At 43.6% G+C, this 115,343-nt stretch carries 102 protein-coding genes and 1 rRNA gene (1 of these 103 running past the window's edge); 86 read left to right on the top strand and 17 right to left on the bottom strand.

Features of this window, described 5'->3' with window-relative positions; genetic code table 11:
* From CLHUN_RS04140 to CLHUN_RS04105, 9 genes are all read left to right on the top strand, one after another.
* A protein-coding gene (locus CLHUN_RS04140; protein WP_080063309.1) for a bifunctional 3,4-dihydroxy-2-butanone-4-phosphate synthase/GTP cyclohydrolase II crosses the window boundary here: on the top strand, positions 1-1,158 show its 3' portion. Its footprint begins 90 nt before the window's first position; the window shows 1,158 of its 1,248 coding nt (coding positions 91-1,248); its start codon lies beyond the left edge, outside the window; it ends in the stop codon at positions 1,156-1,158.
* Positions 1,155-1,622: a 6,7-dimethyl-8-ribityllumazine synthase gene (gene ribH, locus CLHUN_RS04135; RefSeq protein ID WP_080063308.1), complete on the top strand. Its 468-nt coding sequence runs from the start codon at positions 1,155-1,157 to the stop codon at positions 1,620-1,622. The genes CLHUN_RS04140 and ribH overlap by 4 nt, the downstream gene beginning before the upstream one ends.
* 232 nt (positions 1,623-1,854) lie before the next feature.
* A complete protein-coding gene (locus CLHUN_RS22025) occupies positions 1,855-1,995 on the top strand; it encodes a hypothetical protein (RefSeq protein ID WP_165755649.1) in 141 nt (46 codons plus the stop codon).
* A gap of 259 nt (positions 1,996-2,254) precedes the next feature.
* Positions 2,255-4,051, top strand: coding sequence for a leucine-rich repeat domain-containing protein (locus CLHUN_RS04130; protein ID WP_242656434.1), 1,797 nt, complete (start codon positions 2,255-2,257; stop codon positions 4,049-4,051).
* Positions 4,052-4,188: 137 nt separating this feature from the next.
* Complete coding sequence (locus CLHUN_RS04125; RefSeq protein WP_080063307.1) at positions 4,189-4,731, top strand: hypothetical protein; 543 nt, start codon at positions 4,189-4,191, stop codon at positions 4,729-4,731.
* Position 4,732: 1 nt separating this feature from the next.
* Positions 4,733-5,578: a hypothetical protein gene (locus CLHUN_RS04120; RefSeq protein ID WP_080063306.1), complete on the top strand. Its 846-nt coding sequence runs from the start codon at positions 4,733-4,735 to the stop codon at positions 5,576-5,578.
* A 249-nt stretch (positions 5,579-5,827) separates the two neighbouring features.
* Positions 5,828-6,622, top strand: a complete 795-nt coding sequence (locus CLHUN_RS04115) for an N-acetylmuramoyl-L-alanine amidase (RefSeq protein ID WP_080063305.1) — start codon at positions 5,828-5,830, stop codon at positions 6,620-6,622.
* A 249-nt stretch (positions 6,623-6,871) separates the two neighbouring features.
* On the top strand, positions 6,872-8,785 hold the full coding sequence (locus CLHUN_RS04110) for an ABC-F family ATP-binding cassette domain-containing protein (protein ID WP_080063414.1): 1,914 nt from the start codon (positions 6,872-6,874) through the stop codon (positions 8,783-8,785).
* A gap of 276 nt (positions 8,786-9,061) precedes the next feature.
* A complete protein-coding gene (locus CLHUN_RS04105) occupies positions 9,062-9,400 on the top strand; it encodes a YkvA family protein (RefSeq protein WP_207559135.1) in 339 nt (112 codons plus the stop codon).
* Between the two features lie 42 nt (positions 9,401-9,442).
* Here CLHUN_RS04105 and csaB read toward each other — a convergent pair whose 3' ends face one another.
* Positions 9,443-11,698 carry a polysaccharide pyruvyl transferase CsaB gene (gene csaB / locus CLHUN_RS04100; protein ID WP_080063304.1) on the bottom strand — a complete coding sequence of 752 codons (2,256 nt, stop codon included), beginning with the start codon at positions 11,696-11,698 and terminating at the stop codon, positions 9,443-9,445.
* Between the two features lie 293 nt (positions 11,699-11,991).
* Between csaB and CLHUN_RS04095 the strand changes: the two genes are divergently transcribed.
* The gene (locus CLHUN_RS04095) at positions 11,992-12,630 is read left to right on the top strand and encodes a redox-sensing transcriptional repressor Rex (RefSeq protein ID WP_080063303.1); all 639 of its coding nucleotides are present in this window, start codon (positions 11,992-11,994) and stop codon (positions 12,628-12,630) included.
* A gap of 105 nt (positions 12,631-12,735) precedes the next feature.
* On the opposite strand, the gene CLHUN_RS04090 is transcribed toward CLHUN_RS04095, so the two are convergent.
* Together CLHUN_RS04090 and aroF are read right to left on the bottom strand one after the other, a co-directional pair.
* Entirely contained in the window at positions 12,736-13,833 is a 1,098-nt protein-coding gene (locus CLHUN_RS04090) for a prephenate dehydrogenase (RefSeq protein WP_080063302.1), read from the bottom strand.
* Positions 13,826-14,851 carry a 3-deoxy-7-phosphoheptulonate synthase gene (gene aroF / locus CLHUN_RS04085; protein WP_080063301.1) on the bottom strand — a complete coding sequence of 342 codons (1,026 nt, stop codon included), beginning with the start codon at positions 14,849-14,851 and terminating at the stop codon, positions 13,826-13,828. The genes CLHUN_RS04090 and aroF overlap by 8 nt, the downstream gene beginning before the upstream one ends.
* 626 nt (positions 14,852-15,477) lie before the next feature.
* On the opposite strand from aroF, the gene fusA reads away from it, so the two are divergent.
* The 8 genes from fusA (at position 15,478) to CLHUN_RS04045 (ending at position 30,779) form a co-directional block, all read left to right on the top strand.
* Entirely contained in the window at positions 15,478-17,562 is a 2,085-nt protein-coding gene (gene fusA / locus CLHUN_RS04080) for an elongation factor G (RefSeq protein ID WP_080063300.1), read from the top strand.
* Positions 17,563-17,835: 273 nt separating this feature from the next.
* Positions 17,836-18,801, top strand: a complete 966-nt coding sequence (locus CLHUN_RS04075; protein WP_080063299.1) for a LacI family DNA-binding transcriptional regulator — start codon at positions 17,836-17,838, stop codon at positions 18,799-18,801.
* A 116-nt stretch (positions 18,802-18,917) separates the two neighbouring features.
* Positions 18,918-20,258, top strand: a complete 1,341-nt coding sequence (locus CLHUN_RS04070) for a glycoside hydrolase family 30 protein (protein WP_080063298.1) — start codon at positions 18,918-18,920, stop codon at positions 20,256-20,258.
* A gap of 87 nt (positions 20,259-20,345) precedes the next feature.
* Complete coding sequence (locus CLHUN_RS04065) at positions 20,346-21,230, top strand: hypothetical protein (RefSeq protein WP_117387018.1); 885 nt, start codon at positions 20,346-20,348, stop codon at positions 21,228-21,230.
* The gene (locus CLHUN_RS04060) at positions 21,211-23,988 is read left to right on the top strand and encodes a GH36-type glycosyl hydrolase domain-containing protein (RefSeq protein WP_242656433.1); all 2,778 of its coding nucleotides are present in this window, start codon (positions 21,211-21,213) and stop codon (positions 23,986-23,988) included. Before CLHUN_RS04065 ends, CLHUN_RS04060 begins: the two co-directional genes overlap by 20 nt.
* Before the next feature lie 22 nt (positions 23,989-24,010).
* Positions 24,011-27,181 carry a cellobiose phosphorylase gene (locus CLHUN_RS04055; RefSeq protein WP_080063296.1) on the top strand — a complete coding sequence of 1,057 codons (3,171 nt, stop codon included), beginning with the start codon at positions 24,011-24,013 and terminating at the stop codon, positions 27,179-27,181.
* A gap of 185 nt (positions 27,182-27,366) precedes the next feature.
* Positions 27,367-28,920 (top strand): response regulator transcription factor, encoded by a 1,554-nt coding sequence (locus tag CLHUN_RS04050; protein WP_080063295.1) that lies wholly within the window; start codon positions 27,367-27,369, stop codon positions 28,918-28,920.
* Between the two features lie 20 nt (positions 28,921-28,940).
* Positions 28,941-30,779 carry a cache domain-containing sensor histidine kinase gene (locus tag CLHUN_RS04045; RefSeq protein WP_080063294.1) on the top strand — a complete coding sequence of 613 codons (1,839 nt, stop codon included), beginning with the start codon at positions 28,941-28,943 and terminating at the stop codon, positions 30,777-30,779.
* Positions 30,780-31,095: 316 nt separating this feature from the next.
* Here the strand turns inward: CLHUN_RS04045 and CLHUN_RS04040 are convergent, their stop codons facing one another.
* The gene (locus tag CLHUN_RS04040) at positions 31,096-31,341 is read right to left on the bottom strand and encodes a hypothetical protein (protein WP_080063293.1); all 246 of its coding nucleotides are present in this window, start codon (positions 31,339-31,341) and stop codon (positions 31,096-31,098) included.
* A gap of 147 nt (positions 31,342-31,488) precedes the next feature.
* On the bottom strand, positions 31,489-31,794 hold the full coding sequence (locus tag CLHUN_RS04035; protein ID WP_080063292.1) for a transposase-like zinc-binding domain-containing protein: 306 nt from the start codon (positions 31,792-31,794) through the stop codon (positions 31,489-31,491).
* 318 nt (positions 31,795-32,112) lie between these two features.
* Here CLHUN_RS04035 and CLHUN_RS04030 point away from each other — a divergent pair, with 318 nt between their 5' ends.
* The 8 genes from CLHUN_RS04030 to CLHUN_RS03995 all read left to right on the top strand — a co-directional run bounded on the left by CLHUN_RS04030 (position 32,113) and on the right by CLHUN_RS03995 (position 40,760).
* On the top strand, positions 32,113-33,084 hold the full coding sequence (locus CLHUN_RS04030; RefSeq protein WP_080063291.1) for an ABC transporter permease: 972 nt from the start codon (positions 32,113-32,115) through the stop codon (positions 33,082-33,084).
* Between the two features lie 14 nt (positions 33,085-33,098).
* Complete coding sequence (locus tag CLHUN_RS04025; protein WP_080063290.1) at positions 33,099-33,980, top strand: carbohydrate ABC transporter permease; 882 nt, start codon at positions 33,099-33,101, stop codon at positions 33,978-33,980.
* A 130-nt stretch (positions 33,981-34,110) separates the two neighbouring features.
* Positions 34,111-35,790, top strand: a complete 1,680-nt coding sequence (locus CLHUN_RS04020; protein ID WP_080063289.1) for a type 2 periplasmic-binding domain-containing protein — start codon at positions 34,111-34,113, stop codon at positions 35,788-35,790.
* A 182-nt stretch (positions 35,791-35,972) separates the two neighbouring features.
* Positions 35,973-36,170 carry a hypothetical protein gene (locus tag CLHUN_RS04015; protein ID WP_080063288.1) on the top strand — a complete coding sequence of 66 codons (198 nt, stop codon included), beginning with the start codon at positions 35,973-35,975 and terminating at the stop codon, positions 36,168-36,170.
* A 119-nt stretch (positions 36,171-36,289) separates the two neighbouring features.
* Entirely contained in the window at positions 36,290-36,748 is a 459-nt protein-coding gene (locus tag CLHUN_RS04010) for a CtsR family transcriptional regulator (RefSeq protein ID WP_080063287.1), read from the top strand.
* 20 nt (positions 36,749-36,768) lie between these two features.
* Positions 36,769-37,257, top strand: a complete 489-nt coding sequence (locus CLHUN_RS04005; protein ID WP_080063286.1) for a UvrB/UvrC motif-containing protein — start codon at positions 36,769-36,771, stop codon at positions 37,255-37,257.
* Positions 37,254-38,276 carry a protein arginine kinase gene (locus tag CLHUN_RS04000; RefSeq protein ID WP_080063285.1) on the top strand — a complete coding sequence of 341 codons (1,023 nt, stop codon included), beginning with the start codon at positions 37,254-37,256 and terminating at the stop codon, positions 38,274-38,276. The genes CLHUN_RS04005 and CLHUN_RS04000 overlap by 4 nt, the downstream gene beginning before the upstream one ends.
* 30 nt (positions 38,277-38,306) lie before the next feature.
* Entirely contained in the window at positions 38,307-40,760 is a 2,454-nt protein-coding gene (locus CLHUN_RS03995) for an ATP-dependent Clp protease ATP-binding subunit (protein ID WP_080063284.1), read from the top strand.
* A 346-nt stretch (positions 40,761-41,106) separates the two neighbouring features.
* Here the strand turns inward: CLHUN_RS03995 and CLHUN_RS03990 are convergent, their stop codons facing one another.
* Positions 41,107-42,363 (bottom strand): glycosyltransferase family 2 protein, encoded by a 1,257-nt coding sequence (locus tag CLHUN_RS03990; protein ID WP_242656432.1) that lies wholly within the window; start codon positions 42,361-42,363, stop codon positions 41,107-41,109.
* 174 nt (positions 42,364-42,537) lie between these two features.
* Here CLHUN_RS03990 and CLHUN_RS03985 point away from each other — a divergent pair, with 174 nt between their 5' ends.
* The 3 genes from CLHUN_RS03985 (at position 42,538) to CLHUN_RS03975 (ending at position 46,766) form a co-directional block, all read left to right on the top strand.
* Complete coding sequence (locus tag CLHUN_RS03985) at positions 42,538-44,472, top strand: glycoside hydrolase family 15 protein (protein WP_080063282.1); 1,935 nt, start codon at positions 42,538-42,540, stop codon at positions 44,470-44,472.
* Between the two features lie 232 nt (positions 44,473-44,704).
* A complete protein-coding gene (radA, locus tag CLHUN_RS03980; protein ID WP_207559137.1) occupies positions 44,705-46,084 on the top strand; it encodes a DNA repair protein RadA in 1,380 nt (459 codons plus the stop codon).
* Positions 46,085-46,241: 157 nt separating this feature from the next.
* Entirely contained in the window at positions 46,242-46,766 is a 525-nt protein-coding gene (locus CLHUN_RS03975; protein WP_080063280.1) for a cysteine hydrolase family protein, read from the top strand.
* A 90-nt stretch (positions 46,767-46,856) separates the two neighbouring features.
* On the opposite strand, the gene CLHUN_RS03970 is transcribed toward CLHUN_RS03975, so the two are convergent.
* A complete protein-coding gene (locus CLHUN_RS03970; RefSeq protein WP_080063279.1) occupies positions 46,857-47,252 on the bottom strand; it encodes a DUF1573 domain-containing protein in 396 nt (131 codons plus the stop codon).
* A 379-nt stretch (positions 47,253-47,631) separates the two neighbouring features.
* Here CLHUN_RS03970 and CLHUN_RS03965 point away from each other — a divergent pair, with 379 nt between their 5' ends.
* The 3 genes from CLHUN_RS03965 (at position 47,632) to ispD (ending at position 49,994) form a co-directional block, all read left to right on the top strand.
* Positions 47,632-48,111 (top strand): CarD family transcriptional regulator, encoded by a 480-nt coding sequence (locus CLHUN_RS03965; RefSeq protein WP_080063278.1) that lies wholly within the window; start codon positions 47,632-47,634, stop codon positions 48,109-48,111.
* A gap of 194 nt (positions 48,112-48,305) precedes the next feature.
* Positions 48,306-49,178, top strand: a complete 873-nt coding sequence (locus tag CLHUN_RS03960) for a PIN/TRAM domain-containing protein (RefSeq protein ID WP_242656431.1) — start codon at positions 48,306-48,308, stop codon at positions 49,176-49,178.
* 102 nt (positions 49,179-49,280) lie between these two features.
* The gene (ispD, locus tag CLHUN_RS03955; RefSeq protein WP_278247522.1) at positions 49,281-49,994 is read left to right on the top strand and encodes a 2-C-methyl-D-erythritol 4-phosphate cytidylyltransferase; all 714 of its coding nucleotides are present in this window, start codon (positions 49,281-49,283) and stop codon (positions 49,992-49,994) included.
* A 44-nt stretch (positions 49,995-50,038) separates the two neighbouring features.
* On the opposite strand, the gene ispF is transcribed toward ispD, so the two are convergent.
* Positions 50,039-50,509: a 2-C-methyl-D-erythritol 2,4-cyclodiphosphate synthase gene (gene ispF / locus CLHUN_RS03950; RefSeq protein WP_080063275.1), complete on the bottom strand. Its 471-nt coding sequence runs from the start codon at positions 50,507-50,509 to the stop codon at positions 50,039-50,041.
* A 325-nt stretch (positions 50,510-50,834) separates the two neighbouring features.
* Between ispF and proS the strand changes: the two genes are divergently transcribed.
* The 7 genes from proS to CLHUN_RS03915 all read left to right on the top strand — a co-directional run bounded on the left by proS (position 50,835) and on the right by CLHUN_RS03915 (position 59,901).
* The gene (gene proS / locus CLHUN_RS03945; protein ID WP_080063274.1) at positions 50,835-52,271 is read left to right on the top strand and encodes a proline--tRNA ligase; all 1,437 of its coding nucleotides are present in this window, start codon (positions 50,835-50,837) and stop codon (positions 52,269-52,271) included.
* Positions 52,272-52,628: 357 nt separating this feature from the next.
* Positions 52,629-54,125 (top strand): FMN-binding protein, encoded by a 1,497-nt coding sequence (locus tag CLHUN_RS03940; RefSeq protein ID WP_165755648.1) that lies wholly within the window; start codon positions 52,629-52,631, stop codon positions 54,123-54,125.
* A gap of 25 nt (positions 54,126-54,150) precedes the next feature.
* Positions 54,151-55,188 (top strand): FAD:protein FMN transferase, encoded by a 1,038-nt coding sequence (locus CLHUN_RS03935; protein ID WP_242656430.1) that lies wholly within the window; start codon positions 54,151-54,153, stop codon positions 55,186-55,188.
* A complete protein-coding gene (locus tag CLHUN_RS03930; RefSeq protein WP_080063272.1) occupies positions 55,185-55,565 on the top strand; it encodes a NusG domain II-containing protein in 381 nt (126 codons plus the stop codon). Before CLHUN_RS03935 ends, CLHUN_RS03930 begins: the two co-directional genes overlap by 4 nt.
* Before the next feature lie 13 nt (positions 55,566-55,578).
* On the top strand, positions 55,579-56,193 hold the full coding sequence (locus CLHUN_RS03925; protein WP_242656429.1) for a Gx transporter family protein: 615 nt from the start codon (positions 55,579-55,581) through the stop codon (positions 56,191-56,193).
* Positions 56,190-58,859, top strand: a complete 2,670-nt coding sequence (locus CLHUN_RS03920) for an FMN-binding protein (RefSeq protein WP_080063270.1) — start codon at positions 56,190-56,192, stop codon at positions 58,857-58,859. The genes CLHUN_RS03925 and CLHUN_RS03920 overlap by 4 nt, the downstream gene beginning before the upstream one ends.
* A gap of 190 nt (positions 58,860-59,049) precedes the next feature.
* A complete protein-coding gene (locus CLHUN_RS03915) occupies positions 59,050-59,901 on the top strand; it encodes a CAP domain-containing protein (protein ID WP_080063269.1) in 852 nt (283 codons plus the stop codon).
* A 71-nt stretch (positions 59,902-59,972) separates the two neighbouring features.
* On the opposite strand, the gene CLHUN_RS03910 is transcribed toward CLHUN_RS03915, so the two are convergent.
* From CLHUN_RS03910 to CLHUN_RS03895, 4 genes are all read right to left on the bottom strand, one after another.
* Positions 59,973-60,878: an RluA family pseudouridine synthase gene (locus CLHUN_RS03910; protein ID WP_080063268.1), complete on the bottom strand. Its 906-nt coding sequence runs from the start codon at positions 60,876-60,878 to the stop codon at positions 59,973-59,975.
* Between the two features lie 197 nt (positions 60,879-61,075).
* Positions 61,076-63,553, bottom strand: coding sequence for a mannose-1-phosphate guanyltransferase (locus CLHUN_RS03905; protein WP_080063267.1), 2,478 nt, complete (start codon positions 63,551-63,553; stop codon positions 61,076-61,078).
* A gap of 191 nt (positions 63,554-63,744) precedes the next feature.
* Positions 63,745-64,008, bottom strand: a complete 264-nt coding sequence (locus tag CLHUN_RS03900; RefSeq protein WP_080063266.1) for a hypothetical protein — start codon at positions 64,006-64,008, stop codon at positions 63,745-63,747.
* Between the two features lie 100 nt (positions 64,009-64,108).
* Entirely contained in the window at positions 64,109-64,516 is a 408-nt protein-coding gene (locus CLHUN_RS03895) for a GtrA family protein (protein ID WP_080063265.1), read from the bottom strand.
* A gap of 183 nt (positions 64,517-64,699) precedes the next feature.
* On the opposite strand from CLHUN_RS03895, the gene CLHUN_RS03890 reads away from it, so the two are divergent.
* From CLHUN_RS03890 to CLHUN_RS03870, 6 genes are all read left to right on the top strand, one after another.
* On the top strand, positions 64,700-65,389 hold the full coding sequence (locus CLHUN_RS03890) for a DUF2238 domain-containing protein (protein ID WP_080063264.1): 690 nt from the start codon (positions 64,700-64,702) through the stop codon (positions 65,387-65,389).
* 85 nt (positions 65,390-65,474) lie between these two features.
* Entirely contained in the window at positions 65,475-66,437 is a 963-nt protein-coding gene (uvsE, locus tag CLHUN_RS03885) for a UV DNA damage repair endonuclease UvsE (protein ID WP_080063263.1), read from the top strand.
* Positions 66,438-66,524: 87 nt separating this feature from the next.
* A complete protein-coding gene (locus CLHUN_RS22660; RefSeq protein ID WP_278247521.1) occupies positions 66,525-66,656 on the top strand; it encodes a hypothetical protein in 132 nt (43 codons plus the stop codon).
* A 128-nt stretch (positions 66,657-66,784) separates the two neighbouring features.
* Positions 66,785-67,714, top strand: a complete 930-nt coding sequence (locus tag CLHUN_RS03880; protein WP_080063262.1) for a 1-phosphofructokinase family hexose kinase — start codon at positions 66,785-66,787, stop codon at positions 67,712-67,714.
* A 144-nt stretch (positions 67,715-67,858) separates the two neighbouring features.
* On the top strand, positions 67,859-70,012 hold the full coding sequence (locus CLHUN_RS03875; protein ID WP_080063410.1) for a Tex family protein: 2,154 nt from the start codon (positions 67,859-67,861) through the stop codon (positions 70,010-70,012).
* 162 nt (positions 70,013-70,174) lie between these two features.
* On the top strand, positions 70,175-71,062 hold the full coding sequence (locus CLHUN_RS03870) for a hypothetical protein (protein WP_080063261.1): 888 nt from the start codon (positions 70,175-70,177) through the stop codon (positions 71,060-71,062).
* Here CLHUN_RS03870 and CLHUN_RS03865 read toward each other — a convergent pair.
* The 4 genes from CLHUN_RS03865 to CLHUN_RS03850 all read right to left on the bottom strand — a co-directional run bounded on the left by CLHUN_RS03865 (position 71,059) and on the right by CLHUN_RS03850 (position 72,636).
* Positions 71,059-71,424, bottom strand: a complete 366-nt coding sequence (locus CLHUN_RS03865) for a hypothetical protein (RefSeq protein ID WP_080063260.1) — start codon at positions 71,422-71,424, stop codon at positions 71,059-71,061. The genes CLHUN_RS03870 and CLHUN_RS03865 overlap by 4 nt on opposite strands.
* A 45-nt stretch (positions 71,425-71,469) precedes the next feature.
* Positions 71,470-71,880, bottom strand: a complete 411-nt coding sequence (locus CLHUN_RS03860; RefSeq protein WP_080063259.1) for a hypothetical protein — start codon at positions 71,878-71,880, stop codon at positions 71,470-71,472.
* A gap of 61 nt (positions 71,881-71,941) precedes the next feature.
* Positions 71,942-72,259 (bottom strand): membrane trafficking protein, encoded by a 318-nt coding sequence (locus CLHUN_RS03855; protein WP_080063258.1) that lies wholly within the window; start codon positions 72,257-72,259, stop codon positions 71,942-71,944.
* Between the two features lie 179 nt (positions 72,260-72,438).
* Positions 72,439-72,636: a hypothetical protein gene (locus CLHUN_RS03850; protein ID WP_080063257.1), complete on the bottom strand. Its 198-nt coding sequence runs from the start codon at positions 72,634-72,636 to the stop codon at positions 72,439-72,441.
* A 169-nt stretch (positions 72,637-72,805) separates the two neighbouring features.
* On the opposite strand from CLHUN_RS03850, the gene CLHUN_RS03845 reads away from it, so the two are divergent.
* The 3 genes from CLHUN_RS03845 to CLHUN_RS03835 all read left to right on the top strand — a co-directional run bounded on the left by CLHUN_RS03845 (position 72,806) and on the right by CLHUN_RS03835 (position 76,372).
* The gene (locus tag CLHUN_RS03845; protein ID WP_080063256.1) at positions 72,806-73,684 is read left to right on the top strand and encodes an NAD(P)/FAD-dependent oxidoreductase; all 879 of its coding nucleotides are present in this window, start codon (positions 72,806-72,808) and stop codon (positions 73,682-73,684) included.
* 124 nt (positions 73,685-73,808) lie between these two features.
* Positions 73,809-75,188: a sensor histidine kinase gene (locus tag CLHUN_RS03840; protein ID WP_080063255.1), complete on the top strand. Its 1,380-nt coding sequence runs from the start codon at positions 73,809-73,811 to the stop codon at positions 75,186-75,188.
* A 218-nt stretch (positions 75,189-75,406) separates the two neighbouring features.
* Entirely contained in the window at positions 75,407-76,372 is a 966-nt protein-coding gene (locus tag CLHUN_RS03835) for a GerMN domain-containing protein (protein WP_080063254.1), read from the top strand.
* 120 nt (positions 76,373-76,492) lie between these two features.
* Here the strand turns inward: CLHUN_RS03835 and CLHUN_RS03830 are convergent, their stop codons facing one another.
* A complete protein-coding gene (locus tag CLHUN_RS03830) occupies positions 76,493-76,705 on the bottom strand; it encodes an FmdB family zinc ribbon protein (protein ID WP_080063253.1) in 213 nt (70 codons plus the stop codon).
* A gap of 230 nt (positions 76,706-76,935) precedes the next feature.
* On the opposite strand from CLHUN_RS03830, the gene ku reads away from it, so the two are divergent.
* From ku to CLHUN_RS03635, 38 genes are all read left to right on the top strand, one after another.
* Entirely contained in the window at positions 76,936-77,793 is an 858-nt protein-coding gene (gene ku / locus CLHUN_RS03825) for a non-homologous end joining protein Ku (protein ID WP_080063252.1), read from the top strand.
* Positions 77,790-78,764 (top strand): ATP-dependent DNA ligase, encoded by a 975-nt coding sequence (locus CLHUN_RS03820; RefSeq protein WP_080063251.1) that lies wholly within the window; start codon positions 77,790-77,792, stop codon positions 78,762-78,764. The genes ku and CLHUN_RS03820 overlap by 4 nt, the downstream gene beginning before the upstream one ends.
* Positions 78,764-79,669, top strand: a complete 906-nt coding sequence (gene ligD, locus CLHUN_RS03815) for a non-homologous end-joining DNA ligase (RefSeq protein WP_080063250.1) — start codon at positions 78,764-78,766, stop codon at positions 79,667-79,669. The genes CLHUN_RS03820 and ligD overlap by 1 nt, the downstream gene beginning before the upstream one ends.
* A gap of 154 nt (positions 79,670-79,823) precedes the next feature.
* Positions 79,824-80,837, top strand: coding sequence for a UDP-glucose 4-epimerase GalE (gene galE / locus CLHUN_RS03810; protein WP_080063249.1), 1,014 nt, complete (start codon positions 79,824-79,826; stop codon positions 80,835-80,837).
* Between the two features lie 27 nt (positions 80,838-80,864).
* On the top strand, positions 80,865-81,788 hold the full coding sequence (locus CLHUN_RS03805) for a nucleotidyltransferase family protein (RefSeq protein ID WP_080063248.1): 924 nt from the start codon (positions 80,865-80,867) through the stop codon (positions 81,786-81,788).
* Positions 81,789-81,925: 137 nt separating this feature from the next.
* Positions 81,926-82,192 (top strand): zinc-ribbon domain containing protein, encoded by a 267-nt coding sequence (locus CLHUN_RS03800; RefSeq protein WP_080063247.1) that lies wholly within the window; start codon positions 81,926-81,928, stop codon positions 82,190-82,192.
* A gap of 457 nt (positions 82,193-82,649) precedes the next feature.
* Positions 82,650-83,180, top strand: a complete 531-nt coding sequence (hpf, locus tag CLHUN_RS03795; protein WP_080063246.1) for a ribosome hibernation-promoting factor, HPF/YfiA family — start codon at positions 82,650-82,652, stop codon at positions 83,178-83,180.
* Between the two features lie 175 nt (positions 83,181-83,355).
* Positions 83,356-85,239 carry an LTA synthase family protein gene (locus CLHUN_RS03790; RefSeq protein ID WP_080063245.1) on the top strand — a complete coding sequence of 628 codons (1,884 nt, stop codon included), beginning with the start codon at positions 83,356-83,358 and terminating at the stop codon, positions 85,237-85,239.
* Between the two features lie 59 nt (positions 85,240-85,298).
* Positions 85,299-85,802 carry a shikimate kinase gene (locus tag CLHUN_RS03785; RefSeq protein ID WP_080063409.1) on the top strand — a complete coding sequence of 168 codons (504 nt, stop codon included), beginning with the start codon at positions 85,299-85,301 and terminating at the stop codon, positions 85,800-85,802.
* A gap of 167 nt (positions 85,803-85,969) precedes the next feature.
* The gene (pcrA, locus tag CLHUN_RS03780; RefSeq protein WP_207559134.1) at positions 85,970-88,423 is read left to right on the top strand and encodes a DNA helicase PcrA; all 2,454 of its coding nucleotides are present in this window, start codon (positions 85,970-85,972) and stop codon (positions 88,421-88,423) included.
* 41 nt (positions 88,424-88,464) lie between these two features.
* Entirely contained in the window at positions 88,465-90,783 is a 2,319-nt protein-coding gene (gene yicI, locus CLHUN_RS03770) for an alpha-xylosidase (protein WP_080063243.1), read from the top strand.
* Positions 90,784-90,904: 121 nt separating this feature from the next.
* Complete coding sequence (locus CLHUN_RS03765) at positions 90,905-91,474, top strand: RNA polymerase sigma factor (RefSeq protein WP_080063242.1); 570 nt, start codon at positions 90,905-90,907, stop codon at positions 91,472-91,474.
* A gap of 23 nt (positions 91,475-91,497) precedes the next feature.
* Positions 91,498-91,962 (top strand): zf-HC2 domain-containing protein, encoded by a 465-nt coding sequence (locus tag CLHUN_RS03760; protein ID WP_080063241.1) that lies wholly within the window; start codon positions 91,498-91,500, stop codon positions 91,960-91,962.
* Positions 91,963-91,983: 21 nt separating this feature from the next.
* Positions 91,984-92,697: a hypothetical protein gene (locus tag CLHUN_RS03755; RefSeq protein WP_080063240.1), complete on the top strand. Its 714-nt coding sequence runs from the start codon at positions 91,984-91,986 to the stop codon at positions 92,695-92,697.
* Positions 92,667-93,050 (top strand): GerW family sporulation protein, encoded by a 384-nt coding sequence (locus CLHUN_RS03750; RefSeq protein ID WP_080063239.1) that lies wholly within the window; start codon positions 92,667-92,669, stop codon positions 93,048-93,050. Before CLHUN_RS03755 ends, CLHUN_RS03750 begins: the two co-directional genes overlap by 31 nt.
* Positions 93,051-93,417: 367 nt before the next feature.
* Entirely contained in the window at positions 93,418-94,677 is a 1,260-nt protein-coding gene (gene hisZ / locus CLHUN_RS03745; RefSeq protein WP_080063238.1) for an ATP phosphoribosyltransferase regulatory subunit, read from the top strand.
* 40 nt (positions 94,678-94,717) lie between these two features.
* The gene (hisG, locus tag CLHUN_RS03740; RefSeq protein WP_080063237.1) at positions 94,718-95,362 is read left to right on the top strand and encodes an ATP phosphoribosyltransferase; all 645 of its coding nucleotides are present in this window, start codon (positions 94,718-94,720) and stop codon (positions 95,360-95,362) included.
* Positions 95,363-95,388: 26 nt separating this feature from the next.
* Entirely contained in the window at positions 95,389-96,705 is a 1,317-nt protein-coding gene (gene hisD, locus CLHUN_RS03735) for a histidinol dehydrogenase (RefSeq protein WP_080063236.1), read from the top strand.
* A gap of 60 nt (positions 96,706-96,765) precedes the next feature.
* Entirely contained in the window at positions 96,766-97,842 is a 1,077-nt protein-coding gene (gene hisC / locus CLHUN_RS03730) for a histidinol-phosphate transaminase (protein ID WP_080063235.1), read from the top strand.
* Positions 97,843-97,931: 89 nt separating this feature from the next.
* The gene (hisB, locus tag CLHUN_RS03725; RefSeq protein WP_080063234.1) at positions 97,932-98,516 is read left to right on the top strand and encodes an imidazoleglycerol-phosphate dehydratase HisB; all 585 of its coding nucleotides are present in this window, start codon (positions 97,932-97,934) and stop codon (positions 98,514-98,516) included.
* A 67-nt stretch (positions 98,517-98,583) separates the two neighbouring features.
* Positions 98,584-99,465 carry a phosphoribosylaminoimidazolesuccinocarboxamide synthase gene (locus tag CLHUN_RS03720; protein WP_080063233.1) on the top strand — a complete coding sequence of 294 codons (882 nt, stop codon included), beginning with the start codon at positions 98,584-98,586 and terminating at the stop codon, positions 99,463-99,465.
* A 142-nt stretch (positions 99,466-99,607) separates the two neighbouring features.
* Positions 99,608-100,216, top strand: a complete 609-nt coding sequence (gene hisH / locus CLHUN_RS03715; protein ID WP_080063408.1) for an imidazole glycerol phosphate synthase subunit HisH — start codon at positions 99,608-99,610, stop codon at positions 100,214-100,216.
* A 45-nt stretch (positions 100,217-100,261) separates the two neighbouring features.
* On the top strand, positions 100,262-100,969 hold the full coding sequence (gene hisA / locus CLHUN_RS03710; protein WP_080063232.1) for a 1-(5-phosphoribosyl)-5-[(5-phosphoribosylamino)methylideneamino]imidazole-4-carboxamide isomerase: 708 nt from the start codon (positions 100,262-100,264) through the stop codon (positions 100,967-100,969).
* Positions 100,970-101,139: 170 nt separating this feature from the next.
* On the top strand, positions 101,140-101,901 hold the full coding sequence (hisF, locus tag CLHUN_RS03705; RefSeq protein WP_080063231.1) for an imidazole glycerol phosphate synthase subunit HisF: 762 nt from the start codon (positions 101,140-101,142) through the stop codon (positions 101,899-101,901).
* Positions 101,902-102,004: 103 nt separating this feature from the next.
* Positions 102,005-102,655, top strand: a complete 651-nt coding sequence (gene hisIE, locus CLHUN_RS03700) for a bifunctional phosphoribosyl-AMP cyclohydrolase/phosphoribosyl-ATP diphosphatase HisIE (RefSeq protein WP_080063230.1) — start codon at positions 102,005-102,007, stop codon at positions 102,653-102,655.
* Positions 102,656-104,065: a tetratricopeptide repeat protein gene (locus CLHUN_RS03695; protein WP_080063229.1), complete on the top strand. Its 1,410-nt coding sequence runs from the start codon at positions 102,656-102,658 to the stop codon at positions 104,063-104,065. It begins immediately after the preceding gene.
* 199 nt (positions 104,066-104,264) lie between these two features.
* Positions 104,265-104,549 carry a co-chaperone GroES gene (gene groES, locus CLHUN_RS03690; RefSeq protein WP_080063228.1) on the top strand — a complete coding sequence of 95 codons (285 nt, stop codon included), beginning with the start codon at positions 104,265-104,267 and terminating at the stop codon, positions 104,547-104,549.
* A 72-nt stretch (positions 104,550-104,621) separates the two neighbouring features.
* Positions 104,622-106,253 carry a chaperonin GroEL gene (gene groL, locus CLHUN_RS03685; RefSeq protein WP_080063227.1) on the top strand — a complete coding sequence of 544 codons (1,632 nt, stop codon included), beginning with the start codon at positions 104,622-104,624 and terminating at the stop codon, positions 106,251-106,253.
* A gap of 292 nt (positions 106,254-106,545) precedes the next feature.
* On the top strand, positions 106,546-107,049 hold the full coding sequence (locus CLHUN_RS03680; RefSeq protein ID WP_080063226.1) for a DUF6106 family protein: 504 nt from the start codon (positions 106,546-106,548) through the stop codon (positions 107,047-107,049).
* Positions 107,050-107,199: 150 nt separating this feature from the next.
* Positions 107,200-108,705 (top strand): IMP dehydrogenase, encoded by a 1,506-nt coding sequence (locus CLHUN_RS03675; protein WP_080063225.1) that lies wholly within the window; start codon positions 107,200-107,202, stop codon positions 108,703-108,705.
* Between the two features lie 613 nt (positions 108,706-109,318).
* Positions 109,319-109,795, top strand: coding sequence for a transcription elongation factor GreA (greA, locus tag CLHUN_RS03670; protein WP_080063224.1), 477 nt, complete (start codon positions 109,319-109,321; stop codon positions 109,793-109,795).
* Positions 109,796-109,948: 153 nt separating this feature from the next.
* Positions 109,949-111,451, top strand: coding sequence for a lysine--tRNA ligase (lysS, locus tag CLHUN_RS03665; RefSeq protein ID WP_080063223.1), 1,503 nt, complete (start codon positions 109,949-109,951; stop codon positions 111,449-111,451).
* A 38-nt stretch (positions 111,452-111,489) separates the two neighbouring features.
* Positions 111,490-112,404, top strand: a complete 915-nt coding sequence (locus CLHUN_RS03660; protein WP_080063222.1) for a hypothetical protein — start codon at positions 111,490-111,492, stop codon at positions 112,402-112,404.
* 76 nt (positions 112,405-112,480) lie between these two features.
* Positions 112,481-112,798, top strand: coding sequence for an STAS domain-containing protein (locus CLHUN_RS03655; protein ID WP_080063221.1), 318 nt, complete (start codon positions 112,481-112,483; stop codon positions 112,796-112,798).
* 78 nt (positions 112,799-112,876) lie between these two features.
* Positions 112,877-113,266, top strand: coding sequence for an ATP-binding protein (locus CLHUN_RS03650; protein ID WP_080063220.1), 390 nt, complete (start codon positions 112,877-112,879; stop codon positions 113,264-113,266).
* A 2-nt stretch (positions 113,267-113,268) separates the two neighbouring features.
* Positions 113,269-114,015: a SigB/SigF/SigG family RNA polymerase sigma factor gene (locus tag CLHUN_RS03645; RefSeq protein ID WP_080063219.1), complete on the top strand. Its 747-nt coding sequence runs from the start codon at positions 113,269-113,271 to the stop codon at positions 114,013-114,015.
* Between the two features lie 123 nt (positions 114,016-114,138).
* Positions 114,139-114,510: an ATP-binding protein gene (locus CLHUN_RS03640; RefSeq protein WP_242656428.1), complete on the top strand. Its 372-nt coding sequence runs from the start codon at positions 114,139-114,141 to the stop codon at positions 114,508-114,510.
* Between the two features lie 707 nt (positions 114,511-115,217).
* Positions 115,218-115,343 (top strand): 16S ribosomal RNA (locus CLHUN_RS03635); the annotation flags it as partial.

Genomic DNA, 115,343 nt, shown 5'->3' with positions numbered 1-115,343 from the left:
GGAGACCTTCTGATGGCCGCCGAAAAGGTTACTCCCGAAAGCATTAATTTTATGGCTGCACAGGGCAGAGGAATGATATGTGCACCTTTGACGGAGGAACGCGCCAGAACTCTGGAGCTGAATCTGATGGTGGAGAGAAATACCGAAAGTATGAAAACCGCCTTTACCGTTACGGTAGATTATAAAAGCTCCACCACCGGAATATCAGCTTATGAAAGAGCCAATACAATTAAGATGCTGGCTGATCCCAATGCCGCAGGCAATGACTTCTTGAGACCAGGGCATATATTTCCCCTTATAGCCAGGGATGGAGGGGTTTTAAAGAGGTCAGGCCATACCGAAGCGGCAGTGGATATTGCCAGGCTGGCAGGACTTAGTCCAGCAGGTGCCATCTGCGAGATTATGAATGAGGATGGGACTATGGCCAGAGTACCGCAGTTGATGAACTTTGCACAAAAGCACAGCCTGAAGATAATAACGGTTGCGGAATTGATCAGATACAGGAGGAGCCGGGAAAAGCTGGTAAGGGCAGCCGCTCGTGCCAAGATGCCGACAGAATATGGAGAATATACAATTGCTGCCTATGAGAATATTGTGAACAATGAGCATCATGTTGCCTTGATTCTGGGCGAAATTGAATGTGCGGAGCAGCCTGTACTGGTGAGGGTACACTCCGAGTGTCTGACAGGAGATGCTTTTCACTCCAGAAGATGTGACTGCGGAGAACAGTTGGATGCTGCTCTGAGACAGATCAGCAGAGAAGGGAGGGGGATATTGCTCTATATGCGTCAGGAAGGACGGGGAATCGGACTGGTAAATAAAATCCGGGCCTATGAGCTGCAGGACAAAGGGAAGGATACTGTGGAAGCCAACGAATTATTGGGCTTTGCTCCGGATCTGAGGGAATATGGAATAGGAGCACAGATACTATATGACCTGGGAGTCAGAAAAATAAGGCTTCTGACCAATAATCCCAAAAAGGTGGTGGGACTGGAAGGCTATGGACTTGAAGTAGTGGAAAGAGTACCGATTCTGGTTGAAGCAAATGAAGCAAATGAATTTTACATGAGGACAAAGAAAGACAAAATGGGGCATATTTTTAATGATGCCAGCAATAATTTAAATACATTTAAGCATCAGGAGGGTGTGAAATCATGAAAGTAAAAACACATGAAGGGAATTTGATTGCCAAGGGGCTTCGTTTTGGTATTGTTGCAGGCAGGTTTAATGAATTTATCAGCAGCAAGCTGTTGGGAGGGGCAATCGACGCCCTGGCAAGGCATGGAGGGGATACTGGAGATATTGAAGTGGCCTGGGTGCCCGGTGCCTTTGAAATTCCTCTGGCTGCTCAAAAGCTGGCTGTTTCGCAAAGGTTTGACGCAGTTATCTGCCTCGGAGCAGTCATCAGAGGGTCCACTCCGCATTTTGACTATGTTGCCGCCGAAGTATCCAAGGGAATAGCGAAGGTTTCCCTGGATGCAGGTATTCCGGTGGTTTTTGGAGTATTAACCACGGATACCATTGAGCAGGCAATAGAAAGATCAGGAACAAAAGCGGGAAACAAGGGCTATGATGCCGCAGTTACCGCCATTGAAATGGCAAACCTTCTCAAACTCTTTTGATTAAAATAATGTATAAGCTAAATTTGACAACTATAAAATCTTTCATTTTTCAAAAAATATATTTAGAAAGTGTAGCAGATACCTTGAAACATTTAAAATGATAGAGTACCATAATTAATACAGATATGGGTTGAAAAAATGTAAGCAACATAATTGGTTAATGTAATCATTGTTCATATTTGCAAAACTTCGACATCAGGTTATTTAATCAAATTATAGGGAGGTTTTTAATATGAAAGGTTGGAATCCGTTTGGGAAGGTTGACATGGAGATAGGAAGTTTTATTAAGGCATCGCCATTTAATAAAGAGTATGGCTGGGGAAAATCAGATGAATCTGATAGAACTGAAAGGACTGATAAAAAAGGCAAATAAGCATAGCCTGGCAGGTTAAACCTGCCAGGTTTTTTATTGTCTGGTAACCTTTGCTCTTTGTTTTACGGGTATAAAAGCCTGTTAAAATATAGGTGCATGCAAAGCTGCCCCAGCTATGTAATGCATTTTTAACATATTCGAGGATTGTAATATGATAAAATAATAAGATAATAATGCTGAAATTCTACGGAGTTGAGCAGAATTGTCAGTGGGAAGGTTTTATTTTAAATCGTATTATTTTAAAAACAGGAGCAAGGAAATGACTCGAAAAATTTTAATATTTCTTTTATTGATTTGTCTTATAATATCCGGTTTTGTTCCCGCAGCAAGTGCTGCCCAGGGCATACCCGAAAAGAAACTTGAACTTCATGCCTTTTACCCGGCACAGATGACTTTTTCAGAGAGTTCAAAAAAATATATTGATGCACTGGACTCTGTAAGCTTTGCATGGGGCAGGATGTACCGGGATTTGCAGAACGGTGTCGTCACCCGGCTGGGAGAAAACGGGAATACCATGTTTTATTACCCGGCAGATTACATAGACGTTTTGAAATATGCCAAAAGTAAAAACAAGACCATTCAGCTCAACATATTCTCAGACAGTACCAATGCCGTTGAAATTCTTCCATACAAGGAACAGAGGGATAGGGCCGTGGACGCCATTGAAGAGCTGCTGAAAAGCGATGTTGGCAACGGGAGCGAAATCTATTTTGACGGTGTGGTAATTGATTTTGAAGGTCTTCAAAACAAGGATGCAAACGGAAAGGTAACTGTCATTAACGGCAGGGATATGAAGAGCTGGTACAATCAATTTCTGACCCAGCTAAGCAGCAGACTGAAAGCCATAAATAAGACATTATACGTTGCGGTAAATCCTCTTTTGAATTATTCCGGCTATGATTATAAAGCAATTGCGGCCATTGCCGACAGGATGATTATAATGGCTCACGATTATGAACCGGTGACCAGATTGAATAAGTCCCAGGTAGTCCAGTACTCAGGCTATAACAGCTTGAGTCCCATTGATGGCCTGGCCCCCATAAAAAAGCTGAGGCTGGCCTTGGAGGATGTGAAAAATACCGTAGATAAAGTAAATCAGGCAAAGGTAATGCTTCAGATAAATTTTGATGCGGCGCAGTGGAGGTATTCCATGGCTGCGGCAAACTCCTGGAATAAGGCTCCCGGCAGTACAATGAGCATTGAAACCAGGAACACTCCCACCTATCAGATGCTTTATGACCGTATTCATAATATCAAAGGGAAGTCCACAGGCATGACCTACGGATATAATAATGAGCTGCAGAGCCCGGTTCTGCAATTTTATGATGAGGTTGATCACACCTATAATATTGCCATATATGAGGATAGCAGAAGTGTTAAGGCAAAAATAGACCTGGTCAGGGAATATGGACTTGGAGGAATTTCCCTGTGGAGCCTGGCTAATGTTCCGGATTTTAATGACAAGACCTCCAAGGTATATGGCCTTGATGTCTGGGACAATATAATTGCGGCCCTTCCGTTTAAGGCACCTGCTGCGGTGGGCACAAAGGCCGCTTTTACCGACAAGGTTGTGGAGACTGCTGTCAGAAAGCAGTTGATGAGGACTTCAGGTACCATTTACAGCAATGAACTGTTAAAAGTATACAGGCTGGCAATTCCTGCGGGAGTAAAATCCCTCGCTGACCTGAAAAAGCTGCCCAATCTTGAATATCTGGATGTGAGCAATGCAAAGATTTCAAACATATCCAATGTGAGCAATCTTAAAAATCTCAGGGTGCTGTACCTGCAAAGAAATACAATAGCTGATATAACGCCGTTGAAGGGACTGACTAAACTGGAGGTGCTTTCACTCAACGGAAACAGGATATCCGGCATAGGCACTCTGGCAGGTCTCACATCCCTGACTGAATTGTACATAAGAGACAACCTGGTATCAGATTATTCACCGCTGGCAAACTTAAAAAAGCTCAATATATTGTACTTAAAGGGTAATAAATCAACAAATTATACAAAGCTTAACAATGTTAAAAAAGGCTTGCTGGAAAAAGATTTTTAACCCCGGGAAAATTCGTTAAAGTAATGTACCTATTTCATGGAGTATGCTATAATTCCTTATAGCTTTATAATTTGAAATCGGATTGAATACTGAGATACCGTTTAAACTGTCTGTAATGCAGGTGGATGGAGGTTTGCATGAAAAGATACATGTCAGGCGGCTGGGCTGTGCTGAAAAATTATATGTTTGCGATGATTTTCTTTTATATTTTTTTTATCGGATTTTATTCAAGAGCCTGGCTTTTTTCCATAGCCATTTTTATTGTAATGCTGTTTTTGATTTATTATGAGTTGACTCATCAGGCAGGCGTGGATAAAAGACGCTATGGAGGCATAAATCCCACTGACGGGATTGTTTATGGCTTGCTTGCAATAGCTCCCATGGTGCTTATGCAGATAATAGTCTCATTTATAAGCTTTGAATCAACCCAGGTGTTCAGTTTTGAAAGGCTGCAAATAAACCTGTTAAAGGGCCTTGTGGCGCCAATGCTGTTTATTGCCAAGCTGGGAGGCTACAAGCTGCCCGGCTACATCATGTCCTGGTCCACAATTGTAATTATTTCAGCTCTGGGCTATTATTCCGGCTACAAAAATTTTGACCTGAGTGCCTATACAAGACAGCTCTTTGGTCTCCAACCAAGAAGGAAATCCACAACTCCCAGGAAAAGAAGGTTTTGGTAAAATGGCGAAAAACGCAGTATTGGCGCAAAGCTACAATGAAGCAATAGAAGACGGTTTTAACAAATATCTTGAACAACATGCCACAACTGAAAACAGTGAGATAAAAGTCGATGAAGAAAAGCTGATTGCAGACATAGAAAACAGGTGGCTGGATACTCCGCTGGAACAGCTCCATATGCAAACACCTTCGGATTATATAAATTCCATTGCTACCTTGGACCTGTTGCTGGATTTATTTATCGAGGTGGCATCAATTTCTGATGTGGGTGTACCGGATATTTTGATAGAAAAGCTTAAACAATACGGGAAGCAGGCAGCAGACCGGCTTTTTGACTTTGTCAGGGACTGGCTCAAAAACAGGGAGCAGGAAACGGTAGCGGCTGTTTCACAGGCTGTCTATGCCATAGGCTGTCTTAAATATCAGGAGTATGGACCCAAACTTGTTGAGCTGCTGCTGGAATGTTTTACAGACGATTTGGTGACCGAAGCAATCTGTGCAGCTATTGTTGAATATCAGGGGGACATCCTGGAGGAGCTGATGAAGACCTTCCATGCAACCCGGCAGGCAGAGGTGCAGGAGCATATACTGGTATGTGTTGCTGAGATTTCAAGAGAAAAGCAGTCAGATGAAATATTCTATTTTCTGAAGCATGCTTTCAGGGTAATTTCAAATCTCAAGCTTGCGGTGGAGATTCTGGGGGATTATGGTGACGGCAGAGCCATCCCTCTTTTAAGAGGTTATGTCCTCAAGAATATAAAGGCTATGGACAGATCAGCCTTGAACCACATGCGGGCTGTAATAAAAAAGCTGGGCGGAGATATTGATGATCTGGTTTTAAATAGTTAATAAATATAGTTTTTTAAACATATTGAACGGTTTGAGAAAGGTGTTGCCAAAACCTGTTAATGGATTAACCGTCATAAGTACATACCTTATATGTACTTATGAATTCCAATCAATGGAGGTTGATTTTTATTAATTAAGGTTTTGCCGCAGGCCTTTTTTATTTTTCAACAAATCCTTTTTCTATGCATATCGGGGATAGTTATGAATATCCATAATAGTAAGATACTCAAATAGACAAGGATGGTTGGCATGATAGTAGTAATTAGTAAAAAAAATATATTATTTGTATGTCTTTTACTTTTATTTTCACTTACGGTTTTCAGCATCGGATTTGCAGTGGATTATTCCAGGCCTGTAACGGGAGAAAACCAGCAGAACGTACCTGGGGAACAGAGCGGAGATCCGTCGGGGCAGCAGGTGCCCGCTCAGAAGACTGTAATTCTGGATGCGGGACACGGCGGTGAGGACCCCGGAGCAGTCAGCGATTACAGTGCGCTTCGTGAAAAGGATGTAAACCTGAATATAGTAATGCTTTTGAAGAATATTCTGGAGAGGGAAAATTACAAGGTGATTTTAACCAGAGAAACAGATCAACTGGTGTACAGTGACGCGGCAAAAAGCATTCTGCAAAAGAGGAAGGAAGACCTGACCAGGAGAAAGAAAATAATGGATGAGTCCGGGGCAGATATTGCTTTAAGCATACATTTGAATAAATTCCCCCAGACAAAATATCATGGGGCTCAGGTATTCTTCCCCCCAAATTCACCTGACAGTCAGAAGCTGGCCAATGAAGTGCAGAATTCCATCAAGCTTAATGTGGACAATACAAATGACAGGGCCGCCCTTGTGAAGAAAGAACAGATAATGATATTGAAGAACCTGAAAACCACAACAGTCGTTGTGGAGTGCGGATTTTTGTCAAACTCGGAGGAAGAAAGGCTGCTGGGTACAGAAGAATATCAAAACAAGCTGGCAGCCGCCATTAAAAAGGGTATAGACAATTATTACAAGGTTAAGGAAAAGGCTGAAACAAAAGGAAAATAGCATCCATAGATTTTTACCTGAATGGGAAGCTGCGGATATTGTGCGGCTTCCCGTTAATGTTTTGGTTATAATAGATATGCTGCAGGTGCTTCGTTTACACATAGGCTCTGCCTTTTTTTGAAATGCTGCAGAACTTATTTAAAAAACGGTAGCTACATTAATAGGAATTTTGCTATAATTATTCTGCATGTTGTATTTATCCGGGGAGGCGGAGCCCACCCGGCAAAAAAAAATTATGGAGAAATAACGGTGATAGTACTAAATTGTAATAATATTGGTTTTGCATATGGAACCGAAACAATAATAAAAAACATCTCCTTCAACCTGCAGGAGAATGACAAGGCTGGACTGGTGGGTGTCAATGGGGCCGGAAAGTCAACCTTGTTTAAAATCATAACAGGAGAACTGCACCAGGAGGACGGAGAACTGTTTATATCAAAGGAGCTTGTTTTAGGTTATCTGAAACAAAATGCCACCTTGAACTCTGAAAATACTCTTTGGGAAGAGCTCCTGGAGGTTTTTAGCAGCCTGGTAGCCATGGAGGAAGATATTAAAAGGCTGGAGAAGGAAATAAGTGCAGCCCTAAACCAGGAAAAGCTGGACTCACTTATGAAGGAGTATGGCAGGGTTACCGACAGGTTTTCATATCTGGGCGGTTTTGAATATAACAGCCGTATCAGGGGTGTTTTAAGGGGACTGGGTTTTCTGGACAGCGAGTTTGAAAGCAAGATAAGTATTTTAAGCGGGGGGCAGAAAACAAGACTTGCCCTGGCAAAGGTACTTCTTGAGGAACCGGATATTCTGCTGCTGGATGAGCCTACCAACCATCTGGATATTGCTGCGGTGGAATGGCTGGAGGAATACCTCAAAAGCTATAAGAAGTGTCTGCTCATAATATCCCATGACAGGTACTTTCTTGATTCTGTAACAAATAAGACAATCGAGATTGAAAACAAAACCTGCACCTTCTATACCACAAATTATTCCGGCTATGTCAGGCAGAAGGCCGTCAACCGTGAGATTCAGGAAAAGCATTACCAGCTTCAGCAGAAGGAAATTGCAAGACAGGAGGCAATAATCGAGCAGCAGAGAAGGTTCAACAGGGAGAAGAACATTATTGCCGCTGAAAGCCGTCAAAAGGTCCTTGACAGGATGATAAAGCTGGACAAGCCTGAGGCGGCACCACACCAGATCAGAATGAAGTTTAACCAGGCTGTAACCAGCGGGAATGAGGTTCTGGAGCTTGACTCGATTTCAAAGGCCTATGGTGATAAAAAGCTTTTTGAAGATGTGAGTTTTAAGGTTAGAAAGTCGGAAAGGGTATTTTTGTTGGGGCCAAACGGCTGCGGAAAGTCAACGCTTCTGAAGATTCTTTCAGGAAGGCTGGAAGCCTCTTCAGGCAGGTTCGATTTTGGCGCCAAGGTGAAAATGGGTTATTATGACCAGGAGATGGCTGACCTGAATGAAGACAATACAATCCTGGACGAGGTCTGGAGCGTAGATCAGAAGCTGGTTCAAACCGAGGTCAGAAGTGCACTGGCAGCCTTCCTGTTTACCGGAGAGGACGTTTATAAAAAGATTTCTGTCCTCAGCGGGGGAGAAAAAAGCAGGGTATCCATGCTCAAGCTGATTTTTTCAGAAGCCAATTTTATTATTCTGGATGAACCGACAAACCATCTGGACATAAACTCGAGGGAGATACTTGAGGCAGCTTTGCAGGACTATGATGGTACTTTGCTCATAGTCTCACATGACCGGTATTTTATTGACAAGCTGGCAACAAGGATAATAGATATGGGAGTTAAGCCTCCGGTGGATTGTATGGGAAATTACACGTATTTTGCCTCACACTTCAAAAGGAATACAGCTTCTCAGAACACCTCCGGCGAGGCTGGTACCATAACTGAGGCCAAGCAAAGCCATATTTCCACCAAAGAGGAGAGAAGCAGGATAAGGAGGCTGGAGAAACAGCTTTCCGACGCAGAGAGGGAGATAGCCGAAATTGAAGAGCAGCTTGGTCATATTGAAGGTGAAATGCTTGAAGCTGCCACAGATCATTTGAGACTTATTGAGCTAAGTGACCAGAAGGTAAACAAGGAAAAGAGGCTTGAGGAAGTGTACGCTGTTTGGACGGATGTAAGTGAGCAGTTGGAAAAGCAATAGTGCTCGCTTAAATTAGCATCCTGTCAATTTAACTGCCAAATCAGCATGCTATAAGCCTACAATTTCAGCGAAAAGCTTTTAATTATACTGCGCATTTCTTTAAAGTCGTCCTCGTGTGAGCAAACTTGTCTCTTAAAGACTTTATTAATTAGCACTACAGGTTAATTTAAATGCGACACAATTATGTAAAAATATGGTATAATATTGCTGAACCGTGTCCATCAAAGTAAGCTGGAGTAAGATACGGAGGATTTGAATGGAAGGAGCAATAATACCATGGACAAATACGATATAGAAAATCAAGAGGAATATGTAAAGAAGGGTTTTGTGGATAAAGTAAAGGAAACTGCCGCGAAAGTGCCCTTTGTAGCTGATGCGGTTTCCCTGTATTTTTGCGCTTTGGATGAAAAGACACCGCTATTGGCCAGAATTACGGCATTTGGAGCATTAGCATATTTTATTCTTCCAATAGATGCTATTCCGGATTTGGTGCCCATCGCAGGATATACCGATGATGCGGGAGCAATCGCGGCAGCTTTGATAGCTTTAACTCCCTATATTAGCGACGAGCACAGACAAAAAGCCAAGGACTGGCTTAATGGCATAAAGAGCTGAAAACAGGGTTCCTGAATAGGCACCCTGTTTTATTATCCCTTATCACGAAATCAATTCAATTGCCAGACGGGAATTTTCATCTGCCTTTGCCACAAGGATATCCACAGACTTTTCAAGCTCCTTTTTAACCTCTTCCCGGTTGAGCAGCAATTGATCAATCTTGGTTCTTAAGGCCTCGAAGGTTATATCTTTAACGTGTCCCGCCGAAGGCTGGCCGATATACTCAAGAAAGCCTTCCACCTTTGGCTGGTAACTTATTCCTATGAGCGGCACATTCATGTAGGCGGCAAAAATCAGAGCGTGAAGACGCATACCTATCATAATGTCCATCTTCTTAATAATTCCAAAGGTCTCCGATACGGAATGATTGTTTGTCACAACATAGCCATTGGTCTTCATTTTTGAGACAATATTCTGTATTGTAAATATGTCTGCCTGGTATTCCATTGGAATAAAAACAGGCAAAAGATTATAGTTGTTGTATATGTAGTCCGCCGCTTCCGCAATAACATGTTCATATGTTGCCTGCTGATGTTTGTCGCTGCCCGGACACTTTCTGACGGAAAATCCGGCATAGCCGGTATCCAAGGGTATTCCCTCATTTATAAAAATATCCTCGGGGGTTTTTCCGTTCTCCACATGGACTGCCAGTGCTGCATCAGCGGTGAGAACTATTTTAGGCCTGGTTATTCCCATTTTCTCAAGTTCGTTATAGGATATTTTTTCCCTGACGGTTATTACATCTGCCATATTCAATATTTTTCTGGAATATTCGGTATTTCTGTTCTTATTTATGGGACCTATGCCGTTGGCATAGAACATGACCTTAAGACCCAGCTTTTTTGCCAGCCAGGCCGCACCCAGATAGAACAGCAAGGAACGTGAACTGGTACTGTCCTGAATTATGTTTCCGCCGCCGTAAATGAAAAGCTTCGCTTTTTTCATTGCAGAATAGACTGCAAACATATTTTTTCTGTTAATTGCGTGTACGTTGTAATTTACAGAGGTCTCCAAAGGTTTCTTGGATAGGACCAGTATGGAGATATCGGGTTTTTTGCATTTCAGGTTGTCGACAATGGATCTTAGCATGGCATCGTCTCCGATATTTCTGAAACCATAATAGCCTGAAATTATTACATCATATTTTGTATTTCCGGAGGCTCTGCCTGGGAAAGCTTTTCTCAGGGAGATATCCCGGATGTCTTCATATATGCTTACCTGGGTTGCACGCATGGCATTGAGCGAAAAGTCCCTGTTTGCCTTTTCATAAAGCTTTTCTCCAAATTCCGTACGGCTCCTGCCATCTTGAGCCAGCTCCAGAATCTGCTTTGAAAGTGTCATATAGTCCTTGGGCTCAAAAAGGAAGCCGTTTATGGTGGATTCTATGAGGTCAGGTATTCCCCCGACCCTGCTGCATATGGTCGCCTTTGAATAACGTGCGCCTTCCAGCAGATAATACGGAAAACCCTCACTGATGGAGGTCATGACATTTATATCCAGGACACTTATCAGCTCATACGGGTTGTTCAGCCAACCGAGGAAAAAAACATTCTGATTAAGGCCAAGTTCAAGGGAACGGGCCTTTAATTCCTTACTTTGCTCACCTTCTCCTCCAATGAGAAATTTAACCTTGGGGTTTATTTTTACAACGTGCCTGGCGGCCTCCAAAAATGTTCCTATATCCTTCACAGGGTCAAGCCGTGCGGCAGTACCTACCAGGATATCCTCCGAATCAAGGGGTATATGGTATTTGTTTGAGAATTCCTCCTTGGAAAAATACTCTTCCGGCTTACTCATATTCATGCCGTTAAGAATGGTGAAAATCTTATTATTGCTGAAGCCTCTTTCAACCAGCATTTTTCTGAAGGCACTGGTAACCACAATATAATAGTCCAGTTTTCTGAGCACATGGGAGTTGACAACACCAATGGTCAGCCGTTTGAACAAACTCTGCAGGTAATCCAGCTTGTAATCGCTGTGAATGGTTGTAACAACAGGGGTTTTACAGGCTTTTTTAATCGCGTAGGCAAATATATTGGCTTTGGAGCCATGTGAATGGATTATATCAAATTTATTGTTCTTGACAAGTCTGATTGCTTTTTTTATGTCAGTGTAAATGTTAAAGGATTTAATAACTTCTACCTTTATCCCAATTGCACGGGCGTCATCTGCAAAGGCTCCGGGTCTAAGGCATAGCAGCGTTACGTCAATAGCCGAACCAAGTTCCTTCACAAGGTTGATTACATGCACTTTTGCGCCGCCAACATCTCCTCCGCCGATAATGTGCAAAACTTTCATTTTTATCCTCCGAATCACTTTTCTTTTGTGAACTACATGACTATTTTATCACGCATTTACATTTTTGACACTATTCAATTTCTTCAGCCTGTCCTGCCGGCAGCAGGTGGGAATAATTGTTTCTGCTATAAGTTGTCACTAATTCACAGCTATGATATAGTATAGACAGTGCATATGGTGTAATTTGTTATTTATTTACAATTTTAGCAGGCAATAAATGAGGAATTATTGACAATAAAATAACAAAGGTGATATAATACCAACACAAATAGAATAATGAGGTGAAAATTCCAATGGCTTCAAAGAAAATTTCTATGGCTGTAATAAAGAGACTTCCAAGGTATCACAGATATCTGAATTACTTATTAGAGCTTGGAATAAAAAGAGTATCCTCAAAAGAGCTGAGTACTCGAATGGGAATTACTGCTTCTCAAATCAGACAGGACTTGAATTGTTTCGGAGGCTTTGGACAGCAGGGCTATGGATACAATGTCGAGTCCCTGTATACTGAGATTGGAAATATTTTAGGCATAAACAAAACCTTCAATTGTATTATAATCGGTGCGGGAAATATGGGACAGGCCCTGGCCAATTATGGAAATTTTGAAAAAAGAGGCTTCAGTATTATTGCAGTGTTTGACGTTAATACCAGCATAATAGGTAAGAAGATAAAAGACCTTGAGATCAGAGACCTTAATGATATTGATGATTTTGTACTGGAAAACAAAGTTGACATTGCCATGCTGTGCGTCCCCTACAGGGAAACCGCCGGATTGGCCGACAGGGTGGCAAAGCTCGGAGTGAAGGGCCTCTGGAACTTTTCTCCCATGGATTTGAAAATACCTTATGACGTTATCGTAGAGAATGTTCACCTGAGTGACAGCCTTATGGTGCTGGGATATAAGTTGAATGACAAGTTCTCCAGGGAATAAAGCAATTGCGGGAGCTGCGGTACTGAGAAACCAGTGCCCGGCTCCTTTTCACTGCCGTATTGAAATGTATCAACGGCCTTAGGCGAAAAGGAGCGGCACAAACCACTAGTCCTTTTTAAATACCCGGTAGGAATTTTCAGTAAGTATATCATAAGCCTTGTCAGTGTTGAACTGATCCGAGAGGGTTATCCGCAGGCAGCCCTGCTCAAATTCTCTGCTGTTGGACACATTCATATTTTTTATGTTGATTCCGCTGGCGCCTAATAATGTTGCAATGCTGCCGATTATGCCAGGTTCGTCCAGGACATCTACCAGCAGTTCAAAGCTGAGAGGTATCAGGCCGGGAGTACCTGAGGCAAAACTGTCTCTGAACAGCTTGGCGCTGTTGAAGAAATCATGTATCGCCCTATTGTCGGACAGGCTTATCTGCTGGATAAATATTTCAATGATTTTAATATAGTCCTTCAACAGTGGGACCACGATATCACTGTTGCTCAAAACAATATTTTCCCACATTGTGGGGTTTGATGAGGCAATCCTTGTTATGTCCTTAAATCCGCCTGCCGCCAGAAGCTTTACCAGTCCTTCGCTGTTTTCCTTCTGGATTGCAAGCTTTACCAGAGCTGACGCTATGACATGGGGCACATGGCTTATACAGCCTGTCACCAGGTCATGCTGCCCGGCTGTAACTACAATGGGAATCGCACCTATGTCCTTCAATATGTCCTTCATAACCGCAAGTGCCCGGGTATCAGAGGTATTTGCAGGAGTTAAGACATAGTATGCGTTTTCAAACAAGTGTGCAAAAGAGTTTGAATAGCCGGATTTTTCAGTTCCTGCCATTGGATGTCCGCCTACGAAAACAGGCGGATTGCTGAGACCTTCCACGTATTGGCAGATTTCACTCTTTGTACTTGCCACATCCGTCAATATGCAAGTTTTCTTAATCTTTCCTGAGAGTCCTGATATATAATCTATGGCTTTTCTGACAGGTGTACATATAAATATGACATCCGAGTTGTAAATATCAGAGCAGCCTTCTGCGTATCCCCGGTCGATGACTCCTTCCTGCTCTGCAAGCCTGAGCGAGGAAGTGCTGCTATCAATGGCAAACAACTTTAATCCGGGACGCTTCTGACGAAGGGCCTTGGCCAGTGAACCGCCAATTAGACCAAGGCCTATTATGGATATACTCTCAACCATAGTAACAGAATTCTCTTTCCAATATAGGTGCAAGCTTGCTTATATCGCTGCACAAAGAATCAAAATCTTTCGGGCTTAATTGCTGTGCGGCATCGGACAATGCCATCATTGGATTTGGGTGAACCTCGACTATCAATCCGTCTGCACCGGCAGCAATGGCAGCCCTGGACAACGGAATGACAAATTTTGCTTTGCCTGCCGCATGACTTGGGTCCACAATTACAGGGAGATGGCTCATATTTTTTACAACAGGCACCGCGCTCAAATCCAGGGTGTTTCTGGTTGCGGTTTCAAAGGTTCGTATACCTCTTTCGCAAAGGACTACGTCGTAGTTTCCCTCACTCATAATATATTCAGCAGCATTCAGCCACTCGTCTATGGTCGTGGCCGAACCACGCTTCAAAAGCACGGGCTTCATGGATTTTCCCACTTCTCTCAAAAGCTGAAAATTCTGAACATTTCTTGCACCTATCTGAAACATGTCAACATAGGGAATAGAAAGTTCTACGGCTTTCTCACTGGTTACTTCCGTGATAATCTGCAAGCCTGTTTCATCCCTGGCAGCCTTGAGCAGCTTCAGGCCCTCTTCCTCAAGTCCCTGAAAAGCATAGGGCGAGGTTCGCGGCTTAAAGGCTCCCCCTCTTAAAAACTGAGCGCCGGATCTTTTGACAGCGCGGGCCGCCTCCATTATCTGGTCATAGCTTTCTACTGCGCAAGGCCCTGCCATTATGGCCAGCTCCTTGCCTCCGATTTTGACTCCGTTTACGTTTACGATGCTTGGTTCAGGTCTGAAGGTTTTGCCTGCCAGCTTGAAGGATTCAACAATGGGAACCAGCTTTTCAACACCCGGCATCAGCTCAAGGGGAATATCCCTAAGGACGCTTTTGTCCCCGATAATTCCGATGATGGTTCGCTCGGTGCCCTGTGAGATATGGACTCCCAAACCGGAGTTTTTAAGTACGTTGATAACGTCGTCGATCTGCATTTGATTCGACTTGGGATTCATTACAATAATCATGGTTTCTACTTCCTTTCTACCATTTTACATTGATTAAGATTTGAAAAAACATTTACCATAATACATTAACCGGCTCATATATATAAATAAATATATGTGACCCGGTTGCTACAAGAAATATTATATAGCAATTCTATAAATTAATAAACCTCAAAAGTTAGTGGCTTGGCGGGAAAAGCATAAAAAACCGGAATATATTGTTTATGCAATAAATATATTTTACATATTTGGTAATATTTTCATTAGTTAACAGTGCGAAATAATAATGAAATAAAATTTTTTATTTAAAAAAAAGGAAAATCGCATAAAAAATCGAATAGAATATACATTGATTTTTGTTAAACTTGCTGAAAATTAAATACTTTTATTAGTGTATCCAAAATTAAAACAGATATGGTAGCAGGTTGTTGTTTATGTTGGCTTAATCTACTCTGGTTTTTTATTTTACCTGTTTTCTCAAAATAGTGGGAATGGCAGAGGGAATGTTTCATGGAGAGTACAGTCCCTGGAAAAATTGCTTACAGCGGTTTTTAGGAAGGCTTAAAATAATACCTCTGATGAGGCAGTATTTTAAAAATTCCTTATATACAGTGTAAAATGATTAAAATTAATAAGGGGGAATGATTATGAAGGACTATGCCGTACAAAGACTACGGAATATTTGCCTCTTGGCTCACGGAAACGGAGGTAAAACCACCCTGGCAGAGGCAATGTTGTTCAACACGGGAGTTCTGGACAGATTCGGCAAGGTGATTGATGGAACAACTACCACAGACTACGATCCTGAGGAGACCAGAAGAAAGATATCCATTAGTACAGCCATGGCTCCGTGTGAGTGGAAGGATCATAAGATTAATGTGATTGACACTCCCGGTTATTTTGATTTTGTCGGAGAAGTAATGCAGGGCATACGTGTTGCAGAAGGTGCTGTTATTGTGGTATCTGCAAAGAGCGGAGTATCCGTGGGTACGGAAAAGTCATGGGTATATGCAAAAGAGCGCAACGCTGCAAGAATGTTCTTTATAAACAAAATGGATGAAGAAAATGCAAATTTCAATAATGCTCTGGACAAAATGACAAGTGCATTCGGAACCGGAGTCATTCCATTCCAGCTTCCTATCTATGAAGCGGACAAATATGTCGGTTATGTGGACATAATCAATATGACTGCGAAAAAATTCCAGAAGGATAAGCTTGTGGATACTGACATTCCTTCTGATTTAACTGATAGAATTTCAACTGTAAAAGACTCATTAAATGAACTCATAGCTGAAACCGATGATGCTTTGATGGAAAAATTCTTTGGGGGGGAGGAGTACTCCAGGGAAGAAATTCATAAAGGAATCATGGCAGGCGTTGCAGGCGGTACAATAGCTCCGGTATTCTGTGGCTCCGCACTCCAGAATCTCGGGGTGCAGGAATTAATGAATGCTGTAATTGAATATATGCCGTCTCCTGAAACCGCTGACAATATAGCCGTGAAGGCGGGCACAGAGCAAACCGCCGCAATAAAGGCGGAGCCCGGTGCACCTTTGGCTGCCCTTGTGTTTAAAACTATTGCAGACCCGTTTGTGGGCAAGATTTCAATGTTCAGAGTCTATGCGGGAACCTTGAAGTCTGATTCAACAGTATATAATTCCACAACCGAAAAGGTTGAAAAGATCGGTCAGATATTTGTAATGAGGGGTAAAAAACAGCTTCCCACCGATAGGCTCATTGCCGGTGATATAGGCGGAGTGGCAAAGCTGGCCTCTACAAATACCAATGACACCTTATGCGACCAGGCAAATAAAGTCGTTCTGAAAAAAATAGAATTTCCGGAGCCTGCGCTTTCCCTGGCCGTTGAACCAAAGGCAAAGGGCGATGAGGAAAAGATAAGCTCGGGCTTGCACAAGCTGCAGGATGAGGATCCTACCTTCAAGGTCTCAATAAATGCCGAAACCCATCAAACGCTCATATCAGGAGTGGGGGAACAGCATCTGGATGTAATTGTAAGCAAATTGAAGGCAAAGTTTGGTGTGGCGGTAAATCTCGTAGATCCTAAAGTACCTTACAGGGAAACCATAAAGAAAAAGGTAAAGATTGAGGGTAAGCACAAAAAGCAGTCGGGGGGACATGGGCAGTATGGGCATGTCTGGGTGGAGTTTGAGCATGGAGATAAGGAGGATCTGACTTTTGAAGAGAAAATCTTTGGAGGTTCGGTTCCCAAATCATACCACCCTGCCGTAGAAAAAGGGCTGAGAGAAGCTATGGTCAGGGGAGTGCTCGCAGGCTATCCCGTGGTTAACCTGAAGGCGACCCTGGTGGACGGCTCCTACCATGATGTGGACTCCTCGGAAATGGCTTTTAAAATTGCCGCAAGACTTGCATATAAGAAGGGGCTGCCCATGGCAGCACCTGTACTTTTGGAACCTATCGCACATATTGAAGTATACGTTCCCGAAAGCTACATGGGAGATATAATAGGTGACCTGAACAAGAGACGGGGCCGCATCCTGGGAATGAATCCCCAGGACAACGGACTTCAGCAGGTGGAAGCGGAAGTGCCCCAGTCCGAGATGTTCAAATATGCAACCGACCTGAGATCAATGACTCAGGGCCGGGGATATTTCAAGCTGTGGTTTGACAGATACGAGGAAGCGCCGGCTATTGTGGCAAATAAAATAATTGAAGAGGCCAAAAAGCATATGGTCGAGGAGGAAGAGGAATAGCAGCGGGCTTTATAAGGACTCAGGCAGCAGAGCTGCCGGATAAGTATACCATTGACAAGGGCTGTTCAAAACTGTAGTAACAGGATTGAAAAATCCGTTGGTTTTGAAACAGCCCTTTGTTTTTTCACATGAGGTAATAGCGGATATGGCGGGCCCGGATGAATATTTTGCGTATTGACTAAAATTAGCAAAGAATATAGAATTAAATTAAAGTATGATAGCGCTATCATCAATTTCGCGGTAAATAAAAACAAAGGTAAAGGAATAGACTTAATGGCAAATATGAAGGATGTAGCCCAGGCAGCCGGAGTTTCACTCATAACCGTTTCCAGAGTGATAAATTCTCCTGAAATTGTTTCTGAGGGCACCAGGCTCAAGGTTGAAAAGGCTATGGAAGAGCTGGATTTTATGCCGAATTTTGCAGCCAAGGCATTGGCACAGAACAATACGCGTACCATCTACCTGTATGTACCAAAGAATATCGGGATTTCAGACCCGTTTATCATGCACCTCATTTCAGGCGTGGCAGAAGAGCTTAGCAACGCAAATTATCTTTTCCTGGTAAAACGCGACTTGGAATTCAACCACAGATGTGACGGGGTTATTGTTATGGGACTGGATTTAAGTGAGGAAAATGTATTTACTTCAAAAATCAAGGTACCCTTTGTGCTTTTCGGAAAGAATGAGCTGGATATAGACTGTGTGGACGTTGACAATGAAGCCGGAGCGGTAAAGATGACCGATAATATCATTGCAAGCGGTCACAGAAGGATCGGCTTCATAATGCGCAATACAAGCCAGAGATATGCTCTCGAACGTCTGCAGGGCTATAAAAAGTCTCTGGAAAAGCATAGTATCCCCTTTGACGAGAGTCTTGTAAGATATGCTGAAAACTCCGAGCAGGAGGGCTATGCAAATGCATACGACCTGCTGGTAAAAGAAAAGCCCACTGCTATTTTCTGTTGCGTGGATTTATTGGCAATCGGTGCCTTCAGAGCAGCAGAAAAACTAAAGCTGAAAATACCCGGAGACGTATCCGTTGCCGGCTTTGACGGACTTATTTTTGATCTGATACCCAAGGTGCCCCTTACAACGGTAAGACAGCCTGTATATGAGACAGGAAGAGCACTTGCCCGGCGGCTTTTACAAAGGCTCAAAAATCCGGGACTGCCTTTTGAAAAGAAATACCTTGAGCCTGAACTCAAGTGGAGAGAATCGGTAGGGCGTCACAGGGAGTAATTTTTTTATAAAAAATGATAGCGCTAACATATGCAGCATGGATAAATAATTTGAAGGCTTGACATTACTACATATAAAAATATCAAATAATAATTGGATTTTAGAAGGAGGCAATTATGAGCACTGCTAAAATAATTCAAACTGCCAGAGATACGGGCGACAGGCTGACAGAAAAAGGAGCATTCAAGCTGGACAAAAATAAATGGGAGGGAACAGTACTTTCATTGGACCTGGAAAAGAGCTTTCAGAAAATAATCGGTTTCGGGGGAGCGTTCACAGAAGCCGCGGCGTATACCTATTTTAAAATGTCTCCTGAAAAGCGAGAAGAGATTATAAAAAGATATTTTGACCCGCAGCTTGGAATAGGATATTCAACTGGAAGGGTTCATATTCATAGCTGTGACTTTGCCCTTGGCAATTATACATATGTAAAAGAAAACGACAGGGAATTGAAAACCTTTGATATTTCACATGAGGACAAGTGGACGATTCCCATGATCAGAGATGCCATAAGTGCCAGGCAGGAGGGCATTCCCCTTCTGGCATCACCCTGGAGTCCTCCGTCCTGGATGAAAACAAATAACGACATGAATAACGGAGGACGGTTGAAGCTGGAGTACAGGGAAGCATGGGCCAATTATTATGTAAAATACATAAAGGCTTTCAGAGAAAAGGGGCTGGACATATGGGCTGTAACCGTCCAAAATGAACCGGCGGCAGTACAGGTCTGGGATTCCTGTATTTACTCATCGGAAGAGGAAGGTGCTTTTGTAAGGGATTATCTGGGCCCCATTCTTCATAAGTCAGAGCTTGAGGATGTAAAAATCTATATATGGGACCATAACAGGGACATTATGGTTGAACGGGCTACAGGAACCCTTGAAGACCCTGAAACTTCAAAGTATGTATATGGCATAGCAAACCACTGGTATGTTTCAGAGGCCTTTGAAAATCTGTCAAGGGTTCATGAACTCTATCCCCACAAGCATATCCTGTTTACGGAAGGCTGCCAGGAAGGAGGAGTCCATCTTGGCTCGTGGCTGACCGGAGAAAGATATGGGAGGAATATGATAGGGGATTTCAATAACTGGCAGGAAGGCTGGCTGGACTGGAACCTTGTCCTTGATGAGAAGGGCGGGCCAAACCATGTGGGAAATTTCTGCGATGCCCCCGTTATAGCCGATACCGTCACCCAGGAACTGCATTATAACAGCTCATATTATTATATCGGACAGTTCAGCAAGTATGTAAGGCCCGGGGCAGTGAGGATTCAGGTGACGGACCACAGTGAAACGGGGCTAAGGCACGTGGCTTTTAAAAATCCAAACGGGTCTGTAGTCCTGATAGTCATGAACGAATCGGACAATGTGCAAGGGTTTAATGCAAAGCTTGGAGAAGAGTACCTGTGGCATTCTCTTCCGGCCCATTCCATAGCAACTCTTGTCTTTGAGCCTTAAAGAGGAATATGCCGGTCTTCAACGGGTACCTACCCATACGGTGCTGCACAGGTTGGAGACAATTGCAGAGAAATGGAGGAAAGCACTATGAATTGCGGAAATGCAGATATATGCCTGAGCAACAGCAGGCTTTCACTTGAGATTGCTTATCCCGGTGAAAAATACAAAGGCTCACGCTTTGATTGGACCGGTTTTATTACACAGGTTACGCTGGATGGGATGCACACCTTTTGCGTGCCTGAATCCCTGACTCCGGGAGCAGGTTCGGGAGGCCGGGGCTTCTGCGGCGAATTCGGAATTGAAAATGCCCTTGGCTACGAGGAAGCCTGTGTGGGCAACTGTTTTACAAAAATTGGGGTAGGACAGCTTAGAAAGCCAGACAATCAGCCCTATGATTTTTTCAGAAACTATGAGGTCCTTCCTTCATCCAGCAGTGTTACAGCGGCGGCCCACAAAGTACTCTTCCGCACAAATTCTGCCAGGGTGGACGGCTACTCCTGCAAATATGAAAAAGAAATAGCGCTTGCGGGGGATGCTTTTCATATCAGCTACAGCCTTACAAACACCGGCAGCAAAAAAATTGATACTACCGAATATTGCCATAATTTTGTGGGAATTAATCAGAGACCGGTCTCAGGAGCTTATAAATTGAAAATACCCGGCAGGATAACTTTGGAAAAAACTACGGGAGACATACTGGAAAGCGAGGGTGAAGTATCTTGGCCGGAACAGCAGGAAAGACGGGAATTTTATTGCACTTTTAAGAACTACGATACTTCGGGTCATTATTCCTGGGAATTGTTCAACCGGGAATCCGGTGTGGGAGTCAGGGAAACAGATGATTTTCCGGTTTTTAAATTTGCATTATGGGGCAGTAAACATGTTATAAGCCCCGAGACCTTCATAAAGCTGGAAGTTGAACCTGATGCAACAGTGACCTGGAAACGCAGCTATGAATTTTTTTATAAATAATGAACAGGATGGTATAAAAATGTCTACAGGCTGGAATTTTACAGACCAAATGGGGACTTTCCGGATGGAAGCTCCCCACAGGAACAGTCATCTCTATTTTCCGCTTGCCAATGAGGCCGGAATGATGTCTGCCGTCACACCTGCCCTGCATGGAGATATAAAAACAGGACAGAATACTTTTTTCAGTACGCCGGTGTCGGCGGATGATTTACATAATACAAAGTCAAATCGTAATTTCTGGATATATATCGAAGGAAAGGGTGCCTGGTCGGCAGCCGGGGCATCCGCACTCCAGCATTCGGAGCTTTTTAATAAGGACACAGAGGAAAAGGTGACTCTGAGGGCCGGATTTCTATGGCACAAGGTAATACGGGAAAATGAAAGGCTTGGGGTGAAGGCCGAGATTACAAGCTTCGTTCCGGCAAACCAATACAGAGTGGAGCTGATGAAGGTTGCTGTTTCCAATACAGGCGCGGCAGAGATACGCGTTACCCCCACTGCCGCCATCCCGGTATATGCCCGTTCGGCGGAAAGCCTGAGGGATCACCGGAATGTTACAAGCCTGCTCCATAGGGTTTACGTTGTCAAGGAAGGCATAGAAGTGCAGCCTGCCATGACTTTTGACGAAAGGGGCCACAAGGTCAACAGGATTTCATACAATGTGTACGGGACGGATGACGCAGGAAAGCTGCCTCTGGGCGCGTTCCCCGTGGCGGAAGAATATATGGGTGAGGGCGGCAGCCTTGAGTGGCCGGAAACCATTGCTGCCAACAGAAGGGAATTCTGCCTTCCGGGCCAGGAAATAGAGGGCTATGAAGCCATAGGCGCATTGAGGTTTGACGACTGCCGCCTGCTGCCGGGTGAGAGCAAATCCTACATAATCGCAATGTCGGTAACTGAAGACAGGAATACAGACAAAAGCGGCATTCTGGGTTTTCTTAACATGGCGGGCTTTGAAGCGCTGCTTAAGAAAACTCAGGAGTATTGGGAAGAAAAGCTGGGAAGAATCAGCTTTAAAAGCAGTGATGATAAGTTTGACGGGTGGATGAAATGGGTATCTCTTCAGCCCATACTGAGGAGAATATACGGGTGTTCCTTTCTGCCCCACCATGATTACGGAAAGGGTGGCAGAGGCTGGAGAGATTTGTGGCAGGACTGTCTGGCGTTGCTGCTTATGGAAACGGACACGGTGAGAGCCCAACTCTGGAATAATTATGGCGGGGTCCGCCTTGACGGAACCAACGCTACCATAATTGGAAAAGAGCCGGGAGAATTTATTGCGGACAGGAACAATATCAGCAGAGTATGGTCCGACCATGGAGCCTGGCCTTTTTTCACAACCCTCCTCTATCTTAACCAGAGCGGGGATATGGATTTTTTGTTTGAAAAGCAGGCATATTTTAAAGACAGGCTGATAGCAAGGTCGACGGGTATTGATGAGGACTGGACCGCCGGATATGGGAACAGGCAAAAGTGTGACAATGGTGAGGTATATACCGGTACGATTCTTGAGCATATATTGCTTCAAAACCTGACGGCTTTCTTTAACGTGGGAGAGCATAATAATATCCGCATGGAAAATGCCGACTGGAACGATGCCCTGGACATGGCGGCACAAAAAGGCGAAACGGTGGCCTTTACGGCTTTTTATGCCGGGAATCTTCTGGAATTGGGCAAACTGCTGAAAAAGGTCAGGGAAGAAAGGGGCAGGGACCGGATTGAGGTGGCCGCCGAAATAGCAGTGCTCCTGGACACCTTGTCCCAAAGCATCAGCTATGACAGTCCAGCGGAAAAGCAGGAGCTTTTGAGCCGATATTATAAAACCTGCAGGCACAATATCAGCGGTCAAAAGGTATTGCTGGATACGGCGAGGGTTTCGGAGGATTTAAATACCAAGGGCCGATGGCTTTCACAGCACATAGCAGATAATGAGCTGGTGAAGACACCGGAGGGCTTGGAGTGGTTTAACGGCTATTATGACAACCGGGGACTTCAGGTAGAGGGAGTCCGGCCTGAGGGGGTGCGGATGACGCTCACCGGCCAGGTATTTCCCATAATGATGGGAATTGCCTCAAAGCATCAGACAGGCAGCACCATAAAGGCTGTGGACAGGTATTTGTTTGACAGGAAGCTGGGCAGCTACAGGCTTAACAACAACTTTAACGAGCTTAAGCTGGATCTTGGAAGATGCTTCGGCTTTGCTTTCGGGCATAAGGAAAATGGTGCGGTTTTCAGCCATATGACCATCATGTACGCCTTTGCACTGTATAGACAGGACTTTGTGCAGGAGGGTTATCAGGTGCTCAAATCCCTTTACAATATAAGCACCGACTTTGACAGGGCCAGGATTTATCCCGGGATTCCGGAATATATCAATGAACGGGGAAGGGGAATGTATCATTACCTGACCGGTTCGGCCAGTTGGCTTATGCTGCTGATGCTGACGGAGGTGTATGGTGTGGGCGGAAATGCAGGAAAGCTGTACATCCGGCCAAAGCTGAAAGCCGGTCAGTTTGACGGGACCGGTACAGCCTCCGTGAAAACAGTATTTGCAGACAGGACTGTCAGGCTTGTTTACAGGAACAGGCAGCATTTGGATTACGGCGAATATTCGGTGAAAAGTATCACCCTTGACGGACTGAGACTGGACCTTGACCTTGACCCATGTCAGGCGGAAATTGACAGGGCGGCTGTCTTAAAACTGGATAGGAATATGGAGCACTTGATAGAAGTTGAACTTGGAGCAAAAAAACCGTAGCAGTACTGCCCTGGGAGGAAATATGAAACCAAACTATTTATTTAATGAAAACAATGAGTTTGTTATTGAGAATTATGATAAAGCAAAAACCTTTGCAAGCTTTTTGCCGGGTATAGCCGGCATTGACGGAATTCCCATGTGGGCATTTTATGTTAATAGAGGGCAGGTTATGGGAAGCTTTGGTGTCAAGGACAGGGACGGTACGATTATGGAGTTTTTTCCTGCCCACACTATGTATCAGAATATTGAAAGGAAAGGTTTCCGGACATTTATAAAGCACAAGGGCAGGATTCATGAAATCTTTTCCTCAGTCTCTGCTGACAAATATGCCAGGAGCCTTGTTATTGAGAAAAACCGGGTAAGGGTGGTTGAAGAAAATCATACGCTGGGACTGCGTATAACTGTGGCATACTTTACAATGCCGGGAGAGAGCTATGCTGCAATGGTCAGAAAGGTAACCGTGGAAAGCCTTGACGGACAGGACAGGGAAATAGAAATTCTGGACGGTCTGCCCCAGCTTTTGCCTGTCGGAGCCACTAATGCCACCTATCAGGAGATGTCCAATCTTATGAAATCATGGTATGAGGTCTACAATGCTGAAAACAGGATAGCCTACTACAAAGTCAGGGCTTCAACTGCCGATACGGTAGAGGTAAGCGAGTTTGAAGAGGGCAATTTTTATCTCTCCTTTTCTACTGAAAGCAACGGGCTTCTGCCTGCCATATATGATATTGACCTGGTTTTCGGATATAATACGGCACTTTCAAGGCCGGACGGCTGGGACTGTTCCATAGAGGAGCTGACATTGAGGAAGCAGATTGCACAGAACAAGGTGTCGGGCGGCTTTACGGCGCTCAGGACTGTTGCAGGAAAAAAGCCCTTTACTCTCTGGTCCGTAATCGGACACATATCCGGCATACACAGGGCAAATGCCTTAAAAAAGGATTTCTGCCCGGAATTCATACTGAGGAAGGAAAGAGAAGCCACTGAGCTGGTAGAGGCCTTGGTGGCCGATACATATACAAAAACTGCTGTGGGCATGTTTGATAAATATATTGACCAGTGCTACCTCGACAATATTTTGAGAGGCGGATATCCGCTCATATTCGGGGCCGGAGAAAAAAGTCATGTGTACCATGTCTATTCTAGAAAACACGGTGATTTGGAGCGGGAGTACAATTTCTTTTCTCTGGAGCCTTCCCTGTATTCCCAGGGCAACGGCAACTTCAGGGATGTATGCCAGAACAGGAGAAATGATGTGCTGATAAAGCCGCAGGTGGGTGATTTCAATGTCAGGCACTTTATGAATCTGATACAGGCAGACGGCTATAATCCACTGTCTGTCAAGGGCTGCACCTTTACTTTGAAGAAGGAGGACTGGGGAGAGCTGGAGACACTCCTTGAAACACACAGGAGGGAGGTTTACAGGCTGGTTACGGGAAAATTTACTCCCGGCAGGCTCATAGGGTTTATTGTTGAAAATGGCACCACTCTGAATATATCTAAGGAAGCATTTCTGGAAAGGGTGCTGGAAAAGTCGGTACAGAATTTTGAGGCTGAATTCGGTGAGGGCTATTGGAGTGACCACTGGACCTATAATATGGATTTGGTTGAAACCTATCTGGCAATATACCCTGATAAGCGGGAGAGTTTTCTATTTGACGACAAGGGGTACTGCTTTTATAAAAGCCCGGCTTTCGTGCTGCCAAGGGCGGATAAGTATGTTGCTGCAGACGGGAAAGTCAGACAGTATGGTGCCGTTATGGCGGAAAAGTCCGGGCAGGGCTCTCAGGAGGCCTGCTGGTTGAGGACTAAACAGGGCAGGGGTGAAATATATTATACAAATCTATTTGTAAAATTGCTGTCCCTTGCCCTTGTGAAATTTGTCAGCCTGGACCCGGAAGGTATGGGGATTGAAATCGAAGCAGGAAAACCCGGCTGGAATGACGCCCTGAACGGATTGTCGGGATTATTCGGTTCCAGCCTTTGTGAGACGGCTGAGTTAATCAGAGCAATAGATTTTATCATAAAGAGCAGTGAAAAATACACCAAAAAGGTTTGCCTGCCTGAGGAAATAGGGGGTCTGCTGCGTACGGCAGAGGACCTTCTGACAAGAAATCTCTCCCGGGAGCTTTCCGATTTTGAATACTGGGACCTTGCAGCAACGGCCAGGGAGAAATACAGGGACGGTATACGTAACGGTATAAGCGGACAAGAACTTGTCTTCAGTACCGGAGAGGTGCTGGAAATATTCGGGAAATTCAGGAGGAAACTTCAGCGTGGACTTGAAAAAGCCCTTAGCTATGGAGCAGGAATATACCCCACCTACTTTACATATAATGCTGCAAAGTATGAAATTGCAGAAGGCAGAAAAAACCCTGTTAACGGCCATAGCAATGTAATAATCAGCAAATTTGAATGCCGGCCCCTTCCGCTGTTCCTGGAGGGCCCCGCGCGTATTATGAAAACCATGGAGGACAAGGAAGCTGCCCTTGAACTGTACAATTCCATCCGGTCCAGTGAGATTTTCGATTCGGGACTTGATATGTATAAAACCTCGGTCTCACTTGAGGACAGCAGCCCGGAAATAGGGCGCCTCAGAGCTTTTACACCTGGCTGGCTGGAGCGGGAGGCCATTTTCCTTCACATGGAATACAAGTATCTTTATGCAGTGCTGCAGGCAGGGCTTTATGAACAGTTTTTCAACGATGCGCGTACGATGCTGGTGCCCTTCATGAAGCCTGAGGTATACGGGAGAAGTACCCTGGAGAACTCTTCCTTTATTGCCAGCTCGGCAAATCCCGATGAAGCGGTGCATGGCCGGGGTTTTGTGGCAAGGATGAGCGGTTCCACGGCTGAAATGCTGAGTATGTGGTTTTTGATGATGGCCGGAAGGGATATCTTTACCTTTGAGGAGGGGGAACTGAGCTTTGAGTTAAAACCGGTTCTGCCGGACTGGATGTTTGACGGGCAGGGCAAAGTCAGCTTCAGATTTCTCGGAAATATTTCGGTGAACTACATAAATCCTCTGAAGAAAAATACTTACGGAGAGGATTGTGTAAGGCCTGCAAAATACGTTTTATACTATAAGGACGGCAGCACGAGGGAAACCGCCGGGAAGACCATCACAGGGCGCCTTGCCGGAGATATAAGGGATGGCAGGATAGCCGGACTTGATGTAAGCCTGCAGTAGCCATATACCGCTTGCAGTCTTGAAGGTACATGTGGACTGAAGTGCCTGAATGCCGCTTTCCGGGTGGTATGTATTGGTGTATTTGTGTTATGTTAACGGTTGAAATAGTAATGTTTTCTAGTATATAATGAAAATGGAATGCTGCTGATGAGAACTAACATTTTATTATCCTGGAGGGAATAGCATTGGCTAAAGCATTATTGGTTGATGATGAGAAATATATCAGAAATGGGATAAGAGCCATCATTTCAAGAACCGAGTCGATTTTTACGGAAATTGATGAATGTGTCAATGGGATTGAAGCTTTAAAGAAGCTGTCCGAAAACACATATGATCTGGTCATTACCGACCTGCTTATGCCTCAGATAGATGGTATAGAGCTTGTAGCAAGGATTGACAGCATGGAATACAAGCCCTATACGGTAGTATTAAGCGGATATGATGATTTCAAATACGCTCAGAAAGCAATCAAATACGGCGTTAAGGCATACCTCCTGAAACCTGTGGACAGAAACGAACTTCTGAATATTGTGAAAAAGGCCCAGGAAGAATATTATAAGAAGCAGCGAATGGACACCGGAATAGCCAGCAGCAGAAACTGGGAATTCTTTTCCAACCAGTTCAAGCTGATGCTCTTAAGTGAAAATACCACAAGGGACGAAGAGGAGAGACTGCTCCACACCTGTGGTATGGACCTGGAAAACCAGGACTACCGGGTTATATCTTTGAATTCTTCTGAAATCTATAACTGTGAGGATAAGCTTGAGAATAATCAGGCTCTGGTCTCAAATATTAAAAATTACTTATTTGAAACTGAAACCTTTGGCTACTGTTTTCTGGATAACAAGGACAATGCAGTATTGGTTATCAATGCCGCAACCGGCATTGATGAGCTGCTTGAGACTGTGGACAATTCATTCGGAACCAGATGCACTGCCGGCGTGGGCAGGGATTTCAGGTCTGTTTCCCTGATGCGCAGGTCTTATGCAGAGTCGGATTATGCCTTGAAATATAAACTTTTGCAGCCCGACAGTCCAATAATTTATTATTCGGCTATTGAAGAGCCTGACAACGGCTTTGTAATGCCTGTAAGACTGGTAAAAAATCTTGCAGGCATGCTGGATACCGAACGCAGGGAGGATCTGGGCAGAATGCTTGGCCAGCTATTTGATGAAAAGTTTCTCAGGAAGTATCACCTCCAGTATGGGGAAAAACTGGCTGCGCTTTTAAAGGCGGAGATAATCGGATACCTTTCAGAACATATTCCCCATAAGATGGAGTTTATTAAAGAGCAGGAGAACAGCTTCAAAAGTATTTTCGAATTTTACAGTATAAATGACTTTACAAGACATATAAAAAAGCTCGTATTAAATATAAATGAAGTGCTGCTGCAGTTCAAAAACATCTGCAATACAGACAAGTCCATTGAAACGGCGGTAAGGTATGTTCAGGACAACTTCCGCAGCGATTTGACAATGGCCAGGGTGGCAAACCATATCAGCTTGAATTATTCATACTTTTCAATTCTGTTCAAAGAGAAGACAGGCATGAATTTTGTGGATTATCTCAGGATGATACGTATCGAAAAGGCCAAGGAATTATTGCAGAACTCCATGTACAAAATTTACGAAGTAGCGGAAATGGTAGGTTATAGTAATACAAAGCACTTTACTACCACTTTTCGCGCACTTACAGGTATTTCTCCCAAGGAGTACAGAGAAAAGCTGTATATAAACTAGCGGTCAGGGTGGAGGCAGCCATGCGGATAAAGAAGCTGTTTGTTTCATTGATTGGATTCTTCAGTGGCCTGAGACTTGCTCACAAGCTCATGATAATATATTCCGTTGTCATTGGAATTACCATAATAGTATTTGCCAGCCAGCTTATAAACGAAGCAAATAAATCCACTGAACTGGATTTGATAAGCGATTCCAGGGAATTGATGAAGGAAACCAGATACAGCATAGAACGGGCAATAGATACAAGCTACAGAACCATAAATGCCATTTCCAGCGATTATGACACAATGGCCTATATTAAAGGCTGGGACAGGAGCGACCAGACCGGTGTTGTCGACTTTAGCATGGATTTGACAAAAAAGATACTGATGATACGCAATCTCAGCCCGGATATATACCAATTCCGGATATATGTAAGCGACCCTCAATTTCCTGAAATAGGATCAATCATATACAGCGACTCCCGTCTTAAGAACAGGCAGACAATCATAAGAGAAACCTCCGGCAATCCAAGAGGCTTCTGGCAGTTTGACCATGCTGAGGAAAACTACAATACCGGTACAGTTGAAAGAAAAAGTGTGGTATCTCTTTTTGTACCCTTGAGATATTCCAACTACAAGGAATTGGGCTTTATTGAGACAACCATGTATACCGATATATTTTTCCGGCACATGTTTTCCCAGTCGGAAAATCAGAATCTGATGGCGTTTGTAATAGATAACAGAGGAAATATTATCTACGACAGCAAAAGTGCTTTTGCTTCCAAGTTCCAACTGGACAAGGCAGGGGTCATAGCCCTTTATGAAGGTCATGATCTGAAAAGGGAGGGCTCGGAGCTTTATATAAAGCACGGTAATGTTCCCATGACACTTATCCACGATTATATTGAGCAGTTGGACTCCACCATATGCTATGTGGTCACAAATGAAAGCATAAGAAAGAACCTCAGCAATACCAGAAACCTGATTATTGCCGAAAGTATCCTGGCTATGGTGGTAATGAGCGTTATTATCTATTTCCTTACCAATATCCTCCTTATAAAAATGAAGCAGATTATAGCTTCCATGAGAAAGGTGGAAAATGGCAGGCTGGATGTGCGGGTGGATATTTCGGGACAGGATGAAATGAGTGAATTATCCTTCCACTTCAACAGAATGGTCTCTAAAATAGGTGATTTGATTTCAGAGGTTGTAACCAAGCAGGAGGCTAAGAAAAATGCAGAAATACATGCGCTTTTCACCCAGATCAACTCCCATTTTATAATCAATACCCTGCAGAATATAAGCATGATGGCGGAAATTGACCGCAATTATGGAGTTGCAGATGCAATAAACTCCCTGGGCAAACTGCTGAGGTACAGCATGAAATGGACAAAAGAGTATGTACGCCTGAAGGAGGAACTGGATTATATCGGCAATTATATAATTCTTATGAACATCCGGTATGACTATGAAATAAGGCTGAATATTCAAATTCCTCCCCGACTCATGGAGTATGAGGTGTTGAAGATGCTGCTGCAGCCTGCGGTGGAAAATGCAATATATTATGGAATTGAGCCCCTTGGACAAAATGGTGAGATAACCATTGCCGGTTATTCCGAGGAGGAATGCACCACCCTTGAAATAATGGATAATGGTGTGGGTATGGATGCGGAGGCAATAGAGAAGGTCATGGAGGCATTGGAAGCTGAGGCAGCCGTAGATACCAGACTGGAAAAGAAAGGCAACGGTATCGGACTGAAAAATGTCAATCAGAGGATCAAGCTGTCTTATGGTGATCAATATGGCATTACCATATCAAGCAGCAAGGGTGAATACACGAAATTAACAATAAAGCTGCCGCCTGCTTTATTTAAATAGGCGGCAAGCTTCTCCATTCGGAATAATTTATTTACATAATGCGTAATGTTTTGAAGCATGTGCTTATTTGGTTCATGTTTTTTAAATATCGAATATATATTAATTTTTATTTAGGCTCTTTTCGTAAACATTGTGGTTATATAGGACGAAAAATTGCCATTCAAAGCTACCAAGATTTTTGATGGTTAAAAAGCTAAATTCTTATATGTTTGATAATAATTATCTTTTCCCTGATAGAAACTGAAATATATAAAACCTCTTCAAATCCCAGAAATGTAGAAAATGTTTATGCGATTTGAAGCGGTTTATATAAATATTAAGACTTGCCACTTATGTTTATTACTACACCCAATCCACCAAGTATTGATAAAATTGCACCTGCAAATCTATAATTTGTAATATATTGTTCATAATACATTACATAATTATCAAGAACGCCCCCATTAAGCTTCATAGCATTTGACACTCCATTTTTACCTAATTGTATACTGTTCATTAGTATTATTAGCCCTATTACAAAGATTACAGCAAAAATAATTAATTTCAAAAGATTTTTTTTCATTCATTCTTCCCCCATTTTTGGTATATAAACATGTGCGTACTACTTTTGTTATCAATGTTATATTTTGTAAACTCATAAGTCAAGTAGATGTCTATAAAATCAAGTTAATTCATGTAAAATGCCAGATAGTTGTTCTATTTCAAGGGTTCACAAGGAATTTATAACCTTATGTCTCCGGTAAAAGGCTGTAGAAAGGCTAACTTTCACCTCTTTTACTATCTGGGTAGAGTTGTAGCGTTGTCTGCTTTGATATTTACCGTGTTTAATAATATGAGCTCCTTTACAGTAAGGGCAATAAGTCCCTTTTGCAAAACGGGCTTCACGAATTTCGGTAAGATAATCACTGACCCTGTTTGAACTATTATTCACTACTGAGTAAATTATATCGTAAACTCTCTTTTGTTCGTAATCATTTAACTTGTCAAACTCTCCGATAATTGCCGTTATACCCATAAAATATTACACCTCCGAAGGTAGGTTCTGTTTTGTTATAACATGCCCCCAGTAATAACCGCAATATTTATGAAAAGAGCCTTTATTTAAAAGTATACGGACAAAACTGCAGGTATGGCTTATATGGCAGTATAGACAAACAACCGGTGCGCCGGTTTATTTTTTTTGTACAAAACAACCAAAAAAAACGAACCAAATCTAAAACCACTTACCTGTTTATATTCTGCTTCCTGCCTTATAATTAAGTTACAAGCTGATCTCGGCCACACAATGAAATTCCCGTATCCGTGCTAATATTCTCTAAACTGAGGAAGGTGTGTGTTTATTTTGTCTAATTTGTCTATCCCGGAAAAAAGAAAAATTCCAGCAAAAAAATCCGGTATTCTTGGTGTGCTCTCCAGAATGTGGGCGCAGAAGGATTTGCAGGCCATGGCTATTCCTGGCGTCATATGGATGATAATTTTTAATTTTATACCCATGTATTTTATCATAATAGCATTCATGCGGTACAATGTTGCAAAAGGGGTGCTCAATTCCAAGTGGGTGGGTTTTGACAATTTCATTGAGTTTTTTACGGATGAGCGGTTCTGGCTGGTAATGAAGGATACTTTCGGATTAAATATCCTGAGGCTGCTGGTGGGTTTTCCAATACCCATAATATTTGCACTTCTCCTCAATGAGCTGCTGTCAACCAGATTCAAAAGGTTTGTCCAGACAGTTTCCTACCTTCCGCACTTTTTATCCTGGATTATTGTGGGAGGAATCATGTACAACTGGCTGTCCGATTCAGGACTTATAACTACCCTGCTGGTCAATATGGGGATATTGAAGGAGCCCATCCACCTGATAGGTACTCCCCAGTATTTCTGGGGGATTCTCATAACCTCGGAAACGTGGAAGGAAATAGGCTGGAATGCAATCATATACATAGCCGCAATATCCGGTATAGACCCAAGTCTTTTTGAAGCAGCAGTCATTGACGGTGCGGGCAGATTCAGGAGAGTGTGGAATGTAATCCTCCCTTCTATCAAAGGAACGGTAGCGGTATTGCTGGTGCTTAACATCGGAAACCTCCTGGGTTCAAATTTTGATCAACTGTTCGTATTCTATAAGCCCGTTCTGTATGACGTAATAGATGTAATAGACATATATGCCTATCGTCTGGGTATTGAAAACGGCAGACTGTCATATGCCACAGCCGTGGGCCTGTTCAGATCGGTCTTTGCATTCTTGCTTCTTTACACTGCAAATAGGGCTTCAAAGAAGCTTACAGACACATCACTGGTTTAATTGGAGGTTCAACAATGAAGATAAAATCATCCTTGGGGTCTAAATTATTCGATACGTTCAATGTGATATTTATGCTGCTCATATGCTTCTGCGCCCTGTATCCCATATGGTATGTGCTGATACATTCCCTCAACAACGGCTTTGACTCGGCACAGGGCGGGCTGTACTGGTGGCCGCGCAAATTCACATGGGACAATTACAAGGAAGTTTTCAGAAATAATGAAATTATCACTGCGTTCTTTATTACCATTGCAAGAACCCTCCTGGCAACAGCCGCACATGTGCTTTTTACTGCGATGGTTGCATACGCCTTCCTGAAAAAGGAGCTTGTGGGAAGAAAGGTTTATATGACTATGGGACTTATAACCATGTTCTTCTCAGGCGGACTGATACCCACCTTCATAGTTATAAAAACCCTGGGAATGTTTGATAACTTTCTGGTATATATATTCCCTGTCATGTTCAGTTTCTTTGATCTGATTATCTTCCAGGCTTTTTTCAGAACTATTCCCGAAGCTCTTGAGGAGTCTGCAAAAATTGACGGTGCAAATAACTTCACCATATTTGCAAGAATCATACTCCCGCTGTCAAAGGCCGTAATTGCAACTATCCTGCTGTTTAACGGAGTATTCAACTGGAACGATTATTTTATGGGGATTATCTATACCAACAATCAGGATCTCCATCCCATACAGACTTATCTGTATAAGATAATTATGACCTCTGATTCTGCAAAGACATCACTTATGGCGGGCTCGGTAAGTCAGACCAATTTTACCTCCACTTCACTGCAAATGGCCACAATGATTATTACAACCATACCTATCGTGTGCATATATCCTTTCCTGCAGAAGCACTTTGTAAAGGGTATGCTTATAGGCTCGGTAAAAGAGTAGGCAATGATAATTTGAAGGATTTCAAGGAATAATAATACTTCGGTATTATTGTTAAAAGCCCCGGTGTATAAATGCTTAAGCCCAGCTTAAGGATTATATAAAAAACACATATTTAACAGGAGGGAATTATATGAAAAGGATCAAAATTGCTAAGCTGCTGTGCCTGGTTCTGGCATTGACTATGGCGGTTACAGTACTTGCGGCCTGCGGCAGCGACAAGACCAGCGGCAGCAGTGATGCCACAAAGTCAAGTGACACGGCCTCGGTATCATCGTCGGCAGAGAGTACTGCAGCGGCTGACGAGCCCGGCTGGAAAACTGATAACTCACCAATGAAGCTGGACTGGTATATTAACGAGACCTGGTTCAGCAACCCTGAGGGAAATCTTGCCCATCAGATGATAAAAGAGCAGACAGGTATTGATGTCAACTTTATTGTACCTGTAGGAAATGCAGGACAGAAGTTGAATACCATGATAGCATCAAATTCGCTGCCGGACATGGTAACACTGGGCTGGTATGAACAACAGGTTCCGCAGTTGTCCACCGACACCTATACATATCCGCTGAACGAGCTTGCAGACAAGTATGATCCGTATTTCTGGAAGGTCGCAGCTCCGGATATCGTTAACTGGTATAAGGATAAGGACGGAAATCTTTTCGGATATCCCTGCAACGGAAATACACCAGATGACAATACAAAATATAATGTTATATCCAATAGATCCTTCCTTGTAAGAAAAGATATCTACGAGGCAATAGGAAAACCTGACATGAGAACTCCCGAAGGCTTCCTTAACGCATTAAAGGCAGCAAAGGAAAAGTTCCCCAAGGTTGACAACGGCCAGTCGCTGATACCGTTCAGCGGCACCTTCTTTACCTCCACCGGAAACAATACCTATGAGGACATCTTGCTTGAATACCTGGCAGTTCCAAGAGAGATAGACGGAAAATTCTATGACGTAAAGTGCGGAAATCCAAGCCCGGAATATATAAAATGGCTAAAGACCTTCAGATCCGCTCATGAAAAGGGTATGATGCCAACAGACGTTTTTGTTGACGACAGAACCAAGATTGAGGAAAAGATCCAGCAGGGAAGATACTTTGCATTGTTCTATCAGTGGAAGGATGCCATGATTCCGCTGGGACAACTGTATACCAACAAGCCGGAACAAATTTACATTTCCGTTGACGGACCTGCAAACAGCAACCTGGATGCTCCAATGCTCAGCACCACCGGTTATTCAGGCTGGGAACTCACAATGATAACTAAAAACTGCAAAAATCCTGAAAGGGCTATTAAATTGATGACCTGGGGTATGGGAGAAGAAGGTCAGAAGGCTCTTTACCTTGGAAAGGAAGGCGTAACCTATGACATGGTTGACAACAAGCCTGTTATAAAGCCTGAAATAAACAAGATGAAGAATTCTGACATGGCAACCTTCAAGCAGAAGTACAATACCTACGGAGAAATCTGGATGTTTAATTCTTCAATGATGAACCTGTGGGAACCAGACCCGGGCCAACCCTTCAACCAGTACCGCGAATGGGCTACGGGAAAGAGCTCCCATTACGGAGTATATGACAACAACAGACCTGTTGCAGACAGCGATGAAGGAGAAATTCTTGCCAAGGCTGAAAACAAGTGGGGAGAAATCCTTCCCAAGCTGCTGATGGCCAAGACGGAGAAAGATTTTGACAAAATTTGGAAGGACTATGAGGACTACAAAACTTCCATAGACTACCAGAAGGCTCTTGATTACCAGAGGACTAAAGTTGCCGAAAACAAGGCAAAGGTTGGAACGAAATAAGCCGTATTTTAAAGGGAGTATCAAAGCTGCTTGAAAAGTAGCTTTGATACTCTTTTGCTTTTTTTAAGAAGTTAATCTTTCCAAGCCGGAAGACATTATTTCCATCGTATATAAGTACTTTTATGAGGAATTATAATTATATATTTCTAATATAATTTTAATAAGCCTTGGGAGGTAATTTTATGAGATATTACAGAGTAAATAAAGCTAAGCCGGAAGTAAAGACAGTTATAAATATGGAAAATCCCGCAGAAATAAATACTCCATATCCTGAAGCCGTACCTTCCCTATGGGAATGGAAATTGCCCCAGGAGCAGGTGAAGATTGTCAATCGCCTGAATGATATTACGCGGCCTGAAAACAAAAATAAACAGGAATAAACATGTTTGGACAATGCTTGGAAATTGTAAAAAAAGCATTGCAAACAATCAATATTTGTAATATACTTTAGTTAAGGTCAAAGATAGTCAAAATCAGTTTTGGAAATGGGGGTGATACTGTGGCAAGCTTAAGCGATATTATTGAAACCTTTATAAAACAAATGATATCCGACACCAACGGAGCTGTTGAGATTCAAAGGAACGAGCTGGCAAACCAATTCAATTGCGTACCGTCGCAGATAAATTATGTAATATCCACAAGGTTTACTACAGACAGAGGCTATTACGTTGAAAGCAGAAGAGGCGGCGGCGGACATGTAAGAATAAAGCGCATTAATGTATCAAGACCGGGAAATTACCTGATGCATATAGTATCTTCCATGGGAAACAGTATTTCGCAGCAATCTGCGGAAGTGTTCATCAACAATTTCATTGATTACGATGTCATCAGTGAAAGGGAAGGATACATCATGAAGGCGGCCAGCAGTGACAGGGTGATTGGGCCGGTTCCCATGCCGGACAGGGATATGCTCAGGGCAACCCTTCTTAAAAATATGATTATGAGCTTATTAGTATAGAAGAGTGTCGAGGTGATTTTATGCTTTGCCAGAATTGTCAGCAGAATACTGCAAGTGTTCATTTTACACAGATAACAAATAATACAAAGGTGGATATATATCTTTGTGAGCAATGTGCGAAAGATATAAGCCATGGGGAGTTTATTTCGACCTTTGGCTTTAATGACCTTATAAATGGCTTGTTTGGAGCCCAGATAAAGCAGGAGCTGCCTGAGACACTTAAATGCAAAAAGTGCGGTCTGGAATACGAGGAATTCCTTAAAACCTCCAGAGTGGGATGCGCACAGTGCTACCATGCCTTCCAGGAAAAGCTGGACCCCATAATAAAGAGGCTCCACGGCAATGCCGAGCATCACGGCAAGGTTCCTGTCAGAGTCAGCAGCAAGGTAAGCATTCCTGACCAGATAGACAGATTGAAACAGCTTTTAAATGAATCCATTGAGAAAGAGGCTTATGAGGAAGCAGCCAAAATCCGTGACAGAATACGTGCATTGGAGGTGGAAGGATGAACGGGATACCTTTAGAAAAGGGGCCGGAGCTTGATATAGCCGTTTCCAGCAGGGTACGATTTGCAAGAAATTTTGCAGATATTCCTTTCCCGGTCAAGATGACCCCAAAACATCAGGCTGCTCTTGTAAAAAGAGTGCAGGCAATAATTTCAGAATACACTGCGCATGGAAAGCTGATGTACGCCGACATGACGGCAATGCATCCTCTGGACAGGATTTCACTGATGGAACGGCATCTCATAAGTCCTGACCTGGCTGAGTCCAAAGGCAACAGCGGAGCCTTCATAAATGAAAATGAAAATGTCAGCATAATGGTTAACGAAGAGGACCACATCAGAATCCAGTCCATATTTCAGGGTATCATGCTGGAAAAGGCGTACAGGGTATGTGATGAAATAGACTCGATTATTGCTGAGAAGGCCGACTACGCCTTTGATGACAAATACGGCTACCTTACAAGCTGCCCTACAAACCTTGGGTCCGGAATGAGGGCGTCGGTTATGCTCCACCTTCCCGCGCTGGTCATTACAGGATTTATGAAATCCATACTGGAAAGCTGTACAAAGCTGGGCGTGGCCGTCAGAGGCATTTACGGTGAAAACAGTGAAGCGGTGGGTGACATGTTCCAGGTTTCAAACCAGATAACACTGGGTAGAAAAGATGATGAAACCATAGCGGCCATAGATGGAATATGCCAGCAGATCATTGACAGGGAGAAGGCCTTGAGATACCAGCTATACAAACAGAACATCCATAAGTTTGAAGACAGGATATTCAGATCCTACGGCCTTCTGGAAAATGCCCGTTTGCTCAGTGCACAGGAAAGCTTTAAATTGCTTTCGGATGTTAGACTTGGAGTAAGTATGGGAATAATAAAGAATATAGGTATACTGACTTTAAATGAAATACTGGTGCTTTCTCAGCCTGCAACCCTGCAGAAAATTGCGGGAAAGCAGTTGAACCAGGAGGAAAGAGATATAAAAAGAGCAGAACTTGTTAGAATAAAGCTTCAGAAATGAAACTGATGAAGCGAAGATGGAGGTGTAAGTATGTATCAGAGATTTACTGAAAAAGCCGAGCGGGCAATTGAATTTTCACAGCAGAGTGCTGTGGAACTGGGACATAACTATGTAGGCACGGAACATATTCTGTTGGGCCTTGTAAAGGAAGGCACAGGAGTGGCCGCCAGAGTTCTTCAGGTGCAGGGAATAACTGAAGAAAAGATTTTAAAAGAGATAGATGAACTGATAGGCAGAGGTGAGACATCAGGAGAAACGCCTGTTGGTTTTACACCCAGAACAAAGCGTGTTTTGGAGCTGGCTTTTAAAGAGGCCAGAAGAATGGGCCAGGGGTATATCGGAACAGAGCACCTGCTGCTGGGGATTATGAAGGAAGGCGAAAGTGTGGCAGTCAGGATCATGATGGATCTTGGAGTGGACCCCCAGAAGCTGTTGAATGAGCTGGTGAAGATACTAAATGAAGAAACGCCGGGCTCAAACGGCTCTCCAAAGGGGAACAGCACAAATTCCAGCACTCCTACCCTTAACCAGTTTGGAAGGGATCTGACCGACATGGCCAGAGATGGAAAAGTTGACCCTGTAATAGGCAGGGATAAGGAAATTGAGAGAGTTATCCAGATACTCAGCAGAAGAACCAAGAACAACCCCTGCCTCATCGGAGAACCCGGAGTTGGTAAAACTGCCATAGCAGAAGGTCTTGCCCAGAAGATAGTTGAAGGAAACATACCTGAGATTTTGAGCGACAAAAGAGTAGTAACACTGGACTTGTCTTCAATGGTAGCTGGCGCCAAGTACAGGGGTGAGTTTGAAGACCGCCTGAAGAAGGCCATGGAGGAAATACGCAAGGCAGGAAATGTCATACTGTTTATAGATGAACTGCATACAATAGTGGGAGCAGGCGCCGCAGAAGGTGCCATAGATGCCTCCAACATACTCAAGCCTTCACTGGCAAGAGGCGAAATACAGGTTATCGGCGCCACCACACTCAATGAGTACAGAAAACACATTGAGAAGGATGCGGCCCTGGAAAGAAGATTCCAGCCAATAACGGTGGGAGAGCCTTCAAAAGAGGAAGCCGTAGAGATACTCAAGGGTGTCAGAGACAAGTATGAAGCTCATCACAGGGTAAAAATCACCGATGATGCGCTGGAAGCCGCCGTAAAACTCTCAGACAGATACATTACCGACAGGTTCCTGCCTGACAAGGCAATTGACCTGGTGGATGAAGCCGCTTCCAGAATACGGCTTAAGACCTTTACCGCTCCTCCTGATATAAAGGATATGGAGGAAAGAGTTGAAAGGCTCAGCAAGGAGAAGGAGGATGCCATCCGCTGCCAGGAGTTTGAAAAGGCTGCCAGGATCAGGGATGATGAGCAGAAGCTGAAAAACGAGCTGGACAAAGTAAAAGATCAGTGGCATCAGAAAAACCAGACCAAAACCGATACTGTAACAGCGGATGAAATCGCCGAAATAGTGGCAAGCTGGACTGGAATACCAGTGAAGAAGCTGGCGGAGGAAGAATCCGAGAGGCTGCTGAAAATGGAGGACACTCTCCATAACCGCGTAATCGGTCAGGATGAGGCTGTGAAATCCATATCAAAGGCAATCAGAAGAGGGAGAGTGGGGTTAAAGGACCCCAAGCGCCCTGTGGGTTCGTTTATATTCCTGGGACCTACCGGTGTAGGAAAGACCGAATTGTGCAAGGCTCTGGCCGAGGCAATGTTCGGAGATGAAAAGTCAATGATAAGGGTGGATATGTCGGAGTTTATGGAAAAGCACAGTGTTTCCAAACTGGTTGGTTCGCCTCCCGGCTATGTAGGCTATGATGAAGGAGGACAACTGACGGAGAGAGTGAGAAGAAGGCCATATTCGGTACTGCTTTTTGATGAAATTGAAAAGGCTCATCCCGATATTTTCAATATTCTGCTGCAGATACTGGAAGACGGAAGGCTGACCGATTCACAGGGAAGAGTGGTAGACTTCAGGAATACCATTATAATCATGACATCAAATGTGGGAGCCAGGTCCATCACAGAACCCAAGCGCCTTGGATTTTCTGCCGCCAAGGATGAAAGAGCCAAGAATTATGAGGACATGAAAAACAACGTCATGGGCGAGCTTAAGAGAATGTTCCGACCGGAGTTCCTTAACAGGATAGACGACATCATTGTATTCCATCCACTGTCCGAAGAAAATATCAGAGAAATTGTAAAGCTCATGACAGATATTCTTGTCAAGAGATTGAAGTCAAATGACATAGAACTTGAAGTGGGAGTGGAGGTACTTTCCCATCTGGCAAAGAAGGGCTATGACCCGCTGTTTGGAGCAAGGCCATTGAGAAGGGCCATCCAGAGCATGATAGAGGATAAACTGGCTGAAGAAATGCTGGAAGGAAAGGTAAAAGCCGGAGACAGCATTAAAATAGAAATGGATGGAGATAACCTCAAAGTCACCAAACAGGAGGACAGTTTGGTCAGGCATTAAAAATATATAAAATTAATTCAGCCTTGTACACTCCCGTACAAACTTACGCAAATGGGATGCTCTAAATATATTTGTTGAATTGGCAAAGGTTCTACACAGGTTATCATATCGTCGCTAACATTCAGCATCCATGCTTCAGTGTTACGCTAAAACCTACATCGTGTAGGTTTTACGATATCATAGCCTGTGTCTCACCTGCCAGATTCAGACAAATATAATTTAATCAAGCAACCCATTTGCGTAAGTTGTACTAGCGTGTAATAAAATTTGTAATTATCATTTTAACATACGCTTTTGATTTAAAAAGAATATAATATTTTTAACGCCATGACCAAACTGTTTTGCGCTAGTTTCCATTCTCCACGTCTCCTATGCTTAGCTGCCTGGTATGGGCAGTATGATTCCATTCCTTGTTGTCCCGTTCCAGAAAGCCCTGAAGTGCAATTGGGGCCCAGGTGAGGCAGTAGATCGGATAGATGGCAAAGCCCAGGAGCACCTTTAAGTTGAATTTCCTTTCGGCCAGGATTACCAGAGGGCCGTACAGCATTTCAGACAAAGCCATGACATACCATACCTGCACCGGAAAAACATACTGTACGGTAAACAGCGGGAATTCAGGATACACGGTCTGAATCCACATAAGTATGGTCATAAGGCCCACAAAAATCAATCTTATAGGTTGAAACAGATAAAGTGCGCAGTCCAATGCAATCAGATCCCCCTGCAAAAAGGCCTGTCTGAAAAGCGGGCGGAGATACCTTGCCGCACAGTCCGCATGACCCTGCATCCAGCGTTTCCTTTGCATCCAGGATTGCTTGAGGGTTATGGGCTTTTCATCGTAAACTATTGCATCATGTGCCCAGGCTATCTTAATACCGTTAAGGGCAAGCTTCATTGTGTATTCAAGATCTTCCGTCAAACAGGTGGCACCCCACTTCAATTCATTGAGCACAGAGGTATCAATGCAAAAACCTGTTCCGCATAAACCGCAGCTTAATTTCAAATAATACCTGGGAAGCTGAAATATTCTGTTGGACAGCCAGAAGGCAATTGAATAGGAGCAGGTTATCCAACTGTCAAAGGGATTTTTGCTGTCAATGAAGCCCTGAACAACCTTATGTCCCTTGCAAAGCTGAATGTTCATTTCCCAAAGGAAGTTGGGAGAAACAAGGTTGTCGGCATCAAAAACAGCTACGGCATCATATTTGTTATTCATCCGGAATATTCTCTCAAACATCCACTCCAGAGCATGACCCTTGCCGCGCTTTGTATTATCATCACGGATATGTACCATGGCACCATGGTCTTCTGCAATCCTGGCGGTCTTATCGGAACAGTTGTCGGCTATGACAAAAACATCAAATAATTCCCGTGGATAATGCTGTTTAAATAAACTGTCAATGATGTGGCTGATTACCAGTTCTTCGTTGTGGGCAGCGATGACTACGGCAAATTTTTTCCGGGGCTCAACCGCCTTTTCCCTGTCCTTTCTCTTTATCCAGCCAAACATGGATATCCCCAGAAAGTAGCAGCCTGCAATGAAAATCACCACCTGAATCAATTCACTGAAATAGAATATTGTATAATATAAAATGGTTTTCATCAAATTCTCCATTCTGCTGCAGCGCAGCGCGTAAATCCCCTACCAGAATAGTTTTAACAAAAATGAATAAAAATATTTACAGGGTTTTAAATTGGCAGAAACTTAATATGCTATAATAAAACTAGCCGGGGAGGTTTGTATCCGGTACACAATGTCTTTTTTTCCGGAGGGTTTATGCAAAAGTCCTACTACAATAATGCGGTTACAGGTAATTCTTCCATGCTGGCAGCCTTTAGCGACAGGGCTGAGTTACTCAGGCTCTTCTGGCCGAATATAGATTATATCCAGCAATTTGACAAGCTTTTGTGCGGGATTTACATAAAGAATACAAGCGGCAGCACGGTCTGGTTCAATGACCACAGATGTGAGCACCAGCAGGAGTACCTTCAGGACACTAACATAATCAAAAGTACAATAACCAACTATTTCGACGGCTACAGGGCTGTAATATACGATTTTGTCTGCTCGGATACGGATGTATTGATAAGAAGGTGTGAAATCGAGAATATTTCCGGTGAGGCAAAGGAGCTTGGCTTTGTGAGCTTTTCGGCTGCTTCAGCCGCTGATCCCGATGTGGCAGGCGTCTTGTTTGATTTTCACAATGAAGCCCTCGTGCATTACAAGGCAAATAATTACCTTTCTGTCTTTTCCGACAGTCCTGTCTGCGGTTTCCAACTGGGAAACAATGCTAATGATGCTGCAGTGAGCACATATTTGTTTGGCAAGGATGACATAGGCATGATGAAGGATGCTGCCGTTTCATGGGAACTGGGCAGTTTTGCAAAAAATGAGGTTAAGGGCTTTAATTTATACATATGTGCCGCCTCAACCTTAAAAGCCTGCAAGGCTTTAATAAGGGAATGCAAGATGCTCGGAGCCGCAAAACTTTTTGCAGGTACTCAAAAATACTGGAAGGAATATTTGAATAATTCAAGACAGCTCAAAACCGGCAATGGCTTGCTGGATAATCTATATAAAAGATCGCTGCTGGTTTTCAGGCTGATGTATGACAAAAAAAGCGGGGGCTTGATGGCTGCCCCCGAGATTGATGAATATTTTACAAAATGCGGGAGATACGCATACTGCTGGGGAAGGGATGCGGCCTTTATTACAGAAGCCCTTGACCGGGCAGGCCTTCATGAATGCGTGGACAATTTTTACCTGTGGGCGGTACGGGTACAGGAAGAGGACGGAAGCTGGCAGCAGAGATACCATATGGATGGAAACCTGGGGCCGTGCTGGGGGCTGCAGATTGATGAAACAGGAACTATTCTCTGGGGGATGCTCAAGCACTACAAGCACACCGGCCAAATCCGGTTCCTGCAACGGGTTTGGGACAGTGCCAAAGCAGGAGCCGCTTTTCTCAAAGGATTTATGGACAGTGACACCGGTCTGCCGGGGCCCAGCTTTGATTTGTGGGAGGAACGGCTGGGAGAGCATGCCTATTCATCTGCCGCCGTTTATTCAGGTCTGAAGGCGGCAGCACAAATAGCGGAGGTTCTTGGAAAAGGCGACAGGGAGACCAGGGGCTGGGCCGAGCTGGCTGAAACCGTAAAACAATCAATAACAGATTATTTTTGGAAGGATGACTCCAACAGATTTATAAGAAGCATCAGGGTCAAGCTCAATGGCTGGGGAGAGGAGGCCTCACCGGATAAGGTGCTGCTTTCGGTCAATCCCAAGGGCTACATAAGGGATTTTACCCTTGAAGACTGGATTGTGGATGTGAGCCTTATGGGACTTAGCATTCCCTTTGAGGTATTTGATGCAAATGATCCAAAAATGAAAAGCACGGTTGCGCTGATTGAAGAAACACTTACCTCTCAAGGTATCGGCGGAATAAAGCGCTATGAAAATGACAGCTATATCGGAGGCAATCCATGGATACTTACAACTTTGTGGGTGGCATTATATCATGTCAGGACAGGTAATTATACCAGGGCGAAGGAATATCTGTTTTGGGCTGCCAACGGCAGGACAAATCTGGGCTTGCTTCCTGAGCAGGTGAATAAGGAGACCGGAAAACCCGAATGGGTCATACCGCTCACATGGTCCCATGCCATGTATGTTCAGGTTCTTTCAGAGCTTGTCGATGCTGGAGTGCTTTGAATTAAGTATGGTGGATATGCTGATGCCATGGTTGACAATGAGATTTAAGTAAAATAATACTTTTTTCAGCCGTGAAACCATGATACTCTCCTATCCGCGCATATTGGCGCAACCTAAAAAACACCTTTGTTTTCCGGCGTGAACCATGAAATCTATTATTATCACGCTTTATATTAATATAATATGAAGATTCGCCAATGATGTGAGTTTTCGTTAACAGGAGTTGATTAAAATAAAAAGCAGAACCGTATATAAATGCAGCAACTGCGGGTATGAGGCACCTAAATGGGTGGGGCGCTGCCCCGACTGCCAGAATTGGAACACCCTGGAGGAAGTGGCCGCCGAGGTTAAAAAAAGCGGAAGGGTGTCACAGCCGCGGGCTATAAAGAAAATCGCAAGGCTGACAGAGATAAAAGCCGGAAACAGTGACAGGATTCTGACAGGCATCAATGAATTCAACCGTGTCATGGGAGGCGGAATAGTAAGGGATTCCATTACCATAATCACAGCAAAGCCGGGAGCGGGAAAGTCTACCTTGCTGCTGCAGGTTGCCGATGATGTGGCTTCCAGGGGGCTTAAGGTCTTATATGTATCGGGTGAAGAAAGCGAAAGCCAGATAAAAAACAGAGCTGACAGGCTGTTTGACAGTATAGAGACGGGAGTGTGGGTTTACTCGGATAACAGCATGGACAACGTGCTGGAGGCGGTGAACCGGCTTGACCCGGACCTGCTGATTGTAGACAGTATCCAGACCTTTGTTTTGGAAGGGTTCCCGGGCTCCAGAGCCGGTTCGCCCACTCAGACCATGGAATGTGCAAATGAACTGCTGAAGCTGGCAAAGGACCCTCAAAGGCCCAGAGCGGTATTCCTGGTGGGGCAGATGAATAAAAATGAGGAGATTGCAGGACTCAGGTCCCTTGAGCACCTTGTAGATGCGGTACTCATACTGGATGGAGACAACGAAGAGGAGCTGAGGGGACTGTCTGTTACCAAGAACAGGTTCGGAAGCACCTGGGAAAGAGGATATTTCTCCATGACAGAGAAGGGGTTAGTCTCCATTGACAATCCTTCCGAGTTTTTTATGACCGCCAGGGATAAAAATGAGGCTGTATCAGGCAGTGCACTTACTGTTGTAAAGGATGGCTCACGGCCCATAATAGTAGAGATAGAGAGCCTGGTATCAAAAACCTTTACACCCTTTCCCTCAAGAATAGGGGAATGTATAAGGCGTGAACAGCTCAGTACGCTTATTTCAATACTCGAGCAAAGAGGAAAGATATCTCTTTATGACAAGGATGTTGTCATTAAGACCACAGGGGGACTCAAATTCAAGGAGCCTGCTGTAAATCTGTCCATAATAATGAGCATTGTATCTTCGGTATATGACAGAGAGATACCCGGAAGCACTGTGTTTATTTCGGATGTGGGCCTTACCGGGGAATTGAAAAAAGTCCCTTCGCTGGAACTGAGGATAAGGGAATTGGACAGGAGGGGCTTTAAAAGGGTATACATAGCTAAGAACGGGCTTATACGGGCTCAGGATATCAAGCATCTTGAAATAGTAGAGTGCAAATCACTTCAGGATGTTATAAGGCATGTTTTCCAGAAATAGACCTTGAAATCACTGCTCCTCCAAGGGAAACATATTTTATTGACATTTATGGTAAATTATGAAAGAATAAATAAAATGTAAATTGCCAGCCTCGCCCATAGGTCGACTTTTGACTATTGCGCGGGGCTTTAAGTTAACCTTGAAACTGGAGGGAGTTATGAACAAAACAGCACTACTTATAATCGATGCTCAGATTGGCCTGTTTTCTCCTGAAAATCAGAAGCCGCACAACAGCCATGCAGTACTGAAAAACATAAAAGCCATGCAGGACAGAGCCAGAGCAAAAAAAGTCCCTGTGGTTTTCGTACAGCATACCAGAGCAGGCGTTTTTGACAAAGGCAGCAGGGCCTGGGAAATATGTCCGGAAGTTGCACCTGTGTCAGGAGAACCGGTGGTAAAAAAATCAGAATGGGATTCCTTTTATGGTACTAACCTGCAAGAAGTTCTCAGTGGCCTGGGGACTGAAAAGCTGATAATCACCGGCATGAAAACTGAATTTTGCGTTGATACCACCTGCAGAGCAGCTTATTCCAACGGGTATGGCCTCACACTTGTAACGGATGCTCATACCACCTTTGACAGCTACATATTATCTGCAGACCAAATCATTAATCACCATAACGGCATATTAAGAGGAATAGCGGCTTTGAAAACCACCGGACAGGTACTTGACGGACTTTAAAGCACATGGGCAATTTCAATGCTTGTCCAGGAACAGGAAATGTATGGCTTTCCCGCACAATAAAATAAGGCTGGCGTTCATGCCAGCCTGTTATCTCAGGTTATACTTACCGAGCATACGTATTCGGTCATTTTCTTTGAGTATGATATCGTATAAATTCAAATCCATTGCATTACACAAGGATGCAAGATAAAACATATTCCTTCCCATATCTCTTTCAATGGCATCTCTGCAATTTTCGCAAAGGGTTCCTTCCACATGGGTATCAGCCGAACTCTTCATTTCGTCAAAGCTGGCATCTTCGGGAATCTCCTGCTTATGGGCAGATATGGTCAAACAGCCGCACTGAGTAACTGACTTGATAATAGCTCTGTTTACTCTGGAGTTTGAATCCTGATATTTTGTTAACAGATCAAGAATGCTTTTATTTCTAACCAATAATTCCTGTGCGGTGTATTGAAAATCATCAATAAGAATATCTTTCATGCGGTTCACCTCAATATTTGGATGTCTATTTTTATTATACTTTCATTAGTGAGACACTGTCAAACAAAAACAAATATTTTACTTGGAAAATGGAAAAAATTTAAATTTATTCCCAATGGATTTTGACAAGGCCTATAGTTTGTAGTATACTTGTCCTATGACAAATTAATACCGGAAAAGGACAATCAAACGCACTCAAAGGATTATGGTGCGTTTTTAGTATTTTACCATCAAAAATGAACAAAACACGTGTTCTGCGATCTGAATAGCCTTGTATTCATATTGCACTTGGCTTAACACACCGGATTCTATCTGATTTTTTGTTAAGCCGGGATATACAAAAGACGAATATTATTGCATTGTTTATTTGGAGGTTACTATGTATAACGTAGGGGACAAAATTGTATATCCTATGCACGGTGCAGGAGTTATTGAGTCTATTGAAGAGCGGGAAATATTGGGAAAGAAATGCAGCTATTATGTTATGAAAATCCCTATCGGAGACCTGAAGGTCATGATACCTACAAATAATGTAAATGATATAGGAATTCGGGATGTAATAAGCATTTCTGACGCGGATAAGGTCTTCAGTATACTGGGAAGCGGACAGCATGAATTATCTGCAAACTGGAACAAACGCTACAGAGAGAACATGGTAAAAATAAAAAGCGGAGATATCTTTGAAGTGGCAGATGTGGTCAGGTCTCTGATGCAGCGTGAAAAAGAGAGAGGTCTTTCCACAGGGGAGAGAAAAATGCTAACCAGTGCAAAACAAATACTCATAAGCGAACTTGTTCTGGCAAAAGGTTTAAATCAGCATGAAGTTGAGAGCAAAATTCAGGAATATCTTTATGGCTGAGTAAAAATACCTTTTGAAGGAGAGCTATCGTGCTGAACAGGATTATAAAAATTTCTTTTTCTATTCTAGGTGCTGTTACCGGTTTCACAATATTACGTACAATTTTTATAAGCAATGATATAAATTTAAGCGAAAATTTTAAAGTAATAATTTTCGTTTTATTTTCGTTGGCATTTTGCGCCGTGTTTTACTTTATGGCTACCAAGATAATAGGATTTGTGGGAGGCTTTATTGATAAAGTTGAAAACGGAATTCAAAGCATTACCTTGTCCGAAATGCTGCTAGGTGCCCTGGGCCTCATAGTTGGTCTGATCGTTGCAAATCTCATAAGCATACCCATTATCAAAATTCAAATAATAGGAGTTCCATTTGCAGTTATAATAAACATTTTATTCAGTTTGACTGGCATAGGACTTTCTCTTAGAAAGAGAAACGAGAATTTCTTTGATTTGTTCAAGGAGAGCAAGGCTTCGCCGAATATCCCCAAAATAATTGATACCAGCACCATAATTGACGGCAGGATTCTGGATATATGCTCCGCCGGCTTTATAGACGGAGAACTGATTGTGCCGTCTTTTGTCCTGGAGGAGCTCAGACATATAGCCGACTCCGAAGACAGTCTTAGAAGGGCCAGGGGAAGAAGAGGCCTGGATATACTGAATCTGCTTCAGAAGGACAGCAGCCATACCGTAAAAATCGAAGAGTTTGATTACAGCAATATTGAAGCGGATGAGATGTTGATGAAAGCTTCCTTAAAGCTAAAGGGAAAGCTTGTTACAATTGACTATAATCTCAGCAAGGTGGCAGCATTAAAGGGTATAAAGGTTTTAAACATAAACGAGCTTGCCAATGCTGTAAAGCCTATAGCTCTGCCTGGAGAAGAAATGAGTGTGCAGGTGGTGAAGGACGGCAAGGAAGCGGGTCAGGGTGTGGCATTTCTGGAAGATGGCACCATGATTGTTATTGAGGGAGGAAAGAAATTTCTGGGCGAGACCATCCCTGTGATGGTTACAAGTGTCCTCCAGACATCTGCCGGCAGAATGGTTTTCGCAAAGCCTGCAAGATGAACGGAGAACCTGGTTTATATGAAAATTGATTTCTACTGATTTTTGCCTGCCGACGTGCTTTTGCAAATGCGGCAGGCAGTCATAATATTGGAGGCTTGGGTTTTGGAGATATACAAGGACGGATTTCCCGGAAAAGTGACCGCGGTCATCACAGCGGCAGGAAAGGGCACAAGGATGAATTCCAGCATAAACAAGCAGTATATCGAGCTGGGGGGCATTCCCGTACTTGCGCGGACTATTGGGGTTTTTCAGCAGTGCCGGGAGGTTGACGAAATAATTGTGGTCATAAATGAAGAGGACCTTAACTTTTGCAGGAAAGACATCGTGCAGAAGTACGGTTTGACAAAAGTCAAAGCCTTGGTGAGCGGCGGTGCGGAACGGCAGGATTCAGTATACAAGGGCCTTTGTGCCATAGAGGGCTGCTGCGGCATAGTGCTGATACATGATGGGGCCAGACCTTTTGTGACTTCTGAAAATATTGCAGACAGCATCAGCGCCGCCATAGAATTCGGTGCGTGTGGTGTCGGCGTGAAGGTGAAGGATACCGTAAAAATATCCGACATGGAGGGCTTCGTTTCCTCAACACCGGACAGAAGCCGTCTTTGGAGTATTCAGACACCCCAGAGCTTTGCCTACGACATAATTATGAAAGCCCATGAAGAGGCTATAAAAAACAACTATTTGGGAACAGATGACATGGTGCTGGTTGAAAAATTGGGTATTCCGGTTAAAATACTGGAGGGAAGCTACAGGAATATAAAAATGACAACACCTGAGGACCTGATAATTGGCCAGTCTATCCTGGACAGCATGTGAGAGGGCTGTCCGCAACTGCCTGAAAAAGTACCCGAGTCACTTCCCTAAAGGGCAGTAACTATGCAAAATGCCTGGACACCCTTACCTTGGCCGAATTGGGTCAAGCCTTCCCCGGAAGTTGCCGTTATTCCCACACTGTTTTCAGGAATGCCCAGCAGCCCTGAAATTACCTTTCTCATTTCGGGTATCTTAGGAGTGATCCTTGGATATGAGCATTCAATGGATATGGATACGTGTACGATTTTTACGTCCACAAGATATTTCAAAGCTTCCACAAGGTATTCGGAACTATCTGTAATACCTTTTTTCATGCACATCTCGTCAGCAATCCTGCCAAGTATATTTACGCAGGTCACGCCGGAAACCGCATTTGTAATGGCATGTAAGACCACATCGGCATCACTGTTTCCTGATAAGGGAGTCACGCCTTCAAAGGTCACTCCACCCAGAACAAATTTTTTGTTTTTATTTTCAAAGTCAAATCTATGACTGTCCTGACCGATACCTACTTTCATTTTGCAGCACTCCCTTTAAATAAAATTGATGTCCAGCCGTCAAAAACCAAGGTGCCAGGTAAAATATTGCAGGATACCTCCGGCTCGGCTTATGCACTCACATTATATTATACCCCGGATGTCTCTTCAAGTGTATTGACATTACCAGTTACATATATTATATAATATAAATTGGCACTTTTAATTGCAGCCAGGCGTAAAATGTTAAGATGTTCAAATATGCTATCAATATAAATAAAAATTGATTTGTGGCAAGGGCGCTGACTGATTGACTCAATAGCATGGGTTGATAAGATTTTTGCTTGTGCCGGAAATGGAGTTTGAGATGTCAAAGGATAAGAAATTGGTTGAGGCCATCACATCAATGAATGATGATTTCGCACAGTGGTATACCGATGTGATAAAGAAGGCGGAGCTTGTAGATTACTCAAGTGTCAGGGGTTGCATGATTATAAAGCCGTACGGCTATGCAATATGGGAAAACCTTCAGAAGGCATTGGATGCAAAATTTAAGGCTACAGGACATGAAAATGTTTATATGCCCATGTTCATACCTGAAAGCTTGCTGTTAAAGGAAAAGGAACATGTGGAGGGCTTTGCTCCCGAAGTTGCCTGGGTAACGCATGGGGGAGATGAAAAGCTGACTGAAAGGTTGTGCGTGAGACCTACTTCTGAAACCTTATTTTGCGAACACTATGCAAATATAGTCCATTCTTACAGGGACCTGCCAAAGCTGTATAACCAATGGTGCTCTGTTGTCAGATGGGAAAAGACCACCAGGCCTTTCTTAAGGACCCTTGAGTTCTTGTGGCAGGAGGGTCATACGGCGCATGCCACTGCGGAAGAGGCACAGGAAGAAACCATCAAAATGCTCAATGTGTATGCCGAGATATGTGAAAATGTTCTTGCCATACCTGTCATAAAGGGAAGGAAAACCGATAAGGAGAAGTTTGCAGGCGCCAAAGCCACATATACCATAGAAAGCCTCATGCATGACGGCAAGGCATTGCAATCAGGTACTTCCCATAATTTCGGAGACGGCTTTGCCAGAGCCTTTGAAATTCAGTATACTGATAAAAACAATCAGCTTCAATATGTGCATCAGACTTCCTGGGGTGTTACTACCCGGCTTATAGGTGCAATCATCATGGTACATGGAGATGACAGCGGACTGGTGCTGCCGCCTGCTGTTGCGCCCACTCAATTAGTAATAATTCCTGTTTCACAGCACAAGGAAGGCGTTCTGGAAAAGGCAAATGAATTGCTGGGCAGTCTGTCGTCCAGGTTCAGGGTGAAAATTGACGACAGTGATAAGATGCCGGGCTGGAAATTCTCCGAATATGAGATGAAGGGCGTTCCTTTGCGTCTTGAGGTAGGACCGAAGGATATAGAGAAAAACCAGGTAGTTCTTGTCAGAAGAGATACCGGAGAAAAGCTGTTTGTGTCAATGGACAGCCTTGAGGAAACAGTTGGAAAACTTCTTGCCGATATTCAAAAAGCGCTGCTTGAAAGGGCAAGGGACATGAGAGATAAGAAGACCTATACGGCAGCTTCCCTGGAGGAATTTGAAAATGTTATCAATACTACTCCGGGCTTTATAAAGGCCATGTGGTGCGGTGGACAGGAATGTGAAGACCAGATCAAGGAAAAGACCGGGGCGACAGCAAGATGTATGCCTTTTGAACAGGAAGAGCTGTCGGACAAGTGCGTGTGCTGCGGTAAGCCTGCAAAAACAATGGTTTACTGGGGAAAAGCGTATTGATTTATAAAGATGCCTTCCGGGGCAGTATGAAAGGCTTAAAAAGGGCATTTCCTGTGTATCGCAGGCAATGTCCTTAAATTTTTTAAGCCAGTGTAAAGTTAAAATGAGCAGCAAATAAATTTCTATAGCTCTGCTTGACAGTAAATTCAAACCATGGTAATATGAACCAGTTAGCGTACGCTAACTGGTTCATATTTTAAAACCTTTTTCAGAGGTTTTTTTGCACGCTTAAGTTAGCATACGCTAACTTAAGCCGGATGCTTTTATATGGGTTGCCGCCGCCGACATGGAGCAGCCGTAAAAAGTCGGTGCCGGTATTTGTTCAGGAATGCGCTGCGCGCATGGATTGGAGGTCTTATGTTATTTATTTTATCTTTATTTTTGGCTGTGGTTTTTGTTCTGGCCGGGCGGGGTTTTATAAAAAAACACCCGCATTTATGCTATTTTACGGCAATTGCTTTCGCTGGTGCCGTATTTGCAGGAATTGCCTCGGGTATGGTTTTTCATTTGCCGGCCTGGCTGCGTGAGTGGGCTGTTCCGCTTTTCTCCAGAGGCGCCTTTCCTACGGCACTGTTTGTAATTGTAATGTACACCGGAGCGCTGCCCAACAGTTCCAGGCTCATCAGGGTACTGATGCCTGTCAGGGCGGAGCTGTCAATCCTGGCAAGCCTTCTGACGCTGACGCATAACGCCGCATATGGAATTACATATTTCAAAAGGATGTTTCTCAGGCCTGAGCTGCTTCCGCCCTATCAACTTGCAGCCGGAATAATTACAATAATCCTGCTCTGCCTTATGCTTCCGCTTACGGTAACATCTTTTCCGTCAGTGAGAAGGCGTATGAATGGAAAACGCTGGAAGTCACTTCAGAGAAGTGCATATCTTTTTTATACATTGCTGTACCTTCATGTAATACTGCTGTCCGTTCCTCCCATGATGGCCGGCCGCAGCGGTTACAGTCTTACGGTACTGGCATACAGTGTGGTTTTTATCGGCTATGGGGCCATGAGAGTGCAAAAGGCATTGAAAGTCAGAAAGTTATCCCCTGTGGCTTCATTTGTGCCGGTTGCTTCCGGCCTTGTACTTTTGCTGCTGCTGGGAGTTTTTATTCTCAATATAAATTTGAATTCCGTTGAAACCGGTTCAAAGCTATTGGCGGCTGCAGACCAGAAGGAGCAGGCTGTGAAAGAGAAGCCGGTTTCGGGGCAGGTCGCTGACAGCCGGCTGCAGCAGGAACAGGAGAGTCCCGCAGGCAGGGAAGAGGTTGAAGAGCTGAGTGGGTCCCAGCCGGAAGAGGCCGGGGAAAGCCAACCTGCCGGAATATTTCCTGCGCCGGAAAAAAACGAACAGTCTGTTGACGGAGGGACTGCAGCTTCCTCTGAGAAGCCGGCGCAGGCCCAAGACAAGTCTGTGTCCGAAAACCGGGGCCCGGTGTCCAACGCGCAGACAGAAGCGAAAGCACCGGGCTCCTCAAATAAGATTTCCCGCTCGGGAAGGGCTGAGGAAGAGGATACAGGCTTAAAGTCTGAAAAAGAGCCAGCTCCGCAGGTCGCTGCGGAGGTAGCCGCTCCCTCTGAAAAAAAGTCCAGATACCGTGACGGCGCCTTCACCGGAACCGGCAAGGGGTATGTGGGGGATATCACGGTAAAGGTAACTGTCAAAGCTGATAAGATAACCCACATCACCATAACGGATTCCTCCGAGGATGAGCCTTATTTTTCGGCTGCAGCGGAAATAACCGGAGCTATGCTCTCTGCCCAGAGTGCTGCCGTAGACACTGTCAGCGGTGCTACTTACAGTTCTGAAGGCATAATACAAGCAGTCCGGGCCGCGTTAAAAAAGGCTGAAAATTAAGAAGCATCCGGAAGGGAACATGTGGATGATGAAAAAAATAATTTTATTATGCATAGTGCAGGCTATGCTGCTCACCGGCTGTAAGGCGGGAGCGGCAGCCTCCGGTCAAAGCCCTGAGCCGTCTGCTGCAACAATATTTTCCATGGACACCGTTATGGAGGTTACGGCTTACGGTGCGGGGGACGGGCTTATGAAAAAGGTCTCCTCCCGCATTAAAGAGCTTGATGCTGCACTTTCCACTACGGATAGGGCCAGTGAAGTATTCGCAATTAATGCATTGGGCAGCGGAAAGGTGTCGGACGACACCCTCCGGCTTGTAAAGTATGGCATAAGCTTCGGGGAAATGACGGGAGGACTGCTGGATGTGACTATTTATCCTCTGGTAAGGGAATGGGGCTTTACCACGGGCAATTATAAAGTACCTGATAAATCAGTTATTACAGAGCTTATAAAAAAAGTTGACTACAGAAATATTAGGTTTGACGAAGAGGCTTCCACCGTATCTATTCCAGAGGGGGCAATGATTGATTTCGGCAGTCTGGCCAAAGGCTATACCGGAGATGTGCTTCTCAAAATGCTTGAGGAAAACGGAATCAGCTCGGCAATGGTAAATCTGGGGGGGAATGTACAGACTCTCGGTACAAAACCTGATGGAACAGAGTGGAAGATAGGTATCGAAAGCCCCGGCAGGGATGGTTATATAGGGATCGTGCCCGTGGCAGACAAGGCGGTAATAACTTCCGGCGGCTATGAACGCTATTTTAAAGGTACTGACGGAAATATATACTGGCATATCTTTGATCCCAGAACGGGCTATCCCGCAAAAAACGGTCTGATTTCAGTTTCCATAGTCACAGATACAGGTATTTACGGCGAAGCCTTATCCACCTCTTTGTTTGTAATGGGGCTGGAAGCTGCGTCTGAATTCTGGAGAAGCCACAGGGATTTTGAAGCGGTGTTTATTATGGAGAGCGGAGAGATATTTATTACAGGGGGACTGGAGAATAGGTTCAAGGTTGCCGGAACCTCTGCGGGAGGCGGTTTGTCTGTTATCCGGCCATGAAAAGGACAAGGATATGGCTTCTGGTATTTATTTTAATAATGGCAGTTTCCTTTGGGGTCATTCTTTCCGGAAGGGCAAAGGAAGACCGGGGGAGCAAAATTGCCGGTATTTATCAGGAGGGTTCCGCCATATACTCCATAGCCCTGGACAGTGTAAAAAAGCCGTATTCCATAAAAATCAAGGGGGAAAAGGGCATTAACACTGTCACTGTGGAGCCCGGGCGGATATGTGTCTCAGAAGCAGATTGCCCTGATAAATCATGTGTAAATTGTAGGTGGATTTCAAAGCCTGGCCAGATGGTGGTCTGCCTGCCCAACAGGCTCATGATAAAAATTAAAAATGAGGCTGCCGGCGGTATAGACGGACTGTCTCGGTAAAGGAGCTGGGAAAGTGAAGACAAGAAGGCTCTCAAGGATGGCTTTGCTTACCTCGGTGGCGCTTATAATATTTTCCGTGGAGGCACAGCTTCCTCCGGTAATACCTGTCCCCGGTGTAAAGCTTGGACTGGCCAATATAATAACCATTTACGCAATTTTCTGTTTCGGAGCTTCTGATGCATTAATCATTCTGCTGTGCAGGATTTTTCTGGGAAGCATTTTCGGAGGCCAGCTAATGACACTTTTATACAGCCTGGGGGGTGGAATACTGTGCTTTCTGACAGTTTTCCTGCTTTACAGGCTGCTCACCCTGAAAGAGGTGTGGATTTCAAGTGCGGCAGGAGCAATTTCACATAATATGGGCCAGCTAATTGTGGCGGCTGCCGTGATGAAAACCACGGCTATATTCTGGTACCTGCCTGTACTGCTTATTTCAGGGATATTGTCAGGAACCTTTACAGGCCTTTGTGCACAGTTTCTGATAGGCCGCATGGATAAGCTGAGACTGTCCCGCTGGAAAGGGGGTGAGATCAAGCAGGCATATGTTTTGAAAAATCCTCGGGAGCGGGAACTGTCGAGGAAAGATAATTATAAAATAGCTGAGGGAAGGAAAGGAAGGGAAAGATGAAAATAAAAAAATTATTTGGCATGGCCATGGCTGTGGTTTATGCCGCAGGCATGCTGCTGCAGGCTTCTGCTGCGCATGGTTCGGGTAAAATTACCGATGTCAGCGGACATTGGGCTCAGAATGTTATGCTCCAGTGGCAGGAAGAAGGGCTGCTGAGTGCGGATGAAAAGGGAAAGCTGAATCCTGACAAGGAGATAACCCGTGGAGAGTACATGGGTTTTATAAATAAAATTCTGGACTTAAAAGATACCTCCGAAGCAGTTTCAAAATATTCCGACATCCAGCCGGGAGCATGGTATTACGCAGATGTTTCAAAGGCCTTGGCTGCGGGCTACATAAGTGGAACCGGCAGTTCCTCCGTTTCTCCGGAGGCGGGACTCAAGGTTCAGGAGGCGGCGGTGATGCTTGTACGTGCGGCTAAACTCCAAACCGGGGAGAAGGCTGAAAAGGTGCTGGAAAACATACCCGGTGCGGCAAAGGTATCTGCCTGGGCAAGAGAGGCTGTTTCAACGGCAATTGCCTGCGGCTACCTGACAGGGACGGAGGACAGGCTGAATCCGAAAAAAATTATGACGCGCGCTGAAGCTGTTACAATGCTGGACAGATTTCATGCTGACAAAAGGACACTTTATTTTCAGGGTGAGTATTCACTGGGGTCCGCAGCAGAGGTGGAAATTGCGGTAGGAGGAATTTCCCTCTCCAATACAGTTATAAAAGGCAATCTGATTACGGACTCTTCTGTGGGAAACGGCAGCGTTACCCTTAAAGGAGTTACCATAGAAGGCCTGCTGAAACAGAAGAGCCTGGATACCAGAGTACTTCTTACAGACGGAAGCAAGGCTGCAAAGACAAGGAAGCCGGATAGCTGGGCCGACGGTACGTACAGCGGAGAGGCCTACGGCTATAAAAGCGATATAAAGGTAAATATAACTGTCAAAGACAAAAAGCTGAAAGGTATAGACATAGTGAGCCAGGAGGACGACAAACCGTACTTCAATGCCGCCGACTGCGTTGTGGACAAAATGCTGGACGAGAATTCAACAGACGTGGATACCGTCAGCGGAGCTACCTTCTCCAGCAGGGGAATTATAAACGCGGTAAAAAATGCCCTCAAACCGGCTGTGACCCAAAAGGGCTACGCAGTAGCGGACAGGCTGGCAGGCGAATACCGGGACGGCACCTATGAGGGAGTTGCACGGGGACTTTATGCAGGACTGCATGTAAATGCGGTGATAAAGGACAACCGGCTTGTGCAGATTACCCTGGGAGACAACCGGGAGGACCGCCCATATGTGGATCAAGCTGCCGAGGAGGTGCTATATTCAATGCTGGAAATGCAGTCCGCGGATGTGGACACTGTCAGCAGTGCCACCTATTCCAGCAAGGGCATTATAAATGCCGCAAAATATGCCCTTAACCTTGCTGCAGTGAGCCCTGAAGCTGCTCCCCAGGAAGACAGGACGGCTTATTCCCTGCTTGCGGCATATGGCGGACAGGGTACGGCTGACGGAGACAGTTGGTTTTATGATGTTGAGGAAGTGGACGGGGGATATGTGGCAACTGGTGTCACCAGCAAGGACAAGGTTTCAAACGGCATCATCGTGAAATACGACCACAAGGGAAGCCTGCTCTGGAAAAAGCTCATACCTGAGTATCGCTACGGAAATATAATCAAAACCACAAAAGGCATTTTCCTTACCGGCTACCATACTGCCCATGCGGATAAGCCGGCAGAGGATGAAGAGGGAACTGACACCAATGCCGCCGCCATTTTGATCTCTGCAGCGGACGGAACGGTTATCTGGAGCAGAACCTACGGGGAAGACGGTCTGACTGCAGATGGAAAGGCCAGCAATGATGCCTTCGGACAATACTGGATGTGGGCCAATAATGCGGTGGAAATGGGGAACGGGACAATTGTGGCAGGCGGTATGACCAATGCTTCAAAGGGCAGCCTGGGCTCAGCTCTCAAGGAACACAATGCACTTCTGGCAGTCCTTGATATTGAAACGGGAGCTTTAAAGACCGTCGAAATTTTTGGCAGCGACAAGACAGATATGGTTGTGAGCCTTGGAAAAACCAGCGATGGGGATCTGATTGTCGCGGGTTCCTCAAACGGCACAGACCTTTCCTTCAAGGACGGAGGCTGGAGTGACAACAAGTGGGATGCCAAGGTATTTGTTATGAAAGTTACCGGCGATCTCAAAAAGGTAAAATGGACAAAGCTTTATCCTGTGGTGTGGAATTCATATCAGATGGGTGTTGTTGTAGATTCCTCGGACAATATCTACACGGCATACAGTTACCGCTCCAAAACCGAGTTTGTCACCATGGCAAAGCTTGCTGCCACAGGTGAGGAAATATGGCTGAAGGATTTCAAATATGCGGATTCTGATTATATAAGCTCCTTGAACCTGGGGTCGGACGGGCATCCTCTGCTGACAATAGAAAGCTATGAGGGAGAGGACTCCCGAAAATTCGGCTGGCTGGGCTCAATAAATCCGGAAAAGGGAGATGTGGATTGGAGCTTTGTATTCGGTACAAACCACGGAGGACTGCTTTTCAATGCTGTTCCGGCTTCTGACGGGGGTATTGTTGCAGCGGGAATAGAGCAGGACAATATGGGATATTATATTGCAGATATTATAAAGTATATACGCAAATAGGGCCTAAAATCCGCGGATTATGCAGGACCTCATGGAAGATAAGGAATCTGAAGAGGGTTCCTTATTTTTTATGGGAAAATGTTAATAAATTTTTAAAACCTGTCAATACTATAGCATATGGGCGGTTTTCCCAACACAGGCCATTTTTGGGATGGCAATCAGCTATACGTATCTAATCAGGAGGGGTTTTATGAAAAGGAAGAGGCTTTTTAGCATAGCTGCAGTCTTATTGACGATTGTTTTTACAATTGTACCTGTAAGCACAGGACGGTATATGGCAGATGCTTCAGAAGCTTACCAGAAGGTGGACAGCAGTTCGGGCGTAATTACTGCAAATGAGGTTAACCTGCGGAATGGCCCGTCAACTGCCTTTGATATAATCTGCAAGCTCAAAAAAAATCAAAAGGTTACAGTCATGGGCAAATTGGGAGACTGGTATGCGGTATATGTGGGCGGCAGCGGCAATGTAGGCTCGGTATCCTCACAGTATCTGAAGCTTGATAAGGCTGTAAGCACTGCAAATACAAAACAGGCTGCAACTCAGAGCAAAACCGGCACTGCAGCGGCTGCCAAGAACAGTCCGGCCTCCGCCGGTACAGCGGCAACTGTCAAGGCGGCACAGAATACCACCGCTGTCAAATCCTCGGCGGAGCTGGTCAAAAGCATTTCTGCCGAGGAAAGGACTTTGTTCGAGCTGGTAAACAATATCAGAAAGGAAGAAGGGCTGGCAGCCCTTCAACTGGATGAAGAGCTTATAAAGATAGCAAGGCTTAAGGCCAGGGACATGAAGGACAATAACTATTTCAGCCATACCTCCAAACTATACGGCACTCCCTTTGATATGATGAAAAAGTATGGAGTAAAATTTACAGCCGCAGGTGAAAATATTGCAGGAAACCAGTCTGGGGAAAGGGTTGTAAAGGCCTGGCTGAAAGAGAACAGCAACAACATATACAATGGCAAATTCACTTACACAGGTATTGGGATTGTGGAAAGTCCCACCTATGGAAAGCTATTTGTCCAGTTGTTCATCAAAAAGTAGCATATATGTTTAAAAACGGAGAAAAGCTGCAGCCGTCAGGCTCAGCTTTTTCTCCGTTTTTAAACATATTCTCAAGGCTTCCTGCCTGCATACAGCTTTTCAAGGTCAAAGGGCGGAGCTATGGCAAGGGTTTTGCCTTTGAGATAATCCAGGTGTCCGGCGGGGGTGCTGAAATCAAATGCAAGCTTGCTGGCACAGAGCAATTGGTATTTGGAGCCATACTGCCTGTTTTCGGAATTTTTACCGTATTTGCCGTCTCCTATTATGGGATGTCCATAATGGGCCAGATGAGCACGTATCTGATGCGTGCGGCCCGTGACCAGCTCAACCTCCAGCAGGCTGAGATTATCAAGGGTTTCCAGCACCCTGTAGCGGGTGACAATCTCGAGGGAATCCCGGGTTTTTCTGTGGGATATGAAAACCCTGCTTATTTTTTCATTTTTCTCCAGATAATCAACCAGTTCCGCCTGGCGCTTTTCCATTATACCTGAAACAATGCAGGTATAGAATTTCCTGATCTCTCTTTCCTTTATTTTTTCAAGCATAATATCAAGTGAAGCATTATTTTTTGCAAGTATGACCAAACCGCTGGTGTTCCGGTCAAGTCTGTGACAGAGAGCCAATTCAGAGCCATAGGTCTCCTGAAGCTTGTCAATCAGTGTGGCTTCACTTTGGGTTTTATCCGGATGCACAGGCACTCCGGAGGCTTTGTTCACCACCAGCAGGTTATCGTCCTCAAAGACTGCAGAATAACCCTCGTGGCTTTTTCCCAGCAGAAAATCGTCGATAATATAAATTTCTATAATATCTCCTGCGGCAACGGGGTAATCCTCCCTGATTCTTATACCATTGACTTTCACATCCTTTTTTCTGAGTGCTTTAAACAGCATGCCGGAGGACAGGTTGGGATAGAAGTCACGGATCACCTTGTCGATTTTCCTGCCATGGTGTTTTTCTTTAGCAATAACAGTTCTCATTTATACTCCATTCCGACTAGTACAACATTCGGTAAATCCTGGCACATAATTTGGGTATATTTTTTTGAACTACATCGTTGTCGAAAAGAATAACATAATTATTCTTGATTGGAATAAAGCAATTATTCCGCACTCCTCCGCCTTGTATTTCCAAAAAATCTCCTCCAACTTATGCACCCTATTTGCCGAATGTTGTACTATGAATTGTTTATTATTTCTTCTAAAAGTGCATGATACATATTGCAGAGTGCCTCTGCCTCACTTTTGGTATTGCTTTCAGCAATTATTTTAAAAACCGGTTTATCAGCTCCCGGAACAATAAGTATCCAGCCGGTTTCAGTATAAAGCTTTATTCCGTCCAGCAGCTCAAGCTTGTCTTCCCGGTGTTCATTAATAATTGTCCTCATCACCAGGCCTTTTAATTCCCAGGGGCACTTGATGCTTTTCCGGATAACGAAAAAGTCGGGTATTTGGGATAGCAGCAGGCCAAGGCTGCAGTTCTTATAACACAGGAATTCCACTATTCTTATTAAGCCCTCAATGGCATCAAAGCCCAGTGTGAATTGATCCGGCCGGAAGGTTTCATGACTTGGGGGCAGCATGCGGCCTGCTTCCTGGCCTGCTTCTTTCCGGTGGGAAAGAATTTCATCCATAATGGCCTGCGAGCAGTTCTTCAGCCTTTTTACCCTTCCTCCATAGCTTTGTGCAAGTTTTTCAAGAACATCGGAGCAGGTTATGGGAGCAAAAAAAGTTGAGCAGGGTGTGGTTTTGAAAAGTATCAAGGCGATTAGTGCCTGGAACAAGTCATCCTTGACCACTTTTCCGGAATTGTCCATTAAGATGAGCTGCTCTGCATTTTTATCCAGTATGGCTGCAAAATCCGAGTCTGTTTCATTAATCTGCTCCTGTAAGGAGGAGAAATCCCCATAATCCCCATAGCTTCCAATAACACAGCCCAGCTCCGATAAGAGGGGCACCACAATTGACAGCACCTGCTGGGATTTGGAATATACGCAAAGCCTGGGGCTCTTCTCCGTAATGACAGTCAGGTCGGACCTGCTTCTCAGACTGCGGATATAATAATCGCTGAAGTCGGTAATATTGTTCAGGTGGCTGATTTGCTCCGAGGAACAACGCTGGAAGTCTTCCTTAAAAAAGGAGTTCTCAATTTTTCTTTCAGTCAGCCTGCTTATTGCCGCACCTCTTATATCCATAAAATCTACTCTTATTCTGTTAATATTGTCAATATCATTTTTAATGTGTATGCCGCCCTCCACTGCAAGAAAGCCTATAGCGGTTCTTGCTATGGGGGTCAGCAGGCTGCTGAGATTATACACTTCCATCCCTACCGAGAGTATTCCTGAGATGAAGGCATGCTTGAACATCCGGGCAGAGTTGGAGCTGGTTGAGCTGACAACTATCCTGGAACCGGCCTTGAATTGCGAACCGTAGGCGGCACCAAGCCTGGTGGCAAATTCCGGAGATATATCTACGTTCACAATGCCCGAGATGCCGTTATCCCCAAAGATTTTATTGGAATGCCTTGAGCCCCATATCATATTTCTGTCAATTATGGCAAAGGGCTGTATTGTCTTCGCCGGCCATATTTTGATGTTGGGCTTGACAATGACGCGCTCATTGAGCTTGCAGCCTTCACCTACAACAGCATTTTCAAAAACTGAAACATAGTGCTTGAGATTGACCCTGTTGCACAGTATGGCTCCCCTCAATTCACTTCCATAATCAACATAGCTGTTGTCCCAGATTATGCTTCTGATGACTGAGACATCGTCCTCAATGGTCACATTGTTGCCGATAACACTGTAGTTGTCTATGTGTGTTCCATTTCCAATCCTGCAGTTGGAGCCGATTATGCAAGGTCCGTTAATCTCGGCATTTGCTTCAATTATGGTACCGGGGCCTATCCATACATTTTCTTTGATTTTCTCACCGTTAAAATTCAAAGCTATTTTGTTATCCAGTATGTCGCAATGAACTTTTATGTACGAGCGGATGTCGCCCATGTCGCACCAGTAGTCTGAAGAGATATATCCATACATTGCCCTGGAGTTAACCAGCAATAATGGAAACACATCACGACTGAAATCCGTGTTCTTGTCGCATTCAATATAGTTCAGAATCTCCGGCTCAAAAATGTATGTGCCTGTATTGACGGTATCGCTGAACAGCTCTCCCCAACTGGGCTTTTCCACAAACCCGGTTATCCTTCCCGAATCGTTGGTCAGAACCACGCCGTATTCAAGAGGGACCTCCACCCTTGAAAGAACAACAGTAGCAAAGGAGTTCTTTTCCCTATGGTATTCCATTGCCTTTTCAAGATTAATATCAGTAATGGAATCTCCGCTTATTACAATAAAGGGTTCATCCAGAAACCACTGGGCGCTTTTTATGCCTCCGGCAGTACCCAGTGGGGCTTCCTCAATAAAATATGTGATATTTACTCCAAGATTTCTTCCGTTTCCCAGATAATCCTTGACTATTTGCGGGTGATACATTAGTGTAATGCCTATTTCAGTGACTCCATAACGCTTGAGCAATTCAATAGTGTGTTCCAGAACAGGTTTGTTCAGAACCGGAATCATTGGTTTTGGTAAATCGCATGTCAGCGGTCTCAGTCTGGAGCCTTCTCCGCCAGCCATTATTATAGCCTTCACACTGACCTCCCTCTGCGCGCGGACCGGTTGAGGACCAGGATGCTCAGCACGGGCGCACCGGTATTTAGTAATGAAAAACGAACCCCACAATACTGGTATTTATCAGATATAGCTTATAATATTATATTCCATATCCAGCACAATAATCCTCTCAAATTAAGAGGATCATATTAATTGACTGTCAAACCTGCCTATTCAATAACACCAAAACTTCCCTCCAGTATGGAAAGAGCGTTTTCCCTGCCAGCCCCGCCAACATCGATTTCAAGTTTTACCATGGTGGAAGGCACTGCTCCGGGAAATTTACTTATCCTGTGCCTGGGGCTTGTTCCAAAATGGAGTCCGCACTCGGAGGTGTTAAGACAGGCCTTGCTTATACCGTTTGTTTTCAATGAGCCCATTGCACTGTTTGCATCGTAAAGATTTGTATATAACGCTGTAATTTTTTCACTCAAGATGCCTACCTCCATATTATAAAGATTGTGACAAATACCAGTTGTGAGATTTTAAGGTTAGTATTTGCATATCTTTCCGGAAATAAGCCTCTATAAAAAATTATTTTTTGAAGGTAAACAGCTTGTTGAAAACATAGCTGATGCCCGTATAAAATATCATTCCCGCAATAGCGGCTATGTTTTTATCTATGAGCAGTTTTTCTGCAAGCACCAGCACAAGTCCGTGCTGAAGCAGGAAACATACCGCGAAGACACCGGTAAATCTGAGGAATTGTGTGAGTGTGGAGGATTTCACTCCCTTGAAGGTCCATAGTTTATTGAGTATGAAACTGTTGATAAAGCCGGCGATATAACCCACAACATTTGATATTCTCAAAGATACCGAAAATATATTCATCAGGGCAAACATTATTATTCCGGTAATGAGGGTATTTATGATTCCAACCATACCATACTTTATGATACTGGTGTTCAGCAGTTTTTTAATTAAATCGGTGTATTTTCCCATCCGTGTCTCCCTTTGCAGTATTGTCCCAGGGAATCCCAAAGTCTACCTTGCGGAGGCTCTAAACCCTTAATGGACTTTTGACATATTTGAACACCTTTAAGTATATATAATAATATAAAATTTTACCATAAACCACCGCAATAATACTTTAAAATTGTTTTGGGGCGAGGTGGCGGGAAAGGCATGAGCATGAAGTTAAAAAGAAGAAAGTATTCACTGATATATGCTTCCAGACAGGCAGTACCCTTTAAAAAAGACAGGCCGCTGCAGCTTATGCTTATGGTATACATTATAGTATTCGCCGTTTTGGCACTGAACCCTGTTGATTTCAGACAATGGTGGTATCTGAACAGCATATCCCTGCTGGTTGTTGCGGCGGCGGCCGCCTTTTATAAGACCAGCAGGCTTACAAACCTCTCCTATGCAGGTATCATGCTCTTTCTTATATTGCACACGCTGGGAGCTCACTATACGTATGCCCTATGTCCGGTGGGAGAGTGGATGAAGGGAGCCTTGGGCTTCAGCAGGAATAACTATGACAGGCTTGTATGCCTGGCCTTCGGTTTCCTTATTTCTGCGCCGGTGATGGAAATTCTTTATCACAGGTTCAGACTCAGATATATTGAGGCCTGTCTCATATCCGTATTCATTATTGTAGCCATATGTGCCCTTAATTCTCTGGCTGAAATGCTATGGGCAGCCATAAGCAGTTCGCAGCAGCTATTCATACTGAGTCAGGCCCAGGGAGATATATGGGACTCCCAGAGGGATACAGCCATGGGCTTACTGGGTGCCTGTTTCAATATGGGCAATGGTATATTCATCAAGATTCGGAAAAATCAAAAAATTCATATGGTGAGGGTCTCGAAATAAAACAATAAGTATTTCTTCACTTGCGGGGGGATAATATTTTTAAAAATCAACCCGCAATGCGAATAAATAATAACGGAGGCTGAGTATGAATTTCAGATTGGGATATGTTGCTATGACCTTGAGCTTAGAGAACTGTTCACCATCAGGAACTGTCACTTATGCTGTTTACAGCAGGCTCAAGGATGAGTCAGCCAGAAAAATCAGGCTTGAAAGAGTTGCAAGGCAAAACCTTGAGAATACCCTCAGAATTTTAAAATATAACCGGGCCTTAAATATAAAAGTGTACAGGCTGACCTCCAAAATCATTCCTCTGGCAACTCACAGTGAGCTGGCAGGCTGGGATTACTGCAGACAGTTTGAACGGGAATTGAGGCAGTTGGGAGATTATATAAAGGAAAATGATTTCCGCATAAGTGCCCACCCCGATCACTTTACTATTTTGAACCCAGTCAAGGCTGAAGTCCTGAAGGCCTCCATAAATGACCTGGACTATCATGTCAAACTGTTTGAAGCCATGGGACTTGAGGATTACAGGTACAAGCTGGTACTGCATGTGGGAGGCTTATATGGTGATAAATACGGCTCTCTTGAAAGGTTTAAGGAAAATTATGAAAAGCTTCCCCTGCGCATAAAGGGACGCATAATCGTTGAAAACGATGATAAATGCTTTACCGCCTCGGATGTACTCAAGCTGTGCAGGGAAATAGGCACTCCTATGGTATTGGATGTTCACCATCACATATGCGCCAATAACGGAGAACGACTTTCCGAGCTGCTGCCAGGAATATTTGATACCTGGAGCGGGGAGCCGTTTCCGCCCAAAATACATTTTTCAAGTCCTAAAAGTCCAAAGGAATTCCGAAGCCACGCCGACTATATCGAGTATGACGGCTTTATGGATTTCCTGCACCTGGCAAAGAAGCTGGGCCGTGATATGGACATTATGCTTGAGGCAAAAATGAAGGACAAAGCCCTGCTTGAACTCTCTCAAAGGCTGAATTCTGAGAAGGGGCTTGTGAGGCTGGATAATGCTACGTTTACCATTTGATCCGGCAGATTATATTTTTGTTTTAAAGTGTAAAGAATAAGCAGGAATACCTTTGCAGGTAGAATTTTTATAGAGAGGGTGTATTTAATGACTAAGGACAAGGATAAAAACAATGATGTTCCTTTTGACAATGATCAACTGGGAGAAAATAAAAACAGCAATGGCGGTGGAAAGAAAGGCGGCTCTGGAAAGCCAAAGCCCACCAACAGGATTGTTTGAACCTGGGAATATTAAAAATAGGAATTGGGGATAAACCCAATTCCTATTTTTTTTAAAAGCTTCATTTCAATTGACATATTTAGTGTTATAATAAAATACGATTTACAAATTTTACACAGGGAGGCTGTATGATAACAGCATTGTCGCTAAGTCCTGCTGTTGACAGGATATACATGATAGACAATTTCACGCCTGGCAGCCTGTACAGGGTGGGAAATTGCATTCAATCCGCAGGGGGAAAAGGGATAAATGTCTCAAGGGTTTTAAAAATACTTGAAGCCCCTGTGAGAGTTTTAGGGTTTAAGGCAGGGTCCACGGGACAGTGGCTTGAAAAAAGCCTGGAGGATTTGGGGGCTGAAACAGGCTTTATACCTGTTGAAGGACAGTCCAGAACAAATAATAATATAATTGATAAAATAAATGGCCTGGAGACGGAAATACTTGAGGAAGGGCCCACCATAGATAATGAGGCCTGGGAGGTTTTCCTCCAAAAATTCAGACTTTGCCTGAGAGACACAAAGGTCCTTGTGTGCTCGGGAGGCCTGCCCAGGGGACTGGGCGCCGACACCTATGCCGGATTAATAAGAGAAGCCGGTAAAGCTGGTGTCAAGACCATGCTGGACTCAAGCGGAGAGGTGTTGAAACAAGGGGTGGAGGCGGGGCCATACCTGATAAAGCCAAACTTGAAGGAACTCAGTACTTATTTCAACAGGCAGTTCGGTTCAGATGGCCAAATTGTAGAAGCCTGCAGGGAAATTATAAAAAAGGGCGTCAGCATAGTAGTGACCTCGCTGGGGGAAAAAGGAGCTCTCCTGGTGTCGGAGGATAAAGTGCTGAAGGCACGTCCCCTTGAGGTTAAGGCATTAAATACCATCGGTTCGGGAGACTCCATGGTTGCAGGCATAAGCAAGGGCCTGGCAGAGGAACTGCCGCTGGAGGAGTGCTTCCGGCTTGGCTGCGCCTGTGCCGCTTCAAATACCGAATTTATAGAAATAGGTGTCATAAATAAAAGCAGGGTTGAGCAGTTAAAGCAGGATATAGCTATTTATGAAATATAGGTATGGGGAAAATGGAATACAGATATTCCAGCAAAAAACAGGAGGAAGGTTGAAAGAAAATTTGAAAAATATAAAAATGTGGCACCGATTCCATGCCGTAACTTTCATGGGGTTTTGTGCAAGATGGGAGGCATGGAAATAAGCATGGATATTATTGAAAGACTGGTAAAGGAATTTAATCTCAAGCCCTTTCAGGTGCAGAATGCCGTTAAGCTCATAGATGAAGGAAACACAGTACCTTTTATAGCCAGGTACAGGAAAGAGGTCACTGGCGAATTGAACGACCAGGTACTGAGGGAACTTTACGAGCGCCTGCTGTATCTGAGAAATCTTGACGAAAGACGGGAAGCTGTCAGACGGCTTATAGATGAACAGGGCAAGCTGACCGAAGAACTTTCGCTCTCACTGGACAAGGCTGCCGCTCTCCAGGAAATAGAGGATATATACAGGCCGTACAAGGTCAAGAGAAAAACCAGAGCCTCAGTTGCCAAGGAAAAGGGTCTGGAGCCGCTGGCTGCCATAATTTTTGCCCAAATGCCTTCCAGGACTCCCATCCATCAGCTTGCAGAACAATACACGGATGCTGAAAAGGGAGTAAACTCAGCCCAGGAAGCCCTGGCCGGAGCAATGGATATAATAGCCGAGGAGGTTTCAGATAATGCGGAATACAGGAAGGTGCTCAGAGAAACAATTTACCGAAATGCTCTGGTTATTTCCTCCGCAAAAAAGGATGAAGACTCAGTTTACAGGATGTACTATGATTTTAAGGAGCCTGTTTCAAAAATTGCAAACCACAGGATTCTTGCATTGAACAGAGGTGAAAAGGAGGAATTTCTCAATGTCAAAATAGATGTGGATGCTTCCTTATGCCTTGCGTATCTGAAGGGAAAGACGGTAAAAAAGACCAATCCGGAGATGGGGGGCTATGTTGAGGCTGCAGTTGAAGATTCATATTCAAGGCTCATATTCCCATCCCTTGAAAGGGATATCCGGAATCAAATGTCGGAAAATGCTCAGGAGCAAGCTATGAAGGTATTTGCCGAAAACCTCAGAAATCTGCTGCTGCAGCCCCCTGTAAAGGACAGGGTTGTACTGGGGCTTGATCCGGCATACAGGACAGGCTGTAAAATTGCGGTAGTGGATGAAACAGGCAAGGTCCTTGACACGACCGTAATATATCCTACGCCTCCACAGAGCAAGACTGAGGAGGCAAAGAAGAAGCTCAAGCAACTGATTGAAAAGTACAAGGTGGATATAGTGTCCATAGGCAACGGCACTGCGTCCAAGGAATCCGAGCTTTTTACGGCAGAGCTCCTGAAGGAAATTGACAGAAGGGTATTCTATATGGTGGTCAGTGAGGCGGGAGCGTCGGTATACTCTGCCTCAAAACTTGGAGCTGAAGAATTCCCCGAATTTGATGTTGCCCTGAGAAGCGCCGTGTCAATAGCAAGACGTCTTCAGGACCCTCTTGCGGAATTGGTTAAAATTGATCCCAAAGCAATAGGCGTGGGACAATATCAGCATGATATGAATCAGAAAAGACTGGACGAATCCCTGGGGGGAGTTGTTGAATCGTGTGTGAATAATGTGGGGGTGGATCTCAATACTGCCTCTGCACCTTTATTATCATATATTTCCGGAATTTCTTCCTCAATAGCGAAAAACGTAGTTGAGTACAGAGAAGAAAACGGAAAGTTTAAAAACAGAAATGAAATAAAAAAGGTAAAAAAACTAGGGAACAAGACCTTTGAACAATGTGCCGGTTTTCTCAGAATCCCCGACGGTGACAATATTCTGGACAATACCTCGGTGCATCCCGAGTCTTATGCCGCTGCTGAAAAATTGCTCAATAAGCTGGGCTATACCCTTGCGGATGTAAAGAACAAAAATCTCGGAGAGCTGGACAGTAAGGTTGACCTTGCCGGAAAAGCCAGGATTGCCCAGGAACTGGAAATAGGTTTGCCAACCCTTAAGGATATTCTGGGTGAATTGCTGAAGCCCGGAAGAGACCCCAGAGATGAGCTGCCAAAGCCCGTCCTCCATACCGATATTCTTCATATGGAGGACCTGAAGCCCGGGATGGTATTGACAGGTACGGTCAGAAATGTTGCTGACTTCGGTGCCTTTGTGGATATCGGTGTTCACCAGGATGGGCTGGTTCATATTTCGCAGTTGGCGGACAGATTTGTTAAAAATCCTATGGAGGTTGTGGCTGTGGGAGATGTGGTCAAAGTGAGGGTGATAGAGGTCAGCACCGAGCGCAAGAGGATATCCCTCAGCATGAGAGAGCTGGGCTGAGCCGGCGGTTTAATATAATGCATACTTTATTTGAAAGGTTGATTATGGTATTATTTATGTTGTAATTTTCTTTCCCCGTGAATTATGTGTTCTGTTTATGTCTTGAAATAATGCATTTTGCTGTAATGCCATATTAAGAATTATGAAAGAAGGACCGGATAAATGGAAACTATTAACAATGCTGTCCGTTTGCTGGCCAAAAGGCCATCCATTCTGATTTTGACAATTGTAACAAGCACTGTGCTTTGCGTCGTGGAATACCTGATGATGACACTTTTATACAGCATATCCATGTTTAAGACAGGAAGCCCTTTTGATGCCTATGTGAATATAATCCAGTTTATTGTAGACACCGTGCTTGTACCCCAAACGGCAGTAAAAATAATTCTGGCACTGGTGGTTCTGGTCGTTGCTGCCGCCCTGATTTTCGGATTTTTGCTGTCCGGCTATTTTTATATACTGACCAATGCTGTTCAAGGAAAGGCCAAAAAGCCGGGAAGTGAATTCCTGGCAGGTGTCAGACGGTACTTTATCAGAATGGTTTCCATCAATTTATGGACACTGTGCTCTGTAGTTATTTTTGTAATCTATGCTGTTGTGGCCACCATACCTGCGGCGATATTCATAGACAATGCCATAAGCGGAGATGTAAACATAGTCGGAGGCCTGCTGCTGTTTATAATAACTCTGGCAGTACTGTTTTTCAGTTTTGCATTCTTCAGACAATATATATCTTTCTGGTATCCCTCTGCTTTTATTCACCCCAGGAATCATTTCAAGGCAGCAAAAAAAATAGCCGACAACTATTTTTGGAGTTTGTTATCAAGACTCATTGTTTTTGATGTTATTCTTGTAGTATTTGATGCGGTATATGTCATTGCCAACTTTTCAATGGCAAACGCACAGGTAATATCAGGCGTGACAAGCAGTGTGCTGCTGGTGGTCAATATAGTTTTCAAAACAATATTTATCGCCGTATTGGTCTGCTTTGTATTTTCCGCCTTCAACAAGATGAACCAGAAAGACCAGCTTGACAAAGAGGCCCGTTAGAACATATCCAAAAGCAGATACAGCAGTACGATAAGGAGTATTTCATCCTGGACCTTATCTGTGAGCAGCAGGATTATCAGGCCGGCAAGTATCAGATCATCCAGATACAGATCAAAATCAAACAGAGAAAATAGCGGACTTCCTGATCTTTCCATCTTGTCTCCTCCGAAAAATGAGGAGAGAAAGCCCAGAGGTTGGGATTTTTTTCGTTCCTGGGATTTGTTTTCTTCAGTGGTTGATATAGCTGCACCTTCCAGAAGAGGAGTCTCTGCAGCAGGAATATGCGGTTCTTTCTGAGAGCTCTCCTGAGAACCGGCTTTTTTATATCTCCGGGATTTAGAAGGACGCTTCCTGTAAACCATTTTATCCACTCCAATTCCATTAACAAATTATTTATAGGATGCTCCTTATACAGGCCGATCTTCCGAATCATCCAGTATTTGAGTCAAGCTGCCCAGCCTCATAAGCTTTATACAGTTTTGAAGCTTTCTCTGTCTGCTTTTATTAAGGTATGGCCGTATTGCGTTCAGCAGATTTACCCTGGGGTCACTGCCGGTACCTAATTTACCCATGGCTTTTTTCATTTTTCTTGCCATATCTGCAAACTCATCTGTTTCATTGCTGCTTGAGTTATTGCTGCTTCTGGACTTCTGGGACTGTTCTTCCGAGGAATCTTCTTCAGAGGAATCTTTTTCCTTGGAGTCATTGGACATGAGCATGCTAAGCAGACCCTTGACATTGTCGGGAATGTTGGGGTTTGAATTCTGTCCCAGCATATCTGCTATTTGCTTGATCTTTTCACCCATGTCGTCACTCATGTTATTCTCCATTCCGCTGCTTCAGGCAGCGATATAAAAAGTAATGAAAAGCCGGCAATTTTTATGAGTTCAGGAAATCATTCACCTTTTTCATAATATCCTTACTGTCTTTTCCCAAAAGCTTCTCCAACTTGTCAAGGTCACTTTGGGTTACCTTCTTTTTTATTTCATCCTTGTCAATCTTCATATTCTTAATTTTTTCCTCATCGAACTCGTTGATTTTTTCCATCAATTCCTTTTTGTCGACTTTTTCAAGTTTTTTGACCAGCTCGTCGGAATTGTCTTTCTTTAGCATGTCTATGGCTTGATTTACTTTTGACTGCACCATTTTATCCGCTAACAGTTCCTGTAATTTTTTGCTTAATGAATTTTCTCCCATAAAACCTCCATCCCGCCGCAGTGCAGCGAATAAACAAAATAATAAAGATAATTAGCCGCTATTACAGTGTATGCAGGCTGACAAGCCTATTATGTAAAAACTATTTTGAATTTGAAATAGAAGCTTGGATTTATAACCCAAGCTTCTATTCAAATAGTTTTCATATGGACGTTGAGCAATTAGCAGTCGTCGTCACAATTGTCACTGCAGCATACGAACAACAGTAAAAGAATTATTGCAAGCCATACTAAAGTGCAATCGTCAAACAGATCTGAGAAGCAACCGGATCCATTGTTGCAGCAGCAGAAGAAAATGATAGCCAGAATGATGAGCCATTCACATCCGAAACCATTACTTGATCCACCAAAACATCCCATAACTTTACCTCCATAAAATATTTAAGATATTGCATACTATGTTGTTTTCATAAAAGTTGTTACAGGAGAAAAAATAATTTTAAAAAAATATATTGATGGTATATTATATATAATTGAAGTTTCGGGTTTTGATATTTTCTGCCGGAAATACGGCGTACAGGAGGTTTGTATGTTTGACGTGATAATCATAGGAAAGGGGCCGGCAGGCTTGTCTGCCGCCATCTACACAGTCCGGGCGGGCTTGAGAACCCTGGTGCTGGGACAGGACAAAAGCGTTCTGAAGAAAGCTGACAGGGTAGAAAATTATTTTGGCTTCGCGGAGCCCGTATCAGGCAAACACCTGCTTGAACAGGGGGAGACGCAGGCTCTTAAGCTAGGTGTGAAATTTGAGAATAGTGAAGTGGTTGCCCTTGAAAAAAGTGAATTTTTCGAGGTCTATACCACCGACAATAACTATTCGGGCAAGGCGGTACTACTGGCCACAGGGCAGCAGATTGCCCGGATAAAAATAAAGGGTATCAGTGAATTTGAGGGAAATGGCGTCAGCTATTGCACAACCTGTGACGGGTTTTTTTACAGGGGACTGAAAGTAGGAGTACTGGGCTATAAGGATTTCGCAATTCATGAAGCCATGGAGCTGGAGCCCCTTACAGGGGACATAACCATTTACACCAACGGCAGGGAGCTTGAACTGTCTGAAAAGTTTAAAAACATTGCTGCCAGGTATAAAATAAACAAGGATATAATAAAGTCCATTGACGGCAAGGAAGCCGTTGAAAGTCTGGTATTTGAGAACGGTTCCAGGGAAAAGCTGGACGGCTTGTTTGTGGCTTACGATTCCGCAAGCAGTATAGATTTCGCAAGAAAGCTGGGAGTAATAACAAAGGGGAATGCCATTGCGGTTGATGAAAAGCAGGGAACAAACCTGAGCGGGTTATTTGCTGCCGGAGATTGCACGGGAGGCCTCAGGCAGGTTTCTACCGCAGTGGGTCAGGGGGCTTTGGCCGCAAGGCAGATAATAGAATATGTCAGAAGCTTGAAGAACTGATTTTATGTATAATTTTCATAAATAAAAGCCCCAAGCCTTGAATAGGCTGTCGGTTGAACAGGAGGTGTTTTTGTGATAAAATTGACACGATAACTGCAGCACAAATAAAAACAGGAGACTTGTCATGTTTGTAATTTTTATTCTATTATGGCTAATTGCAATACTGCTCATATATGCCAACCCAAAGACACCCTGGGCATGGTGGGTAAGCAGTTGCTTGTTTTTGAACGGCTTTGGAGGAGTCGCAGTTATTTTTAAAGATAATATTATTCCCTTTGTGGGCAGATTTGACAATGAAAAACTGGAGTTTTTTGCGGTGGTCGGCAAAGGCATAGCAGATGTGCTGCAGCATTATATAGCCACCTATGCATTAATTGGATTTATTTTGTACCTTACTAATTTTATGGATTTCAATATTAAAGCAGGTACTAAAAAAGTCATAATGCTGCTGCTTTCTATTCCAAGCATTCTCATGTTCATCATGTATCCCCTGGATCCATACTTTAGTCCCAATTATAAAGTGCTTTCAGCCTGGGTGGTGCTTTATACCCTGGCATCAATCATAATTCTGTCAATAAGCATATTCAGAGAAAAAGACAATAAAAAAAGATATAATATTATAGTAACCAGTATATTTGTCATTCCAACCACCCTGAGTATAATGTGGACCAGCTATCTGTCCGTGGCGGTAGGCTATCACGAAGTCTGGTATCTCAATATCTGGATTATCCTTTTCCAGTTCATAGTCTTCGTATACCTTGCAGTCAGATATGGCGTGCTTGGTATACGATTGAAGGTGGAAAGGTTTAATCTGGGAGAAACCATTGAAACCATGATCAACGGAATGAGCATGGTTTCTCATGCCGTAAAAAACGAGGCCTCCACTATAAACCTATGTGTCGATACCATCAGATCGGTTGAGGCCATAAGTCCCGGAACAGACAGGAAACTGGCGATTATAAAGGAATCCTGCAAAAACCTTAATGAGTTTACCCACAGGATAAATAAATTCAGAACAATGGAAATGGATATAGAGCCCTATATTTTGAAGATTCTTGTTGAAAAAGCCATTAATCAGGTGCTTCCCATGATAAACGGAAAGCAGATACAAATAATAAACAAGATTCAGGAAGATACCACAATTATGATAGATGCGGTACATATATCAGAGGTGCTTCGCAATCTGCTGATAAATTCAATAGAAGCAATCGAAAAACAAGGTTTGATCTGTATAGACGCGGAAACCGGCGAGGATAAATTCTGCGTCCTTGTGGCTGATAACGGAGTAGGCATAGAAAGAGAAGCTCTGGATAAGGTGCTGACTCCCTTCTATTCCATCAAAAAGGGAAAGAACAATTTCGGCCTGGGTCTGAGCTACTGCTATAAGGTCATGAGCTCACACAACGGCCAATTGAGAATCAACAGCAAGGTAAATCATGGCACAACCATGTCGCTGCTGTTTCCTCTGGAAAGAGTGATAAAGTCCAACAAACTCACCCATTAATAAACATTTTTCATCAAGGAGACTGTTATAAAATTAATATGCAGTCTCTTTTTGTATGCAGCAATTATTTCCCTCATGCCATATTTCATGTACACTCAAAAATAATAAAAAAATATGACAAGATAGAATACTTCAAAAAGCCTGGGCATAGAAATAGTTGTGTAAGGATGAATATTCATATAAACAGCTTTAACATTTTAATGTGAGGTGTCAATGAGATGCGAAAAATATTTAGTTTGATTTTGGTGTGTGCTATTACAATGACTTTGTTTGCCGGATGCGGTTCGGTTGATAAAAGCTCGGGCATAGACGAATTAACCCCGGCCAGCAGTGTTTCCCTTGGTGAAAATCAGGCAGGCGAATTGAAAAATAAGACTCCCTACAAATTGTATTTTATAAATGAACAAGGTAAACTTGCACCGGAAACCAGGTATATTGACAACACTGAGGTATCAAAGGGAGAGTCCAATCTGGCAACGGTTCTTGTCAAGGAACTTATTTCAGGGCCGGCAAAAGGGAGCCTGCTGCAGTCAAGCATACCCCAGGAAACCAAAGTCCATTCGGATGTATCAATTAAAGACGGTATTGCCACAGTGGATCTCACAAAGGAATTTATTGAAAAGCACCAGGGAGGAAAGAAAAATGAGCAGCTTACCTTGTATTCAATAGTTAATACCCTGACGGAAATAAAGGACATAAAATCAGTACAGTTTAAAATTGACGGTAAGGTAAGGAAGGACTTTAAAGGCAGCTATCAACTGGATATCTCATTTCCAAGGTCAGCATACCTGAACTCTGACCAGCCGGAGGAGCAGGATGTAATAAAGCTTGACGGAGATACTGCAAAAGAGAAGGGCAACATAAACAAGGGCACCAAAATAGAAAACAATAATGAAATCATAAATAAAGGCCAACAGGAAAACAAGATAAATGAAGGTAAAGAAAAGAATCAAACCAGTCCTTCCATAGAAAGTCCGGCCAAGGAAAGCCCGGCCAAGGAAAGCCCGGCCAAGGAAAGTCCGGCCAAAGAGAGCCCTGCAAAAGAAAGCCCGGCCAAGGAAAGCCCTGCAAAAGAGAGTCCTGCAAAGGAAAGCCCCTCCAAGGAAAATCCTACAAAGGAAAGCCCTGCCAAGGACCAGAAGACCAGTACAGATATTGAGACCGATTTGGATCCGCTGGAATAAACTAAATATATATCCTTTTCAAAATATGCAAGGTATCTTATTACAGATTCGATGAACCCGAAGCTGCTGCAGGTAATAAGATGCCTTGCTTTATGTTATAAGGAAGCGGGCATTTGAGCATCAGTGGTTGCAGCAGCCACCGCACACATGCCTGTTTGGACATTCATCCTTTGATTTTTTGGACTGGATTATATTAACGCTTTTAAATACGGTATCCAACTGATTGCTGCCGCAATGAGGGCAGTTTATGAGATTATTTTCCCTATCGCTCATCTTAGCCATGATATTAAATTCATTCCCGCATTTAGGGCATTTCAGGTCATAAAAAGGCATTTCACATATCTCCTTCCAGATGATTTCAAAATTTCTTGTTAAAAAATTTTCCCTTGCCTAAGCAATATAAGTTTCAGATTTTATAGACTACTAGCTGGATTATAGCATATTTAGCAGGAAGCAGTAAATATTAAAGCATCCCGCAGTGTATAATATAGTTTTTTATACGAAAAATACTGTAAGAGCAAAGCAGGATTTTAAAGTAAGCAAGCTAGTACAAGGGAGGATTTATGCATACGGTATGGAAGGGTTCTATCAGCTTCGGACTTGTAAATATACCTGTTAAAATGTTTACTGCCACCGAAGACAAGGATATAAGATTCAAATATATTCACAAGGAGTGTCATACGCCTGTAAAGTACAAAAAAACCTGTCCGGCATGCAATAAGGATGTAGGGCCTGAGGAAATTGTCAGAGGCTATGAATATGAGCCCGGCAAATTTGTGATTATGACCGAAGAGGATTTTGAAGACCTTGAGGTGAAAAGCGAAAAGACGGTAGAAATAATGGATTTTGTGAGTCTGGAGGAAATAGATCCGATATATTTTGACAAGACATATTTTTTAGGCCCCCAGGAGACGGGAGGCAAGGCCTATACCTTATTGAGGGAAGCTCTCGGCAGTAAAAAGAGAATAGCTGTAGCAAAGATTACCATAAGAGATAGGGAGTCCCTTGCTGTCATCCGGGTGTATAATAATGTGCTGATGCTGGAAACAATCTTTTATCCTGATGAAGTAAGGGATTCAAAGCTGGTTCCCGGTGTGCCTGAAAACCTCCAGACGACAAAGGCCGAACTGGACATGGCAACACAATTGATTGATAATCTCACAACGGAATTCAGTCCGCAAAAGTATAGTGATACTTACAGGGAACGGCTGCTTGAAAAAATAAATGCCAAGGTTGAAGGCAAGGAGTTTGTAGTTCAAAAGGAAACTGATAAGGATAACATTGTCAGTCTGATGGAAGCTCTGAAACAGAGCATTCAGATGTCCAAAAGCGAAAAGGCGGAAAAAGGGGAAGCGAAGGAAGCAAAAAGCAGGAAAGGCGGCAGAAAGCCCAGTAAAGCCAAGGAGCCTGTACAGCCATGAACTTCATAATTCCCATGGAGCCTGTGGCTTCCGATGAGATAAAGCAGGGTGACGGGTTCATCCATGAAATAAAGTGGGACGGCATCAGAGGGATGACATATGTAAAGGACGGAAGCTTGCGTATCTTCACGAAAAAAGGAAATGAAAGGACGGAATTCTATCCTGAGCTGAAACAGCTTGAAACCATGATTGGCAAACAGAATGCGGTGCTTGACGGTGAAATGATAGTGTTGGACGGCAGCGGACAGCCCGGCTTCCATAATATCCTTCTGAGAGAAACCGTTAAAAACAGAAAGAACCTTCAGCATTACTTAAAAAACTATCCGGTCAGGTATGTAATATTTGATATCCTGATGCTGGAAGACAAAATGCTTACGAAAAAGCCCCTGCACGAAAGGAAGGAAATCCTTGAAAGGGTGATAGCCCCCAAGCTGCAAGGCAACAGTAGCTTTTTTGTATCCCAGGTATTTGAAAACGGTGTGGAACTGTATGAAAATATGAAGCTGAGGAATATGGAGGGAATTGTTTCAAAGAGCCGCAGCAGCTTGTATCTGCCGGGAAAGAAGCATAATGAATGGTTCAAGACCAAATTTACAAAGAAAATGCTTTGCATCATAGGCGGGATTTTATGGAAGGAGGAACTTCCCAATTCACTTGTAATGGGTATCAGGACAGAGGAAAGCTCCGGGCTTGTATATATGGGAAAGGCTTCACTTGGCTTGAAGGGCGCCGATATCCTGCTTCTGAAAAATTACAAAGGCCGGCTGGTGCAAAAAGAATGCCCCTTTACTGGAGACAGCATCAGAAATATGGACAGCCAAGGTTGCGAACTGACCTGGATTTCTCCCGCCCTGACCTGCTGGGTGGGCTTTCTGGAGCTGTCCAATGACGGCCATTTCAGACATCCCAAAATACTGGGCTTTACAAATATACCTCCTGATAAGGCGGATGGAAAGGTGTTGACAGAGTAGTGGAAATTGTTTCTGATATAAAAGTTGAAATTGAAAATAAAATAATAAATGTCAAAAGTCCGGATAAGGTATATTGGCCGGAAGCAAATATTACCAAGCTGGAATTTATAAAGACCATGACGCAGCTTGCCCCGTTTGTGACAAGGTATTCGGGAAACAGACTGCTGACCTCCATACGCTATCCCCATGGGATAGGCGACAAGAGCTTTTTTCAGAAGGAAAGGCCTGCAAATACTCCGCAATGGGTTAAAACCGTCCAATTCAACCACAAGAATTATATTGTACTCAACTCGGCAGCGACTTTGGTATGGCTGTGCTCTCAGGCAGCACTTGAATTGCACACCGGCTTTAATTCTTATGAAAAACCTGACAATCCGGCCTGCCTGGTTTTTGATCTGGATCCTGATGAAGGAAATAGCTTTGAAGAAGTTTCGGAAATTGCAGCCCGCATACATGAAACCCTTGTGGCACTGGGGATTACAGGATTTATCAAAACCTCGGGAGCAACTGGCCTTCAAATATTTATTCCCACAGGAGAAAAATATGATTATGATACCGCCAGAGCGCTGAATGAATTTTTTGCCGGCTACTTTGTCCATAAATTGGGCAAAAACCTCACTATGGAGAGGATGAAAAAAAAGCGGGAAGGAAAGATATACTTTGACTGGCTTCAGATGTGGTACGGGAAAAGCATGATTGCGGCATACTCTGCCAGAGCCGTAAAAAGCGCTGCCGTTTCGGCACCCGTCGAATGGGGAGAACTGGGCAATATCCGCCCTGAAATGTTTACGCTTAAAAACATGGCGGCACGCCTTGAGCAGAAGGGGGATTTGTTCGAACCCATGCTGCGGTGCGATAACAGCCGTCAGCTTGACCAGGTGCTCAAGCAATTGAAGAAATGGTAGGTTGCTTTATCCGTTGATTTTGTATACAATAATGTAATCCAATTGTAAAGGAAAATTATACTAAAATTAAGAAAATCTTAACTAATTGCGTTGCAATTGATTATACAATAGAAAAAAGTTTATGCTCAAAACAAAACAGCAGGAGGATATTATTATGTCAGTACTGGTTACCGGGGGTGCCGGTTACATAGGGACCCATACGTGCGTGGAGCTGCTTTTGGCAGGTTATGAGGTCGTCATTGTGGATAATCTCAGCAACAGCAAGGAAACCGCTGTTGAAAGAGTCGAAAAGATAAGCGGTAAGGAAGTAAAATTCTATAAAATTGATTTACTCGACAAAGCCGCATTGGAAAAGGTCTTTATAAACGAAAAAATAGAATATGTTATACATTTTGCGGGTTTGAAAGCAGTGGGAGAATCGGTTTCAATCCCGTTGAAATACTACCACAACAATTTAACCGGAACGTTTATCCTATGTGAACTTATGCAGAAATACCAGGTTAAGAATCTGGTTTTCAGCTCATCTGCAACAGTTTATGGAGATCCTGCCAGCGTACCTATTTCCGAGGACTTTCCCCTGTCGGCGACAAATCCTTACGGGAAAACAAAGCTGATGATTGAAGACATATTGAAAGATTTGCACTACTCCGACAACTCATGGAATATTGCGCTTTTGAGATATTTTAACCCGATTGGGGCACACAGCAGCGGGACAATAGGTGAAGACCCGAATGGGATTCCCAACAATCTGGTTCCGTTTATATCCCAGGTGGCTGTGGGAAAGCATAAGGAAGTCAGGGTATTTGGAAATGATTATGCTACCGCTGACGGTACCGGAGTCAGAGACTATATACATGTGGTGGACCTTGCAAAGGGACATGTGAAGGCTCTGGAAAAGCTGAAGAAGGAACATGTGGGGATCAGACCGTATAATCTGGGGACAGGCAAAGGCTACAGCGTGTTTGATATGATAAAGGCTTATTCCAAAGCCTGCGGAAAGGAATTACCCTATAAGCTGATGGAAAGAAGACCCGGAGATATTGCCGCCTGCTATGCAGAAACCCGCAGGGCACAGGAGGAATTGGGCTGGACTGCGGAAAAGGGAATTGATGAAATGTGCAGGGATTCGTGGAGATGGCAGTCACAAAATCCAGAAGGCTATAAATAGATAATAGTGACATAGGGAGACACATTCATGATTAACAAGGCTACTTTAGTAATAATGGCTGCCGGAATGGGAAGCAGGTACGGCGGGCTTAAGCAAATTGACCCTGTGGGACCAAATGGGGAAATAATAATGGAGTATTCCATTTATGACGCCATTAAGGCAGGCTTCGGCAAAGTGGTATTCATTATAAAAAAGGAAATAGAAGAAACCTTTCGGGAAGTTGTGGGAAAGAAAATTGAAGGTCTGGTAGAGGTTGAGTATGTCTATCAGAGCCTTGGAAATTTGCCCGGGGGATTTGATGTACCCGAGGGCAGGGTTAAGCCCTGGGGGACGGGACATGCCGTGCTCAGTGCCGGAAAAGCTGTAAAAACTCCGTTTGCAGTCATTAATGCGGATGATTTTTATGGAGCTGAAACCTATAGGCTTTTATATGATTTTCTTTCCGGCAACCAGGACAGCCCGGGAAAATATAAATACTGCATGGTAGGCTTTATTCTTGAAAATACATTGACGGAAAACGGACATGTTGCAAGAGGTGTATGCAATGTGGATACTGCCGGCAACCTCATGGACATAAATGAGAGAACTAAAATAATGAATTTCGGAGACCAGACAAAATATACCGAGGACGACCGTGACTGGATTGTCATACCAAAGGGAAACATTGTCTCAATGAACACCTGGGGTTTTAATCCCAGTCTTTTCAACGAACTGGAGGAGCAGTTTCCCATATTCCTTGAAAAAAGCAGGGATAATATCCTCAAAGCAGAGTTTTTCCTTCCCACGGTGGTTGATAATCTCATAAAGACAGGAAAGGCTGATGTAAAAGTTCTTTCAACAAATGACAGGTGGTATGGCGTTACCTATCAGGAGGATAAGCCTGTAGTCCGTCAATCCATAGGCAATATGGTGCTGGAAGGCAAATACCCTGCCAGGCTGTGGGAACGCTGAAAAAAGCCTGGGAAAAGTGTTTCGGACTCCTTAACTTCCATATGACAGGGCTGCCATAAAAAATAAATATTGAATAATGGTAGTGTATGTAATATAATGTAAAATATTAAAATACCTGTTAAGTGAGGGGCGATACAATGTATAATGACAAAACCTTGGTTTGCAAGGAATGTGGTGAGGAATTTATTTTTTCAGCCGGAGAGCAGGAATTTTACGCTGAAAAGGGATTCCAAAACGAACCTACAAGATGTAAGGCTTGTAGAGGAAAAAGAGATCATTCGGCAAAAAAAGAGCTGTATGATGCGGTATGCGCTGAATGCGGACAACCCACGAGGGTTCCTTTCAAACCACATTTGGATAAGCCTGTTTTCTGTAGCAAGTGTTATTCAAGTAAAAAAATTTAATAGATGATAAAAACCAAATAGTATATTTGGGTAGGCTGGCATTTACATGGTCAACCTGCTTTTTTTATTCATTTTGTCCTAAATTGGAAAAATTCAGAAAATATGCCCATTATAAAAGCTTTCCTCAATGCAGATAATAGTATGAGGCTCAAAAAAATATTCAGAAGTATTCCACAGGTCAAATTCCTCATTATAGCAGTTATAAACAAGGTTATGCACATTATCCACAGAAAGCTATACACAAAACAGGTGTTTTGTTGAAGAATTGTGCAAAACTCTTTTGTCTATTGTTAATACTTTGATTTAAAGTTTTGAAAATTTTGTTTTCAAATGAGAAAACATTAAAAATTTGAAGGATTTTGTTCAAATGATGTAGAAATAACAAATTGTAACAAGTACCGTTATATAAATTGCTCAAAGTTTGAAGTACACCAAATTCAGAGAGGGGCTGTTATTTATGAAAATTATCATTACAGGAAAAAATATTGATGTTACCGAAGGTCTCAAGGAGAGGGTAACTAAAAAAATAAACAAGCTCGATAAATTTTTTACAGGTGAGACCGAGGCTCATGTTACCTTGAGCGTACAGAAAAGCAGGCAGATTGTTGAAGTAACCATTCCTTTCAACGGAATAGTATTAAGAGCGGAAGAATCAAACGAGGACATGTATTCCTCCATAGATAAGACCATAGACCTTTTGGAAAGACAAATCAGAAAGAACAGAACCAGGCTGGAAAGAAGACTCCATGAAAATGATTTCAGATTTGATAATGTGAAGTTTACCGATGAGGTTCCTGAAGAAAAAGAGTTCAGAATCGTAAGATCCAAAAGATTTGCGGTAAAACCCATGGATGTTGAAGAAGCAGTCCTTCAGATGAATCTTCTGGGACATGAATTCTTTATGTTCTATAATGCTGACACCAGACAGGTAAATGTGGTGTATAAGCGCAAGGACGGAAACTATGGCTTGATTGAGCCGGAATTCTGATGTATGTTATTTGTCCCCATGTGAATGTATAAGCTGCCAAGCTCCTTTTTCTGCCGGTTTCCGGCGGGAAGAGGAGCTTTTAAGTCTGCGGCAATTGACTTTTCCTCCGCTAAAGTAATATAATTACTACAAATTTGATTTTAAAATAATGTGTTTTTGTGGGAGAAAATTTAATATGATGGCAAAAACCTCTTACGGTGTTACCGTAGCTTATAGAAGAAGCTTGAAACGAGGAACCGGATTGTTGGGATACCTTCTTCAAGAGTGGTTGTTCTTTTTGACTTTAGCTATGCTGCTCATAAAATCCATTGTGCTTATGGGTTTTGTCAACAGCAGCAATCAATCCTTGATTGACATGTCCCGCGGCTTGAAAAATATAACATATATGCCCATATGTGTGGCGTTTTTATTAATAATAGCGGCCTTCAGCCTGCTTGCCAGGAATAGGGGAAGGCTGTGGGTCCTTTTGATACTTAATTTTCTTTGTTCCTTTCTCTTTGCATTTGATGCCGTGTATATCAGGGCCAGCGGAAATTTCCTATCAACCCAGCTATTAAGGCAGACAGGCAACCTTAACAACTTATGGGACAGTATATTTGCCATGTTCAGACCCTGTGACATAGTGTTTGGCTTTGATATACCCATCATAGCCGTCTTATTAATAGTGACCCGGAATCTGGTGGAATACTCATCCCCTTTGTTTACAAACCTCAAGGCCAGGCTGATTGCTTTTTTTACCATAATCCTGATATCGGTGGGGTACATTACAGCAAGCCATATAGCTATTGATGTATACGGCAGCAGCAAAAATGATTATATTTTTTATACACATTGGAATCCCGCCCAGACAATACGGAATACTTCACCCATGGGATATCATGTATATGACTGCTATGTTTTTTTCTCGGATTTTAAGCCCTACAATATATCAGATAAGGACAGGGCGGATATTCAGTCGTGGATAGACAAAAAAAATGAAAAGCTCCCGCCCGACAGCTACAAGGGTATATATAAAGGCAAGAACCTGCTGATTCTTCAGGTGGAATCCCTGGAAAACTTCGTTATCGGCAAGTCGGTGGACGGGCAGGAGATAACACCCAGCCTTAACAAGCTTCTGTCAAACGGAATATACTTTGATAATTATTATGCGCAGATAAATGAGGGGACAAGCTCCGATGCCGATCTTATGACAAATACCTCTGTTTTCCCTGTCAGAAAAGGCAGTACTTTTTTCAGGTTCCCCTATACAAGATATAATTCCATGCCGGCTATAATGGAGAAGCATGGTTACAGCACCAAAGCCATACATCCTGATAACGGAGAGTATTGGAACTGGATGGAAGCACTGAAAAACATTGGTTTTCAGCAGTGTATAGATTCTAAAAGCTTTAGTATGGATGAAGTTATTTTCCTTGGCCTGAGTGACGGATCCTTTTTAAGGCAGGTAAAAGATACCGTAATAAAGCAGAAGGCACCTTTCTATAATTTTATGGTAACATTGTCCAGCCACTCCCCATTTGAAATGCCCCAGCGGCACCAGAAGCTGAAGCTGGAGGGAGCACTGGCTGAAAGCAGGCTGGGCGGTTATTTTCAGAGCATCAATTATACCGACGGCTGCATAGGAACCTTTATTGATGAGCTTGATAAGTCCGGAGTGCTGGATAATACGGTTCTGGCGGTATACGGCGACCATGACTCGGTGCACAAGTACTTTAACGATGAAATACAAAATATCAAGCCTTCACAGGATTGGTGGCTTGATAACGATAAAAGGATACCCCTGATTATCTACAGTAAAGGACAGCAGGCACAAACAATCCATACCACCGGCGGTCAGATAGACCTTATGCCGACGCTCCTGTATATGCTGGGCATAGATGAAAGTGAATACGAGAATACGGTGTTTGGAAGAAACCTTATGAATACGAGAGAAGACTATGTTCTTTTATCAAATGGCGAATTCCGGGGAAACATGGCAGAGTCCAGGAAAGCTGAAATTCTTCAGGGACTTGAGTATGCCGACATGGCAATAAGATCCGACTATTTTAAAAATAAATAGGAGCCTGCCGGGGCATACTTTTGCCATATGACTGTAAATTCAGACGGAAAGGGTACAGCGTGAAGAATATTGTTTTGATTGGCATGCCGAGTGCCGGTAAGAGTACGGTCGGTGTTATAATAGCAAAGAATCTGGGCATGGATTTCATTGATACGGATGTTCTGATTCAAACCAGGCATGGAAGATTGCTTCAGGATATTCTGAACACCCAGGGCGCCGGTGGTTTTTTGGAGAAGGAGGAGGAAGCCATACTTTCACTTGCCTGCCAAAATACTGTTATAGCTACCGGCGGCAGTGCCGTGTACAGCGAAAAGGCCATGAAGCACCTGAAAGAGGATGGAATTGTCATATATCTGTATATTACCATGAAGACTGTCAACAAGCGGCTGAGGAACCTGAAGACCAGAGGAGTGGTTTTGAGCAAGGGGCAGACTCTGGAAGACCTCTACAGAGAGAGAGAACCTTTGTATGAAAAATATGCCGATATAAAGCTGGACTGCTCAAATAACTCTATTGAGGACACACTGGAGGCTGTTCATTGCCAGTTGGCTTCCTTGTCATAAAACTGAAAATGAAATATAATAAATATAATTGATAAAGCTGTTTTTAGATTGCATTTCTCAATTGCTGCATTCCCATTTATGCCGGGCTGAATTTTACACCTCGGCATTTGCAATGTTATGGGTAAAGGCGGTTGAGTGAATGCAGTATTTAGTATATGGAGGAAGAAATGGATTTATTAAACGGGTTGAACGCGGAACAAAAAAATGCGGTGCTGCACGATGAGGGGCCGCTATTGATACTGGCAGGGGCGGGTTCTGGAAAGACGAGAGTCTTAACCAACAGAATAGCATATCTTATAAGGGAACAGGGGGTACTGCCCTACAATATATTGGCTATCACCTTTACAAACAAGGCTGCAAGGGAGATGCGGGAAAGGATAGACAACCTTATCGGAAACCTGGGTAACGATATGTGGGTGGGAACCTTCCACTCAATATGCATAAGGATGCTCCGGAGAGATATTGAGAAGCTGGGCTACGATAAAAGCTTCGTAATCTATGACACCCAGGATCAGCAGGTAGTAATAAAGGAATGTATAAAAGAGCTTAATATCAACGAAAAGAATTTCCCCCCCAAGTCTGTGCTTGAAACAATAGGTAAGCAAAAGGACGAGCTTATTGATGCAGTCCATTTTGAAAAACTGTATGCCTCCGATTTTCGCATGGGCAAGATATCCAAGCTGTACAGCCTGTATCAGAAAAAGCTTAAAAGCAACAACGCCCTGGATTTCGACGACATAATAATGAATACCATAAGGCTGTTTGAGCAGAACCCGGAGGTGCTGGAATACTACCAGAGAAAATTCAGATATATTCTTGTAGACGAGTATCAGGATACCAATACGGCACAGTATACCCTGGTAAGAAAGCTGTCTGAAGCTCATGGGAATTTGTGCGTGGTAGGTGATGATGACCAGTCCATTTATGGATGGAGAGGTGCAAATATAAGGAATATCCTGGACTTTGAGAAGGATTTTAAAGGCTGTAAAACCATAAAGCTGGAGCAGAATTACAGGTCGACCCAGAATATCCTGGATGCCGCAAACTATGTAATCAAAAACAATACCGGCAGGAAATCAAAAAGCCTTTGGACCGACAACAAGGGCGGAAGCAGGATAGTAATATGTGAAAATGACAATGAACATGAGGAAGCCCTGTATACCGCAAGGGAAATTCAGAGGCTTGCAATGGAAGATAACAGGAAGTACAGGGAGTTTGCAGTGCTGTACAGGATAAATGCCCAGTCCCGTGTGCTTGAAGAAATGTTTATGCGTGAAGGACTGCCTTATAAAATTGTGGGAGGACAGAAGTTCTATGACAGAAAGGAAATCAAGGACATAATTGCCTATCTGAGATTGATACAGAATCCGGCTGATAACGTCAGCCTCAAAAGGGTCGTCAATGTTCCCAAAAGAGGAATTGGTGATGCAACGGTTGATGCGGCAGAGAACCTGGCCCTTGAAAGCGGAGTGTCCATATTCTCCATTATCTCCAATGCAGAGGAATGCCCTTCCCTGAAAAGGGCGGCAAATAAGCTGGGGAATTTTTCCACAATGATACTAAAGCTCAGGACCATGAAGGAAAACATGGGCATTGCCCAGTTGTTGGACTTGGTGGTGGATGATACCGGCATTTTAAGAGAGTATGAGATGGAAAATACAGTTGAAGCACAATCCAGAATAGAAAATATAAAGGAATTGAAATCAGTTGCCATGGAGTTTGAAAAAAACAGTGAAGACAACAGTCTGGAAGAATTCCTTGCACATGTATCACTTGTTTCAGACCTGGACAATCTCCAAGAGGAACAGGACTATGTGGTATTGATGACCATGCACAGTGCCAAAGGGCTTGAATTTCCTGTCGTGTTCATTCCGGGACTGGAGGAAGGCGTTTTCCCGGGCTACAGAGCTATAACCGAGGGCCCCGACCAGTTGGAGGAAGAAAGAAGGCTCTGCTATGTGGGGATAACCCGTGCAAGGGAAAAGCTGTATCTTTCAAATGCCCGGTTCAGGACACTGTTTGGCAATTCCAGCTATAACAAACCCTCCAGGTTCCTGTCGGAGATACCTGACGAACTGGTGGAGTATCCGTTTGATTCCTCCAGAAGCTCCGGGCAGCAGACCAGGGAGACTGTTGGCTGGACTAAAGCTCAAAGTTGGAGTTCAAATCAAAGTTGGAGTTCAGGTCAAAGCTGGAGTTCGGCGCAAACCTCCGGTTCATCACAAACCTCAGGCAGCAGGAATTCCATGTCAGGCAGGAGCCGTGGTGAGACAAGCAGTGAGGGGGCCGGACTTCCCTGGGAAACAAAAACGCCTGCCGGGTCTGGTGCTGACAGGCCAAAGGCGGCTGGAACAGGTTCCTTAAAGGATTTGCTGAGCTCCAATCTTGTTTCAAGGGGCTTTGGAGCAGGAGCTTCTGTTGCCGGTGGTACTGCCGTTTCAAAACCGGCGGGGAATACGGACTTCAATGTGGGGGAAGAAGTTGAGCATAAGAAATTCGGAAGAGGGACCATTACCAAGGCAACGCCGGACAATGGCGACCAGATGCTTGAAATTCAGTTTGAGGGAGCCGGTATGAAAAGGCTCATGGCTTCGATGGCCAATCTGAAAAAAGCAGAATGACATATGAAATATGATTCTGGTTATGAAATGGAGGGTCAGGTATGAAGTTCACAGACGGCTTTTGGCAAAAGAGAAAGGGCGTCGCCATACATTCGCCGGCGGAAGTCAGGGACTACCGTATTAATGGAAATTCGATAATATTATATGCTCCGGTTAACAAAATCCTGCACCGGGGACAGACTTTGCAGGGGCCAATGCTCACCATTGAGCTTAGTTCACCCTGCAGTGATATTATCAGAGTAGTTTCCCGGCATTTTATAAAAAGACAGAAGGACCCTGAATTTGAACTGAATATTAATAATGGGTTCGTTCCTGAAATATGCGATGAAGACCGGCAATTGGTGTTGAAAAGCGGAGAAACCCTGGTTCGCGTTGACAAAGTGGATTTCTCCATGAGCTTTTATTACCGTGGCAGACTTCTGACAAAAACAGGCAGGGGCCAAATGGGATACATAACAGTTGAAGGCCAGGGGGCCTATATGCGGGAGCAACTGGACCTGTCGGTGGGAGAATGTGTTTATGGACTGGGAGAGAGGTTTTCCGCCTTTGTCAAAAACGGGCAGAGCATCGATATCTGGAATGAAGACGGGGGAACCTCGTCGGAACAGGCATATAAAAGCATTCCCTTCTATATTACCAACAAAGGCTATGGGGTATTTGTAAATCATCCGGAAAAGGTGTCCTTTGAGGTGGCCTCCGAGGCCGTATCCAGAGTACAGTTCAGTGTTTCCGGAGAGAGCCTGGATTATTTTGTGGTGGGAGGCAGAGACCTGAAGGAAGTCATACATAACTACACTGCACTTACAGGCCGGCCTTCTCTGCCGCCGGCATGGTCTTTCGGCCTGTGGCTGACAACTTCCTTCACCACGGATTATGACGAGAATACTGTGGCCTCCTTTGCGGATGGAATGCTTCAAAGGGATATTCCTCTGCGGGTTTTCCATTTTGACTGTTTCTGGATGAAGGAATATGAGTGGTGCAGCTTCCAATGGGACAAGGAGGTTTTCCCGGATCCTGTGAACATGCTGAAAAGATTGAAGGAAAAAGGGTTAAAGATTTGCGTATGGATAAACCCCTACATTGCGCAGAAGTCCGTACTGTTCGGCCAGGCTGCGGAGAACGGCTATCTTTTAAAGCTTGAGGATGGTGAAGCCTGGCAGTGGGATTTATGGCAGCCTGGAATGGGTATCGTGGATTTTACAAATCCTGCCGCCTGTGAGTGGTATGCCGGTAAACTGAATGAACTGCTTGATATGGGTGTGGATTGCTTCAAAACAGACTTCGGAGAAAGAATTCCCACCGACGTGGTGTACCACAATGGTGAAGATCCTCAAAAAATGCACAATTACTACACCTACCTGTACAACAAGGTGGTTTATGACTTGCTGGCGCAGCGCTTTGGAAAGGAAGAAGCCGTATTGTTTGCCAGAAGTGCCACGGTGGGCTCACAAAAGTTTCCCGTACATTGGGGCGGCGACTGTGTGTCCAGATACGAATCCATGGCTGAAAGCCTGAGAGGGGGCCTGTCACTGTGCATGTCAGGCTTTGGCTTCTGGAGTCATGATATAAGCGGGTTTGAAAATACGGCAGCTCCTGATTTATACAAAAGGTGGGCTGCATTCGGCTTGCTGTCCACTCACAGCAGGCTTCATGGCAGCAGTTCCTACAGGGTACCCTGGCTGTTTGACGAAGAGTCGGTGGATGTAGTGAGGTATTTCAGCAGGCTAAAATGCTCAATCATGCCCTATTTATTCAGTACCGCCTGTGACACCGCCATATGTGGAGTACCGTCCATGCGGCCCATGATATTGGAGTTTGAAAGGGACAGAGCCTGTGATTACCTGGATACCCAGTATATGCTGGGAGACTCCCTGCTGGTTGCTCCTGTATTTAATGAAGAGGGCAGTGTGGATTATTATTTGCCGGAGGGGACATGGACAAATTTTATTTCAAACCGGAGGGTGTCCGGCGGAGCCTGGCAGTATGAAAAACACGATTTCATGAGTCTTCCCCTTATGGTAAGGCCAAATTCCATAATTGCGGTGGGAAGCAACGAAAACGTTCCTGATTATGACTACCTTAAGGACACCACTTTTCATATTTTCGAGCTGGGAGAGGCTGAGCCTGCTGCTGCAACCATTTACAGCATGGATGGAAGGCCTGAAGGTCTGGTCAGGGCAGCCAGAAACGGTGAAAATGTGTCGGTTGCTGTCAGCGGGATAAGGAACTATTCAATAATAATGAGAAACGTGGGAGCGGTGAGCAACTTGAAGGGGGCGTCCTTTGAAGCCCATCCCCTGGGTGCTGAGCTTATTTACCTTGAAGGTTCTGATGAAATCACCTTTAAAATAGTTGGATGAAAAATTAAAAAAATAAATAATCAGATAAAAAAGTTTTAGAAAATTACAAAATTCTAAAACTTTTTTTAATTTGAAGTGTATATATATTAGAAGGCTCAATAAGAGGGTGGTGATAGGGTAATTGGAGGTTTCGGATATAACAATATTCAGAGAATACCAGAAGAATAGCAGAAGGGGCCTGGAACTCCTGTATGAAAGATATAAAAAATACGTCTACTCAATTGCCTTTCATTATTCAGGAAACAAGGAGGATGCCCTGGACATGACGCAGGAGGTATTCATATCCGTGTTCAAGGCCTTCGGAGGCTTCAAGGAGCAGTATTCAATCCTTCCCTGGATCAAAAAGATCACTGTGAATAAGTGCCTGAACTTTATAAGAAGCAAAAGGGAAAATGTTTCACTCAATGAAACTAATGAAAACGGCGATGAACTTCAAAACATAGTATGCTCCTCCGATACTGCCGAAGCGGCTATAGTGTGCAAGGATACGAAAAAAGCCCTGGAGGAAGCCATAAAAAAACTTCCCGACAATCAACGGATGGCATTGCTGCTCAGACATATGAAGCAGATGAAATATGAGGAAATAGCAGGGGCCATGAAGCTGCCGGCAGGGACTGTAAAAACGCTGATACATAAGGGCAGAGCCACAATAAAGGAAAATCTGGTCAGACAAGGTGTCTGGGAGCTGTAGTATAACAAAAACGGGAGGCGCATATGGAGGAAGCACTTAATCTTAACACGGACAATGAAAATAGCTGCGGAAAAATGGATAAAGCCCTGCTTCAGGATTATCTTGAAGGTATCGTGGACCCGCTTTTAAAGCTTTTTATAGAGGAACATTTAAGCATATGCAAAACATGCAGGAGAGAACTCTCCGAGCTTAAGCTTATGTTTTGGGAGCTTGGAAACAAAAATAACTATGCCCTGGAATATCCGGAGGAGCTGGAGGGCATGGCCGAAGGTCTCATAGACAAGGCTCTTGGCAGGGAGCAAACAAGTCCGGCCAGACAGATTATCAACATGCAGTTGAATAATATAAAAATGTCCCGCAAATTTATGGAATATCTGCCCGGGGCAAAGCAAACTCCCGAAATGCTGAAGAAAGCGTCAAAAGACCTTGCAAAGGGAGTGGGCAAGGGGGTAAGGAAAGGTGTCAAAAGGATGCTGGCGGCAAAATAGCAGACTTTCCGGGAGGTATAAATGCTGGGTTTAATAGTTCTGGGATACATTTTAAAGAGCATATTGCTGATAATACTTGCGGTGCTCCTTCTGGTATTGTTTATTCCGTTTAAATACGGTTTTTCAGGGGGGAAATATGAAAATGGATGGTTTAGGGCCTCTGTCACCTGGCTGTATGGAGGAGTAAGGATAAACGCCGGTTATAACGAAGGGCGGCTTTCTTCCGGCGTCAGAATACTGGGATTTCATAAAAAGCTGCAAGCCGGGGAGCGCAGGCCGGCTGACGACAATGAGGAAAAAAGTGAAAATCAGAAAAAGAAACCAAAAAAGGAACGCAAACGTAAAAGCCCCTATGGCTATCTTACCCGGGAGGTTATAAAAAAAGGCCTTTACTGCATTTTAAAGATACTGAACCATTGCAAGCCCGAAAGCTTTGAACTCAGCCTGAAGGGCGGCTTCGGAGATCCGCTGTATGCCGGATTGCTGTGCGCCCTGCAGGGACAGGGATTTGCAATTTTAAATAGATACAATATTGATTTGCAGCCTGATTTTGAGGATGATGCAACAACAGGCAGCTTGACAATGGCAGGCAGTATCCGGCTCTACTACCTGCTGGGGGCGGCACTGGAATTTGTACTGACCCGCCCGGTAAGAAGCATCTGGTTAAAAAATCTTAAAATAATAATAAAAAGGAGAATAAAAACATGGCGAACTTTGATTTTAAAGAAAGCGTAGAAACTATTTTTGACAAACTGGAGAATTTTCTGAAGACTAAGACAGTGGTTGGAGATCCGATAAAGATCGGGGAGACAACAATCGTACCGTTTATAAATCTTTCCTTCGGGCTTGGAACCGGGGGCGGCAACGGCACCGATGAAAAGGGCAACGGAGGCATAGGCGGCGGAGGAGGTACGGGAGCGAGAATATCTCCTACTGCGGTACTTGTGATTCAGGGTGAAAAAGTGGAGCTGCTGCCAATAAGAAAGTCAGGCGGACTGGATAAGCTGGTGGACATGGTTCCCGGCATAATTGAAAAAATCCAGGAAAAGAAGGAAGAAAAAGTTGTTGAAGAAAAGCTGGAAGAGTAGTAAAGATAGCTGATTGAGTAAATGGCTCATCATAGGTGATTTACCGTTACTCCTGCATCATGCAGGAGCTGGCGGGCACTCCGGCATGATAATGCGGAAGGCCCGTGGCGGTATAAACCGTATGATGGGCCTTTTTCATTCTGGAGCAAACTGGCGGACAGCTTATTTTAATGGACTTCCCGCCAATGCAACAAATTCCTTTACCCCGTCTTTTATTTTAAATTTTTCCTATTGACTGGTATAATAAAATAAAATATAATAAATATAATTTATTAATGTACCGCTTTACAACTTTATCATAATAAAGTAAAGAAGATTAATAAAGTGACAGTATGAACATTACAAATAAATTAACAGTGAGGTATTTATGTCAAAGTGGAAGATTTATACTCCTGACGGAGTTCAGGATATCCTGTTTGATGAGTGTTATGCAAAAAAGGAAATGGAAGGCCGCATCAGAAAAACCTTCAGATCCTACGGCTTTTATGAAATTGAGACGCCCACAATTGAATTTTTTGATGTATTCTCAACAGATATAGAATCCTTTCCACAGGAGGGCATGGTGAAGTTCTTCGACCAGAAGGGCAGGATACTTGTTCTCAGGCCGGATATAACTGTTCCTGTGGCGAGAATCACCGCAACTAAAAACAGGGATGTACAGCTTCCCATAAAGTATTCCTATATAGGAAATGTGTTCAGGTTCAATGAGGTAGGCGGAGGACGCCAGAACGAGTTCACCCAGGTAGGAGTGGAACTGCTGGGGGATTCCTCCTGCGAGAGTGACGCCGAGATAATAGCTGTCGCCATAAATACCCTGAAAGCAGCAGGACTGGAAAACTTCCAGATAGACATCGGCCAGGTCGGCTTCTTTAATGGTCTGGCTGAGGAAGCAGGACTTTCCGAGAAAGATATTGCCGGAATTTCAAAACTGATTGACAGAAAAGACTATGTAGGGGTTGAAGAGATAGTAGACCGCTACAGCATGCCGGACGAGCTGAGGGAATTGATCCTGAAGCTGCCGGGGTTATTCGGGTCCCTGGACGTGATAGAAAAGCTGAAAAAGATTACAAAAAATAAGAAAAGCCTTGCGGCAATAGAAAATATAGAAGAGGTAATCAACATACTCAGGGATTATGGCCTGACAAAGTATATATCCATTGACCTGGGCATGCTGAAGGGCCCTGATTACGATACAGGCATAATATTCAGAGGTTTTACCTACGGGGTTGGCTTCCCCATTCTTTCGGGAGGAAGATATGACAGTCTCACCTCGACCTTTGGAAAGGACTGCCCCGCCATAGGGTTTTCAATAGGCATAAACATGCTGATGATGGCGCTGGGAAAAACGCTGCTGTCCAAAGACAGGCCCGGCGTGGACTCACTGATCTGCTACAAGAAAAACAGCAGGAAAAGTGCCATTGAAATTGCAGAGACTCTGAGGAAACAGGATATGAACATTGAAACCATGATGCTGGGGGAGGGCATTGAGAAGGGCTTGGAATATGCCCGCTCAAAGCAGATAGGCGGAGTGATACTTATTGAGGCTGACGGAAGGATACTGGTGCATGACCTGGAAAACGATATTGTCAGCGAGACCAGTATTGAAGCTATTCTCAACAGCAAATGAGAACATGATAAACAATTTGAGAGTGTATGACGGAGGGAATATGAGGTATTTAACCATTGCCCTATCAAAGGGAAGACTTACAGAGATGTCAGTAGAGCTGTTTGAAGCTATTGGAATAGATTGCTCGGAATTAAAGTCATCAACCAGAAAATTGATTTTATGCGATGAGAAGAACAAGATCAAATTCTTCCTTGCAAAGCCAGCCGATGTTCCTACATATGTTGAGTACGGCACTGCCGACATAGGTATAGTCGGAAAGGATACAATCCTGGAAGAGGGAAGAAACCTGTACGAGGTGCTGGACCTTGGCTTCGCAGCCTGCAAAATGGCGCTGGCAGGTCCGGCAGAGCTTCAGGGAAAAATAGATGAACTTACCATCAGAAGAGTGGGAACAAAATACCCCAATATTGCAAGAAATTATTTTGAAAAGACAAGGCGCGAAAGCGTGGAGATAATAAAGCTTAACGGTTCGGTGGAGCTTGCGCCGCTTGTAGGACTGTCCGAAGTCATAGTGGACCTGGTTGAAAGCGGAAGGACTCTGAAGGAGAACGGACTTGTTGTGCTGGACAACATAGCTGACATAAGTGCCAGAATGGTGGTCAACAGAGTGAGCATGAAGATGGAAAATGAGAGGATTCAGAAAATAATAGACGGAGTGCGCCGGCAGCTTCTGCTGAGACGCTAGTTATGAGAGCCGCGCGGAGGTAGGGTATGATAAACGTATTGGATCTTACGAAAGATGAAAATGGCATTAAGGCGAAAGAACTGTACCGGAAGCTCACACAGCGCACCGGGACACAGGAGGGTGCCAGCGTAATTAAAATTGTGGCTGATATCCTGGAAAATGTGCGTATGGAGGGAGACAAAGCCCTCAAAGAATACAGCAGGAAATTTGACAAGGCCGAAATAGACAGTGTCAGGGTGCCGGAAGAGGAAATAACTGCCGCTTATGCGGCTGTAGCGCCGGAATTGCTGGAGACCATAAGAAGGTCGAAGCAAAATATACAGAGCTTTCATGAAAAGCAGCTTCAGAACAGTTGGATCAGTCCGGCAGAGGATGGAACTGTTCTGGGGCAGTTGGTGCGCCCTTTGGAAAAGGTGGGCTTGTATGTACCCGGGGGAACGGCTCCGCTGGTCTCCTCTGTGCTGATGACTGCAGTTCCGGCGAAGGTTGCCGGGGTATCAAAAATAATCATGTGCACTCCGCCGTCACAGGATGGCAGTGTAAATCCGGCCATACTTGTTGCTGCAAGAGAAGCGGGTGTGGAGCAGGTTTTCAGGGTGGGCGGCGCACAGGCCATCGGTGCTATGGCCTATGGCACCGAAACCGTTCCCGCGGTGGATAAAATATGCGGCCCTGGAAATGTATATGTGGCTACCGCAAAGCGTCTGATATTTGGTGACTGCGATATTGACATGTTTGCAGGGCCAAGTGAAATACTCATAATTGCGGATTCCACTGCAAAGCCGGAATATGTGGCCGCTGACCTTCTTTCCCAGGCAGAGCATGACAAGCTTGCATCCTCCGTACTTGTAACTGACGACGCAAGCCTGATTGAGCAGGTCTCCAGGCAGATTGAGCTGCAGCTCTCCACCTTGAGCCGCGGCACAATAACACAACAGGCTCTTAAGGATTTTGGCTATGCAGTGCTGGTGGAAAATATTGAAAGAGCCATAGAAGTTTCAAACAGCATTGCTCCCGAGCATCTGGAAATATGCGTTGAGGAGCCTATGGGCCTTCTGGGAGCAATAAAAAATGCAGGTGCAATATTTATTGGGAATTATTCTCCCGAACCGCTGGGAGACTATATGGCAGGGCCAAGCCACGTACTGCCCACAAGCGGAACTGCACGCTTTTCATCACCCGTCAATGTGGATCAGTTTATTAAAAAATCAAGCCTTATATACTATAACAGGGCTGCTTTGGAAAAAACCAGCCAGGATATAATAAGGTTTGCTGAGGCGGAACTTCTGGATGCCCATGCGAATGCCATACGGGTCAGATTTACCGGCAGTTCTGGAAAATAGTATTGTCCGCCTTGTAAATAAAGGCGTTGGCGGAAAATTCAAATAAGGATGGAATACATTATGATTGAAGAATTAATAAGGCCTGAAATACGGTCATTCATACCATATAATGCCAACCAGCAGCCCTACAGGATAAAGCTGGATGCCAATGAGAGCCCCTTCAACCTCCCTGCCGCTGCAAGGCAAAAGCTGGCAGAATACGTTTTAAAGGACCCCAAGCTGAATCTGTATCCTGATACAGATTCGGTAGAACTCAGAAAAGCTCTTTCGGAGCATTGGACTGTGGACTATAAAAATATAATCGTAGGAACAGGTTCGGATCAACTGATACAGGTCATTGCCAATGTATTTGTAGGCCCCGGGGACAAGGTGCTTTATCCCGCCCCTTCCTTCGGAATGTATGGGGATTCCTGCATAATAGCAGGCGGAACACCTGTAAAGTATATTCTTGAACCCGGACAGAGATTTGAATATTGCAAAGAGACAATATTTGAAGCTTATGACCGGGAAAAGCCAAAGCTTGTGTATATCTGCAACCCCAATAACCCCACGGGCAATATAATGCCTGCGGCAGACGTGCTCCAGGTGGTAAGGTATTGCAAAAATGCGGTGGTAGTAGTGGATGAGGCCTACGCAGAATTTTGTGACACTACTGTGATCCCGCACACACTTGAATTTGAAAACCTTATTGTCCTCAGAACCTTTTCAAAGGCTTACGGGCTTGCCGGCATCAGATGCGGGTACAGCATAGCCGGGCCTGCCCTCACAGCAGCCGTAAATCTTGCCAGGGCTCCCTATAATATAAGCCGCCTGTCCCAGTACACGGCACAACTGGTTCTGGAGGAAAAGGACGAAATCAGAAAAAATGTCCAATATCTTGTGGACCAAAGAAAACGCCTCTCGGGAGAGCTGGAGCAAATCCGGGGCATTCAGGTATTCCAGTCACATTCCAACTTCATACTTGTAAAAGCAGACAGATGTAAAGAGGTATATAAAAAGCTATGTGAAAAGGGCATATTTATAAGAATATTCGGTGCTTCACCCCTTCTGGAGAACTGCCTCCGCATAAGCGTGGGAACCGAGCAGCAAAATACCATTCTGCTTGATGAACTCAAATCAATCTGTTATAATGATTAACGAACATTTATAAGAAAAATCCCAAAATAGTTCGGAAGATTAGTGGCTGGTTTGGATTTTGAAATATGAAAATGAACGGGGGGATACCTTTGAGAGAAGGCTTGGTTAGCAGAAATACAAAAGAAACCCAGATCAAGCTTCAGATTAATATTGACGGAAAGGGAGACTGTACTGCCAATACCGGAATAGGCTTCTTTGACCACATGCTGGTGCTGTTTGCACGGCACGGCCTTATGGACGCCGTTTTTGAAGTAAACGGTGACCTGCATGTGGATTCCCATCACACGGTGGAAGATACCGGCATAGCCTTGGGGTTGGCCATCAGGCAGGCGTTGGGAGATAAGAGATCAATAAAAAGATACGGAACAGCCTTTGTTCCAATGGATGAGGCGCTGGTTCAGGTTTCGCTGGATTTAAGTGACAGACCTTTCCTTGTATTTGATGCCTGTATGACCCGTCAGATGGTTGGACAGATGGACACTCAGATGGTGGAGGAGTTCTTCAGAGCGGTAGCTTTCAACGCCGGCATTACTCTTCATGTCAAGCTTTTGCACGGAAGCAACTGCCATCACATAATAGAAGCCATATTCAAGGCGTTCGGAAAGGCGCTTGATGAAGCTACAAAAATTGACACAAGAATAGTTGGAGTGATGTCTACAAAAGGTACGCTGTAAACATGGCTTTCAAATAAATTTTAATTTTTTCAAGGCAAACAGGTCAAACCTGGAGTTGGAGGATATTATGCTTATTAACGACACTGATTTTATCAAATTACCTTTGTTCATAAAGGGCAAGGTTAGAAATGTTTATGATTTGGGCGATGAACTGCTCATAGTTGTAACTGACAGGATATCGGCATTTGATGTTGTTTTTTCCGAACTTATTCCCAACAAGGGAAAGGTTTTAAACAGCATATCAGCCTTTTGGTTTGATTATACAAAGGATGTAATCGGCAATCACGTGGTTACTACCGATGTGAGCAAGTACCCTGAGGGACTTTCTCAATTCAAGGAAGAGCTGGAAGGCAGGTCCATGCTGGTGAAAAAAATAGAAATGGTTCCGGCGGAATGCATAGTCAGGGGCTATCTTGAAGGCTCAGGCTTAAAGGAGTACCAGCAGACCGGGGAAATATGCGGAATCAAGCTTCCTGCGGGACTCAAGCAGGGTGACAGACTTCCTGAACCTATTTTTACACCTTCTACAAAAGAGTCGGAAGGGCATGACATAAATGTATCTTTTGAGACTCTCTGTGAAAAAATCGGCACAGAGCTGGCCAACAAGCTGAAGGAGTCAAGCATAAGCCTGTACAGGAAAGCAAGCCGGCACGCCGAAAGCAAGGGTCTTATATTGGCGGATACAAAATTTGAATTTGGAATGTCCGACGGTGAACTGGTGGTGGGTGACGAGATGTTTACGCCTGACTCCTCCAGATTCTGGGCTATGGACGAATATGAGCCCGGGAAGGCTCAGAAGAGCTTTGACAAGCAGTTCCTGAGAGAGTATCTGGAAAGTCTCGACTGGGATAAACAGCCCCCTGCGCCTGCCCTGCCGGAAGAAGTAATCGGAAAGACCGAGGCAAAATATATTGAAGCCTATGAGAGAATAACCGGAAAAAAGTTTTAGGACCCTTTTGGGGGAGCAGCCTGCCGGTGTATGATTGGAGAAGAAGGTTGAAAGAAACTTTGAAGCAAATAAAGATGTGGCACCGATTCCATGCCATGAATTTCATGGGGGGTTGTGCGAGATGGGAGGCATGGAAATAATTATGATTGCTATAATCGACTACGGTGTGGGGAATCTGGCCAGTGTAAACAAAGCCTTCAGCTTTATAGGGGTTGATTCCGTTATTACCTCCGAGCCCGAACAGATACTTGCTGCCGAAAAGGTGGTCCTGCCGGGAGTAGGAGCCTTTGCGGATGCAATGGACAGCCTGGAAAAGTCAAATATGACAGCAGTAATACGGCAGGTGGCCGGAAAAGGGACACCGCTTCTGGGCATCTGTCTTGGAATGCAGCTCCTGTTCGACTATAGCACCGAAGGAGGGGAAAGGGTGCCGGGCCTTGGCTTGCTTAAAGGCAGCGTAACACAATTTCCTCTTGACATGGGTCTGAAGGTTCCGCACATGGGCTGGAACAGCCTGGGCATAAAGCAGAGGGACGGTTTATTCCGGGGTATAAGGGAAAACAGCTATGTGTATTTTGTCCACTCATACTATCTGACTGCCCAAGAGCGCAGTGAGGTAGCCGCTGCCTGCAATTACGGGATTACCTATGATGCCGCGGTTGCAAGGGAAAATATAATGGGAACCCAGTTCCATCCTGAAAAGAGCGGTGAGGTGGGGCTGAATATACTCAGAAATTTTGCAGCACTATGATAATCCATGGACATTTGGGGCCGGTTTTAGGCTCAGGAGGTTGAAATGCTAGTATATCCCGCAATTGATATAATAAACGGCAAGTGTGTGAGACTTGCGCAGGGCAGCTACAGTGAAGTAACCGTATTCGGGGACAGCCCGGTTGAGATGGCGCTGAAATGGGAGAGCCAGGGCGCCGGATATCTTCATGTGGTGGATCTTGATGCTGCGCGGTCAGGCAATACGGAAAATCACGAAATAATAAAACAGATGGCCAGAACCTTGAAAATCCCAGTCCAGGTGGGGGGAGGCATAAGAAGTCTTGATACTGTCGAGAGCCTTCTGTCCGGGGGCTTGAGCAGGGTAATACTTGGAACGTCCGCAGTAAACAATCAGGAAATGCTTAAGACTGCGCTAAAGGAATACAACGAAAAAATTGTGGTGGGAATAGATGCAAAGGACGGAAGGGTTGCCATCCACGGTTGGGAAAAGACCAGTGACTTGACTGCCGTAGCTTTTGCCAGGAAGGTTTCAGAGCTTGGGGCAAAGACCGTCATATATACGGACATAGCCAGGGATGGCATGCTCCAGGGGCCAAATCTTGCGGCAATGAGTGAGATGGCAAAAGCAGTAGGAATTTCGGTTATTGCCTCAGGGGGAGTAAGCTGTCTGAAGGATATAACCGATTTGAAGGCCACAGGTGTCAGCGGTGTCATTGTGGGTAAGGCATTGTATACCGGAAATCTGGAACTGAAGGCGGCCATTGAGGCATAAACCGCACATGTTCCTGAGCTTCAAGGCTTGTAGTTTTAGTAATACGATACTCATCTATTTCCAAAAGGAGTAGAGGTTGAAAGAAATTTTGAAGCAAATAAAAATGTGGCACCGATTCCATGCCGTGACTTCCATGGAGTTTTGTGCGAGATGGGAGGCATGGAATTAATATGCTTACAAAAAGAATCATTCCCTGTCTGGACGTACGTGGGGGAAGAGTTGTAAAAGGTGTCCAGTTTGTAAATATTATAGATGCGGGAGATCCGGTTGAGGCGGCTGCTTTTTATGATAAAGCGGGAGCTGATGAACTCACCTTCCTGGATATAACGGCATCCTCGGATGCAAGAAGTATCATGGTGGATGTTGTCAGGCGTGTTGCCGAACAGGTTTTTATACCCTTTACCGTGGGCGGCGGCATAAGGACAGTGGATGATTTCAGAGAAATATTGAAGGCCGGAGCGGACAAGGTGGGAGTTAATTCGGGGGCGCTTAAAAGGCCTCAACTGATTTCGGAGGCTGCCTGGAAGTTCGGCAGCCAGTGCGTGGTGCTTGCTATAGATGCCAAGCGCAGGCCTGACGGCTCCGGTTGGGAAACATATCTTAACGGAGGCAGGGTCAACACTGGAAAGGATGCCGTTCAATGGGCCATTGAAGCTGAAAAGCTGGGGGCCGGAGAAATCTTGCTTACCAGCATGGACAAGGATGGTACAAAGGACGGTTACGATATAGAACTGACGAGGGCCATTTCGGAAAATGTAAAAATTCCGGTGATTGCATCGGGTGGAGCAGGCAAAATGGAACACTTCAAAGAGGCCCTGGTGGAGGGAAAAGCTGACGCTGTACTGGCGGCATCACTCTTTCATTTCAGAGAAATGGAAATTCGCGAACTAAAGTCATATTTAAGTAGTAATGGAATAGAAACTAGACTATAATAAATAGCAGTGAAGAAAAAATGCCCCATAAAAGCCTATGGAGCCTGTCGGCAAGGGGGCACACAAATAGCTGATTTCAAATAAAATGTATGGAGGCGTTTTCATGGGAAAGCTAAAGGAATCAATAAAATTTGATGATAGAGGTCTTGTACCGGTGGTTACGCAGGACTATAAGACAAAGGAAGTCTTAATGGTCGCTTATATGAACGAGGAAGCCTTTGATAAAACTGTAGAAACAGGGAAGGTTACATATTACAGCCGCAGCAGGAATAAATTGTGGCTCAAGGGAGAAACCTCCGGGAACTATCAGTTGGTTAAGTCTGTTAAGCTTGACTGTGACGGGGATACGCTGCTTATAGAAGCGGAACAGCTAGGTGCGGCATGCCATACCGGCAGCAAGACCTGCTTTTACAGGGCGCTGGAGGACGGTGAATGGTCTGAAAAGGCTCCGGCAGAGCAGGGGGATGAGGAACTGACAGCAAAGATACTTCAAGAGGTCTATGACGTAATTGTTGACAGGACAATTCACCCAAAGGAAGGTTCGTATACAAATTACCTGTTTACAAAGGGCCTGGATAAAATATTGAAAAAGGTCGGGGAAGAAACTGCGGAAGTTATAATAGCTGCAAAAAACAAGTCAAAGGAAGAAATAAGATATGAGATTTCAGACCTCATGTATCATCTTATGGTTCTGATGGTTGAAAGAGGCGTCACCCTGGAAGACATATATGGAGAATTAAGAGGAAGAAGATAAGTGAAGAATAATATCCTCAGAATAAATGAATATAGAAATAATCCCGAATTCTATTTTTCAAAGGGTTTGAGATTTGCAAACAAGAAGAATCTGAGCGAGGCATATAGAAACTTGACCAAGGCTCTGGAACTGGAGCCCGACAACAGTGAGTACAAGTTCAATATGGCTTGCTTTTTGTCTGAACTTCAGCGCCCCAATGAGGCAAACAGGCTGTTCAGCGACATACTGATCAATTTTGAGCCCACAATGTACGACTGCTTTTTCGGCCTGGGCTGCAACAGCTTCGAGGTGGGCAATAATGAAAAGTCGGCAGAATATTTTGACAAATATCTGTATTTCGATGCCGAGGGCGAGTTCAGCTACGAGATTACCGAGATGTCTTTTTACCTCAAGCTGTACAGTGAGGTATCACATAATAACAGATTTCTTAAGACCTCCGCATCAAATCTGAAAAAAGCCCAGAAGTATCTTTTGGAGAGCAATAAAGAGAAAGCTGTGAATTGCCTTTACCGGTCAGTTTCTGCCAATCCGCTGGACAGGGAGGCCAGAAACCTTCTCACGCTGGTGCTGCTGGATATACAGCAATACATCCGTGCAGGCTATATAAATTCCACAGTGGGGATGATAGACGGAGAGGATGTGTGGAGCAACTGCCTGGGCACTTATCTCTTGCACCAGGCCAAAAAGAAGGTATCTCTTTCCCATTCCCTGGATATGCTGCCGTATTTGCCGGCAGAAAACAGAGAAGATCTGCTGTGTATTGCTACCACTCTTATTATATTTCATAGAAATGAAGAACTGGTTAAATTCATTGAAGTATACTCTGCCAATCATAAGGACCAACTGATTTATTCAATATTGCTGCTGGGGTATGCAATTACAGGAAGAACTGAAAAGGCGGCTGAATTGAGCAGGATATCTGCAGGTTGTTTTCCAGGCGAACCGGAAATTGACGGGTGGATGGCACACGTCATTGACCCGGATAATTTCCTGAGTATTTCAGAAAACTCCATAGCAGAATACATCAAGTTGTTTTCACTGATTCAGGAACCTGTAAATTACAAGTATGAGCCCTCTGTTTATTATGGGCTTTTGGAGCGGGATATGCGCCGGGTAAGGCTCCCGAAAAGATATATGCCTATAATAGAAGGTACTGTCAGCAAAAGGGAAATAATGTATAGTAGACATTATAGAAAGGAAATAATAGGCTTGTTGCAGGGAGCTCTCAGCCGTACGGAGGAACCGGCGGAATTGGAGCCCGGCAGTCCGGATATGTACTCTGCTGCACTGGAATATGCCTACTGCAGGCTTTTCCATATAGATATGGAAAAGGGTGAGCTGGCCCGAAAGTATCAGATATCTGTAGAATTGCTGAACAAGGCAATAAAGAGTTTGAATATCCATCAGTGATAATTTGAGAAAATTAAAGTAATTGGAAGAAAATTATAGATAACAACAACAAGAATGGCTTATATGCCAAAAAATAGCTGAATTTATTCAAATAAGATGTTTGATTATATTTTAACCAATATATAATATAATAAATGTAATTAGCACTCGTTAATAGTGAGTGCTAACAAAAAGTTACGAAATTCGAGGAGGTAAAATAATGAAGATAAAACCATTAGGTGATAGAGTAGTTATTAAAATGCTTGAAAGCGAAGAAACTACCAAGAGCGGTATAGTATTGCCGGGCAGCGCCAAGGAAAAACCACAGGTTGCGGAAGTTGTAGCTGTTGGCCCTGGTACAGTTGTTGATGGAAAAGAAATAAAAATGGAAGTAAAAGTTGGAGACAGGGTTCTTACCAGCAAATATTCCGGTACCGAAGTCAAATTTGACGGGCAGGAGTATACAATTCTGAAGCAGAGCGATATCCTTGCAGTTGTAGAATAATATGCGGGGAATAAAAGCTTGATTTGCGGTTTTTACAAAGTTCAGTTTTTAATCATAAGGAGGCTATAGAACATGGCGAAGGAAATAAAGTTTGGTGAAGAAGCTAGACGCGCACTTGAAAAGGGTGTAAACCAGTTAGCTGATACTGTTAAGGTTACTCTCGGACCTAAGGGTCGTAATGTTGTATTAGATAAGAAATTCGGATCACCCCTGATAACTAATGATGGTGTAACCATAGCTAAAGAAATCGAGCTTGAAGACAAGTTTGAAAACATGGGTGCACAGCTTGTCAAGGAAGTTGCTACCAAGACCAATGACGTAGCAGGTGACGGTACAACTACGGCTACTCTTTTGGCTCAGGCTATTATCAGAGAAGGTATGAAAAATGTTGCGGCAGGTGCAAACCCCATGATTTTAAAGAAGGGTTTACAGAAAGCTGTTGATGTGGCAGTTGCAGGAATCAAGGAAAACAGCCAGAACATCAAGGGTAAAGAAGATATCGCAAGAGTTGCTACAATTTCAGCTAATGATGATGTAATAGGAACGCTTATTGCAGATGCTATGGAAAAGGTTACAAATGATGGTGTTATAACCGTTGAAGAATCAAAATCCATGGGTACAAACCTTGAAGTTGTTGAAGGTATGCAGTTTGACAGAGGATATCTCTCAGCTTACATGGTTACCGACACTGAGAAGATGGAAGCTGTTCTCGAAGACCCATATATACTTATAACAGACAAGAAATTGACAAATATTCAGGACATACTTCCAATACTTGAACAAATAGTTCAACAGGGCAAAAAACTCTTAATCATTGCTGAAGATGTTGAGGGAGAGGCTCTTACGACCCTTATCGTCAACAAGCTGAGAGGAACCTTTACCTGTGTGGCTGTCAAAGCTCCAGGCTTCGGTGACAGAAGAAAGGAAATGCTCCGTGATATTGCCGTATTGACAGGCGGAGAAGTAATTACCGAGGAATTGGGCCTTGACCTTAAGGAAACCCAGTTGACACAGCTTGGAAGAGCAAGACAGGTAATAGTTCAGAAAGAAAATACCATAGTTGTTGACGGAGCAGGAGATCAGCAGGAAATCAAAAACAGAATCGCTTCAATCAAGTCACAGATTGAAGACACAACCTCTGATTTTGACAGGGAAAAGCTGCAGGAAAGGCTTGCCAAGCTGTCCGGCGGTGTTGCTGTAATTCAGGTTGGTGCTGCAACTGAAACTGAAATGAAAGAAAAGAAATTGAGAATAGATGATGCACTTGCTGCTACAAGAGCTGCGGTTGAAGAGGGTATCGTAGCCGGAGGCGGCACTGCATTGATAAATGTAATACCTGATGTGGCAAAATTGCTTGAAACTACTATCGGTGATGAAAAGACAGGTGTACAAATCATATTGAGAGCTCTTGAAGAGCCTGTAAGACAGATTGCTGCCAATGCAGGACTGGAAGGCTCGGTAATAGTTGACAAGATTAAGGCAAGCAAAAAGGGTGTTGGCTTTGATGCTCTCAACGAAAAATATATTGATATGATAGAAAGCGGTATTGTAGACCCGGCAAAAGTTACAAGATCTGCACTTCAAAATGCAGCTTCAGTGGCAGCTATGGTTCTCACTACTGAAAGTCTGGTAACAGACAAACCGGAACCGGAAGCACCGGCTATGCCAGGTGGAATGCCGGGCGGAATGGGCGGAATGTACTAATAGACAATTGAAATGTTGAGGGTGGCAGAGGAACTGTTCGTTTCATAAAGCCATCCTCTTTTGTTTTACCGGACTGTCATGAATTTATATATAAGCATGGATATTTTTATAAATGATTTTGAAAATCATAAAAAATAATGCAAAACCTTAAAATAATACTTGATATTATTTCATTAATTTATTATTATGTATAAAAAGCTTAGAAATAATATTACATAATGTTATATAATAAGAAAATACTAAAATTCTAAGTATAGTTGTATGTAGGATAAACTTCGCAGGAGGGGTCTACGTGGATATATTTTTGGAGAAGATCGTTAAGCGCAGGAAAACTATAGTGGACATCATGGTAAGCATAAGTATCATATTGTCGGCATTGATAATAATATTGTTTTTATTTTCCTTGTCATTTTTATCTGCCTTTTTGCCGTTCCTTATTGTTGGCATAGGTTATCTGGCCTATATGTTTGTCAGGAACAGAAGCGTCGAATACGAGTATATTGTGACCAACGGCGACCTGGACATAGATATGATCATAGCACAGAGGAAGCGCAAGAGAATATTTTCAGGGAGCTGCAAGGATTTCGACATGGTTGCAAAGCTGACCAGCGGACAGTTTGACAGTAATGTGCAGAGCATTAAGAAGCGCATAAATGCTTTTACTTCCATAGACTCTCCGGATATATATTTTATAACCGCAACAAAAGAAGGAAACAGGACGCTGGTGTTATTCGAACCACATCCCAAGATGGTTGAGTCCTTTAAAAAGTACATTCCAAGAAAAGTATTCGAATGATATTATTTGATAATAATAAGGCAGATGGCGGACACTACAGCCATTTGCCTTTTAAATAATAATAAATGATGCTTGATGCAAACGCATCAGGTATTTATATAATTTTATAATACAAATTTTATATTTCCGATCAAGGAGGATTTTGGAAAAATGGCTTATTTTTATAACGAACCGTCAAGAACATTCAGTGAATATCTTCTGGTTCCCAATCTTAGCACCAAGGAATGCATGCCTGGGAACGTAGAATTAAAAACGCCTTTGGTTAAGTACAGGGTTGGAGAAAAGCCGTCACTGCAGCTCAACATACCTGTGGCATCGGCTATAATGCAGTCGGTGTCGGATAACAACATGGCCATAGCCCTGGCAAAGTGCGGTGGAGTATCATTTGTTTATGGATCACAAAGTATAGAAAATCAGGCGGAAATGGTAAGGAAAGTAAAAAAGTACAAGGCCGGTTTCGTTGTCAGTGACAGTAACTTGAGACCTGACAATACCCTCAGAGATGTGGTTGATATCAAGGAAAGAACAGGTCACTCCACCATAGCCGTCACAGAGGATGGAACGCCCACAGGCAGGCTTGTGGGTATAGTTACAAGCAGGGATTACAGGCTTAGCAGGGCTTCACTTGACCAAAAAATCAACGAGTTCATGACACCGTTTTCACAGTTGATATACGGACAGGAGGGCATAACCCTCAAAGAAGCAAATGACATGATATGGGAGCACAAACTGAACTGCCTGCCTATTATTGATGACCAGCAGAAACTGGTGTACCTGGTTTTCAGAAAGGACTACGACAGCCACAAGGAAAACCCCAATGAATTACTGGATGGCAGCAAGCGCTTGATTGTGGGAGCAGGTATCAATACCCGGGACTATAAGGAGCGTGTAACTGCTTTGGTGGATGCAGGAGTAGACCTGGTCTGCATAGATTCTTCCGACGGATACAGTGAGTGGCAGTCAGATACCATCAAGTGGATCAAGGAGAATTTCCAAGGTGAGGTAAAGGTTGGGGCCGGTAATGTTGTGGACCGGGAAGGCTTCAGGTATCTTGTAGCGGCAGGCGCTGATTTTATAAAGGTAGGTATCGGAGGAGGCTCCATTTGTATCACAAGAGAGCAGAAGGGTATTGGAAGAGGACAGGCCTCATCAGTTATTGAAGTTTCTGCTGCCAGAGACGAGTACCTTAAAGAAACCGGCATATACATCCCCATATGCTCGGATGGAGGAATAGTTCACGATTATCACATCGTACTTGCTCTTGCCATGGGCGCAGATTTCGTCATGCTGGGCAGATACTTTGCAAGGTTTGATGAAAGTCCTACCAGGAAGATAAAGGTTGGCGGAAACTTTGTAAAGGAATATTGGGGAGAAGGCTCAAACAGGGCAAGAAACTGGCAAAGATATGATATGGGAGGAGATTCCAAGCTGGGCTTCGAGGAAGGTGTGGATTCTTACGTGCCATATGCTGGAAAGCTTAAGGACAATCTGGATACCACCATACACAAGATAAAGTCAACAATGTGCAACTGCGGTGCACTGTCGGTATATGAATTACAGCAAAAGGCCAGATTGACGCTTGTATCTGCTACAAGTATCAAGGAAGGCGGAGCTCATGATGTCATACTTAAAGACAAGGAGCTGTCCTCATCGTGATATGGGAATTGTTAAAGTCAGGTCTAAAAAAGCATATGCTGCATATTCTAATATATACGTCGGCTGAAACCCGCACGGTAAATCGAAGAGCAGAAAATGTATGCTTTTGGATGAATTGCAAATGATTTAATTATATGTAAAATATTGGTGGAAGGCTTCTTGACATTATTTTATATGTAATTTATAATAAGTTAGCGATATAGCTGACCTAAGGCTTTGAATTTTTTCTATATTTGTGAAATATGATGGATATAACAGCATAATTATGGAGATAAGATAACAGGATGCTTTTTAATTGTGCTGGTAGTCTGTAACAGCAAAAAAACGTATATTGTCCCCGAAGGGAATTTGACCGTCGGCGATGCATGAATTAAGATGTTAAAGACTACAAGTACAACATTGGATAAATAGGGTGCATAAATTTGGAGGAGATTTTTTGGAAATACAAGGCGGGGGAGTGCGGAATAATTGCTTTATTCCAATCAAGAACAACAATGTTGTTCTTTTCGATAACGATGTAGTTCCCAAAATATACCCCAATTATGTGCCAGGATTTACCGAATGTTGTACTAGGGTTAGCAGAAAAAATTAACGGTAAAGGAGAGGGCTTCAAATGTCAGCAAAAGAAGTCGTATTAACCTACGAAGGCTTAAAAAAATTAGAAGAAGAGTTGGAATTTCTTAGAGGAACAAAAAGAAAAGAAGTTGCTGAGAGAATCAAGCAGGCACTTTCATTTGGAGATATATCGGAAAATTCTGAGTATGACGAGGCGAAGAATGAGCAGGCACAGGTAGAGGGCAGAATAGTCCAGCTTGAATCAATGCTTAAGCATGCCCGCCTGATTGATGAGGATGACGTTAAAACTGATGTTGTCAGTCTGGGCTCAAAAGTTAAGCTGTTTGACGTTGAGTTTGAAGAGGAAGTGGTGTATTTGATCGTGGGATCAACCGAAGCAAATCCTCTCAAGTCCAAGATATCAAACGAATCGCCTGTGGGTGCTGCACTTATGGGACACAAGGTGGGAGAAGTTGTTGAAGTTCAGGTTCCTGACGGGGCTATAAAGTTTAAGGTTCTTGAAATATCAAAGTAGTTGCTATAAAGTAGTTAATATAATGTTTACATTTAGATGTTGCCACAAAAACATAAACTAATATATAATTATACTGACAGTTTACATCAAAAGTGTAAACTGTTTTTTATAAACAAATCATATTTAATTAAATAGATTGCTTTGGAGGATATAATGTCGGAAGAAAATATGCAAGCCAATCAGCAAAACGAAGAACAGGATTTAAGTGAACTGCTCAGGATACGCCGTTCAAAGTTAAAGGATCTGCAGGACAATAATAATGATCCTTTCAAGATAGTCAAGTATGATGTACAGAATTCCACAAAGAATATATTGGATAATTTTGAAGCACTTGAAGGGCAGAACACATCAATAGCCGGAAGGGTCATGTCTAAGAGGGGCATGGGAAAGGCGGGGTTCTGTGACCTGCAGGACAGGGATGGCAGAATTCAGCTTTATGTGAGAAAGGATGAAGTTGGAGAGGAAAGCTATGAACTTTTTAAGAAATATGATATAGGTGATATTGTTGGTGTTAAGGGTGAAATATTTAAAACGCATATGGGCCAGATATCAATAAAGGTAAAAGAGATTACTCTCCTGTCAAAGTCACTTCTTCCACTGCCTGAGAAATGGCATGGGCTCAAAGACACCGATTTGAGATACAGACAGAGATACGTAGACCTTATTGTAAATCCGGAGGTGAAGAATACCTTCATCCTGAGGAGTAAAATCATTAAATCCATCAGAAAATTCCTTGATGACAGAGGCTTCCTGGAGGTTGATACGCCACTATTGAATACAATTCCCGGCGGAGCCACTGCAAGGCCCTTTGTAACTCATCACAATACACTGGATATAGATATGTATTTAAGAATAGCTCCCGAGCTATACTTGAAGAGACTTATTGTGGGCGGCATGGAAAAGGTATATGAGATGGGCAGGATGTTCAGAAATGAAGGAATGTCTGTAAAGCATAATCCGGAATTTACTCTGATGGAGGTTTATGAAGCATATACTGATTATAAGGGAATGATGGACCTTACCGAAAACCTTATTTCAACGGTGGCAATGGAAGCTTTGGGAACCACCAAAATAGTATATCAGGGTCAGGAAGTTGATCTTACACCCTCCTGGAACCGGATGTCCATGATAGAAGCTGTAAGGAAGTACGCAGGTGTGGACTTTAATGATATAAAGACCGATGATGAAGCCAAAGCCGCAGCCGAGGCAAAAAAGGTCCACGTCAAGGCAGGTATGACCCGCGGAGAGATTTTGAATCTGATGTTTGAAGAGTTTGCAGAAAGTAATTTGATTCAGCCTACATTCATATATGATTATCCGGTTGAAGTTTCACCGCTTACCAAGAGAAAGCCGGATTGTCCTGAGCTGACTGAGCGTTTTGAATTGTTTATTACCGGTAGGGAAATGGCAAACGCCTATTCCGAGTTGAATGACCCAATCGATCAGAAAGAAAGATTTCTAGGTCAGGTTAAGAAGAGAGAATCCGGCGATGAAGAAGCAAACATGATGGATGAGGATTATATTACCGCACTGGAGTATGGTTTGCCACCAACCGGCGGATTGGGCATAGGCGTTGACCGGCTTATAATATTATTGACAGACTCGGCATCTATAAGGGATATATTGCTATTCCCTACCATGAAGCCGAGAGATTAGGCTTCAGTTGTCCGACGGCGAGCTAGGAGGGGTTGGTTTTGAAGTACACATTGCAGGATGCAAGAAAAATTCTTGGAGTTACAAAAGCCTCATCTAAAGAAGAGATAGAAAAAAAATATGATGTAATTTTAAAAAAATACAAAATATTAAAGATGGAAGGTAATCTGGATCAGGAAGCTGAGACGGAATTCCAGAAGTCAACGGATGCCTATAGGATTATTATGGGGTATGAGGTTGAGGAACCTGTTGTTGAGAAAAAGGAAACTTATACTGATAAGGCCTTTGAAAAGATCGGTATAGATAGGAAAAAGGCGGATAATTTTTTTCACTATTATAAAGTTCACATCATTATTGGAATCATCGCCGTAATAATTGCTGCAATTTTTATCCATTCCATAGTGACAAGGGTTGAGCCGGATACCACCATAGGTTTGCTGGGAGAGGTGAATTATGACGTGCAGGAGGGCTTCAAACAGAAGATAGTTGAAAATCTTCCTGAGCTCAAAGTGGTGGCTGTAGATTCTGCCGTATTGTCAACCAGCCTTGAGGATGCCCAGTCCTATTCCTATTGGCAGAAGGCCTTGGTAATGATTGCCGCCTCGGATATAGATGTTTACCTGGTAAACAAATATGCTTTTGAGAACTATGCTATAAACGGTGCTTTTATGGCTCTGGACGATATTGCAAAAGATAATGACATTGACGTTTCTAAAAGTGATTATTTAAAGCTGAGGGCTGTTGAAGAATGGGAAGAGCCTACAATTTCAGGCGATAAACCCAGAGAGGTTAAGAAATATGCCGATACGGAGCCAAAGCTTTATGGTATTGACGTAACCAACAGTGAATTCTTTAAGGACCTTAATATAATAGGACCTGAAAAAATACTTGTTCTTCGTGTTGAACCTAAGAATTTTGAGCTGGCCATGAAATTTGTCAAGCTGTTTACCAAATAATAATATATGCAGTGCAGGTTTTACGGCTGTAGTTGTAAACTCTAGAGCCTGAAAAATATTGATGGGGGGTATTAACATGGAAAGTAGTGAATTCAGGATAACTAAAGAACTGGACGGTGACAGGACCAGTATAATCTTGTCCGGAGAGATAGACATATATACCAGTCAGACCTTTAAGAATGAGCTGAATGAAGTTATCAACACATCCAAGGGTGATATTTATATAGATTGTAAGGAGCTTTCCTATATAGACAGTACCGGTCTTGGCATTCTTGTGGGAGCATTAAAGGAAATAAGGAAAGAGAACAATAATATATATATTTGCAATTTGAAGGACAACATAAAGAAGCTTTTTATTATAACAGGATTGGATAAATTATTTAAGATTGATTAATTTATAGTTTGCAATCTTAAAATCATGGGTACACATAAATTGTGTACCTATTTTTGATAATAAAAAAGGAGACTATATATGGATGGAAATATAACGTATGACAATGTTGCGCTGATTTTACCCATGAAAAGGGAGTATGTCAGTACTGCGAGATTAACGGCTTCAAGTGTAGCCAACAGAATAGGTTTTAATATTGATGAGATTGAAGACATCAAGGTGGCCGTGGCGGAAGTTTGCAACATTATATTATCAAAGGTGACAAATGGTGCCGATCAGTATCGAGTATGCTTCGATATCCAGGGGAATACACTTCGTATAACCTTTACCGGAGAAAATATTCCGTTTGATTGTTTTAAGGATTCCCTGGAAAACGAATACGGTTTATACATTATGAAGGCGCTCATGGATTCAGTTGAGCTTTGCAATAATGATGATTCCATTGTTATGACCAAGAAGATTGGAGAATAGCTATGGAAAAAGTAAACCGCAGTATTGAAGTAATGGAGGAGGCTGAACTGTTCTCTCATTTTATCGAAAGTAAAGATGTGGCATACAGGAACGCTATTGTATCAAAATACATAAACCTGGCTGAGTTCCTGGCTAAGAAGTTTGTAAACAGAGGTGTGGACTTCGATGACATATATCAAGTGGCTTGCATGGCTCTGATTAAGGCAGTGGACAGGTTCAGCCCGGATAAGGGCGTCAAGTTTGTAAGCTTTGCCACACCTACGATATTGGGTGAAATTAAAAGGTTCTTCAGGGATAAGAGTGCTTCCATCAAAATACCAAGAAGATTATATGAAGCCAGACAGGGGCTTAATAAGGCCAGGGATGAATTGACACAGGAATTGAAAAGGGTTCCCCGTGCTGATGAGATTGCCGCATATATGGGTATAAGCGTTGAAACAGTTCTGGAAATAATTGAGGCAGGGAGTTCAAATGCGGTCAAGTCTCTGGACCAAAGCATATATCAGGATAATGAAGCTGATTTGAATGATGTGTTGGGTTATGATGAGAAGACCTATGAGAAAATAGAGAACAGGGATTTTATTGAAAAGGCTTTAAGATTGCTGGGGGATGTGGAGAGAGAGTTTATAACCCTTAGATATATTCAAAATCTGACGCAGAAACAAATTGCAGAAAAGTTTGGTGTGTCACAAATGTACATATCGCGAATGGAAAAGAAGATTCTGGACAGGTTCAGAATTTTACTATAATATTTCTGCCCATGTTTATATACTTAAATAGTGGGTATTAATATTAGTATTCTATACTAGGTAGGTGTAATTGTGAAAGCCGTAACGTATGCAGTGAAGCATGATATTGAAGGCCTCTCGTGTTTGATTAAAACATTGCTGAGTGTCATAAGGACTGAGCATCTGGTAAGTGAAGATACTCTTTTTGAAATTAAGGTTATACTAAATGAGCTTATAGTTAATGCCATTTGTCATGGAAACAACTGCGATGACAATAAGGCAACCTACGTTACCGTTAAGATAGTCGGAGATTCACATTTATATGTAAGTGTGAGGGATGAAGGTTGCGGGCTGAGTCAAAAAATTGAGCTGCAGAAGCTGGATGAATATCTTGAAGCCAACAACAATTCATTTAATGAGCACGGCAGGGGACTTATTATAGTAGGGCAGCTTTGTGACAAGGTAAAGTTTAGCAGGTGCAGGAATAAGGTGTCTATAATTAAAAGTTTGAGATAAACGTACAAACAAAGACCAGTGGATTTTTCCACTGGTCTTTGTTTGTTTAAGCACCGGTACTTATCCTCTGCAATTAATTTATCAAAATATATGTTAATATGAGTTTTAAATGCGGCAAAACTCAAGAAAACTGCAGAACTCATTAGAACATACGAATAATAACGATGTATTTTGATATAATGGTCCAAAATCACAAATTACTTGCCTGTTTACCCTTGACAATAAAAACGAGATTATGTTAGTATATATAAGCCGTCGCTGATAAGGACGACATAATATCAAAAGTTGTCAGGTTGCTAAACAGTCTGAAAAAGTTTTGAAAAAAGTGTTGACACTGAGTGGATGGCGTGATACAATGACTAAGCTGCTTGCGGCTAGCAAACAGTAATAAACCCTGAAAGGCAATGACATCAACGCTTTTGAGGGATGGACTTTGAAAAGTAAACAGTGACAAATACATGCAAATGTATGTACATTCGTGTACATTGTAAAGGACTCTTTTAAATTCCAGAATCCAATGGATTCTAAAAATTGAGTAAAAGAATTTGGTTCTTAACGAATCAAATTCACTTGCGAACTTTACAACCCGGTTTTAAAAGTCTTCTATGAAGACAGATAGAACTGGAACAAAAGTCAGCAATTTTAATGAGCTAACAAGCTTATCAAGTTAATTGCGTAGCAGATTTATCTGCGAAACATATAAATTTTAATTTGAGAGTTTGATCCTGGCTCAGGACGAACGCTGGCGGCGTGCCTAACACATGCAAGTCGAGCGGTTTCATGTTTAACACTGAATATTCTAACTATGCTGGTTATAGCCAGCGTCTTGTGAG

Origin of the sequence: Ruminiclostridium hungatei (assembly GCF_002051585.1) — a bacterium.
Lineage (GTDB): Bacteria > Bacillota > Clostridia > Acetivibrionales > DSM-1351 > Ruminiclostridium > Ruminiclostridium hungatei.
This window is presented reverse-complemented; position numbering and strand designations above follow the sequence as displayed.

Excerpts from the sequence above, each read along its gene's own strand:
- ribH (WP_080063308.1), top strand. The coding sequence starts at position 1,155 with ATGAAAGTAAAAACACATGAAGGGAATTTGATTGCCAAGGGGCTTCGT.
- CLHUN_RS22025 (WP_165755649.1), top strand. The coding sequence starts at position 1,855 with ATGAAAGGTTGGAATCCGTTTGGGAAGGTTGACATGGAGATAGGAAGT.
- CLHUN_RS04130 (WP_242656434.1), top strand. The coding sequence starts at position 2,255 with ATGACTCGAAAAATTTTAATATTTCTTTTATTGATTTGTCTTATAATA.
- CLHUN_RS04125 (WP_080063307.1), top strand. The coding sequence starts at position 4,189 with ATGAAAAGATACATGTCAGGCGGCTGGGCTGTGCTGAAAAATTATATG.
- CLHUN_RS04120 (WP_080063306.1), top strand. The coding sequence starts at position 4,733 with ATGGCGAAAAACGCAGTATTGGCGCAAAGCTACAATGAAGCAATAGAA.
- CLHUN_RS04115 (WP_080063305.1), top strand. The coding sequence starts at position 5,828 with ATGATAGTAGTAATTAGTAAAAAAAATATATTATTTGTATGTCTTTTA.
- CLHUN_RS04105 (WP_207559135.1), top strand. The coding sequence starts at position 9,062 with ATGGACAAATACGATATAGAAAATCAAGAGGAATATGTAAAGAAGGGT.
- csaB (WP_080063304.1), bottom strand. The coding sequence starts at position 11,698 with ATGAAAGTTTTGCACATTATCGGCGGAGGAGATGTTGGCGGCGCAAAA.
- CLHUN_RS04095 (WP_080063303.1), top strand. The coding sequence starts at position 11,992 with ATGGCTTCAAAGAAAATTTCTATGGCTGTAATAAAGAGACTTCCAAGG.
- CLHUN_RS04090 (WP_080063302.1), bottom strand. The coding sequence starts at position 13,833 with ATGGTTGAGAGTATATCCATAATAGGCCTTGGTCTAATTGGCGGTTCA.
- aroF (WP_080063301.1), bottom strand. The coding sequence starts at position 14,851 with ATGATTATTGTAATGAATCCCAAGTCGAATCAAATGCAGATCGACGAC.
- fusA (WP_080063300.1), top strand. The coding sequence starts at position 15,478 with ATGAAGGACTATGCCGTACAAAGACTACGGAATATTTGCCTCTTGGCT.
- CLHUN_RS04075 (WP_080063299.1), top strand. The coding sequence starts at position 17,836 with ATGGCAAATATGAAGGATGTAGCCCAGGCAGCCGGAGTTTCACTCATA.
- CLHUN_RS04070 (WP_080063298.1), top strand. The coding sequence starts at position 18,918 with ATGAGCACTGCTAAAATAATTCAAACTGCCAGAGATACGGGCGACAGG.
- CLHUN_RS04065 (WP_117387018.1), top strand. The coding sequence starts at position 20,346 with ATGAATTGCGGAAATGCAGATATATGCCTGAGCAACAGCAGGCTTTCA.
- CLHUN_RS04060 (WP_242656433.1), top strand. The coding sequence starts at position 21,211 with ATGAATTTTTTTATAAATAATGAACAGGATGGTATAAAAATGTCTACA.
- CLHUN_RS04055 (WP_080063296.1), top strand. The coding sequence starts at position 24,011 with ATGAAACCAAACTATTTATTTAATGAAAACAATGAGTTTGTTATTGAG.
- CLHUN_RS04045 (WP_080063294.1), top strand. The coding sequence starts at position 28,941 with ATGCGGATAAAGAAGCTGTTTGTTTCATTGATTGGATTCTTCAGTGGC.
- CLHUN_RS04040 (WP_080063293.1), bottom strand. The coding sequence starts at position 31,341 with ATGAAAAAAAATCTTTTGAAATTAATTATTTTTGCTGTAATCTTTGTA.
- CLHUN_RS04035 (WP_080063292.1), bottom strand. The coding sequence starts at position 31,794 with ATGGGTATAACGGCAATTATCGGAGAGTTTGACAAGTTAAATGATTAC.
- CLHUN_RS04025 (WP_080063290.1), top strand. The coding sequence starts at position 33,099 with ATGAAGATAAAATCATCCTTGGGGTCTAAATTATTCGATACGTTCAAT.
- CLHUN_RS04020 (WP_080063289.1), top strand. The coding sequence starts at position 34,111 with ATGAAAAGGATCAAAATTGCTAAGCTGCTGTGCCTGGTTCTGGCATTG.
- CLHUN_RS04015 (WP_080063288.1), top strand. The coding sequence starts at position 35,973 with ATGAGATATTACAGAGTAAATAAAGCTAAGCCGGAAGTAAAGACAGTT.
- CLHUN_RS04005 (WP_080063286.1), top strand. The coding sequence starts at position 36,769 with ATGCTTTGCCAGAATTGTCAGCAGAATACTGCAAGTGTTCATTTTACA.
- CLHUN_RS04000 (WP_080063285.1), top strand. The coding sequence starts at position 37,254 with ATGAACGGGATACCTTTAGAAAAGGGGCCGGAGCTTGATATAGCCGTT.
- CLHUN_RS03995 (WP_080063284.1), top strand. The coding sequence starts at position 38,307 with ATGTATCAGAGATTTACTGAAAAAGCCGAGCGGGCAATTGAATTTTCA.
- CLHUN_RS03990 (WP_242656432.1), bottom strand. The coding sequence starts at position 42,363 with ATGAAAACCATTTTATATTATACAATATTCTATTTCAGTGAATTGATT.
- CLHUN_RS03985 (WP_080063282.1), top strand. The coding sequence starts at position 42,538 with ATGCAAAAGTCCTACTACAATAATGCGGTTACAGGTAATTCTTCCATG.
- CLHUN_RS03975 (WP_080063280.1), top strand. The coding sequence starts at position 46,242 with ATGAACAAAACAGCACTACTTATAATCGATGCTCAGATTGGCCTGTTT.
- CLHUN_RS03970 (WP_080063279.1), bottom strand. The coding sequence starts at position 47,252 with ATGAAAGATATTCTTATTGATGATTTTCAATACACCGCACAGGAATTA.
- CLHUN_RS03965 (WP_080063278.1), top strand. The coding sequence starts at position 47,632 with ATGTATAACGTAGGGGACAAAATTGTATATCCTATGCACGGTGCAGGA.
- CLHUN_RS03960 (WP_242656431.1), top strand. The coding sequence starts at position 48,306 with ATGGCTACCAAGATAATAGGATTTGTGGGAGGCTTTATTGATAAAGTT.
- ispF (WP_080063275.1), bottom strand. The coding sequence starts at position 50,509 with ATGAAAGTAGGTATCGGTCAGGACAGTCATAGATTTGACTTTGAAAAT.
- proS (WP_080063274.1), top strand. The coding sequence starts at position 50,835 with ATGTCAAAGGATAAGAAATTGGTTGAGGCCATCACATCAATGAATGAT.
- CLHUN_RS03940 (WP_165755648.1), top strand. The coding sequence starts at position 52,629 with ATGTTATTTATTTTATCTTTATTTTTGGCTGTGGTTTTTGTTCTGGCC.
- CLHUN_RS03935 (WP_242656430.1), top strand. The coding sequence starts at position 54,151 with ATGATGAAAAAAATAATTTTATTATGCATAGTGCAGGCTATGCTGCTC.
- CLHUN_RS03930 (WP_080063272.1), top strand. The coding sequence starts at position 55,185 with ATGAAAAGGACAAGGATATGGCTTCTGGTATTTATTTTAATAATGGCA.
- CLHUN_RS03920 (WP_080063270.1), top strand. The coding sequence starts at position 56,190 with ATGAAAATAAAAAAATTATTTGGCATGGCCATGGCTGTGGTTTATGCC.
- CLHUN_RS03915 (WP_080063269.1), top strand. The coding sequence starts at position 59,050 with ATGAAAAGGAAGAGGCTTTTTAGCATAGCTGCAGTCTTATTGACGATT.
- CLHUN_RS03910 (WP_080063268.1), bottom strand. The coding sequence starts at position 60,878 with ATGAGAACTGTTATTGCTAAAGAAAAACACCATGGCAGGAAAATCGAC.
- CLHUN_RS03895 (WP_080063265.1), bottom strand. The coding sequence starts at position 64,516 with ATGGGAAAATACACCGATTTAATTAAAAAACTGCTGAACACCAGTATC.
- CLHUN_RS03890 (WP_080063264.1), top strand. The coding sequence starts at position 64,700 with ATGAGCATGAAGTTAAAAAGAAGAAAGTATTCACTGATATATGCTTCC.
- uvsE (WP_080063263.1), top strand. The coding sequence starts at position 65,475 with ATGAATTTCAGATTGGGATATGTTGCTATGACCTTGAGCTTAGAGAAC.
- CLHUN_RS22660 (WP_278247521.1), top strand. The coding sequence starts at position 66,525 with ATGACTAAGGACAAGGATAAAAACAATGATGTTCCTTTTGACAATGAT.
- CLHUN_RS03880 (WP_080063262.1), top strand. The coding sequence starts at position 66,785 with ATGATAACAGCATTGTCGCTAAGTCCTGCTGTTGACAGGATATACATG.
- CLHUN_RS03875 (WP_080063410.1), top strand. The coding sequence starts at position 67,859 with ATGGATATTATTGAAAGACTGGTAAAGGAATTTAATCTCAAGCCCTTT.
- CLHUN_RS03870 (WP_080063261.1), top strand. The coding sequence starts at position 70,175 with ATGGAAACTATTAACAATGCTGTCCGTTTGCTGGCCAAAAGGCCATCC.
- CLHUN_RS03865 (WP_080063260.1), bottom strand. The coding sequence starts at position 71,424 with ATGGTTTACAGGAAGCGTCCTTCTAAATCCCGGAGATATAAAAAAGCC.
- CLHUN_RS03860 (WP_080063259.1), bottom strand. The coding sequence starts at position 71,880 with ATGAGTGACGACATGGGTGAAAAGATCAAGCAAATAGCAGATATGCTG.
- CLHUN_RS03855 (WP_080063258.1), bottom strand. The coding sequence starts at position 72,259 with ATGGGAGAAAATTCATTAAGCAAAAAATTACAGGAACTGTTAGCGGAT.
- CLHUN_RS03850 (WP_080063257.1), bottom strand. The coding sequence starts at position 72,636 with ATGGGATGTTTTGGTGGATCAAGTAATGGTTTCGGATGTGAATGGCTC.
- CLHUN_RS03845 (WP_080063256.1), top strand. The coding sequence starts at position 72,806 with ATGTTTGACGTGATAATCATAGGAAAGGGGCCGGCAGGCTTGTCTGCC.
- CLHUN_RS03840 (WP_080063255.1), top strand. The coding sequence starts at position 73,809 with ATGTTTGTAATTTTTATTCTATTATGGCTAATTGCAATACTGCTCATA.
- CLHUN_RS03835 (WP_080063254.1), top strand. The coding sequence starts at position 75,407 with ATGCGAAAAATATTTAGTTTGATTTTGGTGTGTGCTATTACAATGACT.
- CLHUN_RS03830 (WP_080063253.1), bottom strand. The coding sequence starts at position 76,705 with ATGCCTTTTTATGACCTGAAATGCCCTAAATGCGGGAATGAATTTAAT.
- ku (WP_080063252.1), top strand. The coding sequence starts at position 76,936 with ATGCATACGGTATGGAAGGGTTCTATCAGCTTCGGACTTGTAAATATA.
- CLHUN_RS03820 (WP_080063251.1), top strand. The coding sequence starts at position 77,790 with ATGAACTTCATAATTCCCATGGAGCCTGTGGCTTCCGATGAGATAAAG.
- galE (WP_080063249.1), top strand. The coding sequence starts at position 79,824 with ATGTCAGTACTGGTTACCGGGGGTGCCGGTTACATAGGGACCCATACG.
- CLHUN_RS03805 (WP_080063248.1), top strand. The coding sequence starts at position 80,865 with ATGATTAACAAGGCTACTTTAGTAATAATGGCTGCCGGAATGGGAAGC.
- CLHUN_RS03800 (WP_080063247.1), top strand. The coding sequence starts at position 81,926 with ATGTATAATGACAAAACCTTGGTTTGCAAGGAATGTGGTGAGGAATTT.
- hpf (WP_080063246.1), top strand. The coding sequence starts at position 82,650 with ATGAAAATTATCATTACAGGAAAAAATATTGATGTTACCGAAGGTCTC.
- CLHUN_RS03790 (WP_080063245.1), top strand. The coding sequence starts at position 83,356 with ATGATGGCAAAAACCTCTTACGGTGTTACCGTAGCTTATAGAAGAAGC.
- pcrA (WP_207559134.1), top strand. The coding sequence starts at position 85,970 with ATGGATTTATTAAACGGGTTGAACGCGGAACAAAAAAATGCGGTGCTG.
- yicI (WP_080063243.1), top strand. The coding sequence starts at position 88,465 with ATGAAGTTCACAGACGGCTTTTGGCAAAAGAGAAAGGGCGTCGCCATA.
- CLHUN_RS03760 (WP_080063241.1), top strand. The coding sequence starts at position 91,498 with ATGGAGGAAGCACTTAATCTTAACACGGACAATGAAAATAGCTGCGGA.
- CLHUN_RS03755 (WP_080063240.1), top strand. The coding sequence starts at position 91,984 with ATGCTGGGTTTAATAGTTCTGGGATACATTTTAAAGAGCATATTGCTG.
- CLHUN_RS03750 (WP_080063239.1), top strand. The coding sequence starts at position 92,667 with ATGGCGAACTTTGATTTTAAAGAAAGCGTAGAAACTATTTTTGACAAA.
- hisZ (WP_080063238.1), top strand. The coding sequence starts at position 93,418 with ATGTCAAAGTGGAAGATTTATACTCCTGACGGAGTTCAGGATATCCTG.
- hisG (WP_080063237.1), top strand. The coding sequence starts at position 94,718 with ATGAGGTATTTAACCATTGCCCTATCAAAGGGAAGACTTACAGAGATG.
- hisD (WP_080063236.1), top strand. The coding sequence starts at position 95,389 with ATGATAAACGTATTGGATCTTACGAAAGATGAAAATGGCATTAAGGCG.
- hisC (WP_080063235.1), top strand. The coding sequence starts at position 96,766 with ATGATTGAAGAATTAATAAGGCCTGAAATACGGTCATTCATACCATAT.
- CLHUN_RS03720 (WP_080063233.1), top strand. The coding sequence starts at position 98,584 with ATGCTTATTAACGACACTGATTTTATCAAATTACCTTTGTTCATAAAG.
- hisH (WP_080063408.1), top strand. The coding sequence starts at position 99,608 with ATGATTGCTATAATCGACTACGGTGTGGGGAATCTGGCCAGTGTAAAC.
- hisA (WP_080063232.1), top strand. The coding sequence starts at position 100,262 with ATGCTAGTATATCCCGCAATTGATATAATAAACGGCAAGTGTGTGAGA.
- hisF (WP_080063231.1), top strand. The coding sequence starts at position 101,140 with ATGCTTACAAAAAGAATCATTCCCTGTCTGGACGTACGTGGGGGAAGA.
- hisIE (WP_080063230.1), top strand. The coding sequence starts at position 102,005 with ATGGGAAAGCTAAAGGAATCAATAAAATTTGATGATAGAGGTCTTGTA.
- groES (WP_080063228.1), top strand. The coding sequence starts at position 104,265 with ATGAAGATAAAACCATTAGGTGATAGAGTAGTTATTAAAATGCTTGAA.
- groL (WP_080063227.1), top strand. The coding sequence starts at position 104,622 with ATGGCGAAGGAAATAAAGTTTGGTGAAGAAGCTAGACGCGCACTTGAA.
- CLHUN_RS03675 (WP_080063225.1), top strand. The coding sequence starts at position 107,200 with ATGGCTTATTTTTATAACGAACCGTCAAGAACATTCAGTGAATATCTT.
- greA (WP_080063224.1), top strand. The coding sequence starts at position 109,319 with ATGTCAGCAAAAGAAGTCGTATTAACCTACGAAGGCTTAAAAAAATTA.
- lysS (WP_080063223.1), top strand. The coding sequence starts at position 109,949 with ATGTCGGAAGAAAATATGCAAGCCAATCAGCAAAACGAAGAACAGGAT.
- CLHUN_RS03655 (WP_080063221.1), top strand. The coding sequence starts at position 112,481 with ATGGAAAGTAGTGAATTCAGGATAACTAAAGAACTGGACGGTGACAGG.
- CLHUN_RS03650 (WP_080063220.1), top strand. The coding sequence starts at position 112,877 with ATGGATGGAAATATAACGTATGACAATGTTGCGCTGATTTTACCCATG.
- CLHUN_RS03645 (WP_080063219.1), top strand. The coding sequence starts at position 113,269 with ATGGAAAAAGTAAACCGCAGTATTGAAGTAATGGAGGAGGCTGAACTG.